The organism is Marvinbryantia sp. (assembly GCF_047017445.1).
Taxonomy (GTDB): Bacteria; Bacillota; Clostridia; order Lachnospirales; family Lachnospiraceae; genus Marvinbryantia.
In genome coordinates this window covers 1-111,288 of record NZ_JBKXTT010000014.1, presented here as the reverse complement: position 1 = coordinate 111,288, position 111,288 = coordinate 1, and the positions used below count along the sequence as shown (strand labels likewise).

Annotated in this window: 102 protein-coding genes, 1 tRNA gene and 1 pseudogene; 92 read left to right on the top strand and 12 right to left on the bottom strand. The window is 47.8% G+C overall.

The annotated features are described in order from the left end of the window. Positions 1 to 159 precede the first annotated feature (159 nt). Entirely contained in the window at positions 160 to 1,479 is a 1,320-nt protein-coding gene (locus ACLU9Q_RS15325) for a hypothetical protein (RefSeq protein ID WP_412625599.1), read from the top strand. A gap of 63 nt (positions 1,480 to 1,542) precedes the next feature. On the opposite strand, the gene htpG is transcribed toward ACLU9Q_RS15325, so the two are convergent. Together htpG and ACLU9Q_RS15315 are read right to left on the bottom strand one after the other, a co-directional pair. After that, positions 1,543 to 3,636, bottom strand: coding sequence for a molecular chaperone HtpG (htpG, locus tag ACLU9Q_RS15320; RefSeq protein ID WP_412625597.1), 2,094 nt, complete (start codon positions 3,634 to 3,636; stop codon positions 1,543 to 1,545). 108 nt (positions 3,637 to 3,744) lie between these two features. Then, positions 3,745 to 4,242, bottom strand: a complete 498-nt coding sequence (locus tag ACLU9Q_RS15315) for a DUF5721 family protein (protein WP_412625596.1) — start codon at positions 4,240 to 4,242, stop codon at positions 3,745 to 3,747. Between the two features lie 155 nt (positions 4,243 to 4,397). On the opposite strand from ACLU9Q_RS15315, the gene ACLU9Q_RS15310 reads away from it, so the two are divergent. From ACLU9Q_RS15310 to ACLU9Q_RS15290, 5 genes are all read left to right on the top strand, one after another. Beyond that, on the top strand, positions 4,398 to 5,237 hold the full coding sequence (locus ACLU9Q_RS15310; protein WP_296839816.1) for a DegV family protein: 840 nt from the start codon (positions 4,398 to 4,400) through the stop codon (positions 5,235 to 5,237). A gap of 95 nt (positions 5,238 to 5,332) precedes the next feature. Beyond that, on the top strand, positions 5,333 to 5,710 hold the full coding sequence (locus ACLU9Q_RS15305) for a hypothetical protein (RefSeq protein WP_412625595.1): 378 nt from the start codon (positions 5,333 to 5,335) through the stop codon (positions 5,708 to 5,710). 63 nt (positions 5,711 to 5,773) lie between these two features. Continuing rightward, positions 5,774 to 6,685, top strand: coding sequence for a leucine-rich repeat protein (locus tag ACLU9Q_RS15300; RefSeq protein WP_296839812.1), 912 nt, complete (start codon positions 5,774 to 5,776; stop codon positions 6,683 to 6,685). A gap of 18 nt (positions 6,686 to 6,703) precedes the next feature. After that, a complete protein-coding gene (locus tag ACLU9Q_RS15295; RefSeq protein WP_412625594.1) occupies positions 6,704 to 8,035 on the top strand; it encodes a VWA-like domain-containing protein in 1,332 nt (443 codons plus the stop codon). Between the two features lie 30 nt (positions 8,036 to 8,065). Beyond that, positions 8,066 to 9,598, top strand: a complete 1,533-nt coding sequence (locus ACLU9Q_RS15290; protein WP_412625592.1) for an AAA family ATPase — start codon at positions 8,066 to 8,068, stop codon at positions 9,596 to 9,598. Positions 9,599 to 9,729: 131 nt separating this feature from the next. Here the strand turns inward: ACLU9Q_RS15290 and pyk are convergent, their stop codons facing one another. From pyk to ACLU9Q_RS15275, 3 genes are read right to left on the bottom strand one after another with little or no spacing between them, the layout of a single operon-like run. Next, entirely contained in the window at positions 9,730 to 11,163 is a 1,434-nt protein-coding gene (gene pyk / locus ACLU9Q_RS15285) for a pyruvate kinase (RefSeq protein ID WP_296839809.1), read from the bottom strand. Positions 11,164 to 11,165: 2 nt separating this feature from the next. Beyond that, on the bottom strand, positions 11,166 to 11,999 hold the full coding sequence (locus ACLU9Q_RS15280) for a Cof-type HAD-IIB family hydrolase (protein ID WP_296839806.1): 834 nt from the start codon (positions 11,997 to 11,999) through the stop codon (positions 11,166 to 11,168). After that, positions 11,996 to 12,844 (bottom strand): PHP domain-containing protein, encoded by an 849-nt coding sequence (locus ACLU9Q_RS15275; protein WP_298513567.1) that lies wholly within the window; start codon positions 12,842 to 12,844, stop codon positions 11,996 to 11,998. The genes ACLU9Q_RS15280 and ACLU9Q_RS15275 overlap by 4 nt, the downstream gene beginning before the upstream one ends. 447 nt (positions 12,845 to 13,291) lie before the next feature. Here ACLU9Q_RS15275 and ACLU9Q_RS15270 point away from each other — a divergent pair. The 4 genes and pseudogenes from ACLU9Q_RS15270 to ACLU9Q_RS15255 form a co-directional block, all read left to right on the top strand. After that, positions 13,292 to 13,837: pseudogene (locus tag ACLU9Q_RS15270) on the top strand (SDR family oxidoreductase); the annotation flags it as partial. A gap of 11 nt (positions 13,838 to 13,848) precedes the next feature. Continuing rightward, the gene (gene rfbC / locus ACLU9Q_RS15265; RefSeq protein ID WP_412625591.1) at positions 13,849 to 14,454 is read left to right on the top strand and encodes a dTDP-4-dehydrorhamnose 3,5-epimerase; all 606 of its coding nucleotides are present in this window, start codon (positions 13,849 to 13,851) and stop codon (positions 14,452 to 14,454) included. 13 nt (positions 14,455 to 14,467) lie between these two features. Then, positions 14,468 to 14,935 carry a PssD/Cps14F family polysaccharide biosynthesis glycosyltransferase gene (gene pssD, locus ACLU9Q_RS15260; protein WP_412625589.1) on the top strand — a complete coding sequence of 156 codons (468 nt, stop codon included), beginning with the start codon at positions 14,468 to 14,470 and terminating at the stop codon, positions 14,933 to 14,935. Positions 14,936 to 14,950: 15 nt separating this feature from the next. Next, positions 14,951 to 16,063 carry a glycoside hydrolase family 99-like domain-containing protein gene (locus tag ACLU9Q_RS15255; protein ID WP_412625587.1) on the top strand — a complete coding sequence of 371 codons (1,113 nt, stop codon included), beginning with the start codon at positions 14,951 to 14,953 and terminating at the stop codon, positions 16,061 to 16,063. Between the two features lie 98 nt (positions 16,064 to 16,161). On the opposite strand, the gene ACLU9Q_RS15250 is transcribed toward ACLU9Q_RS15255, so the two are convergent. Then, entirely contained in the window at positions 16,162 to 17,367 is a 1,206-nt protein-coding gene (locus tag ACLU9Q_RS15250) for an IS110 family transposase (protein WP_296832919.1), read from the bottom strand. Positions 17,368 to 17,696: 329 nt separating this feature from the next. On the opposite strand from ACLU9Q_RS15250, the gene ACLU9Q_RS15245 reads away from it, so the two are divergent. Next, on the top strand, positions 17,697 to 18,896 hold the full coding sequence (locus ACLU9Q_RS15245; RefSeq protein WP_412625585.1) for a glycosyltransferase family 4 protein: 1,200 nt from the start codon (positions 17,697 to 17,699) through the stop codon (positions 18,894 to 18,896). After that, entirely contained in the window at positions 18,880 to 20,697 is a 1,818-nt protein-coding gene (locus tag ACLU9Q_RS15240) for a hypothetical protein (RefSeq protein WP_412625584.1), read from the top strand. The genes ACLU9Q_RS15245 and ACLU9Q_RS15240 overlap by 17 nt, the downstream gene beginning before the upstream one ends. Before the next feature lie 243 nt (positions 20,698 to 20,940). On the opposite strand, the gene ACLU9Q_RS15235 is transcribed toward ACLU9Q_RS15240, so the two are convergent. After that, positions 20,941 to 21,234: an ATP-binding protein gene (locus ACLU9Q_RS15235; RefSeq protein WP_412625601.1), complete on the bottom strand. Its 294-nt coding sequence runs from the start codon at positions 21,232 to 21,234 to the stop codon at positions 20,941 to 20,943. Between the two features lie 513 nt (positions 21,235 to 21,747). Here ACLU9Q_RS15235 and ACLU9Q_RS15230 point away from each other — a divergent pair. From ACLU9Q_RS15230 to ACLU9Q_RS15150, 17 genes are all read left to right on the top strand, one after another. Further along, positions 21,748 to 21,966: a hypothetical protein gene (locus tag ACLU9Q_RS15230; RefSeq protein WP_412625583.1), complete on the top strand. Its 219-nt coding sequence runs from the start codon at positions 21,748 to 21,750 to the stop codon at positions 21,964 to 21,966. Between the two features lie 423 nt (positions 21,967 to 22,389). Then, a complete protein-coding gene (locus ACLU9Q_RS15225; protein ID WP_412625582.1) occupies positions 22,390 to 22,902 on the top strand; it encodes a hypothetical protein in 513 nt (170 codons plus the stop codon). Positions 22,903 to 23,024: 122 nt separating this feature from the next. Beyond that, positions 23,025 to 24,821: a pentapeptide repeat-containing protein gene (locus tag ACLU9Q_RS15220; protein WP_412625580.1), complete on the top strand. Its 1,797-nt coding sequence runs from the start codon at positions 23,025 to 23,027 to the stop codon at positions 24,819 to 24,821. A gap of 66 nt (positions 24,822 to 24,887) precedes the next feature. Continuing rightward, positions 24,888 to 25,268, top strand: a complete 381-nt coding sequence (locus ACLU9Q_RS15215; RefSeq protein ID WP_412625578.1) for a hypothetical protein — start codon at positions 24,888 to 24,890, stop codon at positions 25,266 to 25,268. After that, a complete protein-coding gene (locus ACLU9Q_RS15210) occupies positions 25,259 to 26,128 on the top strand; it encodes an NB-ARC domain-containing protein (RefSeq protein ID WP_412625577.1) in 870 nt (289 codons plus the stop codon). The genes ACLU9Q_RS15215 and ACLU9Q_RS15210 overlap by 10 nt, the downstream gene beginning before the upstream one ends. Continuing rightward, the gene (locus ACLU9Q_RS15205) at positions 26,106 to 26,483 is read left to right on the top strand and encodes a tetratricopeptide repeat protein (protein WP_412625575.1); all 378 of its coding nucleotides are present in this window, start codon (positions 26,106 to 26,108) and stop codon (positions 26,481 to 26,483) included. The genes ACLU9Q_RS15210 and ACLU9Q_RS15205 overlap by 23 nt, the downstream gene beginning before the upstream one ends. Further along, positions 26,450 to 26,674 carry a phage holin family protein gene (locus ACLU9Q_RS15200; RefSeq protein ID WP_412625574.1) on the top strand — a complete coding sequence of 75 codons (225 nt, stop codon included), beginning with the start codon at positions 26,450 to 26,452 and terminating at the stop codon, positions 26,672 to 26,674. Before ACLU9Q_RS15205 ends, ACLU9Q_RS15200 begins: the two co-directional genes overlap by 34 nt. Before the next feature lie 502 nt (positions 26,675 to 27,176). Then, complete coding sequence (locus tag ACLU9Q_RS15195; RefSeq protein ID WP_412625572.1) at positions 27,177 to 28,391, top strand: hypothetical protein; 1,215 nt, start codon at positions 27,177 to 27,179, stop codon at positions 28,389 to 28,391. 18 nt (positions 28,392 to 28,409) lie between these two features. Then, on the top strand, positions 28,410 to 29,216 hold the full coding sequence (locus tag ACLU9Q_RS15190; protein ID WP_412625571.1) for a DUF4393 domain-containing protein: 807 nt from the start codon (positions 28,410 to 28,412) through the stop codon (positions 29,214 to 29,216). Between the two features lie 410 nt (positions 29,217 to 29,626). Beyond that, complete coding sequence (locus ACLU9Q_RS15185) at positions 29,627 to 31,315, top strand: AAA family ATPase (RefSeq protein WP_412625569.1); 1,689 nt, start codon at positions 29,627 to 29,629, stop codon at positions 31,313 to 31,315. A 383-nt stretch (positions 31,316 to 31,698) separates the two neighbouring features. Next, on the top strand, positions 31,699 to 31,992 hold the full coding sequence (locus ACLU9Q_RS15180) for an acyl-CoA thioesterase (RefSeq protein ID WP_302591586.1): 294 nt from the start codon (positions 31,699 to 31,701) through the stop codon (positions 31,990 to 31,992). 397 nt (positions 31,993 to 32,389) lie between these two features. Further along, positions 32,390 to 33,730 (top strand): macro domain-containing protein, encoded by a 1,341-nt coding sequence (locus tag ACLU9Q_RS15175; RefSeq protein WP_302226268.1) that lies wholly within the window; start codon positions 32,390 to 32,392, stop codon positions 33,728 to 33,730. Between the two features lie 319 nt (positions 33,731 to 34,049). After that, complete coding sequence (locus tag ACLU9Q_RS15170; RefSeq protein WP_302226270.1) at positions 34,050 to 35,531, top strand: class I SAM-dependent DNA methyltransferase; 1,482 nt, start codon at positions 34,050 to 34,052, stop codon at positions 35,529 to 35,531. Next, positions 35,528 to 37,135: a restriction endonuclease subunit S gene (locus ACLU9Q_RS15165; RefSeq protein WP_302226272.1), complete on the top strand. Its 1,608-nt coding sequence runs from the start codon at positions 35,528 to 35,530 to the stop codon at positions 37,133 to 37,135. The genes ACLU9Q_RS15170 and ACLU9Q_RS15165 overlap by 4 nt, the downstream gene beginning before the upstream one ends. Next, complete coding sequence (locus ACLU9Q_RS15160; protein WP_302226274.1) at positions 37,110 to 38,675, top strand: AAA family ATPase; 1,566 nt, start codon at positions 37,110 to 37,112, stop codon at positions 38,673 to 38,675. The genes ACLU9Q_RS15165 and ACLU9Q_RS15160 overlap by 26 nt, the downstream gene beginning before the upstream one ends. Positions 38,676 to 38,679: 4 nt before the next feature. Beyond that, positions 38,680 to 39,777, top strand: coding sequence for a hypothetical protein (locus ACLU9Q_RS15155; protein ID WP_302226275.1), 1,098 nt, complete (start codon positions 38,680 to 38,682; stop codon positions 39,775 to 39,777). A 105-nt stretch (positions 39,778 to 39,882) separates the two neighbouring features. After that, positions 39,883 to 39,954 (top strand) — tRNA-Glu (locus ACLU9Q_RS15150). Positions 39,955 to 40,166: 212 nt separating this feature from the next. Here ACLU9Q_RS15150 and ACLU9Q_RS15145 read toward each other — a convergent pair. Both ACLU9Q_RS15145 and ACLU9Q_RS15140 read right to left on the bottom strand, forming a co-directional pair. Continuing rightward, entirely contained in the window at positions 40,167 to 41,459 is a 1,293-nt protein-coding gene (locus ACLU9Q_RS15145; protein ID WP_412625566.1) for a sensor histidine kinase, read from the bottom strand. Beyond that, positions 41,452 to 42,132, bottom strand: a complete 681-nt coding sequence (locus tag ACLU9Q_RS15140; RefSeq protein WP_302591463.1) for a response regulator transcription factor — start codon at positions 42,130 to 42,132, stop codon at positions 41,452 to 41,454. Before ACLU9Q_RS15140 ends, ACLU9Q_RS15145 begins: the two co-directional genes overlap by 8 nt. 173 nt (positions 42,133 to 42,305) lie before the next feature. On the opposite strand from ACLU9Q_RS15140, the gene ACLU9Q_RS15135 reads away from it, so the two are divergent. From ACLU9Q_RS15135 to ACLU9Q_RS15080, 12 genes are all read left to right on the top strand, one after another. Further along, entirely contained in the window at positions 42,306 to 44,741 is a 2,436-nt protein-coding gene (locus ACLU9Q_RS15135) for an ABC transporter substrate-binding protein (RefSeq protein ID WP_302591465.1), read from the top strand. Positions 44,742 to 44,750: 9 nt separating this feature from the next. Continuing rightward, on the top strand, positions 44,751 to 45,605 hold the full coding sequence (locus tag ACLU9Q_RS15130; protein ID WP_302591467.1) for a carbohydrate ABC transporter permease: 855 nt from the start codon (positions 44,751 to 44,753) through the stop codon (positions 45,603 to 45,605). A gap of 7 nt (positions 45,606 to 45,612) precedes the next feature. Beyond that, on the top strand, positions 45,613 to 46,452 hold the full coding sequence (locus ACLU9Q_RS15125) for a carbohydrate ABC transporter permease (RefSeq protein ID WP_302226284.1): 840 nt from the start codon (positions 45,613 to 45,615) through the stop codon (positions 46,450 to 46,452). Between the two features lie 11 nt (positions 46,453 to 46,463). Beyond that, on the top strand, positions 46,464 to 48,536 hold the full coding sequence (locus tag ACLU9Q_RS15120; protein ID WP_302591469.1) for a biotin/lipoyl-binding protein: 2,073 nt from the start codon (positions 46,464 to 46,466) through the stop codon (positions 48,534 to 48,536). A 1-nt stretch (position 48,537) separates the two neighbouring features. Next, entirely contained in the window at positions 48,538 to 49,527 is a 990-nt protein-coding gene (locus tag ACLU9Q_RS15115) for an ABC transporter permease (RefSeq protein ID WP_302591471.1), read from the top strand. A 306-nt stretch (positions 49,528 to 49,833) separates the two neighbouring features. Further along, complete coding sequence (locus ACLU9Q_RS15110) at positions 49,834 to 50,283, top strand: hypothetical protein (protein ID WP_298513393.1); 450 nt, start codon at positions 49,834 to 49,836, stop codon at positions 50,281 to 50,283. A 13-nt stretch (positions 50,284 to 50,296) separates the two neighbouring features. Beyond that, positions 50,297 to 51,157, top strand: coding sequence for a hypothetical protein (locus ACLU9Q_RS15105; RefSeq protein ID WP_302591476.1), 861 nt, complete (start codon positions 50,297 to 50,299; stop codon positions 51,155 to 51,157). Positions 51,158 to 51,360: 203 nt separating this feature from the next. Beyond that, complete coding sequence (locus tag ACLU9Q_RS15100) at positions 51,361 to 51,678, top strand: SH3 domain-containing protein (protein ID WP_298513399.1); 318 nt, start codon at positions 51,361 to 51,363, stop codon at positions 51,676 to 51,678. Between the two features lie 55 nt (positions 51,679 to 51,733). Then, entirely contained in the window at positions 51,734 to 52,603 is an 870-nt protein-coding gene (locus ACLU9Q_RS15095) for a CPBP family intramembrane glutamic endopeptidase (RefSeq protein WP_296837225.1), read from the top strand. Further along, entirely contained in the window at positions 52,546 to 53,367 is an 822-nt protein-coding gene (locus tag ACLU9Q_RS15090; RefSeq protein WP_296928266.1) for a C39 family peptidase, read from the top strand. Before ACLU9Q_RS15095 ends, ACLU9Q_RS15090 begins: the two co-directional genes overlap by 58 nt. 62 nt (positions 53,368 to 53,429) lie before the next feature. Beyond that, positions 53,430 to 54,137, top strand: a complete 708-nt coding sequence (locus tag ACLU9Q_RS15085) for a response regulator transcription factor (RefSeq protein ID WP_296837219.1) — start codon at positions 53,430 to 53,432, stop codon at positions 54,135 to 54,137. Then, complete coding sequence (locus ACLU9Q_RS15080; protein ID WP_296837216.1) at positions 54,127 to 55,590, top strand: sensor histidine kinase; 1,464 nt, start codon at positions 54,127 to 54,129, stop codon at positions 55,588 to 55,590. The genes ACLU9Q_RS15085 and ACLU9Q_RS15080 overlap by 11 nt, the downstream gene beginning before the upstream one ends. A gap of 64 nt (positions 55,591 to 55,654) precedes the next feature. Here ACLU9Q_RS15080 and ACLU9Q_RS15075 read toward each other — a convergent pair whose 3' ends face one another. After that, positions 55,655 to 56,974: an ATP-binding protein gene (locus tag ACLU9Q_RS15075; RefSeq protein WP_296837213.1), complete on the bottom strand. Its 1,320-nt coding sequence runs from the start codon at positions 56,972 to 56,974 to the stop codon at positions 55,655 to 55,657. Positions 56,975 to 57,065: 91 nt separating this feature from the next. Then, positions 57,066 to 57,458: a hypothetical protein gene (locus tag ACLU9Q_RS15070; protein WP_296837210.1), complete on the bottom strand. Its 393-nt coding sequence runs from the start codon at positions 57,456 to 57,458 to the stop codon at positions 57,066 to 57,068. A 450-nt stretch (positions 57,459 to 57,908) separates the two neighbouring features. Here ACLU9Q_RS15070 and ACLU9Q_RS15065 point away from each other — a divergent pair, with 450 nt between their 5' ends. From ACLU9Q_RS15065 to rpsA, 51 genes are all read left to right on the top strand, one after another. Further along, entirely contained in the window at positions 57,909 to 58,370 is a 462-nt protein-coding gene (locus tag ACLU9Q_RS15065; RefSeq protein WP_296837207.1) for a hypothetical protein, read from the top strand. A 168-nt stretch (positions 58,371 to 58,538) separates the two neighbouring features. Next, complete coding sequence (locus ACLU9Q_RS15060; protein WP_302591483.1) at positions 58,539 to 58,862, top strand: PadR family transcriptional regulator; 324 nt, start codon at positions 58,539 to 58,541, stop codon at positions 58,860 to 58,862. Further along, complete coding sequence (locus ACLU9Q_RS15055) at positions 58,855 to 59,406, top strand: DUF2812 domain-containing protein (RefSeq protein ID WP_296837201.1); 552 nt, start codon at positions 58,855 to 58,857, stop codon at positions 59,404 to 59,406. The genes ACLU9Q_RS15060 and ACLU9Q_RS15055 overlap by 8 nt, the downstream gene beginning before the upstream one ends. A gap of 277 nt (positions 59,407 to 59,683) precedes the next feature. Continuing rightward, on the top strand, positions 59,684 to 61,603 hold the full coding sequence (locus tag ACLU9Q_RS15050; protein WP_296837198.1) for a DNA gyrase/topoisomerase IV subunit B: 1,920 nt from the start codon (positions 59,684 to 59,686) through the stop codon (positions 61,601 to 61,603). 181 nt (positions 61,604 to 61,784) lie between these two features. Further along, positions 61,785 to 64,031: a DNA topoisomerase (ATP-hydrolyzing) subunit A gene (locus ACLU9Q_RS15045; RefSeq protein WP_296837194.1), complete on the top strand. Its 2,247-nt coding sequence runs from the start codon at positions 61,785 to 61,787 to the stop codon at positions 64,029 to 64,031. Between the two features lie 223 nt (positions 64,032 to 64,254). After that, the gene (gene rimP / locus ACLU9Q_RS15040) at positions 64,255 to 64,722 is read left to right on the top strand and encodes a ribosome maturation factor RimP (protein WP_296837191.1); all 468 of its coding nucleotides are present in this window, start codon (positions 64,255 to 64,257) and stop codon (positions 64,720 to 64,722) included. A gap of 15 nt (positions 64,723 to 64,737) precedes the next feature. After that, the gene (gene nusA / locus ACLU9Q_RS15035) at positions 64,738 to 65,958 is read left to right on the top strand and encodes a transcription termination factor NusA (protein ID WP_296837188.1); all 1,221 of its coding nucleotides are present in this window, start codon (positions 64,738 to 64,740) and stop codon (positions 65,956 to 65,958) included. Positions 65,959 to 65,972: 14 nt separating this feature from the next. After that, on the top strand, positions 65,973 to 66,251 hold the full coding sequence (gene rnpM, locus ACLU9Q_RS15030) for an RNase P modulator RnpM (protein ID WP_296837185.1): 279 nt from the start codon (positions 65,973 to 65,975) through the stop codon (positions 66,249 to 66,251). Next, positions 66,238 to 66,558 carry a L7Ae/L30e/S12e/Gadd45 family ribosomal protein gene (locus ACLU9Q_RS15025; RefSeq protein ID WP_296837182.1) on the top strand — a complete coding sequence of 107 codons (321 nt, stop codon included), beginning with the start codon at positions 66,238 to 66,240 and terminating at the stop codon, positions 66,556 to 66,558. The genes rnpM and ACLU9Q_RS15025 overlap by 14 nt, the downstream gene beginning before the upstream one ends. A gap of 5 nt (positions 66,559 to 66,563) precedes the next feature. After that, complete coding sequence (infB, locus tag ACLU9Q_RS15020; protein ID WP_298513242.1) at positions 66,564 to 69,809, top strand: translation initiation factor IF-2; 3,246 nt, start codon at positions 66,564 to 66,566, stop codon at positions 69,807 to 69,809. 14 nt (positions 69,810 to 69,823) lie between these two features. Further along, positions 69,824 to 70,216 (top strand): 30S ribosome-binding factor RbfA, encoded by a 393-nt coding sequence (gene rbfA / locus ACLU9Q_RS15015; protein WP_296838006.1) that lies wholly within the window; start codon positions 69,824 to 69,826, stop codon positions 70,214 to 70,216. After that, positions 70,191 to 71,180 carry a DHH family phosphoesterase gene (locus ACLU9Q_RS15010; RefSeq protein WP_296838009.1) on the top strand — a complete coding sequence of 330 codons (990 nt, stop codon included), beginning with the start codon at positions 70,191 to 70,193 and terminating at the stop codon, positions 71,178 to 71,180. The genes rbfA and ACLU9Q_RS15010 overlap by 26 nt, the downstream gene beginning before the upstream one ends. Further along, positions 71,177 to 72,112: a tRNA pseudouridine(55) synthase TruB gene (truB, locus tag ACLU9Q_RS15005; protein WP_296838011.1), complete on the top strand. Its 936-nt coding sequence runs from the start codon at positions 71,177 to 71,179 to the stop codon at positions 72,110 to 72,112. Before ACLU9Q_RS15010 ends, truB begins: the two co-directional genes overlap by 4 nt. Before the next feature lie 45 nt (positions 72,113 to 72,157). After that, positions 72,158 to 73,087 carry a riboflavin biosynthesis protein RibF gene (gene ribF, locus ACLU9Q_RS15000; protein WP_296838014.1) on the top strand — a complete coding sequence of 310 codons (930 nt, stop codon included), beginning with the start codon at positions 72,158 to 72,160 and terminating at the stop codon, positions 73,085 to 73,087. Positions 73,088 to 73,201: 114 nt separating this feature from the next. After that, positions 73,202 to 73,468 carry a 30S ribosomal protein S15 gene (rpsO, locus tag ACLU9Q_RS14995; protein ID WP_296838017.1) on the top strand — a complete coding sequence of 89 codons (267 nt, stop codon included), beginning with the start codon at positions 73,202 to 73,204 and terminating at the stop codon, positions 73,466 to 73,468. Positions 73,469 to 73,622: 154 nt separating this feature from the next. After that, on the top strand, positions 73,623 to 75,710 hold the full coding sequence (locus ACLU9Q_RS14990; protein WP_296838020.1) for a polyribonucleotide nucleotidyltransferase: 2,088 nt from the start codon (positions 73,623 to 73,625) through the stop codon (positions 75,708 to 75,710). A gap of 156 nt (positions 75,711 to 75,866) precedes the next feature. Continuing rightward, entirely contained in the window at positions 75,867 to 77,141 is a 1,275-nt protein-coding gene (locus ACLU9Q_RS14985) for a D-alanyl-D-alanine carboxypeptidase family protein (protein WP_302226298.1), read from the top strand. A 75-nt stretch (positions 77,142 to 77,216) separates the two neighbouring features. Then, positions 77,217 to 78,020, top strand: coding sequence for a metallophosphoesterase (locus ACLU9Q_RS14980; protein ID WP_298513255.1), 804 nt, complete (start codon positions 77,217 to 77,219; stop codon positions 78,018 to 78,020). A 71-nt stretch (positions 78,021 to 78,091) separates the two neighbouring features. Beyond that, positions 78,092 to 78,856, top strand: a complete 765-nt coding sequence (locus ACLU9Q_RS14975) for a segregation and condensation protein A (protein WP_296838029.1) — start codon at positions 78,092 to 78,094, stop codon at positions 78,854 to 78,856. After that, on the top strand, positions 78,846 to 79,415 hold the full coding sequence (gene scpB, locus ACLU9Q_RS14970) for an SMC-Scp complex subunit ScpB (RefSeq protein ID WP_296838033.1): 570 nt from the start codon (positions 78,846 to 78,848) through the stop codon (positions 79,413 to 79,415). Before ACLU9Q_RS14975 ends, scpB begins: the two co-directional genes overlap by 11 nt. 55 nt (positions 79,416 to 79,470) lie before the next feature. After that, positions 79,471 to 80,262, top strand: coding sequence for a zinc dependent phospholipase C family protein (locus tag ACLU9Q_RS14965; protein WP_302226305.1), 792 nt, complete (start codon positions 79,471 to 79,473; stop codon positions 80,260 to 80,262). Between the two features lie 163 nt (positions 80,263 to 80,425). Continuing rightward, a complete protein-coding gene (locus tag ACLU9Q_RS14960; protein WP_302591492.1) occupies positions 80,426 to 81,637 on the top strand; it encodes a D-alanyl-D-alanine carboxypeptidase family protein in 1,212 nt (403 codons plus the stop codon). A 124-nt stretch (positions 81,638 to 81,761) separates the two neighbouring features. Further along, positions 81,762 to 83,198: an acyl-CoA carboxylase subunit beta gene (locus tag ACLU9Q_RS14955; RefSeq protein ID WP_302226310.1), complete on the top strand. Its 1,437-nt coding sequence runs from the start codon at positions 81,762 to 81,764 to the stop codon at positions 83,196 to 83,198. Between the two features lie 14 nt (positions 83,199 to 83,212). Next, positions 83,213 to 84,049, top strand: a complete 837-nt coding sequence (locus ACLU9Q_RS14950) for an OadG family transporter subunit (RefSeq protein ID WP_302226312.1) — start codon at positions 83,213 to 83,215, stop codon at positions 84,047 to 84,049. A 24-nt stretch (positions 84,050 to 84,073) separates the two neighbouring features. Continuing rightward, the gene (locus ACLU9Q_RS14945; protein WP_296928107.1) at positions 84,074 to 84,454 is read left to right on the top strand and encodes a biotin/lipoyl-binding carrier protein; all 381 of its coding nucleotides are present in this window, start codon (positions 84,074 to 84,076) and stop codon (positions 84,452 to 84,454) included. A gap of 43 nt (positions 84,455 to 84,497) precedes the next feature. Then, entirely contained in the window at positions 84,498 to 85,646 is a 1,149-nt protein-coding gene (locus ACLU9Q_RS14940; RefSeq protein WP_298513274.1) for a sodium ion-translocating decarboxylase subunit beta, read from the top strand. A 145-nt stretch (positions 85,647 to 85,791) separates the two neighbouring features. Beyond that, positions 85,792 to 87,204, top strand: a complete 1,413-nt coding sequence (locus ACLU9Q_RS14935; RefSeq protein WP_298513276.1) for an oxaloacetate decarboxylase subunit alpha — start codon at positions 85,792 to 85,794, stop codon at positions 87,202 to 87,204. Positions 87,205 to 87,421: 217 nt separating this feature from the next. Continuing rightward, complete coding sequence (locus ACLU9Q_RS14930) at positions 87,422 to 88,150, top strand: CpsB/CapC family capsule biosynthesis tyrosine phosphatase (RefSeq protein WP_296832424.1); 729 nt, start codon at positions 87,422 to 87,424, stop codon at positions 88,148 to 88,150. 31 nt (positions 88,151 to 88,181) lie between these two features. Beyond that, on the top strand, positions 88,182 to 88,931 hold the full coding sequence (locus ACLU9Q_RS14925; protein ID WP_302226318.1) for a YveK family protein: 750 nt from the start codon (positions 88,182 to 88,184) through the stop codon (positions 88,929 to 88,931). Positions 88,932 to 88,967: 36 nt separating this feature from the next. Beyond that, complete coding sequence (locus ACLU9Q_RS14920; protein WP_412625549.1) at positions 88,968 to 89,663, top strand: CpsD/CapB family tyrosine-protein kinase; 696 nt, start codon at positions 88,968 to 88,970, stop codon at positions 89,661 to 89,663. An 18-nt stretch (positions 89,664 to 89,681) separates the two neighbouring features. Continuing rightward, the gene (locus ACLU9Q_RS14915) at positions 89,682 to 90,422 is read left to right on the top strand and encodes a LytR C-terminal domain-containing protein (RefSeq protein ID WP_302226321.1); all 741 of its coding nucleotides are present in this window, start codon (positions 89,682 to 89,684) and stop codon (positions 90,420 to 90,422) included. Positions 90,423 to 90,437: 15 nt separating this feature from the next. Next, positions 90,438 to 91,169 (top strand): dTMP kinase, encoded by a 732-nt coding sequence (locus ACLU9Q_RS14910; RefSeq protein ID WP_302226358.1) that lies wholly within the window; start codon positions 90,438 to 90,440, stop codon positions 91,167 to 91,169. Between the two features lie 54 nt (positions 91,170 to 91,223). Beyond that, positions 91,224 to 91,676: a sugar 3,4-ketoisomerase gene (locus tag ACLU9Q_RS14905; RefSeq protein WP_302226323.1), complete on the top strand. Its 453-nt coding sequence runs from the start codon at positions 91,224 to 91,226 to the stop codon at positions 91,674 to 91,676. A 5-nt stretch (positions 91,677 to 91,681) separates the two neighbouring features. Continuing rightward, positions 91,682 to 92,140 carry a sugar 3,4-ketoisomerase gene (locus ACLU9Q_RS14900; protein ID WP_302226325.1) on the top strand — a complete coding sequence of 153 codons (459 nt, stop codon included), beginning with the start codon at positions 91,682 to 91,684 and terminating at the stop codon, positions 92,138 to 92,140. Positions 92,141 to 92,177: 37 nt separating this feature from the next. Further along, entirely contained in the window at positions 92,178 to 93,269 is a 1,092-nt protein-coding gene (locus ACLU9Q_RS14895; protein WP_302226328.1) for a DegT/DnrJ/EryC1/StrS family aminotransferase, read from the top strand. A gap of 26 nt (positions 93,270 to 93,295) precedes the next feature. Continuing rightward, positions 93,296 to 94,141 carry a sugar transferase gene (locus ACLU9Q_RS14890; RefSeq protein ID WP_302226330.1) on the top strand — a complete coding sequence of 282 codons (846 nt, stop codon included), beginning with the start codon at positions 93,296 to 93,298 and terminating at the stop codon, positions 94,139 to 94,141. Continuing rightward, entirely contained in the window at positions 94,138 to 95,103 is a 966-nt protein-coding gene (locus ACLU9Q_RS14885; RefSeq protein WP_298514391.1) for an ATP-grasp domain-containing protein, read from the top strand. Before ACLU9Q_RS14890 ends, ACLU9Q_RS14885 begins: the two co-directional genes overlap by 4 nt. A gap of 91 nt (positions 95,104 to 95,194) precedes the next feature. Beyond that, entirely contained in the window at positions 95,195 to 96,490 is a 1,296-nt protein-coding gene (locus ACLU9Q_RS14880) for an ATP-grasp domain-containing protein (protein WP_302226332.1), read from the top strand. A gap of 12 nt (positions 96,491 to 96,502) precedes the next feature. Beyond that, on the top strand, positions 96,503 to 97,381 hold the full coding sequence (locus ACLU9Q_RS14875; RefSeq protein ID WP_302226334.1) for an NAD-dependent epimerase/dehydratase family protein: 879 nt from the start codon (positions 96,503 to 96,505) through the stop codon (positions 97,379 to 97,381). Further along, on the top strand, positions 97,382 to 98,503 hold the full coding sequence (locus ACLU9Q_RS14870) for a glycosyltransferase family 4 protein (RefSeq protein ID WP_302226337.1): 1,122 nt from the start codon (positions 97,382 to 97,384) through the stop codon (positions 98,501 to 98,503). A gap of 40 nt (positions 98,504 to 98,543) precedes the next feature. After that, positions 98,544 to 99,791 (top strand): O-antigen ligase family protein, encoded by a 1,248-nt coding sequence (locus tag ACLU9Q_RS14865; protein WP_302226340.1) that lies wholly within the window; start codon positions 98,544 to 98,546, stop codon positions 99,789 to 99,791. Beyond that, a complete protein-coding gene (locus ACLU9Q_RS14860; protein WP_302226342.1) occupies positions 99,770 to 101,212 on the top strand; it encodes a flippase in 1,443 nt (480 codons plus the stop codon). Before ACLU9Q_RS14865 ends, ACLU9Q_RS14860 begins: the two co-directional genes overlap by 22 nt. A gap of 74 nt (positions 101,213 to 101,286) precedes the next feature. After that, positions 101,287 to 102,369 carry a CapA family protein gene (locus ACLU9Q_RS14855; RefSeq protein WP_302226345.1) on the top strand — a complete coding sequence of 361 codons (1,083 nt, stop codon included), beginning with the start codon at positions 101,287 to 101,289 and terminating at the stop codon, positions 102,367 to 102,369. 110 nt (positions 102,370 to 102,479) lie between these two features. Beyond that, positions 102,480 to 103,382: a glucose-1-phosphate thymidylyltransferase RfbA gene (rfbA, locus tag ACLU9Q_RS14850; RefSeq protein WP_302226346.1), complete on the top strand. Its 903-nt coding sequence runs from the start codon at positions 102,480 to 102,482 to the stop codon at positions 103,380 to 103,382. A 104-nt stretch (positions 103,383 to 103,486) separates the two neighbouring features. Then, complete coding sequence (gene rfbB / locus ACLU9Q_RS14845; RefSeq protein ID WP_302226348.1) at positions 103,487 to 104,518, top strand: dTDP-glucose 4,6-dehydratase; 1,032 nt, start codon at positions 103,487 to 103,489, stop codon at positions 104,516 to 104,518. Between the two features lie 492 nt (positions 104,519 to 105,010). Beyond that, positions 105,011 to 105,352: a helix-turn-helix transcriptional regulator gene (locus ACLU9Q_RS14840; protein WP_298514825.1), complete on the top strand. Its 342-nt coding sequence runs from the start codon at positions 105,011 to 105,013 to the stop codon at positions 105,350 to 105,352. Then, positions 105,349 to 106,215, top strand: a complete 867-nt coding sequence (locus ACLU9Q_RS14835; protein ID WP_302226349.1) for an LCP family protein — start codon at positions 105,349 to 105,351, stop codon at positions 106,213 to 106,215. Before ACLU9Q_RS14840 ends, ACLU9Q_RS14835 begins: the two co-directional genes overlap by 4 nt. Positions 106,216 to 106,401: 186 nt before the next feature. Continuing rightward, the gene (locus tag ACLU9Q_RS14830; RefSeq protein ID WP_412625539.1) at positions 106,402 to 107,730 is read left to right on the top strand and encodes an NAD(P)/FAD-dependent oxidoreductase; all 1,329 of its coding nucleotides are present in this window, start codon (positions 106,402 to 106,404) and stop codon (positions 107,728 to 107,730) included. Next, positions 107,727 to 108,395 carry a (d)CMP kinase gene (cmk, locus tag ACLU9Q_RS14825; RefSeq protein WP_296832336.1) on the top strand — a complete coding sequence of 223 codons (669 nt, stop codon included), beginning with the start codon at positions 107,727 to 107,729 and terminating at the stop codon, positions 108,393 to 108,395. Before ACLU9Q_RS14830 ends, cmk begins: the two co-directional genes overlap by 4 nt. A 2-nt stretch (positions 108,396 to 108,397) precedes the next feature. After that, positions 108,398 to 109,249: a 4-hydroxy-3-methylbut-2-enyl diphosphate reductase gene (ispH, locus tag ACLU9Q_RS14820; RefSeq protein WP_296832333.1), complete on the top strand. Its 852-nt coding sequence runs from the start codon at positions 108,398 to 108,400 to the stop codon at positions 109,247 to 109,249. Next, a complete protein-coding gene (gene rpsA, locus ACLU9Q_RS14815; RefSeq protein ID WP_296832330.1) occupies positions 109,230 to 110,324 on the top strand; it encodes a 30S ribosomal protein S1 in 1,095 nt (364 codons plus the stop codon). The genes ispH and rpsA overlap by 20 nt, the downstream gene beginning before the upstream one ends. A gap of 107 nt (positions 110,325 to 110,431) precedes the next feature. Here the strand turns inward: rpsA and ACLU9Q_RS14810 are convergent, their stop codons facing one another. Further along, positions 110,432 to 110,710: a DUF4368 domain-containing protein gene (locus ACLU9Q_RS14810; RefSeq protein WP_412625536.1), complete on the bottom strand. Its 279-nt coding sequence runs from the start codon at positions 110,708 to 110,710 to the stop codon at positions 110,432 to 110,434. Positions 110,711 to 111,288 lie beyond the last annotated feature (578 nt).

The window sequence follows — 111,288 nt, the reverse complement described above, 5'->3', positions numbered from 1 at the left end:
AGACTTAAAATCTCTCGGGGGCAACTCCGTGCCGGTTCAAGTCCGGCTACCCGCACTAAAAAACGTCCACTGGACGTTTTTGTCGTGTGCTTGGCAACGAAAAAGCTTTGTAACCGGATGGATTTACAAGGCTTTTTATCATATAAGGAGCGTATTTTTATGAAACTGCAGCTACAAAAAAAATTAATCAATCTGACGACTTTTTATTATCTGCTGGTGCTGGAAAAAGACTTTTCGCGGGCGCCGCAGAAACGAAAAAAGAAGCAGAATAAAAATGTATATAAGCTGATGAAAGCGGCCTATGAGATACCATTTTATCGAAAGCGCTTTGAAGAGCATCATCTCACGCCGGAGGACTTCCACTGTGCGGAGGATCTGGCAAAATTCCCGGTGCTCACAAAAGCGGAGCTGCGGGAATGGATGAAGGAATTATACGATGCGAATCCAAAGACAAGGGATAGCTGGGATGCTACCAGTACAAGCGGTTCCACCGGCGTTCCGCTTACCCTTTATCAGTCGCAGCGGGAACATGCCTGCGCAAATGCAAGCTGGATCCGCATTCTGATGAGTTTTGGCTATAAGCCCTTTACCGGAAAAATGGTGTCTTTTGAGTCGAGCTACCGTGCGGAAAAGAAGAAGAAGGATTCGATCCTGCAGAATCTCGGAATTCTGCAGCGCCGGATCATTTCGGAAAAACGCTGCGTGGGCGACGGTACTGCCGATGTCATCCGCGAGCTGAATGAGTATGCGCCGGATCTGATCTGCCTGCGCAAAAACTGTATTGTCCGCATTGCGCTGTATGCACAGCAGCATAAGCTGAAGGTGCAAAAGCCGAAGTGGTATATCCCTGTCAGCGAGATGGTCGATGAGGTGACGCGGCAGATCCTTGAGAAAACCTTTGGTCCGGGGCTGGTGGACTGCTATGGAAGCGATGAGACGGGCAGCTGCCTGGTAAAGCGTCCCGGAAAAGATTATTACGATTTATGCTGCGATACGCATGTAGTCAACATTTACGACAGCGAGAACCACCTGGCGGACAACGGACGGATGATCTTAACACCGCTTTATAAGACCGATTTTCCGTTGATCAATTATGATATCGGAGACACGGCATCCTCCTATATGAAGGACGGCATCCGCTATGTTACGACGATCCACGGGCGTTTGAATGATATGGTAAAGCATGAAAACGGGGAGGACACTTCTGTTCTGGAGCTGCGCAAGATTCCAAACGGGATTACCGGAATCGCCCAGTTCCGCTACGTGCAGGAGACTTACCATGATCTGCGTGTCGAGCTGGTGCGTGATCCGCAGGATAAGACTCATACAGAAGAGGAAATCGCAGAATTCTTCCGCGGACGTCTGCAGGAGCTTTACGGGGAGGAATTTCGCATCAAAGTCGTCTGGCTGGACGTTATCCCGCCGGATCCGAATGGAAAGCTGCGGTGCTTTGTCTGTAATGTAAAAGATACTATATAAAATGTAAAACATAAGCCGGGCGGCTGTATATTCAAAGCTGCCCGGCATTATTTCAATTTAAATTTATTTTGTCAGCAACATCATGATCTCGTTGCTGCGCGCGATAAATTTTGTCATTGCCTCCGGTGAGAGCGGAGCATGACTGAGCATCGCGAGGTCGTAAAGCTGTTCGCACATCATCGGAACATGCTCGGAATCTTTATTATTCAGGATAAACTGTACCAGCGCATTGTTTGCGTTCAGCACCAGTGTCTCGGAGCCGCCGAACATATCCGGGTCCATGCCGTACATATTGTACATCTTCATCATTTCCTGCATACGGCGTGTTTCCTCGGAGAGTGTGATCATGGAAGATACTTTCTCATTTTTCAGCTTCTCCACTTTTACCTCAAGCTTATCCTTGCCGAGCGCTTTGCGGAAAACTTCGGTAAGCGTTTCCGTGGTTTCCTTCAGCTCATCTTCGGACGTCTCTTCTTTGACGGAATCGGTCACATCGGCGTCGATGCGCTGGAAGTGAACGTTCTCCTTTTTCTGCTCTACATGTGTGATAAACGGCGTATCAATATTGTGCTTCAGGATCGCGGCGTCCATTCCGGCTTCCTTAAACATGTTGATGTACTGGCTCTGTTGTACCTCGTCTGTCACATAGTAAAGAGTTGTCTTCGGCGGTTCTTTTTCCGTTTCTTCATCGGATGCCTCTTCTGTGGTGTTCTCCTGGGCAGCTTCTGCAGCATCGTTTGCTTCGGCAGTCTCAGCGGCAGCCTCTTCTTCCTTCGGCTGGTTTTCTTTGATAAAGTCATCCAGCGAGAGGTATTTGCCGTCTAAGTTCTTCACCAGAATATAATCCATCATGCGGTCGCTGAATTTGCTGTCTTTTAAGCAGCCGAATTTGATGAACGGACTGATGTCGTCCCAGTATTTTTCATACTCTTCGCGGTCGGTCTTGCACATGCCGCTCAGCTTATCGGCAACCTTCTTGCTGATATAGTCGGAAATCTTTTTCACAAAACCGTCGTTCTGCAGCGCGCTTCTGGAAACGTTCAGCGGCAGGTCCGGGCAGTCGATGACACCTTTTAAGAGCAACAGATATTCCGGGATCACTTCCTTGATGTTGTCTGCGATAAACACCTGGTTATTGTACAGCTTAATGGTTCCCTCGATGGAATCGTACTCGGTGTTGATCTTCGGGAAGTAGAGGATACCCTTTAAGTTGAACGGGTAGTCCATGTTCAGATGAATCCAGAACAGCGGCTCCTTATAGTCCATAAATACCTTGCGGTAAAACTCCAGATATTCCTCCTTCGTGCACTCGTTCGGATGCTTCGTCCAGAGCGGATGAGTATCGCTGATGGAAACAGGACGCTTCTTAATTTTTGCCTTTTCCTGTGCCGGAGAAACCTCTACCACTTCTTTTTCGCCGTTTTCGTTTTCTTTTTCCTCCGTCTTGGCATCCTCATGAATGTACTCGATCACTTCATCGTCATCGCGTACTTCTTCCTTGAGAATGGTTTCGTACTGTGGTTCAGCGTCTGCGTTGGTGAGGAAAATCTCAGTCGGCATGAAGGAGCAGTATTTTTCCAAAACCTCGCGGACACGGTATTCATTGGCAAACTCCAGGCTTTCCTCGTTGAGGAACAGGGTGATCTCTGTACCAATGGTCGTCTTGTCGCCGTCCCCAATGGTGTAGGAGGTGCCGCCGTCGCATTCCCAGTGAACTGCAGTAGCGCCTTCGCGGTAGGAGAGCGTATCAATGTGTACCTCATCCGCTACCATAAACGCAGAGTAGAAGCCGAGACCGAAGTGACCGATGATCTCATCGCCGTTGGCATTATCCTTGTATTTCTCCAGGAAATCGGTTGCGCCGGAGAAGGCAATCTGTGTGATATATTCCTCCACCTCGTCGGCTGTCATGCCAAGACCGGTATCGATAAACTTCAGCGTTTTTTCCTTCGGATTTACGATAACGTCAATTTTGTTTTTGTAGCCTTCCGGAAAAGTAAATTCACCGATTAAGGCAAGTTTTTTCAGCTTTGTGATGGCGTCGCATCCGTTGGAAACCAGCTCGCGCATGAAGATGTCGTGGTCGGAATACAGCCACTTTTTGATGATCGGGAAAATGTTTTCACTGTTAATAGAAAGATTACCTGTTTTGCTCATATACTATCACCTCATCTAATATTTGTAATTCATTTGTAGAATTATGGATAGTATAATACCAGGCGGATAGAATGTCAAGAAAAAATTAGCACTCATTTAAGTTGAGTGCTAACAAAATACAATTTCCTGTTTTTGCAGGAATTTTTTTACCATTTCATCCCAGGTATGCTCCACTGTCTTGTCCAGCGTAAAGAAGCGCAGGGAAGAACCGGTCGTGCAGGTGAGTGCACCCTGACGGAAATGAAGGTTCAGAAAAAGCCCGTCAATATCCGCCGGATTTAACGCGAGCTGCGACTGGGTCACCAGCCTTTCCACATTTGCCGGAGCGAGGCGGAATACGATCTTAAACTCCAGCGGCGTGTGTTTTCCCTTGATGAGGCTTAAACAAAATGGGCGGAGCTGGCGCCAGAAGGACCAGGACTGTTGCGAAAGCTGCTGCATTTCCAGCTCCTCGGAGGAATAATATTCCTTCTGAAGGCTTCCGTCTATGTGAAAGGTGTTGAACGTGACAAAGACTGCTTCCGAGAGCTGAAAACCGTCGAAGGTGTCTCCGAGAAACAGTTTGTTCATAAATGGTTTTACTTCTGTGATCTGCAGGGCAAGCATGAATGATTCTCCTCGTATCTGAAATTTCGGGTATCATTAGTATATAATAGAAAGTTTGAAATGAAAAGCAGAAAAACACTTTTCAAATGGAAATATATGTGCTATGATGATGTAGTATTAAAAACTACGTTACGTTTTCAGGAGGTTTTAGCGGCATGAGCTATAAAGTGGTAATTGACAGTTGCGGTGAATTAACCGAGGAAATGAAAAAGGACGGTCATTTTGAAACTGCCCCGCTTACGATATATGTGGACGATTTTATGATTATAGACGATGAAACATTTGACCAGGCAGATTTTCTGGCGCGCGCGGCAGCGAGTCCGAATTGTCCGAAATCCGCCTGTCCCTCTCCGGAAGCGTATAAAAATGCCTTCGACTGCGGCGCGGATCACGTGTACGCAGTCACGTTATCTGCCGAATTGAGCGGTTCCTATAACAGCGCTGTTCTCGGCAAAAATCTTTTTCTGGAGGAGCACCCGGAGAAAAAAGCGTATGTATTTAATTCCTGCTCGGCGTCCATCGGGGAGACGCTTATCGGTCTGAAAATCCAGGAGTGCGAGGAAGCCGGGATGGAGTTTGAGGATGTCATCAAAACCGTAGAAAAATATATCGCGGAGAAAAAAACATATTTTGTTCTGGAAACGTTGGAGACGCTGCGCAAAAACGGACGCCTCAGCACGATGAAGGCGATTCTGGCGACCGCGCTGAAGATCAAGCCGGTGATGCACGGCACGCAGGAGGGTACGATCGAGCCGCTTGCGCAGGTGCGCGGGATCAACAAGGCGCTGGTGCGGATGGTGGATATTCTTGTTCAGCAGGCGGAGCACACGGAGGAAAGGATTCTGGCAATTTCCCACTGCAACTGTCCGGAGCGGGCGCAGATGGTGAAGGAGGCTATTCTGGAAAAAATCAAGGTAAAGGATGCAATTGTGCTGGATACCCGCGGGATCAGCAGTCTGTATGCGAACGATGGCGGCGTAATCGTCGTTTTATAAAAAAGATTGTATTTTAGTGGAATCTATGTTACACTATTAGGCAGGATATGCAAGGTGCTTGCAGGAAAGAATGTAAGATAGAGGAGAAATGTCATATGAGTCAGGCAAAGGTAGACCGCTATAAAGAGCAGAAAGCGAATCGCCAGAAAATCATGAAGAAGGAAAAGCGTGAGAGAATGCTCTGGAGGATAGGCGGCTATGCAGTGCTGCTGGTGCTTGTCGTGTGGATCGGAGTTTCCGCTTACAACAGTTTCCATGTGGAGACAAGAAAATTCTACGACGCAGATACCACGGCTGTCGATACGTATCTGAGTGGTCTGACCGCGGAGGATACCGCGGAAGCGGCAGATGAAGAAGCTGCGGCTGATGAGGAAGAGGCGGATGCGGCAGAAGATACCGCGGAGGCTGAAGCAGAAGCGGACGCTGCAGGTGATGCGGCTGAGGACGCTGCAGAGGCAGAGACAGCAGAATAAGAAAAAAGCAGGTGCGCCCGGTTATCCGGGCGCATTCTTATCGTATAGATCACGGAGGACATTATGGAGATCGTAAGCCGCGTGGAAAATGGACAGGCAATTGTGGAGCGCTGCCTGGGAGAGGAGCAGCGGGCAGAATTGCCGGAGCAGATAGACGGCTGCCCGGTGACGGCGCTGAGCGATTACGCTTTTTCACATGCAAAACCGAAAACGGATGACGCCGACTGTGCAGTTTGCGGGGAGAAGCTCCTGGAGGTGCAGCTTCCGCAGAGCCTGCGCCGTATCGGAAACTATGCCTTTTACGGCTGTCGGAAGCTGGAGCGCATGGCGCTCTGGCATCAGACGGAGGATATCGCGGGCGGGGCGTTTACCGGCTGTTACCGGCTGCGGGAGCTGTACGTGTATATGCAGAACGCCTGGGGATACTGTTTAAAGGATATTGTCAGCGAGCTGCGGCAGGAGCTGCGGGTGACGCTGGATTACGGGGACGGCACGGCGGCGAAGCTTTTATTTCCCGAATATTACGAGGAGGCGGTGGAAAATACGCCGGCACGGATTCTGGAGACGCATTTCCACGGCTCCGGTTATCATTACCGGCAGTGCTTCCGCGACGGAGAATTAAATTTTTCGGAGTATGACGGGCTGTTTGGCGAGGCGGCGGCATGGGAGAGCGTTGATTTTTGTATTGAGCTTAGCCTTTTGCGTTTGCAGCAGCCTTACAGGCTCACGGAGGATGCGAAGGGAATTTACATGGCATGGCTGATGGAACACCGCCGGGAGGCGGCTTCCTGGTGCCTTGCCTTTGAGCAGCAGGAGGCGCTGGAATACCTTTGTACGTTCATCGACTGGAGCGCCGACGAGCTGTCGGAGCTGATCCGCGAGGCGAACGAGGCGGGCAGGATGGAGAGCCAGAGCTTTCTGATGGATCATAAATACCGCAGCCGAAAGCAAAGCGTGCAGACCTTTGAGCTGTAGAGAACGGGAGGGAATCGTTTGCAGGAAATTTTTGAGCGGGAACAGGAGATCAGAAAGCGCATGGAGGACGCCGGCCGTCACATCCTTTTTAATGCCAGAAATGAGCTGTTTCTGCATATGCGTTTTCTCGATGTGGCGCTGTCCTCCTTCTCTTATGCGATGGATGAGGGAATCACGTGTGTGGCGACGGACGGAAATTTTATCTATTATAATACAAAGTATCTGGGCGGCGAGTTCCGCGCCGAACGCAGGCGGATCAACCGGATGTATCTTCACATGGTGCTTCATTGCCTCCTCGGTCATGTGTTTCGAAAGCCGCAGGGGGCGGAGGAATACTGGGACCTGGCGTGCGATATTGCGATGGAATCTATCATAGACGATATGCAGATCCGCTGTGTAAAGCTTCCTGTTTCGTGGGAGAGGGAAAAGCTTTACAGGGAGCTTCGCGGGAGCCTTAAGGTGCTGACGGCGGAGGGAATCTGTCATACTCTGGAAAAGTGGCAGCCCGATGAACGCAGGCTGCAGAAATGGCGTCGGGAGTTTACGGTGGACGATCACAGCCGCTGGTGCCGCGAGCCGGAGCACCCCAAAGATGTTAAGACGCGGGATCGCTGGCAGGACATTCGCGAAAAGATGGAGATGGACCTTGATACCTTCTCGAAGGAGGCTTCGGAGGGCGACGGCGGTCTGAAGGAGCAGCTTAAGGTCGTGCAGCGGGAGACGATGGACTACCGCACCTTTCTGCGGAAATTTGCAGTATTAAAAGAAGCCGTGCAGGTGGATCCCGACCAGTTTGATTATGTATTTTACAGCTACGGGCTGTCGCTGTACGGCAATATGCCGCTGATCGAGCCGCAGGAGACAAAGGAGGTAAAAAAGATCGAGGAGTTTGCTGTGGTGATCGATACGTCGATGTCCTGCTCTGGCGAGCTTGTGCGGGCGTTTCTGGAGGAAACCTATGCGATCCTGAGCGAACAGGAAAGCTTTTTCCGAAAGATCAACCTCCATATTATTCAGTGCGATGAGCATGTGCAGGCGGACACGGGCATTTCATCTCTGGAGGAGCTTCGGGAGTACATGGAGCATTTCGAGATTATCGGCAGCGGCGGGACAGATTTCCGCCCGGCGTTCACCTATGTGGAGCAGCTTATCCGGGAGCGAAAATTTACGAATTTAAAAGGGCTTCTTTATTTTACAGACGGATTTGGCATTTATCCGAAACGGATGCCGCCGTTTGAGACCGCGTTTCTGTTTATGGAAGAGGAGGAGTCCGACACCAACGTGCCGCCGTGGGCGATGAAGCTGGTGATAAAGCGGCGGGAGCTGGAGAAACGCGCGAAGGAAAACTGAGAGTGTGGAAGAAAAAGTGAGAGGGCGATTATGAATATCAAGAGAGCGAAGGAAGAAATACGAAATTCCATTGAAGCATACTTAAGCAGGGATGAGTACGGCGAGTACCGGATTCCGCCGGTGCGTCAGCGTCCGCTTCTGCTGATCGGACCGCCGGGAATCGGGAAAACGCAGATCATGGAGCAGATCGCGAGGGAAAATAAGCTGGGACTTGTTTCCTACACCATCACGCATCACACCCGGCAGAGCGCAATCGGGCTGCCGTTTATCCGCGAGAAGGAATTTGGCGGCAAAACTTATTCCGTGACGGAATATACAATGAGTGAGATCATTGCGTCGGTGTACGAAAAAATGGAGGAGACGGGACTGCGTGAGGGCATTCTTTTTATCGACGAGATCAACTGCGTGTCGGAGACGCTGGCTCCCGCGATGCTGCAGTTTCTGCAGTGTAAGACCTTCGGCAATCAGAAGGTGCCGCAGGGCTGGGTGATCGTGGCGGCGGGCAATCCGCCGGAGTACAATAAATCGGTGCGCGAATTTGACGTGGTGACATTGGACCGTATTAAGAAAATCGACGTGGAGGCGGATTTTGCGGTCTGGAAGGAGTACGCTTACGCAGCGGGTATCCACAATGCGATCATTTCTTACCTGGAGCTGAAGAAAGACCATTTTTATAAGGTGGAGACAACGGTGGACGGCAAGCTGTTTGCGACCGCCCGCGGCTGGGAGGATCTGTCGCAGCTTCTGCAGGTGTATGAGACGCTTGGCAGGACGGCAGACCGGGAGGTGATCTATCAGTACATCCAGCATTGGCGGATTGCGAAGGACTTTGCAAATTATCTCGATCTGTATAATAAATATAAAAAGGACTACCGCGTGCAGGAGATTTTGCAGGGCAGGATCAGCGATGCGGCTGTGGATAAGATCCGGCGGGCTTCCTTCGATGAAAAGCTCAGTGTGATCGGACTGCTGCTCTCGGCGCTGCATGAGCTGTTTGCTGAAGCACATCACGCAGACCAGTATGTGACCGGGCTGTTCGGACAGTTAAAGGATTACAAAGACCTGCTTGGCAGCGCGGCGCAGGAGCTTTCCGGGGAGGAGGCGCAGCGGCTTCTGGAGGCGGTCGCGGGAAAGTTTGCGAAGGAATTTGCGCGCCAGAAAAAGGCGGAGCATATCACAAGAGAAGGGGAGCATGTGCAGAGCGAGATCCAGAAAACGCTGGAGCGCTATACAGTTTCTCTGAAGGCAGACCTGCCGCAGGACGGTCAGCAGGCGTTTGCGCAGATTAAAGAGTGGTTTTCCGCCGAACCGCAGAAACGCAGCAGGGCGCTTGCCCAGGCGGACGCGGCGCTGAATTTCGCTTTTGATTTCCTGGAGCGCGCCTTTGGCGACAGCCAGGAAATGGTTGTGTTTATCACAGAGATGAATACGGATTATTATGCGGCATGGTTTGTGGATGTCAACGGCTGTGACCGTTTCTATAAATATAATAAGAGCCTTCTCTTTTCCGAGCGGCAGCAGGGGATTCTGAAAGAGCTGGCGGATATTGAGGAGCTGCTGTAAAATTTAAGAATGATAAAACAGAACACGGTACCGGAAGATTCTTCCAGCACCGTGTTTTTTAGTTTTCGGCAACGCGTATCTGATTTAACGGAACAGAACGCAGATGCAGTCTGGTTCTGCTTCAATCGGATTTAGTATGGATCGCCGACGATATGCACGTTGATGAGGTTCGTCGTGCCTGACATGCCAAGCGGAACCCCGGCGGTAATGACCGTTATGTCGCCGTCTTTTAAGAAACCGGCAGCAGTTGCTTCTTCAATAGAATGCTCAAACAGCTCAAAGGTATCCTGCTCTTCCTTTGTCTGGATCGGTACGATGCCCCAGCAGAGATTGAGCTGACGCCACACATGCGGGTGCGTTGCACAGCCGATGATCGGACAGGCGGGGCGGTACTTGGAAATCGTGTGCGCGGTTCCGCCGGACTTTGTGACGGTAACGATAGCCTGTGCTTTCAGATCGTGCGCCGTCGAGCAGGTTGCATAAGCGATTGCCTCAGTAATGTTCTGATGCCCGCTGTTTGTGCTGATATGGTTGAAGCGGTTTACATAATCAATGTCGTTCTCCGTCTGCTGTGCGATGCGCACCATGGTCTGCAGCGTCTCCACCGGGTATTTGCCGGCAGCCGTCTCGCCGGAGAGCATGATCGCGCTGGTGCCGTCGTAGATCGCATTTGCCACGTCCGTCGCCTCCGCTCTCGTGGGGCGCGGATGCGTTATCATGGAATCGAGCATCTGCGTGGCTGTGATGGAGATTTTGCCTGCCTGGATAGATTTCTTAATCAATTTCTTCTGGATTGCCGGAACGTCCTCCAGCGGAATTTCCACGCCCATATCGCCGCGGGCGATCATGATGCCGTCGGCAACCTCCAGAATTTCGTCAATATTGTCAACGCCCTCTTTATTTTCAATTTTTGCAATGATCTGTATTGTGTCACAGTTCTGCTCTTCGAGAATCTTTCTGATATCCAGAATATCCTGTGCGGAGCGCGTAAACGAGGCTGCAATGAAATCGAAGCCCATCTTGATGCCGAAAAGGATATCGGAGTGGTCCTTTTCACTGACAAACGGCATGGAGAGCGAGACATCCGGCACGTTTACGCCCTTACGGTTGGAAACCGGGCCGGAGTTCAGCACCTCGCAGATGATGTCTGTGTCGGTGATTTCTTTGATAGTAAGACCGATCAGACCGTCGTCTAAAAGAATCATATCACCCGCTTTGACGTCCTTCACCAGATCGGCGTAGGTAATGGAAACGATGGAAGCATCACCCTCCACCTCGCGCGTGGTGAGCGTGAAGGTCTGTCCCTTCTGAAGCTGCACCTTTCCTTCCCTGAAGGTTTTCAGACGGATTTCCGGTCCCTTGGTGTCGAGCAGGGCGGCAACCGGAAGCTTTGCCTTATTTCTTGCTTTTTTCAGTGCGACAAAGCGGTCGCGCTGTTCATCGTGCGTGCCGTGGGAAAAATTAAAGCGCGCCACATTCATACCGGAGTCGATCAGCGCCTCCAGAACGCCGGGCTGGTCGGTGGATGGTCCGAGTGTACAGATGATTTTCGTTTTTCTTAACATAGTCAATCCTTTCCCTTCGTTAGAATAAATTTGTAAATGATTTCTGCAATGCCATCGTGGTTGTTATCATGCTCCGTCACGTAATTTCCGTGCGCATACATGGAGCTTTCCGCGTTTTTCATGATCGCACTGATGTGCGTTGCCTCCAGCATCGGGATATCGTTGTCGGCATCCCCGGCGGAGATGGTGTTTTTAAGCGGCAGATCAAACATCTCGCAGAAAATTTTAATCGCGCTGCCCTTCGATACGCCCACCGGCATATACTCCAGATAATTCGGGCAGGAATAAAAGCTGTCCACTTTTCCGTCCGCCCATTCGGAGAGAGAAGCCTGGAAATCGTGCAGCCGCTGCGGATCGTCCAGTTCGATCACGATCACCTTTTCCGGTTCTTCGGGCAGCGCCCCGCATACATCGTCCGTGATCAGATACTGCATGGTGGTGGCAGTCGTATAGGAAAGCAGCTCGCGGGTATTGTGCGCGGAAAGCACGGCGGTTTTGGTGTAGGTGTGGGCATAAAGCCCGGCTTTTTCCGCCGCCTCCAGAATATGCCGCACGACCGCAACCGGAAGCGTTTTCCGGTAAATGGGCTTTTTATGGAATAGGTCATAAATGCAGGCGCCGTTGTACGTAATGGCGTAGCAGCCCTCCGAATCTAAGGACATCTTTTCCGCAAACGTCAGTGCGCTGACGGTTGCGCGTCCGGAGGTGATGACAATTTTGTGTCCCTGGCGCAGTGCTTCGCGGATCGCTGCCATGTTGCCCGGCGTGATTTCCTTCGCATCATTTAAGAGCGTGCCGTCCAGGTCGAGAAATAAAATCTTTTTTTTCTGATTCATTGCTGTTTTCTCCTGCTTCGCAGATTTGTTAAAACATGGTATGGGATACGGAGGTTCCCGCGCCCCACGCCGAGGTCGATATAAGGCTTGTTGCTTCCGTGAAAGTCGGAACCGCCGGAAATCAGAAGCCCATGTCTTTTTGCAAGCTGCCGGACGAGATTTTCATCGAGCGCAGAGTGCGTGGAGTAGATCGCTTCGATGCCGATCAATCCGGCTTTTCTCAGGGAAGCGAGCAGCTCGTCCATCTCTGCCTCCGGCAGATGGTAGAGCATCGGATGTGCCAGAATGGGGATCCCGCCCGTGCTGGAAATCAGATGCACCGCCTGCACCGGGGTCACCTTCTCGCGCGGAACGAAATAGCGGCAGTTTTCGCCGATGTATTTTTCAAACGCCTCCGGCATTTCCGCAACGTAGCCGTGGTCCATGAGATAGCGCGCAAAATGCGCCCGCGTCCACACGGCGTCCCCGAAAGCGGCTTCCATCTGCTCATGGGAAATGTCGATGCCGTCCTCCTGCATCTTCCGGATCATCTTTTCATTGCGGACATCGCGCGAGTCCTGAAAGCGCGTGAGCCGTTCGCAAAATTCCGCACTCTGATAATCAATATCCAGTCCGACAATGTGAATATCCTTCCCATGGTACTCCGTGGAAAACTCAATCCCGGCAATCACCTCCAACGCCGTGCCCTCTGCCGCGGCAAATGCCTCCGGCAGTCCGGCGACCGTATCGTGATCCGTCAGCGCGAACGCCCGCAGCCCCTTCTGACAGGCATATGCCACCAGCTTGGCGGGCGACATCGTGCCGTCCGAGCAATCAGAGTGTACATGCAGATCAACCGTTTCCATCAATGCGCCTCCTGTTTTCGTTAAAGTAAATGTAAAAATAAACATTGTATAAATTAGTATACCGCAAATTACCATATTCTTGCAAGAGGTGGGGAGAAGATAAAAAATTTTCGTAACCTTATCGTAACTACTCGTTACTGTTTACTCCGTTCACAGCAATCTTCACAAATCCATTTAAAATTCGCTTCGCGAATGAGATTTGTTCACGCTTGAATCACATTTTCGCGCCTCAAACCCGCGGAAATGGCTTCGCGTCGCAGCAGGTGTTTGAGGCTGGCGTGAACAGTGACAACTACTCAGGTATGCGGAAAATATTAAAACTTGCACCTACATCCGCAAAACCTGCGCTTGCACGTTTATGAGCCTGTTTACACAGCCGCGTTTTGCTTATTAGAAGTTGAGCTGCGTATCCGGACAGGTGAAAAATTTTTTCAGTTGTTTGGGAAAGTTTACGGTAGACAGGGCACAGAGCCTTGGCAGCCGGACTGTAAGGATTACAAGCCGCTGAATGTTTACGGTCAGACCAAGCTGGAGGGTGAACTGGCTGTCAGCCAGACTCTGGAGAAATACTTCATTGTCCGCATTGCCTGGGTGTTCGGTCTGAACGGTAAGAACTTCATCAAGACCATGATCAATGTTGGAAAGACACACGATGAAGTCCGTGTGGTCAATGACCAGATCGGCACGCCGACCTATACATATGATCTGGCACGGCTGCTGGTGGATATGTGTGAGACAGAGAAGTATGGATATTACCACGCCACGAATGAGGGCGGATATATTTCCTGGTACGACTTCTGTTGCGAGTTCTATAAACAGTATGGGTTGAAAACAAGAGTCATCCCGGTGACTACAGAAGAATATGGACTCAGCAAGGCAGCCCGTCCGGTGAATAGCAGGTTAGATAAAAGAAAGTTGGTTGAAGCTGGGTTTGCCCCGCTTCCGACATGGCAGGATGCAGTTAACAGGTATCTAAAGGAAGCACAGCTTTAAGGAGAGAGAAGATGGGACAGATAAATGTGGAAAAGAATGTTGGTGGTATTGAAGGGCTTTGTGTAATCACACCTGCTGTTCATGGCGACAGTCGTGGTTATTTCATGGAGACTTATAGCCAGAGAGATATGGAAGAAGCCGGGATTGATATTATGTTTGTTCAGGACAATCAATCCATGAGTAGCAAAGGCGTACTGCGGGGGCTTCATTTCCAGAAGAACTATCCACAGACGAAGCTGGTCAGAGTAATTGGAGGCTCTGTGTTTGATGTAGCTGTGGATTTGAGAAGTGGAAGTAAAACATACGGAAAATGGCATGGTATCGAATTGACAGAGGAAAACAAGAAGCAGTTTCTGATTCCGAGAGGCTTTGCCCATGGATTTTTGGTATTGAGTGAAACTGCTGAGTTTTGCTATAAATGCGATGATTTTTACCACCCAAATGATGAAGGTGGTATGGCTTGGAACGACCCGGAGATTGGTATTGAATGGCCGAAGGTAGAGGGAAAGTACAAAGGCACAGCAAGTGCTGAAGGCTATAGCGTAGATGGTGTCGAGTTAAATCTAAGCAATAAAGATCAGAAGTGGCTTGGACTGAAGGACACATTTAAGTTTTGAGGAATGATAAAAGATGAAATATAAAAAAGAGAAACCAACTATATGTCTGGTATCTTCATCGGGAGGTCATTGGGAGCAACTACAAAAATTAAAACCTCTTCTTGAAAAATACGATGGATTTTTAGTTACTGAAAAAACACTGTTTGAAGCAGATGCGAAGTATTTCATGATTCAGACAGATTTGAAGGACAAATGGATGCTCCCTAAGATGATGGTCAATACGTGTCGGGCATTGAGGATCTGGATAAAAGAGCGACCGGATTTTGTGGTTACAACTGGAACAATGGTTGCCTATCCTTTTTATTTGTTCGCTATATTGACACATAAGAAGTTTGTATTCATTGAAACGTTTGGTCGGGCAGATATGCCGACAGTGGCTGGAAAGCTGATGGAGAAGCATTCGGACTTGTTTATTGTCCAGTGGGAATCACAGGTAAAGGATAAGCGCAGTGAATTGATTCGAGTATTATCAGAAAATTAGCGCACGGAGGCAATTATGAAAATTATTACATTTTATCTGCCACAATTTCATTGCATTCCAGAGAATGATGAATGGTGGGGAAAAGGTTTTACCGAATGGGTAAATATGAAGAAGGCGAAACCATTGTATGATGGTCATTACCAGCCGAGGGTTCCTCTGAATAAAAATTATTACGATCTTTCTGATCCGGAAACCATGCGGTGGCAAGTTGATTTGGCTAAAAAGTATGGTGTATATGGGTGGTGTTTATATCACTATTGGTTTAATGGAAAACTTTTACTTGAAAAACCTGTTGAGCATCTGTTAGCAGATAAGACTTTGGATATTCATTTTTGCTTGTCATGGGCTAATGAGCCGTGGACGAATGGTTGGGTTGCTGAAAAGGCAAAAGTATTAATTGCTCAAAGATATGGCAGGGAGAAAGAGTGGAAAGAGCATTTTGATTATTTGCTGCCGTTTTTTCAAGACGAACGCTATATTAAAGTGGATGGAAAGCCTTTGTTCGTTCTGTATAAAACCGATATTATTCCAGATATGAATGAGATGCTTGATTATTATCAGAAACTTGCGAAAGACGCGGGGTTTCCTGGAATTTGTTTTGCATATCAAGCTTTGTATCAGAATCAACTTACCATGCCAGATGATTCAAGATTTGATTTGAACATTCATTATGAGCCACCATATGCTGTTCGAGACCTAACGCATCAGAAACATTCGACTCTACGCAAAATTAAGAGAAAGGTTGAGTGCTTTCTGAATATGCACACTAATATTAATATCGAGCGGGTTTCTATGAATACGGGACTGAAATTTTTTGACTATGATCAGATTTGGGAAACCATATTAAAAAGGAAACCCATATCAGAAAAATGTGTACCAGGAGCGTATGTTGATTGGGATAATACACCGCGCAGACCCACACGAGGATCGATTCATCAAGGGGCTTCTCCTGAAAAGTTTGAAAGATATCTTTCAAAACAGATTAAACGTGCAAAAAACGTATATCATAAAGATATGATTTTTTTGTTTGCATGGAATGAGTGGGCTGAGGGAGGTTACCTTGAGCCTGATGAAAAGTTTCAATATGGTTATTTAGAAGCAATAAAACCTGCTAAGAAAAGTCAATAGTTTTTTGCAGATTTTTAGAATATTTTTCTTTTATAAAATTAGGTACAACAAGTAGACTGTCATTTAGGCAGCCTTTTTGCAGTCTTTCATTTTGATATTTATTTTATATCCGTATAGACTTCTTTAACTCGTGCGTAATATATTCTGAGAAACTTATTCAGCCCTGCTATTTTAGCAGCTTTTTTTGACTTGCCTTCAGATTCTTTTTTGACTATATACTGGTAAACTGGATCATCTGGCCTTGGGTGCGTTTTTATGCATCTCATGGTTTCATAGCCGACTTTACGCAGAGCCGCCGACCCACGTTTAGTTATCTTTCGATTAGAACCAACAAATTGCCCCGATTCATAAGGCGGAGTATCTATTCCCGCATATGCTATTAAAGCCTTTCCGCTATGGAACCTCCTGACATCACCAATTTCAGCAATTAGCTTTGGCGCCAGAACTTCTCCCACGCCTCCCATTCCCCTCACAACGGAATATTCCGGCAGGCTCTTTGCTAATTCCTGCATTCGTGATAAGATTATGCTTAGAGTTGCATCAACTTCTTTGAGCACTCGGACCGCTTCAGTTACCAGCATTTTGACGGATGGGGTTTCTGAAGATAAGGTAGGAATGCCTTCACGGGCCAGGGCATATATGGCTTTCGCCTTGTCCTGGCTCTGATGGTATTTCTTTTCTTTTGCCCAGAACGTGTACTGCTTTATAAATTCTGTTTCACTAAGACATGTGATAGTATCATAGTGCCAAAACCGTTCAACAAAATCACTCAATTTATCCTTTCGGTTTCCTTCATTCCAACTTGCAAGCATCCCCTTGATTCCAGGCATTGTATAATCCAGCAAATGCGTCAATTCATGCAGGGACATGATATGCAGTTTCATATAGTGCCTATATTGCTGTCCCAGCATCTTAAGTTCTCCATACACATCACCTGATGCTTTGAACTCTGCCATCGTAAACCAGTGCTCAATGCCGTAATTAGCAATAATCCTGGAATCTATCTTATCTGTCTTTGCCTTTCTAAGATCCCCGCTGCGGTATACTTTCATCAAGTATGGATTAATAACAGCTACAAACAGTCCTTTTTCCTGTAAATAGGTAAGGACTGGAAGATGATAGATGCCAGTTGCCTCCATAACAACTTTTACTTCATCGTCAAACCTTAGAAGCATAGCCGCGAGTTCCCCCAAATCCTTTTCTACATGGGAGATGTCGAACGGCCTGCTGACAATTTCCCCACAAGGTTTCAGTATGCATACCGTACTTTTCCCTTTTGCCACATCAATTCCTACACTGATCATAATAACCTCCTACAACCTTGGTAAATTTTTATTAGCAATCAGTAAAACCATCCACACTTATTACGATTCAGTTTAGTTCGTTACACGAAAGCTCTCATAGAGTATCAACCTGCCTAAGCGAATATTTATAATAAGGGGTTGGTTGACGGTTTTATTGACGGATGTTAAAAATCCAAAAAAGCCCATGCCATACCAACTGCTTCCCCTATTATAATAAAATAAGTGCAGATGTCAGAGTTAATTACTCTCTAACTACTACACTTTTATGGTACTAAAAAAGCACTGGAAGAGAATGGAGAATTTCCAGTTCAGAAAGGCAATTAAGAACAATGTTTGGGATTTCAAAAATATGCAAGGCGATAACAGATTTATATGCCTCTGTTGCATCATATTTGCAATTAATAAAGTATTTCCAAAACAATAATGGGAAAAAGATGTGTGTATGTGTGTCTCATGCAATGTCTAGAAGTGGTGCGCCACAAGTTTTATTAGAAGCCTCTAGAATTCTGAAGAAAAATGGCTACTCAGTTTGTATAATATCTGTTAGACATGGAGTTTTGGAAAAAGAAATTAGCGACATAGATGTTTTTTCTTGCAGATTTTTGGAAAAAGTATTTATGAAAACAATACTGAGATTTAGACCAGATGTTTGCATTGTTAATACAATTATACTGTCTGGTTGGATTGAATTTCTTGATGCGAATAATATACCTACACTTTGGTGGATTCATGAGGGTAAAACGTACATTGAAAAGTATTATGAGAAGTATTTAAAACTAAAAATTAATAATACTGAAGTATATAATGTTAGTGAGTGGTCATTAGAGGCATTTAAGAGTTTTGTACCTGACTATGAAGGTAAAGTATTGTATTATGGTATTTCAGACAAGTATAAGAACGAAATAGTTTCAAAATGTGATGCTAATGTGATAACCAAAAAACAAAGTGTACAGTTTGTTATGACTGTAATTGGCACTATTTCGGAACGAAAAAATCAAGCTTTTGTAGTACAGGCTTTTAAGAAGCTTCCTGAGTCAATGAAATCTAATATGCTTCTTGTCTTTGTTGGGGCATTAAACAGACAAGAGCAGAAGTATTTTGATGTTTTTAAGTCGATGATTGATTCTGATGATAATATAGCATATATTCCGTATGTTAAGCACGATGAGATAAAAAGAGTCTATGAAGAGTCGGATTTAGTTATCTGTGCATCAATTGATGACCCTCTTCCAGTGGTTATTAGTGAGGCAATGCTGTATAGAACCCCTTTTTTGACAAGTAGAAGTACTGGGCAGTATTACATGGTTTGTGATGGTATTAATGGATTTGTGTTTGATGAAAGTGCTGTTGAAAATCTGACCAACAAAATACTTCAAATATATCAATTACGACAGTCATTAGATGGTGTGGGAGATAGAGGGTTTGATCTGTATCAATCATATTTTTCAAATCAAGCATTTGAAAAGAATTTGTGTGCGGCATTGAATCATGTTATCGAAAAGAGGAAAAACTATGGAGATAAAAATTAGACGCAGCACATTAAGAAGGATTCCTATTATTTTGTGTTATGCATTTCTTTTCATTTACCGCTTTTTTGGGGAACGATATGATTTTTTTCAATATCGATACATGATTACGTTCCTCATAATTTGTTATGCATTATTAAAGTACGCACGATCTAATTATAAACAGAAGTATAGTGTAGAACTTAATCTGACTATTCGATTTATGCTGCCTTTTCTTTGCATTCTTGCATGGTCTTTTATTCAGATGTTTATCTGTGGAGCTGATATAAATTTGGCTTTTACTCAGATTTACAGGGTATTATTAATTTTGGGAATAAGTTTTGCACTCTTTGTTATATTTGGCGATGATGCAAAGTATATGCTATTTGATTTCTCATATGAAAATATGGGGTTCGAAGATGATTTCAAAAATCATGGACTTGCTGATTTGCGTATAGATGGAGATAAATATTATTTTCAGGATATTTCTATTGCGAATGCAATAAAGCGATTATTTGAAGATAAAGATTTTTCACGATGGTTGGTTAGAGAATCTGAATATGATGAAAATACAGATTATTACTGGATTTACAGAGAAGAAAGCTTTGTAGATAGAAAAGAAAAATCTGCTTTAAAGTGTATGAACGAGCAGAATTCATTTTTTCAGTGCGTACAAGCTCGTTACATTAATCATAATCCATGCTATTTGTTCGATACAGATCATCCGGCATGGAACAATACTTTAATATCTCATTCTTTTGTTTGTGCTATGATAAATATAGGGAGAGGTAGTAAATTATCAATGCCGTATGAAAAGAGATTAAAGATTCTTGACCCGATGAATGGTTCTGGTACAGTATGCATTGAAGCATTAAAATTTCAGGAAGTAACATTTTGTGGTGGTGACATTAGTCACCTATCCTCAATAATGGTAAATGATAATCTTATCTTCTTTCAAATGAAAAATGAAATATTGAAAAAATTTACATTTACATTGAAGGAATATCTAATTCAAATAAAAAAAACAGATTGGTTTTTTGATATAGACGAGAATTTCACGAAGCTTTCCCAGAGGAATCAATATGCTTTTGAGGAAGTTTTTGAAGAATTGTTGGGAGAGTTTTGTAATTATTTAATAAAATTAGAGAATATAGAAAAGAATCCCGAATATATAGAATATGTAGGTAGATTACTCCTATATCTTTATCGAAAAGCTTTTTTAAAAAATGAGAAAAAGTTGTTACGAAAAAAAGAAATGAGTGATTTTCACGTTGGCTCATTACTGAAAAAGTATGTATATGATGAAATATATTCTTTTTACTGTAGAGTTAAACAATATTTATTATTAAAAGAAAATCAAGATAATCATTCTCTGATTCCAATAATGTATCCAGAAAACATTGATTGCCTTATCGAAGGAATTGACTTGCAAGATTTTTTGAAGATATGGCAAAATGAGAATAATAAGGTAGACATGATTATTACAGATCCCCCTTATGGTGTTAATACTGGCGAAAAAGAAGAAGAGCTTTATCGTATTTACAAAACATTTATTATTCAGTCTTTGAAATGTTTAAAGGATAAAGGACAGATTATTATTTGTTTGCTATCAGAGATGCACCAAGGTCAGAAAACTTATAATTTTATTAAACGCGAATATATAGAGTGGTTATTTCGTAAAACAGCATATGAAAATAATATGGAGCTGGTGGTAAATGACACGGAAATCAGAGAAGAAGAAGCGATTTTTTGTTTCCCATTTTACTGGGAATCCAAAAGAGCACTAAAACGTGAAGTAATACGATTTGAAATTCGAAAAAAATAATTTGATTGCAGGCTGGACAAAACCCTGGCTGGGAGCTGGTAGCCTCTGAATGGCAATAAGGGCTACGCAACATAGTCGATCAGCTGTGCCGGGTAGTACATGTACGCTGGTGTTTTATATCCAATCGCTGAGTGCTTACGCGCAAATTATATGTATGTTTTTTGCCAAGAGGTTTTCCTCAAAAAAATCGTCAGAATTCCCCACTTTCATCTGGGGAATTCCCCAGTTTCAGCGTGAAGCATTTTATGCCATATCCTGTTGGGATGCCTCCTTTGGATTACTGCCCATGAGGGCATGTTCCATTCGATAACTGGTTCCTTCGAACAGGAATAAATGCTCATGGTGTACAAGGCGGTCTATCATCGCTGCGGTCATCTGGTCATCCGTGAAGACGCTTCCCCATTTGGAGAATTCAATGTTCGTTGTCAGTATCAGACTTTTTTGCTCATAACTGTCCGCGATCACGCGGAACAACAGCTGGGCGCCTTCCCGGTCTACCGGGACATAACCCCACTCATCCAGGATCAAAAGATCCAGAGAGCCCAGTTCTTTCGTAAGCGCTTACCAATAAACAGTACAGTGGAGAATTTGAAACCATCACAGATTGCGAAAAAAGGAGAACGCAGATTTAGAAAATAAACTTGGTTAAAAACAGTGGATGTGGTAAAGATAAGCCACCTGTGGATATCATATTAATGTGACGGGAACGTGGCTTGAATTTCTACAGTCTTGTTTGCGAATTTTCTGAAAAATTTTCTTGACTACTTTAAATACGTAAAATTCGATGGTAGAATTATAATAAAAAGATGTAAGCATGAAGTTCGGCGTGCGGATTTGCCGGTGGGTTAGTAAGTGCCTTCGCTTCTGTGGAAAATGAGGCGGTTTGCTCAGATGAGAGTTTATTTGGATAATTGTTGTTTTAACTGACCGTATGAGATGAGAAAAAATGCCATAACAGAATTTACAGACCGCAGACTGTAAAAGTACCGAACTGATAAGTTGAAGATGATGAATCCGTTAGACTTTATCAGGGAATTGGAGGTGTAATGTATGGGTTTGAATACAATAGAGATTATGAATAAGGGAATAAATTGTCTATTGGAAAAACTTGGCGTTGCAGAAGCGGAACAGTTTATTTCTATCATAATAAGGGGGAAATTTGATTATACAAAATGGCAGCAAAAACATTTTGATGAGATGACTCCAGAACAGATAGACGATGAAGCCCTCTGTGAATCAGATACACATAGTGTAAAGCTGAATATCTGAGCCACGGGGGGTATTTTTATACACATGAGTTAGTTTTGACTAATATCATTTATCGGTGCAGACTTGGTGTTGTCCGGCATTTTATCTGGCACCAAACCATACCACATTCAGTCAAATTAAAAAGAGGAGCAGCATTAATTAATCTGATGGAGATTTCATTGAATTGCTCTATGCCGTGACTTTTGTGACTGATTAAAGCTGGTTTGCTTTCAGCACTAAACCTGGGAGACTTAAAGTAAGTAGGAAGGAAACCCTATGCAAATCCCTTCAGGAATATGAGGAATGCGATTTTTGCGTTAATAATAGATATTTTATACGGAGTGTATTATAATTTACCTATAAACAGAGAAATCATGTAAGGAATAAGGATATGACAGATTTTATAAATTATATATGGAAAGATATCCTGAAAAGGGGAAAAATATGAATGAACAATTAGGCGGTTATATCAGCAGTATTGTAGCTGGTCTTATAACCAATGGGATACAGGGTATATTTGATTATATTACAGAAGAGACATTACAGGATCGTGTGATAAATGTAATTGAAACTGTACAAAAATTATATGAGAAAGAATACCAATGCGAGGATGACAGTTTGTTTATCTGGCAAAAAAATATTGAATATTATACCTTGTGGCTGGCACAGGGGTTTCTTCCAAGAGAGAACGCATTTCCTCCGATCTTGCACGGCAGGGATGAAGGCAGGAAGCTTACCATGGAAGAAGTTGATTTCATTTATTGCAAGATGGACCATCTGGTAAAAGAAGATGCGGAATTACGGAGCCTTCATGCCTCCATTGTGTGTGATGAGATATACCGGATGCTGTCAGGAAAAGACTGCACAGGGAAAAATCAGGACTATTATGGGTATGTCAAGAGTTTTGGCAGCGTGCTTTTTTGCATAAATCAGAAAATAAAAGGGCTATCACCTTGAAAGATACTTATGTTAAGCCAGACTATGATATAGCGGCACGCAGTGCCATAAAAGCAGAGGATGACCCGGGTGATATTGAAGAATTCCTGGTTGGGTTTTCTGCGGATAGAAAGAATCGGGTCATGATTATTGAGGGAGATGCCGGTGTGGGAAAAAGCAGTTTGCTTTCTTATCTTGCGTTCCGCAATGAAAGAGCCCGGCAGGAGACTGGCAGTGGGATATTCGGCACATCGAAAATGCTGTGTGTGCGTTTACGGAATCTGACAATGAATCAGGGATTTATTGATGCACCGGTTAAGAATATCGTTGAAGAATTAGGATTCCGGTCCTGTGAAGAACTTGCAGATTCCATAGGAGAGGCCGTCCTCTTGTTGGATGGGTTTGATGAACTATGTATGATAGACGGCATGACAGATTTTGCGGAGCAGATTCTGGGAGAAATCATCAGAGGCTTTTCAGAACAGCATATTATCATAACCACAAGGCCTAAATTTTTAAGTGTTTCGAAATTGAAAGAAGAAGGAATTGGCACGGGGATCGCTTATATCCTGTTAAAACATTTTGATACATTTAAAAGAGCAGAATGGATTAAACAGTATCGAGAGGTATGTGACAGGGAAGAGAATCCGCGGCTTGAAAGAATCCTTATGATTGACGAGGATGCTTCCAATGGGATTTGTGATACTCCGTTGGCTCTGTATATGCTTGCGGCAGGGAAAATCACAGATGAAGCCTGGGAAAATCCATGGCTTTTATACCATCAGATTTTCCGTATGGAACTGAGTAATACGGAATATAACAAACTGTTTTCCGGCGAATCCTACACACATTCGATCAGCCGCTATAAGGATATTCTGTATCAGGTCAGTGCTGAGATTGCATATAAAATGTATGTATCTGGGAATAAGCAGCTTTATGTAACACAGAGTGATATTGAAGAAGTGATCCGTAAATTGCATCTGGAATCAAGGCAGACCGGTCAGATTGTCAGGCGGTGTTATGCACTTTGCAATTACTGGAAAAATGACGGAGAACGGGGTGTGGCTGAATTTTACCATAATAATATAAGGGACTTTTTTCTATGCGAAAAGATATTTTACGAGCTTGAAAAGATTTATCAGTCCTTTGAGCCGGCCTGTATGACAGATAACGAGAAATGTAATAAAACCATTGAACAGTTTATTAATTGTTTCAGCCAGTTGTTTGCCTGTTCAGATTTGAATGATAAAGTATCCGAATTTATCTATTATAGATCGTTGTATAAAATGGTGTCCCATGAAGAAGAGGAGTTTATACAACAGGAATTGAAATATCAGTTCCTGGGCTGTTTTTTTGAAAAAATGTTCGTTAATGGTGCAATCCATGATTACCACTATGATGGAAAACGAAATCTGTATCAGGAGAATGTAAATGTATTGAAATGCGTTGTGCAGATATACAGGCATATTTATGAGCCCTATGTTGTAAGCGGGAAAAAGCGGCTGGAATGGTTTTTTAATGCCGGGTCTGAGATGAATGATATGGAAGGTCTGCCATTTTTGTTTAAACCTGTTTTTATTAGAACGCCGGTAACAATAGCGTCTGATTACTGTATTCCGGTTGCGGGATATGCGAATTTTAATCTATATGATATGAAAAAGGCAGATTTACGGTATGGGATGTTTAACCATTCGAAATTCCTGAGCTGCAATTTTTCAGATACGGTGCTTGTAAGCACAGATTTTTCAAATGCCAGATTAACAAACTGTAATTTTGAGAATGCAGATTTCAGGTTTTCCAGCCTGGCCGGAGCGAATATTACAGGATGCAGGTTTGATAATTGTAGTCTTGCAGGGACAACTCTTCCGGATGGATTTTGTTCTGATGTGCAGGAAGAACAGATGGAGCATATAAAGCAATTACTGCAAAAAGCGGATTGAGGTAATCCATAATTTCTCTGGAATCATTAATAGCATTTTGGTAGGACATTATATAAGGTGGACTTTATGAGCGAATTTAATTTCCAAACGGTATTTCAGATTTTGCATGAGCCTTTGGCGGGTAACACCAGTATAAAAAAAGAGGAACTATACAGAGATATTTTTCAGGGAGTATATCAGATAGCAGGCCGACGGTGTGAAGATGACGAAGACACGGCACCTTTCCGTAAATTTACCAGCGGCAGCCTGCCGATTCAAAAGTATGTGGTAAAAAAGCTTCATACGGAGAAAGGCTTCGAACTGACGAGGAAAGGGATTGAAGAGTGTTATCCAGTTGTCCAATGTCCGCAGCTCCGTTTGAAGCATCGCGGTTTATTGCGGCTGTGCTGGTGTGTGCCGATTATAAGAATCGATTTAGCGGAAAGACGGATCAGAAAGTGTTTTTAAATATTGACTTTATGCACTTAGATGATACAGAAGAACCATCTGCGTATCCTGTGTACCTTACAGAATCACCGGAAGATGCTGTTTGCTCATTTAAAGATCGGACTGAAGATCTGGAGAAACTCGAAAAGCAGATCCTTCTGGAAAAACGATCAATTTTGTTGACGGGCATAGGCGGACTTGGGAAGACAGAATTAGTGAAAAAGCTGTTACATAGGATTATGAACAGGAAAACGGTTGACTGCGGCATACGATATGTCGCGTGGGTGCCATATATCCATCAGAATTTAGCCCAGTCGTGCAAGGCAGCATTTCATTTACAGGATGAGACAGAGCAGGCGTGGATGTATATCCAGAATCTGGCAGCAAAACACAGGGATAAAATGTTGCTTATCATTGATAATGTGGAGAAGCGGGAAGGAGACAGATATTTAAAAAGACTGAATGATTTACCCTGCTGTGTACTTGTCACAAGCCGTTACAAAGAAGTTTCCGCTTTATCTGTATATGAACTTGGAACATTAGAAAAAAGCGAATGCCGGCAGTTATTTTATCACTTTTACAAATTGGGGCGGAATGATGAATGTCTGGATGAAATTATAGAACTGACCTCCCGCCATACTATTATGGTAGAATTTCTCGCTAAAGTTGCACAATTGGAAGGAATGAAGCTTGGGAATTTACTGGACCGGCTGATTGAGAAGGGATTTAAGCTGAGTGGGGAGGATGTGTCTGGAAACCATGAGAGACTACAGACGGAAAATACAATCATCCGGCAGATGTGTATTTTGTTTTCCATGGTGAATATTGAAGAGGCAGATTACAGAGAGGTGCTGGCTATTGCTGAGAAAAGGAGAGTTTGACGCTGCGATTGATTCTTATGAAACAAGCAGAGTGCTCTGGATAGATGCCCTGACTGAGGAGAGCGGTAAGCTTGCGCCGGTCTATCAAGGCCTGGGTGAATGTTATATAGAAAAAGAAGATTTTAAAAAGGCAATTCAGTTATTTTTAAAATCCCTGGAGTTGAATGAAGGAAATATTGGAATTGAAATAGAGGTCAGGAGTCATTTGGGAGAGTGCTGTTATTTCTCAGGAGATATGGAACGTGCGGAAAAGTTTTTTCTGGAATCTGTTGAACTTATAGAGCAGTCAGGTGAAGCTGGAACAGGAGCCCAAATTGCTCCGTGTTTGAATCTTGCCTTGCGATATTCATTTTGATATTTCTGACCAGTTTGCTTGATGTTTATGTGATCCGCAATGGAGATGTGGTCACGGTTACGATTATTCTTTTTTATCTGTCCCATGAAGGGACTGCGTTGCTTAAAAATATTTCTAAACTGGGTCTGCCTTTTCCGGAAGTACTGTGCAGCACTTTGGAAAGGATGAAAGGTGATGGAGCAAGGACGTAAAAGGCTGTTGGTAATGCTTGTTGACACGGTTTCTTGCAACAGGGAGAATTTTATGGTATGGTAAACATAATAGGTTTAAATGTAATCCATCTATTTATAGTTGACAGGATGAGTCAGAATTTTTGGCGCCGTGAAATGAGAAGAGCAAAGTTGAAATTGTGTGTTTACTTTTTATACCATATAATGTAGGCATGGGGAAAATAAATGTGTTACATTTATAAGGAAAATATCCGCGTTGCCTGGTGAAAATGTTGCGGTTTTAGCCAGCCTGCAGACCTGCCGCATTCAAACCAATACTGTGTAAGCAGATCCAAGGCATATTTGGACAGAGAGGCATACATACAGGGAGCCATGGGAGGATTAATCGGCAGAGAAAATGTTTTCCCTTACTGGAGAGGGAACGAATGCGGAGTATGGGAAAATACAGAGTATTATTTGAAAGATAAGTGTAAAATGGATTAGCAAAAGGGGATGGACCCGGAAGGAGGTTCGATAATTTACTATGTGGGATCCGAAAAAGCATTTGGTGTATATAGAATTGGGAAAGAATGTTATGATAAGGTATACGCCGATGGCATTTCTCAAAAAGAAATGGAATTCAGCAAAGGAAAAATCATGGGCAAAACCATTTCAGATAGATGCGGTTTCCGGTTTGGAAAACTATAAAGATCTGGTTGCGCAGGGCTATGGCGGGCTTGTAAATGCCCATGTAGGACTGCTGCAGAACCGACTGCAGCAGGAAGGAATTATTTTGTCCCAGGTGGATGGTGAGTACAATGAAAAGCTTGCTCCGGATGAGTTTATCGTTCATGTGGGTTTTGAAGCCTGGCGGTTTAATCAGAACGAAGTGGATCTGATGAAAGCAATGAATGCGATCATCCGCACATACCGTATCCAGGACTATTCTCAGAAGGGAATCCGTGAGCTGATCGATTCGGGAATCTATCTGATGGATGTCCAGGATTACCAAAGTGCCATGGGAAGTTTCCAGAAGGCATATTATGGGGCAAGTCTGGATAAAGGATTGCTGGTTGAGAGGCTGCATGCAATGAACGATATGGCAATGATTTATCTGATCAATAATGAATATGACAGGAGCTTTATTCTGTCACGTGAAGCTTTTGTGCTGAGCCAGAGCCCGGAATGTTATGACCCGGTTGTAAAATATGTGTCTATGAATAACCATGCGGTGGTACTGGCACAACAGACCCGGCATGAGGATGCCGCAAATGTATTTGCCAAAGCGGCAGTGACGGCCAAAGCTCTTGGGGAACATGGAGCACAGATAGATGCGCTGTTAAGCCGGGACTATTGTCTTATGTTTGCAGGGAAATATGAAACGGCCGCAGAAGAATTGCAGAAACTGGTTGCACTGACAAAAGAAGTTATACCTTCGGATAAAGATTTCATTCAGGAGATAACGGAACTATGCGCCTATTCTTATAAAATGTCAAAAGAGAAATATAAAGCATTATTTACGGAGGAACTGATAAAAAATCAGAAATTGCAATGTAAACTGAAAGCGATGAGCCTGAAGTATGCCGTCGCAGAAAAAGTATTGTCTTTAGCGGTGGAAGTTGCGAAAATCTATTTTTCGTGGAAGGTAAATTCTTTTGACAGACAGCGTTTCCTTCCGTCTGATGCTGTAAAACAGGGAGAGCAGATGCTGACCGGTGTTGACAAACAATTTTATTTATTATGGAAGAATACGAAATAGAAAGAAGAGGACTGGACAATGGGGGAAAAATCACTGGAGGTAAGTCTTGGAGTTTCTGATGCAATGAAAGAAGTTAAAAGTACGAAAACATTTGAGGCAATTGACAGCACTGCGGCGCTGGTCGTGAAAGCTGTTCACGCTGCGTTTACCCCGCTTGAAAAATGGGTGCTGCAAAGAGAGTATAATCTGGAGGAAACCAAAAAGCTGTTAGAAGAAAAACTCAGGGGTGTTTCGCCGGAAAAAATCAGTACGCCGCCGCCGTATATAGCGGTACCGGCGCTGCAATCGATAGCTTATTGTATGGACGATCCGGTTTTGCGTGAAATGTATGCTGATCTGCTGGCTACAGCTATGAATTCGGAAACGGTCGGGAATGTGCATCCGACATATGTTGAGATTATCCGCCAGATGTCGCCTTATGATGCGCTGGTATTTCGCGAGCTTTGTAAGCAAGTGGTTATTCCGTGCATGGATGTGGTATACAAAAATAAGAAAACAGGACAGTCATATCCGATTAGTGAATATGTCGTGTTTACCGATTTAGAGACCCATCCGCTTGTGCAGACACAGATTTCTCTTGAAAATTTGAAAAGACTCTGCATTATTGACGTAGTTAAAAATAAAAAATATGCGGCTGAAGAACGATATACCGAATTAAAGTCTGCGATACGCAATACGGTAAATGAATTTGTAGAAATGAACAAAGAAATATTGAAGAAGAACGAATATACGGTGGAGTACCAGGAATACGTAATAATGATACGGGGGTTTGGACAATTCTTTGCCAGAGCATGTCTGGGGACGGATTTTTCTGATATAATGTGATGTTTGTCCGATACATTAAAAAAGCTCCTGCTTACGCAAGATGTATTTGCAACTACCAATTATGACCGGTTATTGGAGTGCGCCACCGGATTGTCTACGCTTTCTTATGAAGAACCAGATAAAGTTTTCTGTATGCTTGACAAAAAGAGTGAGGCTGTTCTTCATATTCATGGGGTATATGATTCAATTCACGGGGTTGATAATGTATATAGCGAACCACACCCGGTCCAGTGATCCGCATTTTTCACAATCTGGCAGAGCAGCCATGCGCGGCTTTTCCCTTTGATAACGCAGTGGTGTCACAGCGAAAAAAGTCATAGAGAGTGGCTTGCTATTCACCTGTCAGTGAGGTAAAATAAAGCTGGAATGGTGCAGTAAGGACCGCAAGCCGGGAAAGGAGGATGAGTCATATGCAGAAAAAGAAGCTGCCTGTTGGCATTGATGATTTTGGGAAACTTCGCAGGGAAGATTTCTATTATATAGATAAAACCGGACTCATCCGCGATCTGCTGAACAATTGGGGTGAGGTCAACCTGTTCACCCGTCCGCGACGTTTCGGAAAGACGCTGAACATGAGTATGCTGAAATGCTTTTTCGAGATAGGGACGGACAAGACACTGTTTGATGGCCTGGCAATCTCACAGGAGACGGCGCTGTGTGAAGAATATATGGGAAAATACCCGGTTATCTTTATCTCACTGAAGGATGTGGATGGACTGCGGTTTGAGGATGCGAGAAAACGCCTGATAAAAAAGGTGGGGACCGAAGCAGAGCGATTCCGGTTTTTGCTGAATAGTGACCGACTGTCTGTGAATGAAAAAGAAAAATATAGTGCATTGGTGGCACTGGATAAAGGGCAGTATGTCATGGATGAAGAGATGCTTACATCCAGCCTGGAAGTATTGTCTTCCTTGCTCTGTCGGCATTATGGTAAAAAAGCGATCCTTCTGATTGATGAATATGACGTTCCGCTGGATAAGGCATTCCAGCACGGCTATTACAACGAGATGGTGTTGTTGATTCGTGGATTGTTCGGACAGGTGTTGAAAACCAATGAATTTTTACAATTTGCCGTCCTGACGGGATGCCTGCGTGTTTCTAAAGAGAGTATTTTCACTGGGTTGAATAATTTTGATGTCAATTCGATCGTTGATGTCGAGCATGATGAGCAGTTTGGGTTTACGGATTCAGAAGCGCAGAGACTTTTGGAAGATTATGGTTTGAACGAAAGAGCTGGCATTGTGAAAGAGTGGTATGATGGATACCGTTTTGGCAACGCAAATATTTACTGCCCCTGGGATGTGATCAAGTATACGAAAAAGCTGTTGGCAGACCCTTACGCAGAACCGGAAGCTTTCTGGATCAACACCAGCGGGAATGATCTGGTGAAACGGTTTATCGATAAGGCAGATAAAACCACGCAGAATGAGATCGAACGCCTGATTGCGGGAGAGGCGATCGAAAAAGCGATTCGTTTGGATCTGACTTATAATGAACTGGATGCCAGCATTGCAAATTTGTGGAGCGTCCTCTTTACCACAGGCTATCTGACGCAGACAGGCAGGGCGGTAAACGGCGTTTATAAACTGGTGATCCCCAATCGAGAGGTACGGGAAGTTTTTATATTGCAGATACAGGAGTGGTTCAAAGAAACGACCCTTGCAGATTCTGCGAGAATCAATCGTTTTTGCGCAGCTTTTCCCGCTGGAGACGTATCGACTATTCAGGATATGCTGCATGACTATCTGTGGGATTCCATCAGTGTGAGGGACACAGCAGTGCGGACGAGTATGAAGGAGAACTTTTATCATGGCATGGTACTGGGACTGCTGCGGAGCCAGGGGAACTGGTTGATCCAGTCCAACGCAGAGACCGGGGAAGGATACAGCGATATATCTGTAAGTACACCTGCGCGCACAGGAATTGTGATCGAACTGAAGTATGCAAATGATGGGGATATGGAAGCGGCCTGCGCGGAGGCTCTGAAGCAAATTGAGGAAAAGAAATATGCTGTGGGTTTGCAGCGCCAGGGGATGAAGACAATCATCCGGTATGGTATAGCGTTCTGGGAGAAAGAATGTATGGTAGTTATGGAGTAATTCCGGAGACTGCAGGGAAGCAGATAATCATCCCTCAGGCATACTGGTGGATCAGGGAAGAAATTCCGGCATATCTGGAGATGGTACTGCGCTATATGCCGGACTACAAAAATGAGCCAAAAGGTATAGAAGAACTGATGCCATGGTTTGAAATGATACAGCAGAGGTGCCGAATCAAAGCGAAAAGTTGTAGTTGGAGCAGTTTGTTTTAGCCATAGCGAAATATCTTATCAGGTGGACATGCTTGCATGTCCATTTGACTCTGCGCGGCTGGGAAAAGAGCGTGAAATTTTTCTTAAGCTGCAGTATAGCATTCCGGGATTGTTAAGAACGTTTCTGTATGGAGAGATTTCCAGTTTGTGTGAAGAGAGAGGAGAAGGGGGATCTGTGGTTATGGAAGAAGAGCAACGGAGAATGATACGGTAGTGGTGCGGGGGCATCTCACCTATGTGGGAAACACTTCGATGGAGGTGCGGGTGGATACTTACCGGGAAGCGCTGGATGGGACAAGAACGATGATTAATCGGGCATATGTTGTGATGGTGGCGCTGGATGAGGAAGGAAAAACACGACCGGTTCCGGGACTTCTGACAGAGGGGGAAAGTGCCCGGGCGGAATGGGAAGCAGCAAAAAAGCGGAATGAATTCCGCAGGCTGCGCAGAAAAGAAGGATTTTAAAACATCAGAAGAAAAGTTTTCCGGACAGCAGGCTTTCTGTCAGCGATATGAAACTGAGCAGTGGCGATGCGGTTGATGTATCAAAGGATTTGGCGAAAATTATCTAGGACGTCCTTAACCAGAAGGACTATGACAGCGGAAGCAATGGGGATAGACTGAGGAATACTTTGAAGCCCTGAAAATCAGCAATTCGGTTGATTTTCAGGGCTATCTTTAGCCAATAATTAAGTTGGCATACTAACGCGGAAGCTCAGCGATCAGCTGAATCCACACCGTTTCTGGCCTGCGTTAAAGGAAAAACAGGGAAATTTTGCAGTATTTTTATACCATATAATGTAGGCATGGAAAAAATAAATTTGTTACAATAATAAAAATACTACAAAAGAAGGACAAGCAAATGAGCACACGTGATAAGAAGATTTCTGATATGATGTTTGTCTGTTCTGAGGACATTATAGAGCTTGTGAAAAGGCGAAAGATAGACGCTGTAGTGAATGCTGCGAATCCTACTTTAATGGGAAGCAACCAGGGAGTTGACAAAAGTATTCATGATGCGGTTAATCGGGGACGTCAGGATGGAAAAAATTTTAAAGATATAATTCGCGCGCAATTAGATGGAGAGTCCCTGAAAAATGAGCAGTCTTTTCGGTGTAAAAGAGGCGAAGTGAGAGTGACCTCGGGAGAAGGTCTCTGCCCTTATGTGATCCATGCTGTTGGCGTGGAATATGATGGGAAGAAAAACAGGAAGCTAAGTCTGTGCTCAAGCTCCTGTGTGATAACACTGGAAAAATGTTATCTGGAAATCGTGAAAGCATTGAGAGAGCATCCGGATATCAAGTCAGTAGCAATTCCAATCATAGGAGCTGGAAATTATCGTTTTCCATCGAAGCTGGCGATAAGAATAGCTGTTTCTACAGTCGGGAATGCTTTGATCGACTGGAAAATAAAGGATGCGGAGCTGTTTAATATGGCAGCGATCGAGGAAGTCTTTTTCTGTGTATATAATGATACAAAGAAAGAACAATATCAGAATTCCTGCTACGCGGGAAAAATTCTGGAGAAATATAGACGATGCTTTGAAAAAGAGAAGAAAGTGACATACCAGAATTCCCTGATGGCGCATATGCGTTATATGATGGAAATTATAAAGTATGATCGGAACAGAGGGTACTTTGCAGTTGCAAAAATGTTCCGGCTTTTTATGATGGCAATCAGAGGTCTTTTTTTGCCGGTAACGATGCTGAAGGATTTTTTTGGAAAGTATGATTGGCAGCGAAGAAGGATGATCGTAGAGTTTATTGCTATTCTGAAAATCGCCTGGCCCTGTTTCGTATTGCTGTATCCGGGAATTTGGGAATGTACGGTTACACAGAGAACTGCAATGGAATATTTAACAATATATTTCATGGCAGATACGATCACATATCTTCTCATATTAATTCTTCTGGCTGATATCCAGAAACCGTCTGCCAATATAATTCGTTCTCTCATTCTGTTATTTTTGAATTATCTGGAAGTATCCCTGGACAGTGCGGTAATTTGTTATCTGTGTAATAAAGGCGGTGTGACGGTAGCGGACGCAGTTCGTTTTGGATTACTGGATAAGGAAATAAATGCGGTTTCTTTGGAGATGAATGTTTATTTGGATTATGTGAATGCCGGAATGAAGTTTTTCTTTACCACACTGGCTTTTGGATACTTTGCGAATCATTTGCGTCAGAGAAAATTCCGAAGTTGAGTGTATGATGCACACTTTTGAGCATTTTAAGAAACGGGAGGGTGGATAAGAGATATACCGGATCAGATCCCGGAGATTAATTGTTTTTTTGAAGAAGTAGAATAAGGAAAAGCCTTTAAATGCCGAATGCCGGGTGTTTAAAGGCTTCTTTGTTTTTTGGGGAGCTTTATAAGGTCTTATCCTGCCGGCGGCATACTGCTGGCATATGATAAAGAAATCAGGGGATGGTTTGACGATTTTTCAGTTAACAAAAGCTTTATTCAGTGTTACAATACAATATAAGGATACAGACGAGCGGATAGGAAAGGGGTATTGCAGGATGAAAGAAAGGACTGTGAGCAAAGAAAGACGGGAAGAATATAAAAAGCAGGTTTTACAGGAATTTAAAAGCGCGGTTAATTTTTACAGGCTGGAATCCTCGGAGGATTTGATCGGGCTGTTTAATACATTCGGATATTTGCTGATCTGCGGCATCACCGGCGAAGGCGGTATCCGTGAGCTGCGGGAAACAAATTATGCGTCTGCGGAAGAACTGGAAAAAATACAGGCGCGCATTCGTTATGAAGAAACAGAGCGCTGGGCCTATCTGCTGGACGATAACAGGGCGTTGGCAGAGACGGTGCGTAAGATCAGGCAGTATACGATCCCGAATGGCATAACGATTTCTGTCTGGAATAATATAATGGCTGTCCTGCAAACCACTTTGGAATGTTATCAGGAGGTCTGCGATCCGGCATTTCTTTACGAGACTGTGCGGAGCATGTTTGATCTCTGCGTAAACACAAAGACAGATTTGAACCGTTATACGCTTCCGGATTACATTGTGCTCCAGCTTGTAAAATTACTGCAAAGCGAGCCGGCAGGTAATGAAGGAAGAGAAAAGCTGCGGATTTTTGATCCGCAGTATGGCTCCGGAAACATGCTGCTGATGGTGGGGAATTATTTGAAAAATGCGCATCTGTGCGGCTTCGAACAGGATGCGCGGTTTCGCATGTCGGCGCGGATCTTAAGCGTTCTGGCAAATCAGGTGATCGAAACGTGGGACGGAAAATTTCTTGAAAACCGCGAAATCGGATCGTTTGATATCGTGATCACGAATCCGCTGTTCAGCAGCGAGAGCGTGCGGGAAGAGGACAGAGCGTGGTTTGTGCCGGGAGAGCTTGGGCGTGTGCGAGGACGTCACAATCTGTTTCTGGTGAGAAGCATGCAGCTGCTGACAGAAAACGGACAGGCCGTGCTGGTGGTGCCGGACAGCTTTTTGTTTTCTACAAAAGCGGAGACGATGGATGTGCGGCGATGGCTGCTGAATACATATTGTGTGGAAGGGATCATTTCTTTGCCGGCGAAAGTCTTTTATCCAAGTACGATGACGAATGCCAGCGTTTTAATTGTTTCGAATCCGTTTATGCGAGTGGAACGGATAAGCGGAAAGACGCCGTATCTGTTTTTCTATCAGATGAATGTGCAGGAAGACACAGAGCAGACGGATATACAATTAATGGAAATCTGGAATCAGCGAGATTATTATTTTGACAAGTGGCAGCGTCAGATGCAGGCAGACTACAGGAGATTTGGAGGTGTACCGACACCGGAGAAATGGGAACATGAGAACTTCTGGTTTGCGGATATGGAGGTTGTTGCGGGCGAAAAGTGGAGTCTGCTGCCAAAGAACTATAAGCCGGATGGCCGCACAGAGCTTCAGGCGGAGGATCCGCGGGCACTGCTGGAAGAACTGATCCGGGAACAGGAGGGGCTGCTTAAAGAGATGCGTCAGTTTGCAGAGGAGGTTGAGCGGCTATGACAAACTGGCATGAGAGCAGATTAAAAGACGTTGTGCTTTTGTGGGTGAAGGGCGCCACTCCGAAACGCTCGGAGGAAGCCTACTATAGCGGCGACGATGGGATTCCGTGGATAAGAGTCAGCGATCTGAATGAGCCGGTTATTACGAAGGCGCAGCAGTATTTAACCGCCGAAGGCGCAAAGAAGGCAGGACACGAGGTGCCGAAAGGGGCGGTGCTGTTATCCGTGTCGGGAACGATCGGAAAAACGGCGGTTGCGGGGATGGATCTGAGGATAAATCAGGCTGTTCAGGCGATGGTTTTTGATGAGACACAGGTGCTGCCCAAATACGCCTGCTTTTATTTCCAGTTTATCCAGGAGCAGCTTGAGAAAACGGCAAATAAGGTGACAATCCCAAACCTGACAAAGGCGCAGCTTGAAAATACGGTGATCGTTTATCCTGATACAGACGGACAAAAGCGTATTATAGCGCTGTTGGAACGTGCGCAGGATATCGTGGAACGGCAGAAACGAATATGGGCAGAGGTGAAGCATATTTTATTCCAGACACTGCATGACAAATGGAAAAAGAGCTGGAAGGATCTGCCCTGCGCCTGCTTAAAGGAGATGATTGCCGAGCCGCTTCTTGCCGGGCTGTCTGCAGCAAGGGAAGAACATACGGCAGTTCCTTATATCAATACCATTACGCCGGGGATCTGGGGCATACAGAGTGTGGATGAATATCCGCAGACTGCTGTGAAGCCGGATGCGATCGCCGGATATCTGTTGAAAAAAGGAGATCTTTTGCTGCGGCGTTACCGGACGGATGAGTGCGAACCGGCTCTGCTTGCGGAGAGGGATCTTCCGGGGACCGTATGGGGAACAGGCATGTTTCGCGTGCGTGTCAGAGAAGAGAAGCTTTACCCGGAGTTTTTGCTTTTGTGGCTGTACTACAGCTTTCGTTATCTTGAAAATGAGCCGTATCGCGGGAAAACCATGACGGATGCGCGGGCAATGGGAATGATATGGATCCCGACGGTGCCGATGAAAGAGCAGGAAAAAATTGCGGACATTGCGCGGCGGATCTTTTCGATGCAGCGCAGAATGAAAGAAATGGAACAAAAAGCAGAGGCTTATTATCGTGCGATGCTTGCCTACGTATTTTCGGCACATTTGTCTGAAGCATATCGCAGGAGAAAAGAGCCGGACCGGTATTTTGAAATAAAAAGCCCGGATTTTCTTTTAAATTATGAAAGCTCAAAGAGAAGCGAATGGCAGGAATACTTAAACGATAGTGAGTGGGAGCTGCTTACACATCTGTCGGAGTTTCAGCGCGAGCTTCTGCGTATTTGCGGAGAAGCGCAGGAGCCGCTGCCGGTACATGTGATATTTAAGCGTGTGAAAAAGGAGAACAGGGGATATTTTCGCACGCAATCTATTCAGGATGCGATCGCGTCCGTCAAAATACTGGAGGGGCTTGGCATTTTAGCGCGGGCTGTCCCGGAAAAACTGATGCTTGGAGAAGAGGAGATTTCGGACGCCAAAGATAAACCGATCACCATTCAAAAATACGAGTTGGCGAAAGAGGAGGAGAAGACAGATGAAATTGGATTACCTGGCGATTGACGGCTACAAGGGCCTGAAAAAACTGGAAATAAATTTTCAGAAGCAGTCTTCTGCGACGGCGATAGATTTTCTGATCGGAAAAAACGGTTCCGGGAAGTCCAGCGTACTGGAGGCGATCGGGCTGATTTTTACACGAATTATGCAAAACGAGACACCGGGCTTTGCTTTTGAGCTGAAATACAGTATGTCGGACGGGACACAGATACAGGTGCGTCCGCAGACGGAAGCCGGAAAAAGGGGAGAAAACAGTTCCAAATTAGCAGTGATCCTTCAAAAAAACGGCGAAGAGCGTGTGCTTGGGCGGATCCCCAATGAATATCTGCCGGATCGCATTGTATCCTACTGTTCCGGCGCAAATAATTCCATGGAAGAAATTTTTGTGACATCACCGCGGGAAGCACTGATCAGCGATCTGTATGATGAGACAAACCGGCAGGAGGAAGCGGATGCTGAGCTGGTGCGTGAAATTATGAATTACTATGAACGGCTGGATAACAATCCGCGCGTGCTTTCTTTGGACGCGGCAACATCAAAGGTGATTTTGCCGGTGGTGTTCGCTGTTTTTCCGTTCCCGGAACAGGAGCCGCTTTCCTCCATAAAGAAATACAGCCGGTTTCGGCGGATGCTGGCGGACCGGCTGCAGATGAATATGGCGCCGGTTGCGTTTTCCTTTTGCGTGCAGGATGATCTGCTGGAGCAGAGGGCTGATCTGCCGCAGATCGGCATACTGCGCGAGCTTTTGACGGAGAGAAAACAGCATAAGAAAGCCTGTGCAGATTATATCAGCAATGGCATTTCCACAGAACGTGTTTTGCCGGATGGGAGTCCCGCGACGATTTCAAAAGCGGTTTTTCTGTATCGGACAAAAGGAGACATAAAGGATAGCTTTTATCATCCGGGACTGCAGGAGTTTTTTTCTGGAAATCCGTTTACCCTGATTTCGGTTTTGCTGACGGCGTACCGCCTGGGTGTGATCAGCGAGCTTCATTTTGTATATCAGGATGGAAAAAAACGCGGTCTTTATGAAATGGAAGCCTTAAGTGATGGGGAGCTGATGTGGATTGCGCGCATGGGGCTGGTTCTGCTGGCTCAGAAATATTGCGGTGAGAATACGCTTTTTTTATTTGACGAACCAGACGTCCATTTCAATGACGAGTGGAACCGCGATTTTATCGGACTTCTATATCAGCTTAGCAAGGATACGCATCATGAATTTATAATTGCGACACATTCTACATTGATCTTAACGGACGCATTGTATGAACAGCTTCATTTGTTTGACAATACTTCCGCTGGACGCACGAAGGTAAGTAATATTGAGATTTCAACCTTTGCGGCACAGCGGGATGAAATTTCACGTCAGATATTTAAAACAGAAGCGATAGGCGTACATGCAGAAAAAACGGTTCAGAAGATGATGCGGGAGACAAAAACGGAAAAGATCATTGCCAATATCGAAAAACTTGGGCCTGGCTATCAGCGTTTCCGTATGTATGAGCAGTTGTATGAGCTTCTGGATAAAGAGAAAGAGCTGAGGTAATTGGATGTATTGGGAGATGGATCAAAGCGGTCATGAAAAAGATTTAAAATGTATCAGTGATTATCTGCTTTCTTTTTTTGCCTTTGCAGCAGGAACGGCAAGCACGTCGTTTGTCAAAATGGAATGGCTTGCGTTTGCCGGGGCAGACGGCAAATGGTTGTATGAGCTTTATGAAAAGGATGCGGCAAATGGAGCTGCGATGCGGCAGGCGATCCGGCAGTTATTCAGACTGCCGGTCAGCGAGCGGCAAAAAATATACAGGGCAATTGCGCATGACATGACGTTTGCGCAGAATCGAACGGTGGCATTTGAATTTCAAAGCATCGAGCCGCACCTGAAGAGTGAACAGTGCAAAATCATCAAAGACTTTTTTCTGTATTTTTATGAGGTGGCGCTGTGTTCCGCACACATTCAGTTAAGCGGACTGAGCAGACATTCCTTTAACCGTGAAGAGCTTACAAAGATATTTTTTGCAGGAAAAAACCGGAGCCTGCTGCAGAATTGTCCGATCTGCCTGCAGACGGTTACAAACAGTGAGCGCGAGGAGGATGCGGAACATTATTTTGGGAAAGCAGACGTGCCGTGCCTCGCGCTGCATCCGTATAACCTGTATTTTTCCTGTAAGTCCTGCAATCAGAGGTATAAGGGCAGAAAAAGCCCGCTGAAGAACGGACCGGATCTTCGCAAAGTGTTTTTGCCGTATCTGGACGTGGTTAAGCAAAAAACAAAGCTGGAATTTTATCATGAAGAAAAACAGGATGGGCTGCGGATCCGGCCTGCGAATGTAGCGGAGCCTTATATCTTCGAGAAAATCGAGGCGTTTGATCAGCTTTTTAAGCTGGAAGAACGGTGGTCCGGAATGCTGAAGCGGTATTATCTGACTTTGCAGAAGGATTACGAAGGGGAGTCGTTTGAAACGACGGACGATCTGAAGGCATTGATGAAGGCGGATATAAAAAGGGCAAAGCGCAAATGCTCCGTGCGGCCGCAGCAGTATCTGGAAACGAAGTATCAGGAGTGGATCAGCGACAGGCAGCTAAAAGCCTTTTATTCAGAATTAAAACATCGCGGGCGGAAAGCGGTTACAGATACGGAAGCCTGAAAATAAGCGGAATTTTGCCGCCTGGAACCAACGAAAAAAAAATTTGAAAAAAATTTAAAAAAACACTTGCATTTTAGAAAAAAGTGTTGTAGTATATTGAAGTACGGTTCGTTGGTCAAGCGGTTAAGACGCCGCCCTCTCACGGCGGAAACAGGGGTTCGATTCCCCTACGAACTGCTGAAAAAAGCTTCGGGAAACGCAAAGTTGTGTGGTTTTTCGAAGCTTTTTCTTTTCTGCAAATCAAAAGGTAATCAGACATATCTTCGTATTTCCCGACAATAAAAATATACGCTATTGACAAAACATATACGAGGCAAACGGCAGGGGATATTGCCCTGCCCACTAATTTTATGGTTGCTGCGGCAGAGGGAATGCGCAAGGCGCGCCCCTCACACCACCGGCAGTAAAATGGTAAACACCGCGCCGCCCTCCGGCGCGTCGGTGACGGTCAGCTTCCCGTGGTGCAGCAGGACGATCTCGCGCGCGATGCACAGGCCCAGCCCGAAGTGCTCGCGGCTGCTGCGCGCGTCGTCGGCACGGTAGAAGCGGTCGAAGATTTTTTCCTTCTGGTCATCGGGGATGCCGGGACCGTTGTCGGCAACCGAGACGGCGAAATATTTATCCAGGGTTTCTGCACACAGGCGGACGGTTCCGCCTGCCGGGGTATAAGAGAAAGCATTGTCTATGAGGATCGAGAGCGTCTGCCCGATCCTTTCTTTGTCGCAGAGGCAGGGCGCGAGCGCTTCCACGGGTAGCGAAATCTGCAGGTGCAGCTTCCGCTCGCGCGCCGCCGGTTCGTACTTTTCGTAGGTTTCCAGAAGAAGGGTGTCAAGCTCTGTGCGGGAGGGCTGGATGCGCCAGGTTTTATTGTCGGAGCTGGCGAGCAGCAGCATATCGTCTATGAGGTGCGCCATCCGCTGTCCCTCCGATTCCATGGAGTCGAAGAAGCGCGGCTGTTCCCCGGGCGCGGCTGTGCGGGCGGCGGACAGCGAGGAGAGGATGACCGCGAGCGGCGAGCGCAGCTCGTGCGAGGCGCTTGCGATAAACTGGATCTGCCGGCGCCGGTTTTCCTCGATCGGGCGCAGCATCCGCGCGATAAAGAACCACGCGAGAACAGAAAGTATCAGCCAGGCGGCTGCGCTCCCGGCGCCGAAAAACAGGCGCTGCGGCATGAGCTGCGCTGCGGACAGGGACGCCGGGCACAGAATGATGATGTCGAGAAGCCCGCTTTTGCGCGGCATCAGCGCCGCCATCACATAGTATTTCACGTGATCGTCCGTCGTCACCGGAAAGGCTTCGTACTGATAGAGTACGCTGGAGCGGCGGAAGGTTTCCGGGTCCAGCCCATATTCAGAGGCGGCTTTCGCACGTGCGAGCGCAAGAAGTCCCCTGCTTGCCTCGTGCGAGCGCAGCGTGTTGTAAAAAAGCGGCGAGCCGTTGTCCTGAATGTCGATCATGATCCCGTAGTTGTGCTCCATCTGGGCGAGCCAGGTGTGGGAGAGCGTCTGCTGGCTGTCGATATAGCTTAAAATGCTGCTGGCATTGCTGCAAAACACCGACTCCTTCTGGCTGCCAAGGCTCCTTTCGGAGACGGCAAGACAGATAATAGTCATGATCAGCAGAATCACGCCCATCGTCAGCGAGCAGAAAAAGGTGAGACGTACCTGTACTTTTTTAAACATTGCTTTCCTCCAGACGGTAGCCGACGCCGCGGACGGCTTTGATATTTAAGGTGCTTTTCAGCGATTTCAGCCTGCGGCGCAGAAAATAAATGTAGTTGTCAAGATTTCCGTCCTCAACCTCCGCGTCCGGTCCCCATACGCGCGTCAGGATCAGCAGGCGGGGGAGCGTTTGGGCAGGATTGCGCAGAAACAGCTCTGTCAGATCGCCCTCGCGCCGGGAGAGGGAGCAGGAGCCGTCCGGGCCGGTCAGCGTTTTCTGGGCGCTGTCATAGCTGAGATCCCCATAGGAAAGGAGATGCTCATCCGTCCACATGATCGGGCGGCGCAGCGACGAGCGGATGCGCGCCGTCAGCTCCTCAAAGGCGAAGGGCTTTACAATGTAATCGTCCGCGCCCATGTCCAGCCCTTCCACACGGTCGGAAAGCCCGCCGAGCGCCGTCAGCAGGATAACAGGCGTGCGCACTCCGGAAATACGGGCGTTTTTGAGCACTGACATGCCGTCCATGCCTGGCAGCATCCGGTCAAGCAGCACGCAGTCGTGCGCGCGCTCCTTCATTAGAAACAGTCCCTCCTCGCCGTCGTGGCAGACATCGACGCTGTAACCCTGCTTTTCCAGTTGAAACTTCACAGAGGCACATAATTTTTTGTCATCTTCAATCATCAAAATACGCATATCTTTTTTCCTCCACAAAGCTATGATACCACAGAAATCTCTAAAGATACTCTAAAAAATTTCCTGTATTTTTAGAGGATGCTTAGAGAATCGTCTGCTAAGCTTTTTGCGTAACGAAATTGCGGGCAGGTTTTTTGCGCTGCCTGCGCAGTAAAAAACGGAGGGGAATGCTTATGAGACGAAATAGAAAAGGAAGGCTTGCCGCAGTGCTTGCGGCGGCAGTGCTTGCGGCAGGCATTGGCGGCTGCGGGAAGGATGGCAATACGCAGGATACACAGGGCGCCGCAGCAGGCGGTACGGAGCTGTCGGCGCCCGATGAGACAGTCGGGAATCCGGAGACTGCCGAAAACCAGACGGCGCAGGGCGTATCGGCGGAGGGCAGCGCCGCGATGGGGCGCTACATGGAGAGTGAGATCGCTCTGCCGGAGGGAATCATGCGCATCCTTGATATAAGGGAGCTGGAGGACGGGACGCTGCGCCTTGCTGCGGGCGGCTCCGAAAGTATGATCTGGGATTCGAAGGACGGCGGCGCAGCCTGGGAGCAGAAGGGAAATATAGAGGAAGCGCTGAAGCTGGAGGAAGGGACAAGTGTTTATGACGCCAGGATTTCGCCGGACGGAAGCGTGCTTGCATTCTGGTATGAGGATGAAGAAAATGAGGAAGAGTATTCTGTCGGCACGCTGTGCTTTGGCAAGATTCTGCCGGACGGGACAGCGAAACAGATTACCCTGGCGATTCCCGAGATGGAGGAGGGCAGTCCTTACGGCAGCATGGTCAGTCAGATGGCATACATGGAAAGCGGAAAAATCCTTGTAAGCATGATCGGCATGGAACCGCTTTACCTGCTGGATGATGAGAGCGGGGAGCTTCTGGAGACGCTGAATGAAGAGGAGACGTACTGTGAATATTTTCAGACAGGCGCCGGAAGGATCTTTCTGTTCAGCGGAAGTGACGGCGTGACGGTTCTGGATTACAGATCAGGGAAAGAGAGTGCGGAGGATGAGACGCTGAAGGAGACGCTGGAGGCAAACAGCGGAAATCTGACGCGGACAAGCACGTCAAGCAATCCGGTCGTTATGTGCAGCGGGAACGAGGAAGGCACGCTGTATTTTGCAAACGATGAGGGAATGTACCGCTACAGCGTGGGCGGCTCGGTGGTGGAGCAGATCGCGGACGGAAAGCTCAATTCACTGGCGAAGCCGAGCGTAAGCTTGTGCAGTATGCTTGTTTTAAATGACGGTTCTGTTTTACTGTCCGTGCTGGATGATGGAAACCCGAAGCTTCTGCGTTTTGTGTATGACGGGAGCGTGCCGGCGGTGCCGGATACGGAAATTAAAGTGTATGCGCTGGAAAATAATGCGGCGGTGCAGCAGGCGATCTCCATGTTCCAGACGCAGAATCCGAAGTATTACGTGAATCTGGAAATCGGCATGTCGGGCGACGATGCGGTGACGGCTTCCGACGCCCTGCGCACCTTAAATACGGAGATCATGGCCGGCAACGGACCGGATGTGCTGATCCTGGACGGGATGCCGATGGAATCCTATATAGAAAAGGGCGTGCTGAAGGACATCAGCGGTATTTACAACGAGGTTTTAAACAGTGACGGGCTGCAGGAGAATGTGGCCGGAATCTATCAGAAGGAAGGGGCGGTCTATGCGGTTCCGAGCCGCTTTAAAGTGCCGGTGCTGATCGGAGACGCTGAGACGATCGCGCAGATCGGGGATCTTGAGAGCCTTGGAAGCACGGCCAAGCAGCTCCGCGCCGCCGACGATGAGGCGGAATCCATTCTGCATGTAAGCGATATTTACTGGCTGCAGAATACGTTCTACGGAGCATACTCTCCGCTTATGCTGGCGGAGGACGGCGCCGTGGATACGCAGATGCTGACCGGCTATATGACGGTGCTGAAAACGCTGTTCGATTTGAATCACTACCGGGAAGAAGAAATGGAGTACCGTATGATGACGGTCAATGGTGATGATTATGATTTTTCGCTTTATATCTCCACACAGGGGCTGGTACAGGAGACGGAAAAGCTTCAGCTTATGAATCTCGGCTCCGGGAATGGGCTGGCGGATGTGACGTCAGTCATGGGATTAAAACCCGATATTGATTACCGGCTGGCTCCGGTGAGCGGGAAAAAGGTGTTTATTCCGGGGACGATCGTGGGCGTATCGGCAAAGAGCAGTCAGACGGAGGGCGCAGAGGAATTTGTGAAGTTTATGCTGTCTGAGTTGGCGCAGTCGGTTAACCAGGAGAGCGGCTTCCCGGTGAATAAGAAGGCGCTGGATACGGAGCTTTTTGCAGAAAAGCTGGCAAAGGGAGAGCTTTCTGAGGACGAGCGCATTATTATGACCGGCGGTTCTTCGTGGATGGATGAAGACGGCGTCTTCCATGAATTTAGCTTTGACACGCTGGTGCCCGGGCAGGAGCAGGTCGACCATTTCAAAGAGCTGATCGACAGCCTGGACACGCCATCCCTCACCGACGCGGTGATGAAGGAGCTGATTGCGGAGCAGGCGGGAAAATGCATTACGGGAGAAATCACCGCGGAGGAAGCGGTGAATACCGTCAGCCAGAAAATGGACCTGTATCTGGCGGAGTAGGCGGTGCGTATGATAAGGGGCGTATCCGGACGGCGCAGGCAGTGGGAGGGAGTTTTCTTTATCCTTCCCAGCCTTGCCGGGGTGACCGCGTTTATTCTGGTGCCGTTTCTGGACGTTGTAAGGCGCTCGTTTACGGAAGTGATGAGCGGAAAATTTGCCGGGCTTAAGAATTACCGGACGATCTTTTCCAACAGCGCTTTTTTGCAGGCGGCGGGAAATACCATTCGCTTCACCGTGGTGTGCATTCCGCTCCTGCTGCTTATCTCACTGGCTGCGGCGGTGATGCTTAAGCGGCAGAAGCGGTTCGGCAGCTTTTTAAAAAGTATGTATCTGATGCCGATGGCGATCCCGGTGGCGTCGGTGGTGCTTCTGTGGAGGCTGCTGTTTGCCAGGAGCGGCATGTTAAACGGGCTTTTGTCCGTTTTCGGCGTGGGGGCGATCGACTGGATGAATTCGGACTATGCGTTCGGGGTGTTGGTGTTCAGCTATATCTGGAAGAATCTCGGCTACGATGTGATTCTCTGGCTTGCGGGGCTTTCCGGCATTCCGGAGAGCATTTACGAGGCGGCGCGGGTAGACGGCGCAGGCGAGTGGCGCTGCTTTGTCAGCATTACAATGCCGAACCTGCTGCCTTCGCTTTATACGATCGCCGTGCTGTCCTTTCTGAATTCGTTTAAGGTGTTCCGCGAGGCGTACCTGGTGGCGGGCGATTACCCGCACGGGAGCATTTACATGATGCAGCACGTGTTTAACAACTGGTTCCGGGAGCTGTCTATCGATAAAATGTCGGCGGGCGCGGTGGTGAACGCTGCGGTGATCCTTGCGCTGGTGCTTTTGCTGCAGCGGGCATGGGAGAAGGAGTGAGATGCGGATGAAGAACAAATTGATCCTGCTTCCGCTGATTTTGCTGGCGGCAGTCTGCTGTTACCCGGTGCTCTTTCTTCTGACGGGCGCGCTGATGGACAGTGTGGAGCTGAAGGAACGGCTGGGACCGGTGCTCGGAAGCAGCGAAGGCTTCGTTGGCTGGGCGCTGCTTCCGCAGTACCCGACATTGCAGAATTACGTGGAGCTGCTTTTGGATACCCCGGAATTTTTTGTGATGTTCTGGAATTCGGTCAAGCTGACGGCGGGCGTGCTTACAGGGCAGCTTCTGATCGGGGTTCCGGCGGCGTGGGGATTTGCCAGGTTTGATTTTCCGTTTCGGAAGCCGCTTTATACCCTGTACATTATTTTGATGATGATGCCGTTCCAGGTGCGGATGCTCTCGGATTATCTGGTGCTGGATAAGCTGAAGCTTCTGGATACGCACCTTGGGATCATCCTTCCGGCGGTGTTTTCGACCTTTCCGGTGTTTATCATGTACCGGTTTTTCCGGGGGATCCCGGAGGCGATCATTGAGTCGGCGAAACTGGATGGTGCAGGCAGTCTGCAAATCTTTCTGTATATCGGGCTTCCGCTGGGTTCGGGCGGCATCATATCCGCACTGGTGCTGAATTTCCTGGAATACTGGAATCTGATCGAGCAGCCGCTGACATTTTTAAAGGATAAGACGCTGTGGCCGCTGCCGCTGTTTCTGCCGAACATCGGGCTTGAGAAGGCGGGGATCGCCTTTGTAAGCTCGGTTGTCACATTGATCCCGGCAGTGTTTGTTTTTCTGCTCGGGCAGGATTATCTGGAGCAGGGCATCGCGGCGTCTGCGGTGAAGGAATAGAGGAGGGCAATATGAAGAAGCGAGTGATCGGGGCGTTCGCCGGTTTTCTGGCGGCGATGCTGCTGTTTACCTTTTTGTCGCGGGCTGCGGACAGTCTGAGTGTCGCAAAGGTGACGGTGAAAAAGGCGGAGCGCGGAAAAGTCAATCACACGGTGACGGGCACCGGGACGGTGGTGCAGAATCGCGAGCAGGCGGTCTCTACGCTTGCCGGGCAGACGGTGAAGAGCATTTATGTGGAGGAGGGGCAGCAGGTGAAGAAGGGAGACCTGCTGTTTGAAATTGATCTGATCAGTCTGAAGGAACAGATCCTGAAGCAGAAGCAGGAGATGAAAAAAGCCGATCTGCAGTCGCAGGATAAAGCGAGCAGCCGGGCGGCACAGGCGCAGCGGAACGCGATCAGCCAGGGGCGTGCGGCGGAGGATTACGGCGTGGTGGCATCCAAGGGGAATACGGCGGTTTCACGCGCCGCAGCGGAATTGCAGAAGGCAAAGAATAAGCTGAAGGCACTGGAAAAGAGCGACGGCAGCCAGACGGGAACCGACGCGGTGGAGGAGGTGCTGAAGCAGACCTGTGAGGACAAAAAGGAGGAATACGAGGAGGCAGTCAAATATAAAGAAGAGCTGGAGAAGGCAATCGACGAGGCGGTGAAAAAGGCGCTGGCAAACCTTGCGAGCGGACAGGAGACGGCGAGCCTGATGATAACGGAGCCGGAAATCCATTTCTCCGGGGAGACGCCGGAGATGAGCGATGAGACTGCTGCAGGGGAGAATGAGCCGTCTGCTTTGGATGCCGGGACATCGATGGCAGCGGATACAAATGCGCCGGCTGCGTCGGATGTCATCCAGCCGTCTGCCCCGGAAGCAGAGATGACGTTTACAACGGATACGGAAGCAGTCGTCACGCCGGACACGGAAAAAACGCCAACCCCGGACACGGAAAAAACGTCGATCCCGGACACGGACGGACAGCCTGGTATTCCGGATACAGACGGTCAGCCGTCTGTCCCGGACACGGGAGCGGTCACGCCGGATACCAGCCAGCCCTCGACCTCCGGCTCCGACGCGGACGATGACGGCGAGCAGATCATCGACGGGGAGACAGAAGGACAGACGCAGGATCCCTGGCTTTTAGAACAGCGCATCCGCCAGGAAAATCAGTATCTTTTAGATGCGGCGGAGGTGCAGATCCACGTAAAGGAACAGGAAAAGGCGGACGCTGACGCAGCGCTTGCTTCTTACCAGCAGGAAAAGGCGGCGGGCGCGCAGACCAGCGTGGAGGAGATGAAGGCACAGCTTCAGGAGGAGATCACGGCAAAGCAGCAGGCGTATGAGGACGCGGTGACGGCGGCGAACGACAGCCTGCGCAGTGCAGGGCGGGCGATCGAGGACGCCAACGCGCCGGAGGGAACCGACAGCACCGGCGAGATCGACGCGATCACCCGCGAGCAGGAGGAGCTGACGCTTCAAAAGCTGGAGACGCTTCTGGAGGCAGAGGGAAAGGTGACGGCGCCGATCGACGCCACCGTCACGAAGATCAATCTGATGACGGGGGAAAAGACGCCGGACGGCACGGCGATGCTGCTCTCTGACACGGCGGCGGGCAACAAGCTGGTGGTGCAGGTGGATGAGAGCCAGGAAACATATATCGCCAAGGGCGACGACGCGACCGTTAAGGCGAACAATAAAAAGGCGGATACGCTGGAGGAGCTGACGGTGGATTCCGTGCGCACAAACGAGGAAAATGCCGATCTTCTGGACGTGACGGTGCAGCTCCCGGAAAACTCGCTGGAGGCCGGCACCTCGGCGACGCTGGAATCGACGCGTATCTCAGAGACCTACGACTGCTGCATCCCGATACAGGCGCTCTATGAGGAGAGCGGGAAATACTATATTTATGTGCTCTCGGAGAGCAGCACGGTGCTGGGAACGGAGCTGACGGCGACGCGCCTGGAGGTGACGGTGCTGGATAAGAACGAGACGAGCGCTGCGCTGCAGCCCGGTTCTCTTTCGTCAGATCAGCAGGTGATCGTATCCGCGGACAAGGCAATTTCTGCGGGAAGCCGTGTGCGGCTGATTGAGGAATGATATGAAAAAATATGGAAAAGGAATTTTCCGGACGCTGATTTTTGCGGCGATTTTGCTTTTATATGTGCTTGCGCAGCGGCAGGCGCGAATCCTTACGGCATGTGAGCGGACGGCGCTGATCCTGCTGGAGAGCAGCCCGCTGACGGGAGCGGACGTGGAAACGATGCGCAGGACAGAGCAGGAGCAGAAGCAGCCGCGTGAGTTCGCTGCCTGGAGCCAGGAAAACGAGGTAAAGGCGGAAAATGTCGATCTGGCGCGCACGCATACCGTGGCGACGGTCGCCGTCTGCGGACGCTCCGATCTCATTCTGGAGGGAACGGCGCGGCTGGATGCGGACGACCGCGACGGCTGTCTGATCGACGCAAATACCGCACAGAAATTGTTTGGAAATACAAACGTCATTGGTCTGTCGGTGGAGCTTTCGGGAAAGAAGAAGACCATCCGCGGGATTCTGTACGATACGGAGGATACGGTGGTATATGAGGAGAGCAGTTCCGATGCAAAGTTTACCAATCTGACGGTTTCGACGGGCGGCAGCATCTCCTACGAAAATCTGCGGCAGGACTTTATGGCGCGCCACGCGCTGGACGGGAAGTTTGTGCGCATGGACACGCTTGGCTGGATCCTGGGGCTGCTTGTCCTTATGATCCCGCTTGTTTTGGGCTGCCGTCTGCTGATGCGCTGCCTGCAGGCTGCTGCGGCATACCGCCGGGAGCGCGCAGGGCTTTTTCTTCTGGCAGCGACGGCGGTCTGCGCGGTGCTTTTTTTCTGGCTGATCGTCGGACAGATCAGCCTTCCGGCAGACATGATCCCAACCAAATGGTCAGATTTTGGTTTCTGGTCCGATTTTCTCCAGAAAGAGCGCCAGTCTCTGCTTCTGCTTTTGCTCACGGAAAAGCAGAAGCCGCTGCAGGGCTTTATTGAAAGCTTTTACCTTGGGGCGGGAGAGTGTCTTGCGGCAGTAATACTTGCGCTGAAGGTGAAAATATAGCAACAGTCCGGCTAAACTGCCCTGATACAAAATATAGAATATAATCCGACATACAGAAATACAAGACCGGGCAAAACGCCCGGTTTTTGTGTGTATGAGAAACATGTGTATAAGGCATGCTGTAACAGAGGATTTATGTAGGTGGTTTACATGAGGAGCAGACGGGTTAAGAAATCGTAAGAAATCTTCATCTGAGAAGTAAGAATTTTCTGGTATGCTGAAAGCAGAACTGGCAGGGAAGGAGGAAGAGGAAAAGAGTTTGCCCGATATGCTAAAAAGTATTTGTTGAATGAAGGGAGAAAGAAGATGAGGAATTTCAGTAAGAAGGTTAAAGGTATAGCAGCAGTTTTCGCATGTGTGTTGGCATTATCGCCAGCAACGGGTGTATTGGGGTGTGGCAACACGGATGGCTATAACGTGTTGCAGGAATGGCAGGAGGGACAGATTATCAGCGATTGTACGGGGAAACAGATGCTGATAACCGGAATTACGGAAGATGGTTCATTTTCTGCCAGAGAAATAAGAGCAGGGAATATAGTATACGCTACTCATGAGCATAAATATGAACAGTATTCCGAAGCGATATTTAAAAAAAATAAAGTAAGCATCAAGCCCGCCATTTGTTATTATAAGGTTTATGAAATTGTCTATCAGTGTACTATCTGCAAACAGAAAACCAGTATAGAAAATTCTATTCCGCAGAGTCATAATTATCAGTCAAATAAATGCACCATATGTGGACGCATTAAAAATTAGGAGAGATGAGAATATGAGTACGAGAAAAGCATTTTTACCTTTAACCCTGGCGCTTATGCTTACATTTCCGGTACAAGCGCGTAACATTGGGGGAAATGTGTACAAAATGTGCCGCAACGATATTTTCACGGATTATGAAAACCGGAATGTGAAAAAGATTGTTACAGAGACAAATGGGGACGGCACATTTCAGGCAGAAGATTTGGGTGTCTGGCTGCGTAATACCGGTATTTATGACATTTCCCTTCTGCGGGAAGAGGACAATTATCTGAAAGAAGAGTTTTACAGCTTCCAGCAGGAGCGGGTGGACGACGCGTACTATTATAACGAGGATGCATCATACGTTGACTTTACCTGTCTTGTGAAAGCAGGCGATGTGATAACAGCATCAGATACAGAAACAGAAACCGTGGAAAGAGTAGAAATCGATGGAAGCTTTACAACCAGAACAGAAACAACCGTCAATGTAAATGCACTTCTTCCGGCTGTTCTTGTACCGCGGACAGCGGAGGGGGAGACAGGTGAAAAATCAAGTCAGACGATTTGCATAACAGGAGAAATGGAATTTGTATTTGAGAGCATTATATTTGACGGGGAAAACAGCTCTATAGAAATTACCTGTGGAAATGGGGTGCCAGAGGATTCAGAATACTATCTGGAGGGAACCGATGACACTGGGAAAATGGTAAAATATCGTATGAACAGACTGGAAAATACAAAAGCAATTTTTACAAATGAGGAAGGGCAGGGAGTTTCCAGACAGGCATCTTCTGCAGATTTACAGCTTTATAAATACGAAACAGATAATGATATTTCGGAACAGAAAGAAGAATATACGAAAATCGGGGAAATGTTCTGTATGATATTGAGCTGATAAAAGAAAGAGCAGTCACACTTGATATGGCTGCTCTTTATCCGTGCGCTGGATTGACAGCCGTAAGAAGCAATAGTAAAATAAAAGTTAAGAAATATTAAGGGTTATGTAAACGAAAATGTAAGATAATTGTTTTATTCTATGAGTAGTTCAAGGATGGATCCACTTAGAACAAATAGAAAGACAGAAAGGATAAGAGAAAAATGAAGAGAAAAGTTATGGCAATGTTTTTGGCGGCAACCATGATGGCAACACCGGCAACCTATGTGGCTGCGGCAGATGGAAATGTTGCAGTGGTGCAAACAGATGCAGTTCAGACACGTGCTACGACAAAGTATTATGTCACAGCGGATGTACTTAATGTAAGAAGCGGTCCGGGGATGGGGTATAGTATTATCGGGTCACTTACATATAATCAGGTAATTTCTGTTACGTCTATCAGCGGCGGATGGGCAAAATTTAAATATATAGATCGTACAGGTTACGTTTCGGCAGAATATCTGGCACTGTATAATAGTTAAGAAATAATAAATCGGGCGGGTGCTTTTTGCATCTGCCCGAAAACGGGGATGAGTTATGCAAAGAAAAGCAAAAGCGCTTCTGCATGTGGCGGCAGTGTTCCTGATTCATATTTTTACAGTTTCTTTCAGCAGAGTGGCATGGAGAATGGATACGTCTCTTGTTGTGAAAGAACTTGCGGGTAATTGTCTGAATTTGTGGAGCGTATTTACGGCAGTTTATCTTTATACAAAATATGTGATGAAGATTTCTCTGGCGGATGTCTATTGCAGAAAACCACTGTTTCTGCGGCGCTGGTGTATTGTCGCCGTGCTTCTTCCTGCTGCAGTAGATATGTTCTACCTGTTTTGTGTGAAGGGAACGCTGGCATTCGAAAATCCCACGCTGCAGGATTTGGCCAGAATTTTCGTATCGAATGTTTTTGGACAGGGCATACGGGCGGCTGTGACGGAGGAGTTGCTTTACCGGGGGCTTGCCTTTCACGCGTTGCAGACTGGTTTTGGAAAAAAAGGCGCGGCAGCGGCATCTGTTTTCACATATACCCTGATCCAGTGTATGGCAATGTCATTTTTGAATGTGAAAGACGCGCTTCTGACGATACTGGGAACATTTCTGATGGGGACGGTGCTGACGCTGGTTGTCTGTGAGAGCGGTTCTATCTGGTCGGCGGTACTGATTCATGCGCTGTATAGCATTTTTGCGGGAGACGGACAAATTTTGCATATTGATACAAACCAGAGTTTTCCGGCTATCTGGACTTATACCTTGGAAACGGACAACTGGCTGCTTATAGGTATGCCCGGAATGAATACCATATACAGGGCGCTGCCTTCCATGCTTGGCTTTTTACTGACAGGGGTACTGGCGGTATGCTGGATGAGAAAGGCAGGCAGGACGGGAGCGGTCTGCGGAAGGGAGCGGAAATGAAAACAGGATTATGTATAGTTTGTGCGACAGCAGTTATAGTGGCTGTTGGACTGTGCCGGAAACCGGCGGCGGTTCTGGCAAGAGAAGAAATACTTGTCGGTGTACCGCAGGCGGATGCTAATATAGAAAAAGCTGCACTGACGGAAAATCTTTATCCTGCAGAATTAATCAGCGCCTTACAGCGGAATCACGAGCTTCTTGATTTTGTGGAAGGATATCTGACAATTGAGGCGAGAGCTTACGGCGGCATTACGCAGGCGGAAAGCCGGGAGCAGTGCCCGCTTTTTCTGCAATGGGATGCGCGCTGGGGGTATGCACCATATGGAGAAATCAATATCGGGCTATCCGGCTGCGGACCAACCTGCCTGTCGATGGTGCTCTACAGTCTCACGCGGGACGAGAGCCTTACGCCCGACATGCTGGCGCAGCGCGCGCTGGATGAGGGGTATTATGTGGAGGGCGTAGGAACCTCCTGGGCATTTTTAAAAGATATAGCCCCGCAATATGGGGTGATGGTTACGGAAGAGCAGCTATATGATGAAGAGGCGATGAAGCTGTACCTGGGCGATGGCAAGCTTGTTATCTGCGCGATGGGACCGGGAGATTTTACGGATACGGGGCATTTTATTGTGGTCAGAGGATATGCCGATGGAAAACTGCTGATTAATGACCCGTTCAGCCGGAAAAACAGCACCCGGGCATGGGAGCCGGAGGTCATCCGTAGTCAGTGCAGCCGGGTGTGGACCTATGAGGCGGTAAGATAACGGAACAACCATTTATGTCTGATTGCGCAGGCTTTATCATACAGGAAAGAGAGGCGGTCTGGATGGATCATAACAACATACTGATGATTGAAGACGACCCGGCAATCCGGGAGGGTGTGCGCATTCTGCTGGAGGGAGAGGGGTATCACGTGGAGGAAGCGGAAAACGGCAGGATGGGGCTGGAAAAACTGACGGAGAATACTCATCTTGTAATACTGGACATTATGATGCCGGGAATCTCCGGAATCAGGACCTGTGAGGAAATCCGCAAGGTATCGAATGTGCCGGTGCTGTTTCTGACGGCAAAAGAGCAGGAATCCGATAAGGTAATCGGTCTGACGGCGGGCGGGGACGATTATCTGGTAAAGCCGTTTTCCTATGCGGAGCTGCTTGCCAGGGTAAAGGCGCTGCTGCGCAGGCGCAACGTTTACGACAAAGCAGCACAGGAGGAAAAGAGCAATCTGCCCGAATGGCTGGGGAAGGGGGACATCCGTATCTGCACCATACAGAACAGTGTGTTTGTGCGGGGAGAGGAAGTGAATCTCACAGAACTGGAATACCGGCTGCTGCTTCTTTTCATGGAATATCCGCAGAAAATATTTTCCGCGCGCAATCTCTATGAGAGCGCATGGGAGGAGCCGTTTGACCTCGGCTCTGCAAACACAGTGATGGTGCATATCCGCAGGCTCAGAAAAAAGGTGGAGGAGGATGCGCAGAATCCGAAGCTTATCGAAACCGTATGGGGAAAGGGATACCGCCTTGGCAGATAAAGTACGTGCGGAAAGAGATACCGCTCTGGCAGATAAAATACATGGGGAAAGGGATACCGCCCTGGCAGATAAAATACGTGTGAAAAGGGGTACTGCTCTGACAGACAGATTTCGTGCGGAAAGCCTGACAGGAAAGATGGTAACGCGCCTGTTGCGTGGGCTGGGCGTTGGTCTGTTTGTTTTTGTTGTGCTCTATTTTGGGAGCGTGAATATTCTGCAGTATGATACGCAGTGGAGCTTTCTGCTCTATCATGAGGAGGAGAAAGGGCTGGAAGCGCTCCAGATTTATGCAGACAGGAATCACCTGGCGGCGACAGATGCTGCCAAAATCCGGAAATGGGCAGAAGAAAACGGGTTTGCGGAACTGAAAGTTTACCGTGAGGATGAAATTTTATTTGACAGCAAAGTAAAGGACAGGGACAGCCGCGGCACGGAGGAAGGGTCAGGCGTCTGGGCGAGCGGCATAAGCCAGTATGCAAGAAAATATACGGAGGTCGTTCACTTTGCAGATGGAGACGCTTTTGTTTATCTGTATAGCGGTCTGGCAGAAAAGTACTTTCACTTCATCTTTGGTATCACGGTGATGCTTGGCTTTGCAGCCTGTCTGGGTGTCTTTATCCAGGGAATGCAGGAGGATGTGCGGTATATCCAGTGTCTGCAGCGCGAGGTGGCGGTAATCAGCCTGGGAAATCTGGAGGAGAAGGTGACGATACAGGGAGAGGATGAGCTGGCGCAGCTCGCACGCGGACTGGACAGTATGCGGCAGGAGTTAAAGGAGCATGAGCAGACAGAGAAGGAGCTGCGCGCGGCGCAGGAAAAGCTGGTGGTCGGCATGTCGCATGACCTGCGCACGCCGCTGACAGGGCTGCTGACGTATATGGAGATTTTAAGAAAGCAGGAGCGGGAGGGAAATGTCAGCGGGGAATACATTGAGAAAGCGTACAGCCGCATCCTGCAGATAAAATCGATGTCTGACCGGATGTTTGAATTCTTTTTTATTGATTCCCAGAAAGAGACAGAGCTGGAGCCGCCGGAGGATATCCGCAGCGTGCTGGGGGATTACCTCTCGGAGCTGTGCGCCCTTTTAGCGGACGACGGCTTTTCGGTAAACGCGGACGGGCTGGAGTGGAGAAATGTCCGTATACGGGTAAATACCGATTATATGGGGCGTATCCTGAACAACATCATTTCCAATATCGAAAAATACGGCGACCGGGAGCGCGCGGTGCAGATAGAGCTTACCTGCGGGGCGGACCAGGTGGAGGTTCTTATCGCAAACGGAAGAGCCATGCCGGACAGCTACGTTGCCGGAACCGGCATTGGTGTGAAAAACGTCTCTATGATGATGGAAAAAATGGGCGGCTCCGCCAGGGTCGGAATCCTGGAGGATACCTACTGGATAGAACTGTGGTTTCCAATATGTGAAGATACAACAAAATCCCACCGCTGCTGATGCAGAGATGGGATTTTTCCTGTGCCACAGTAAAAATTCCCCCTGCATAGCAGGGGGTAAATCTTTAGACAGAAATCAACCAGTCAATCAGGTTGATGGATTTTATACCATTATAGGAAGAATCCATTCCGGTATTCAGGGAAAGAACGATTTTTTCGTAGTTATCGCTGATTTTCTGGAGTGGTGCTAATTCCCGCCTGCGAACGTCTTCACTGGTCATTGCTTCCGTGACCTGAACATAAAGTTTGTCGTCTGCCTTTGTTGCGATAAAATCAACTTCGGAATTATCTACCTTACCGATAGAAACATCATATCCCCGACGAAGCAGTTCAAAGTAAACAACATTCTCTATCGCATGACCGCTATCACGGTCTCTGAATCCAAGCAGATAGTTCCTGAGTCCAATATCAACAATGTAGTATTTCCCAAGGGTACGTAAGAATTCCTTTCCTTTGATATCGAATCTTTTGACATCATAGAAGAAATATGCCTCCAGCAGTGCATTTACATAAGCCTGTACAGTGTGAGCACTTGGGGTTCCTTTTCGCCTCCCGTCTTCAAGAAGTCCTTCATTCACCAGGGTGTTGCCGATAGAAGAAACAGAAATGTTGCTTCCGATGTTATCAGCAAGGAACATGGTAATCTTTTTCAAAAGAACAGGGTCGGTGATTCTCTTTTGACCTCTGCGATTTTCGCGTTCGAGAATATCTCTCATAATAACGGTAGAGTAGATGCCCTCCAGCAGCACCAGTGCTTTTTCCTGGTCTAAGCCTATGTCAGCAATGCCCGGCATTCCGCCAAACCGCATATATGCATCAAAAACCTCATGGAGTTCATAATAATTTCCCATTTTATCAATAGCTTGTTTGCGTGTATTGCCCCAGGCACTTTTCGTTTCTCTTATTTCAAAATCGTGGAATGATAAAAATTCAGAGAAAGACAAAGGCAGCATCTTTATTTCTACGCATCTGCCAGATAAATAGGTGGCATATTCGGAGGAGAGCATGTAGGCATTTGAACCCGTGACATAAATATCGCAATTAAAATCAACACGGAAAGAGTTCACAGCATCCTCCCAGTCAGGAACACGCTGAACCTCATCGAAGAAGAGGTACATTCTTTTATCTGGTATGATATGCTGCCTGACATATTCGTAGAAAGAATCGCTATTCATATTCTTATAAGCGTGTGATTCAAAATTCATTTCAAGAATCTGGTCGTCAGTAACTCCATTTTCCTTTAGGTGAATGGTCATTAGTTTCAGCAGGCTGGATTTGCCACATCTGCGGATTCCGGTAACAACCTTCACTGGCTCGGTGTCCTGAAATGCTATAATCTTATTTAGGTATAAATCTCTTTTTTTGAGTTTATGAGTATCAATCATTTGCCATACCTCCTTGTGATAAGAGTATAGCATAAACTTATGAAAAAATCAAGTTTGTGCACTGAAATGCAAAAACTTGATTTATCTGTTGCTATCCTTTGGAACCGACCGGGGCGCCGCCGCCCATGACATTTCCGTTTTTGTCGATGATGCGCCCCTGGGAATCGACGTGTCCGCCCTCCGGCACAGCCCAGCCGCCGTCTTTTGAAAAGGTTTCTCCGCTGGGAGTGGCAATATTTCCGTTGCTGTCAACACGGGAACCCTTTGGCGGAACAAAGCCCTGCCCGGCGACATCTTCCACGCTGTCTGACGAATCCTTTGCAGCAGTGGCAGAAACATTTTCTGTTTCTTCTGCCTTTGTCCGGCTTTCCGTCTGTGTGCTGAGTTCTGTTTCCGTCTGCGTGGCGGGAGCTTCATTTGCACAGCCGGTCATCCCGGCAAGCAAAACCGCTATACAGATTCCTGCAAATCTTCTCTTCTTCATTTTCACGTCCTCCTTCAATTCGTTTCCGCAAGATTTCCCGCACCCTACCCTGAAGCACGGGAGAGGTTTGTCTTTATTGTATCACGGGAAAAGCTTAATATTAGCTTACAAATTCTTAATAATCATGAATATTGGGGCGCGATTCGGGTTGTTTTTCATTAAAAATTTTATTGACAATTTTTGAATTATCCGGGTATAATAAAAACAAGAAAACAGTTTGTTTTCGGTATGCACAGTCTCCGTGAATGACGGGACTATAATTTCGAATATCATTCAACAGTATGTTTTGACTCCGGGAGCGACGGGTCATAAATTTCGAATATCGCTCAATTGTATGTCTGGTCTCCGCAGATGACGGGACTATAATTTCGAATATCATCTAATTGTATGAAATAACAATAACTCCACTTTCGTGGAGTTATTGTTATATTGGAGGATGAAAAGCAACATATGATAAAACTGGTCAAGGTGAAACAAGAATTTTATGATTTATGTAATAAATATTCAGTAGCGGATGAACTGTTATTTAATGAAAAGGGTAGGCCATGTGTTTTGCTTATTCGTTTGCGATATAAAGGAAATCTGGGAACCTTTGTTGTTCCATTGAGGTCTAATATATCCCCGTCAGTGCCAAAGAAAGACTATTTTCCTCTGCCGCCCAATAAGAAAACAAAACCGAAATATCGTCATGGAGTTCATTATATAAAATTGTTTCCAGTGAGTAAGAAGTACATTGATACATATCCTGTCGGCGGAGATGCTTATTATTCTGCTGTTTTGAATATATTAACTAAAAATGAACGCAGAATTGTTATGGCGTGTCAGGACTATCTGAGACAGTGTGAAAATGGCAACAAACATATGATGACGCCGGATATAGATGGCATTTTAGCTGTTTTGGACATGTATTAAGGTGATACGGGAAATGAACAGGCGGAATCGAAGAATGTATCAGATAGCAAAGCGGCAGAGAACAAAATCTCTGTCGTTTTTTGTTGGAAACTTCTTGACAATTATATCGGACTTCGATATACTATATATAGAACCTCGATATATCGAAGTGAAATAGTGAGGATGTATATGGATAGTAAAATCAAACGAATTTATGTACCGATGACGGAAAGCGGTTTTTATATTTTGTTCTGTCTCCAGCAGCCGCAGCATGGTTACGGAATCAGCCAGCAGGTCAGGCAGATGACAGACGGAGAGTTGATCATCAGTGCGGGTACGATGTACGGAACGCTTTCGAAAATGGAAAAAGACGGGCTGATTGCCTTTCAAAGGGAAGAAGAAAAAAGAAAAATTTATCAGATTACAGAGCTTGGAAAAGAAATCTTAAATCTTGAACTGAAACGTATAGAACGTTTGTATAAAAATAGCAAAGGAGAGGGAGTAAATGAATAACAGAAAAACGGTTATACGCTTTTTTACCATCGCGGATTACGAGGAGGAAGAAGCCTGGCTGCATGAGCAGCATAAAAACGGATGGAAACTATCGAAAATGATTCCGCCGTGCTTCTATATTTTCGAGCAGTGCACGCCGGAAAATGTGGCGTATCGGCTGGACTATAAAAATAACACAGAAAACAGTCACTATTTTCAGATGTTCCGGGATTATGGCTGGGAATATATCGGGCGATGCGTTGGATGGCTATATTTCCGGAAACCGTTATCAGAAACAAATTCCGAACAGGATGGAGAAATTTTCTCCGACAACGAATCAAGAGTGGAATTGATCAATCATGTAATGAAAACCCGGCTGCTTCCGCTTATGATAATCTTCCTCTGCTGTGTGTTTCCGAATTTTATCAAAAGCATGGAGACCAGCGATTCCCTTGCAAGCGTGTTCACAGTGCTGTTTGCTGTTCTGACGCTGCTATATCTTTATCTGTTTGTTTATTGCGGTCTGAAACTGCGAAAACTGAGAGAAAAATACAGAAATGACTGAAACACTTGCTTCTAGAAAGACCGTCGTTATTGTTCACGCCAGCCTCAAAACACCTGCTGTTTGAGGCGTGAGAATGTGATTCAAGCGTGAGCAAATCCCATTCGCGAAGCGAATTTTAAATGGATTTGCGAAGGTTACTGGAACGGAGTGAACAGTAACAGACCGTCACCCCGCCGGGCGACGGCTTTTCATTTCTGCTTGCATTTTTTTGCGGGATGTTGTTATAATGCATAAGGAAATAAACTGGAAATGATTTAAATAAAGGATAGAGTGATTTATGGCAAAAAAGACATATGACGCGGCGAGTATATCCGTGCTGGAGGGACTGGAGGCGGTCCGCAAGCGGCCGGGCATGTATATCGGCAGCGTTTCCAGAAAGGGATTGAACCATCTGGTTTATGAGATTGTAGATAATGCGGTGGATGAGCATCTGGCAGGCTATTGCAGTCAGATTGAGGTATATCTGGAAAAGGACGGTTCCGCAACGGTGAACGATGACGGGCGCGGCGTGCCGGTGGATATGCATGAAAAGGGCGTCCCGGCGGAGCGGCTGGTGTTCACGACGCTGCATGCGGGCGGAAAATTTGATAATGACAGCTACAAAACCAGCGGCGGTCTGCACGGAGTCGGCTCTTCGGTGGTAAACGCGCTTTCCACGTATCTGGACGTGCAGGTGAGCCTCGGCGGACAGATCCACCACGACCGCTTCGAGCGGGGCGTGCCGGTGGTGGAACTGGAGAAGGGCTTGCTTCCGGTGATCGGGAAGACGAAAAGAACCGGTACCTGCATCAATTTTCTGCCGGATCCGGAAATTTTTGAAAAGACACAGTTTGCGGCGGAGGAGATCAAGAGCCGCCTGCACGAGACGGCATACTTAAACCCGGCGTTGACGATCATTTTTGAAGACCGGCGGGGTGAGACGGTCGAGCATCTGGAATATCATGAGCCGGATGGCATCGTGGGCTTTGTAAAGGATTTAAACCGCAACAAGGAGACGGTACAGGAGCCGCCGGTGTACCTGAAGGGCGAGCTGGACGGCATCACGGTGGAGTGTGCGTTCCAGTATGTGAACGAATTTCATGAAAACGTGCTTGGCTTCTGCAACAACATTTACAACGCGGAGGGCGGCACGCATCTGACGGGCTTTAAGACGGCATTTACTGCGATCATGAACACCTACGCCAGAGAGCTTGGCATTTTAAAAGAAAAGGATGCCAATTTTACCGGCGCGGATATCCGCAACGGCATGACGGCGGTGGTGTCTGTGAAGCATCCGGCGCCGCGCTTTGAGGGGCAGACAAAGACGAAGCTTGACAACCAGGACGCGGCGAAGGCGGTCGCCAAGGTGGTCGGCGACGAGGCGGTGCTGTATTTCGACCGCAATCTGGAAACTTTAAAAAAGGTGCTGTCCTGCGCGGAGCGGGCGGCAAAAATACGAAAGACCGAGGAGAAGGCAAAGACGAACCTTCTGACGAAGCAGAAGTATTCCTTCGATTCCAACGGCAAGCTGGCAAACTGCGAGAGCAGAAGACCGGAGCTGTGCGAGATTTTTATCGTAGAGGGAGATTCTGCGGGCGGCTCCGCAAAGATGGCGCGCAACCGTAACTTCCAGGCAATCATGCCCATCCGCGGAAAAATCCTCAACGTGGAGAAGGCAAGCATCGACAAGGTGCTGGCGAACGCGGAGATTAAGACAATGATCAACGCTTTTGGCTGCGGATTTTCAGAAGGCTATGGAAATGACTTCGATATCTCGAAGCTGCGTTACGACAAAATTATCATTATGGCGGATGCCGACGTGGATGGCGCGCATATCAGCACGCTGCTTTTGACATTGTTCTACCGCTTTATGCCGGAGCTGATCTACGAGGGGCACATCTATATTGCAATGCCGCCGCTCTACAAAGCGATGCCGTCGCGCGGACCGGAGGAATATCTGTACGACGACAAGGCGCTGGAAAAATACCGGAAGACACATAAAAACTTTACGCTGCAGCGCTACAAGGGTCTCGGAGAGATGGATGCGCAGCAGCTCTGGGAGACGACGCTCAATCCGGAAACGCGTGTACTCAAGCGCGTAGAGATCGAAGATGCGCGCATGGCATCCAGCGTCACGGAAATGCTGATGGGCACCGAAGTGCCGCCGCGCAAGGCGTTCATTTATGAGCACGCAAAGGACGCCGAGCTGGATATATAAGCTCTTCCAGGCGGAGGAGGCGTTTTAGGCGGCGGGGTGGTAAGATGCGTCTGGCGTCTGGGAAAATGAGCGGCGCCGGGCAGCAAAAAGACATTCCGGGACATATCGGTGAGTGGATTCCGGAAAAAGCGGCTTCTCGCAAAAAAAGGAAATTTGAGGTAATATGAGGTAATAGAAATATATGGAAAACACACAGCAGCAGATCATCCGGACAGAGTATTCGGAGATCATGCAAAAATCTTATATTGATTATGCGATGAGCGTCATCGTGGCACGTGCGCTTCCGGATGTGCGCGACGGGCTGAAGCCGGTACAGCGCCGGACGCTCTACGACATGTATGAGCTGGGTATCCGCTACGACCGCCCGTACCGCAAATGCGCGCGTATCGTCGGCGATACGATGGGTAAATATCATCCGCACGGCGACAGCTCCATCTATGAGGCGCTTGTCGTTATGGCGCAGGATTTCAAGAAAGGACTTCCTCTGGTGGACGGTCACGGCAATTTCGGCTCCATCGAAGGGGACGGCGCCGCGGCGATGCGTTACACGGAGGCGCGTCTGCAAAAAGTCACGCAGGAGGCATTTCTTGCCGACCTTGATAAAAACGTGGTTCCGTTCGTTCCAAACTTTGACGAGACGGAAAAAGAGCCGGAGGTGCTTCCGGTGCGCCTGCCAAACCTTCTGATCAACGGTGCGGACGGTATCGCGGTCGGTATGGTGACGAGCATTCCGCCGCACAATCTCGGTGAGGTGATCGATGCGGTCATTGCCACTATTAAAAACAGCGACATCACGACGGAAGAGCTGATGCAGTACATTCAGGGGCCGGATTTTCCCACCGGAGGCATCGTGGTCAACAAGGACGAACTGCCGGACATTTACAAGACCGGCACGGGCAAAATCCGCATCCGCGGCAAGGTGGAGGTGGAGAAGGGAAAGAACGGAAAAGAAAACCTTGTCATCAGCGAAATTCCCTATACCATGATCGGCGCCAATATCGGCAAATTTTTAAACGACGTGGCTGCTCTGGTGGAGACGAAAAAGACGACCGATATCGTTGATATCTCCAACCAGTCGTCGAAGGACGGCATCCGCATTGTGCTGGAGCTGCGCAAAAACGCCGACACGAATAATCTGATAAACATGCTTTACAAAAAGACGCGCCTGGAGGATACCTTTGGCGTAAATATGCTGGCGGTGTCGGACGGCAGACCGGAAACGCTCAGTCTGAAAAAAATCATTGAGCATCACATCGATTTCCAGTTTGAGGTGAACACGCGCAAGTATCAGACGCTGCTGGAGAAGGAGCAGGCAAAGAGGGAAATCCAGGAGGGGCTGATAAAAGCCTGCGACGTTATCGACCTGATTATCGAGATCCTGCGCGGAAGCAAGAGCCGCGAGCAGGCGAAAGAATGTCTGGTAAACGGCGTTACCGAGGGCATCAAGTTTAAATCGCGCGCCTCGAAAAAGCAGGCGGAGCAGCTTCGTTTTACCGACGCGCAGGCGACGGCGATCCTGGAGATGCGGCTCTACAAGCTGATCGGGCTGGAGATCGCCGCGCTGCAGAAGGAACACGACGAGACGGTAAAGAATATTGCCCGCTACGAGGATCTTTTAAATAATTACGGCTCCATGGCGAAGCAGATCGTGAAGGAGCTGCAGAGCTTTAAGAAGGAGTACGCCGTACCGCGCAAAACGGTGGTTGAGAACGGCGAGGAGGCTGTCTATGAGGAAAAGAAGATTGAGGAGATGGAGGTCGTCTTTCTGATGGACCGCTTCGGCTACGCGCGCACTGTGGATGCGGCGACCTACGAGCGGAACAAAGAGACGGCGGACGCGGAAAACCGCTATGTGATCTCCTGCATGAATACCGATAAGATCTGTCTGTTTACGGATATGGGCAGCCAGCATCTCATCAAGGTGCTCGATGTGCCCTTCGGAAAATTCCGCGATAAAGGCAAGCCGATCGATAATTTCTGTAATTACAGCAGCGCGCAGGAGACGATCGTCTATGCGGAGAGCCTGCAGCGCGTGAAGATGTCTTTGCTAATTTTCGGAACTGCGCAGGGCATGGTGAAGCAGGTGGAGGGCAGCGAGTTTGATGTGGCAAAGCGCACGATCGCGGCGACGAAGCTGCAGGAGGGCGACAAGGTGATCTGCGTACACCGGATGGACGAGGCGGAGACGGCGGTATTTAAGACAGAGCGCGATATCTGTCTGCGCATCCAGATCGGCGATATTCCTTTAAAGAAAAAGGGCGCGATCGGCGTACGCGGCATCCGCTTAAATGAGGGCGACCGCGTGGAGGCAATGTATTATCCGAACGGCGAAAAGGATAAAACCATTCTCTATAAAGAAAAGGAAGTCCGGCTGGACAGGCTGAAGGTCGCCGGGCGCGACACCAAAGGCACGAAGCTGCGCGGATAGCAGCTCGCAGGCGGTAAAAAATATGGAAAAATCGTGTAAGATTAAGGAAAACTTGAAAAAAACACTTGTTTTTCCGGATAAGCGTGCTATAATGAGGATGATAAGAATATGTTACTAGAGTGTGAGCGGGTTGAAAAACCCGCTCAATCTTATGTTGCCGGGCGTGTCGGAGAAAAAAGACGGCGGACACAAAAGACGGCATATCTGGAGGAATGCGGGGCGTATGACAAAAAAAGAAATGTATGAACAGAAAACGGAAGCGATACTGCAGCCGATCGTGGATGCGAACGGATTTGAGCTGGTAGACGTGGAGTATGTGAAGGAGGGCGGAAGCTGGTACCTGCGCGCGTACATCGATAAGCCGGGCGGCATCACGGTGGACGACTGCGAGCTGGTGAGCCGGGCGGCGAACGATATTCTGGATGAGCAGGACTTTGTTGAGGAATCCTATATCTTTGAGGTAAGCTCTCCGGGACTTGGGCGGCCACTCAAAAAAGAGAAGGATTTTGTGCGCAGCATTGGGGAAGAAGTGGAGATCCGCACGTTCCGCGCGATAGAACGACAGAAGGAATTTTACGGCATTTTAAAAGCCTTTGATAAAGAAACCGTCACGATCATGATGGAAGATGAAAGTGAAATGCAGATTGCGAGAGCTGATATTGCGCTGATAAGACTGGCTTTCGATTTTTAAGGAGGAAAAGGGAAAATGAATAACGAATTAATGGAAGCACTGGACGTTCTGGAGAAGGAGAAAAACATCAGTAAGACGGTCCTGCTGGAGGCGATCGAGCAGTCGCTGATCCAGGCGTGCAAAAACCATTTTGGCAAGGCGGACAATGTGAAGGTGGATATCGACCCGAACACCTGTGAGTTCTCCGTCCATGCGGAGAAAACCGTTGTGGAAGAGGTGGAGGATCCGGTGATGGAGATCAGCCTCGCAGACGCAAAGATGAAGGATTCCCGCTACGAGGTGGGCGATGTGGTAAATGTGGAGATCAAATCGAAGGAGTTCGGACGCATCGCAACACAGAATGCGAAAAATGTAATCCTCCAGAAGATCCGTGAGGAGGAGCGCAAGGTGCTGTACAACGAATATTACAGCAAGGAGCGCGAGGTAGTGACCGGCATCGTGCAGCGCTATCTTGGAAGAAATGTCAGCATCAATCTCGGCAAGGTAGATGCGGTTTTAAATGAAAATGAGATGGTGAAGGGCGAGACCTTCTACCCGACCGAGCGCGTGAAGGTTTACGTGCTGGAGGTAAAGGACACGCCGAAGGGACCGAAGGTACTCGTTTCCCGCACACATCCGGAGCTGGTGAAGCGGCTGTTTGAAAACGAGGTGACGGAGGTGCGCGACGGCACCGTTGAGATCAAGTGCATTGCAAGAGAGGCAGGCAACCGCACGAAGATGGCGGTCTGGTCGAACGACCCGGATGTCGATGCGGTGGGCGCATGTGTCGGCATTAACGGCTCCCGTGTAAACACCATTGTTGAGGAGCTGCGCGGAGAGAAGATCGACATCATCAACTGGGATGAAAACCCGGCGCTGCTGATCGAGAACGCGCTCAGCCCGGCAAAGGTTATTTATGTTGCGGCGGACAATGATGAGAAGACTGCACAGGTAGTCGTGCCGGATTATCAGCTTTCCCTTGCGATCGGCAAGGAGGGACAGAACGCGAGACTTGCCGCAAGGCTTACCGGCTTCAAGATCGATATCAAGAGTGAGACGCAGGCGATCGAGGCGGGAGACTTTGACGAGATCGAGGATGACGATTATTACGAAGAGGACTATGACGAGTACGGAGATGCCTATGCCGAGGATGACGGTCAGCAGTATGAGGAGACTTACGCCGAAGAGGATGGGCAGCAGTATGAAGAGGACGGCGCGTATGAGGAAGATCCTGCGCAGCCGGAATCCGAAGAATAAGCGGGAGATAGAAGATGGGACAGACAAAAAAGGTTCCGCAGCGCAAGTGCATCGGGTGTCAGGAGATGAAAAATAAAAAGGATATGATCCGTATCCTGCGGACGCCGGAGGAAGAGCTTGTGATCGATACTACAGGCAGAAAAAATGGAAGAGGCGCATATCTGTGCTTTTCGATGGAATGCTTCGAGAAAGCAGTGAAAAGCAGGGGACTGGAGCGCTCGCTGAAGACGGGCATTTCTCCCGAGGTATATGATAGTTTGAAAAAGGAGATAGAGCGGATTGAGACAAAATAAGATACTCTCTCTGATCGGGCTGGCTACGAAGGCGGGCAAAACCATGAGCGGGGAATTTTCTACGGAAAAAGCGGTAAAGACCGGGGTCGCCTGCGTGGTGCTTGTATCAGAGGAAGCCTCTGAAAATACCCGGAAAAAGTTTCAGAATATGTGTACATTTTATGAGGTGCCGCTTTATTTTTACGGAACGAAGCTGGAGCTTGGCGCGGCGATGGGGAAGGAATTCCGCGCGTCGCTTGCTGTGACAGATCCGGGGCTTTCCAATGCCATTATAAAGGAACTAGCCAACAGAGACGAACGGAGGTAGTGAGTATGTCGGAAATGAGAGTGCATGAGCTTGCAAAAGAGCTTGGCAGAGCGAATAAAGAAGTAATGGAATATCTGAAAGGAAAAGGGATCGAAGTAAAGAGTCATATGAGTATGCTGGAAGATGAACATGTAGAAATGGTACGAAAGGGTGTGGGCAGCAGACCGGTTCCGGTAAAGAAGGAAGCGGAAGGAAGCGAGAAGCCTGCAAAGACCGGGGAGAAGACGGCTGAGGCAGGCGCGCGCCCGGCGGGTGTGCCAAAGAAGAAAAATATTACGAGAATTTTCCGCTCCCAGAACAGCCGTACCGGTATTCAGAAGCCGGCCGGGATGAGAACCGCTGAGGATAAACCGGCAGGTACGAGAGCGGCGGGCAGCAGACCGGCAGGTACGAGACCGGCAGGCGCAAGACCGGCGGGCACCCGTCCGGCGGAGGCAGCAAAGACGGCGGGCAGCAGACCGGCGCAGACGGCCGGGACGGCAGCGGAAGCGCAGACGGCGCAGGCAGGAAATGCAGCAGCCGGAGGAAAGGCGGCTCAGACATCTGCACCGGCAGAGGTAAAGGCTGTGCAGGCAGCAGAGACAAAGGCTGCGCCGGCGTCAGAGAACAAGGCTGCGCAGACGGCGGAGACGAAAGCACAGCGCCCGGAGAACAAGGCTGTACAGGCAGAAGAGACGAAAGTACAGCGCCCGGAGAACAAGGCTGCGCAGGCAGAAGAGACGAAAACACAGCGTCCGGAGAACAAGACTGTGCAGGCCGCGGAGACGAAGGTACAGCGCCCGGAGACAAAGGCAGCTGCACCGGAGAAGGCGGCGGAGGAAAAAGCACAGCCGAAGCAGGGCAGAACGCAGAACCAGGGTGAGAACGGAAACCGCGGAGCACGCACGGATCGCAGCAGAGACAACCGCAGCGGACGCGGCGACGGCAGCAGAGACAACCGCGGCGGACGCAGCTTTGGCGACCGCAATAACCGCGGCGGAGAGCAGGGCGGCAGAGACAGCCGTGAGGGACGCAGCGACGGCAGCAGGGATAACCGCGGCGGACGTAGCTTTGGCGACCGCAATAACCGCGGCAGCGAGCAGGGCGGCAGAGACAACCGCGGCGGCAGAAGTTTTGGCGATCGCGATAACCGCAACGGACAGGGAAGCCGCAGCTTTGGCGATCGCGACAATCGCGGTGAGCAGAGCGGAAGAGATAACCGCGGCGGCAGAAGCTTCGGCGACCGCGATAACCGCAGCCAGGGACGCGGACAGGGCGGCAGAAATCTGTCGATCCCGCAGCCGGATCTTGGCAGCAAACCGGTAACAAAGGAATCCAGAATCCGCGCTGACAAGGATAAGGATAAAGAAAAATACAATAAGCGCGACCGCTTTGACCGCCAGGAGGGCGGCAAGGGGCGTCCGAATCAGAAAAATAATAATTCCGGCAAAACAGGGAAAACTGCCGGTAAGTTCATCAAGCCGGTGACACCGCCGCCGGCAGAGAAGAAGGAAGACGAGATCAGAACCATTACAATTCCGGACCGTCTGACCATCCGCGAGCTTGCGGATCTTCTGAAGGTGCAGGCTGCGGCGATCGTGAAGAAGCTGTTCCTGCAGGGAACGATGGTTACGGTGAACCACGAGATCGAGTACGATCTGGCGGAAGAGATCGCTATGGATTACAACTGCATCGCAGAGCATGAGGTGAAGGTCGATGTGATCGAGGAGCTGCTGAAGGAAGAAGAGGAGGCAGAAGAGACGATGGTTGCAAGACCGCCGGTTGTCTGCGTTATGGGGCATGTTGACCATGGTAAAACCTCCCTGCTGGATGCCATCCGGAATACGCATGTGATCGCGAAAGAGGCAGGCGGCATCACACAGCATATCGGCGCTTATACGGTATCCATTAACGGACAGCAGATCACCTTCCTGGATACTCCGGGACACGAGGCGTTCACGGCAATGCGTATGCGCGGCGCCAATGCGACCGATATCGCAATCCTTGTGGTAGCGGCGGATGACGGCGTTATGCCGCAGACGGTCGAGGCGATCAGCCACGCAAAAGCGGCGGGTACCGAAATTATTGTTGCGATCAACAAGATCGATAAGCCAAGCGCGAATATTGACCGCGTAAAGCAGGAACTGTCCGAGCACGGGCTGATCCCCGAGGATTGGGGCGGAAGCACCGTATTTGTGCCGGTTTCCGCACATACGCACGAGGGGCTTGACACGCTGCTTGAGATGATCCTTCTGACGGCAGAGGTGGCGGAGCTGAAGGCAAATCCGAACAGAAAAGCGAGAGGCCTTGTCATCGAGGCGGAGCTGGATAAAGGAAAGGGCCCGGTTGCGACGGTGCTGGTACAGAAAGGTACGCTGCATGTGGGCGATGCAATTGCGGCGGGCGCCTGCCACGGCAAGGTCCGCGCGATGATGGACGATAAAGGCAGAAGAGTGAAGGAGGCCGGTCCGTCTACTCCGGTAGAGATCCTCGGTCTTTCCGACGTGCCGAACGCAGGAGAGGTATTTGTTGCCTGCGAAAATGATAAAGAAGCAAGAAGCTTTGCGGAAACCTTCATCAGCCAGAACAAGGAAAAGCTGCTGGAGGAAACGAAATCCAGAATGTCGCTTGACGATCTGTTCAGCCAGATCCAGGCGGGCAATTTAAAAGAGCTTGGCATCATCGTCAAAGCCGATGTGCAGGGCTCTGTGGAGGCCGTAAAGCAGAGCCTCCTGAAGCTTTCCAACGACGAGGTTGCCGTCAAGATCATTCACGGCGGAGTCGGTGCGATCAACGAATCCGATGTCAGCCTTGCTTCCGCTTCCAATGCGATCATCATTGGCTTCAATGTGCGCCCGGATGCGATGGCGAAGGCGAGCGCGGAGCGCGAGAACGTAGACGTGCGCCTGTATCGTGTTATCTATGATGCGATCGCGGATGTTGAGGCTGCCATGAAGGGTATGCTCGATCCGGTCTATGAGGAGAAGGTGATCGGACACGCAGAGGTTCGTCAGACCTTCAAGGCTTCCGGTGTCGGTACGATCGCGGGTGCTTATATCCTGGACGGCGTGTTCCAGAGAAACTGCTCTGTGCGCATCACGCGCGAGGGCACGCAGATCTTCGAGGGCGGTCTCGCATCGCTGAAGCGCTTCAAGGATGACGTAAAAGAGGTAAGGGCAGGCTACGAATGCGGTCTTGTTTTCGAAAAATTTAATGATATTCAGGAATTTGACCAGGTAGAAGCGTATATTATGGTAGAGGTTCCGCGATAGAGGGAAATGAAAATATGAGAAAAAACAGCATTAAAAATACGCGGGTAAACAGCGAGGTGCAGCGGGAGCTTGCCAACATCATCCGCAGCGAGATCAAGGATCCACGGATCCATCCGCTGACGTCGGTGGTGCTGGCGGAGGTTGCGCCGGACTTAAAAACCTGCAAGGCGTATATCAGTGTTTTGGGTGATGAGCAGGCGCAGCAGAGCACGCTGGAGGGACTGCGGTCCGCCGTCGGCTTTATCCGCCGGCAGCTCGCCCGGAACCTGAATCTGCGCAATACCCCCGAAATTCGATTCATTTTGGACCAGTCAATAGAGTATGGCGTCCGCATGTCGAAGCTGATTGCGGAAAATCATGTGGAGAGATCGGAGGATGAAGATGGAGAATATGAAGAAGATCAGTGAGGTGCTGCAGAATGCGCAGACCGTCGCCATTGCCGGGCATATCCGCCCGGACGGCGACTGTGTCGGCTCCTGCATGGCGCTGAAGCTTTATCTGGAAGAAATCTTTCCGGAGCTTCAGACGGTCGATGTTTATCTGGAGGAGATCCCTGCAAGCTATCATATCCTGCAGGGAACGGATACGATCCGTCACAGCTGCGCGGAGGATAAGGAGTACGATTTGTTTATCGCGCTCGACTGCGCGGATAAGCAGCGTCTTGGAGCGGCGGCAAAGTATCTGGATACGGCGAAGCGGAGCATCTGCTATGACCACCATATCAGCAACAAGGGCTTTGCGCAGGAAAACGAGATTTTTCCGGACAGCAGCTCTACTTCAGAGGTGATTTATCATGTGATGGAGGATGAAAAGATATCGAAGGCGGTGGCGGAAGCGCTGTACATGGGGCTGGTGCACGACACCGGCGCCTTCCAGTATTCCTGCACGGCTCCGGAGACGCTGGAGATTGCGGCGAATCTGCTGCGCAAGGGCGTAAACGGCAACTACATCATTGACACCACCTTTCTGGAAAAAACATATGTGCAGAATCAGATTCTCGGAAGAGCGCTTCTGGAGAGCATTATGGTATTGGACGGCGCCTGCATTATCAGCGGCATCAAGCGCAAAGACATGGATTTTTACGGCGTAAAGCCGTCCGACCTGGACGGCATCGTCAGCCAGCTCCGTCTGACGAAGGGCGTCGAGACGGCGATCTTTCTGTATGAGACGGCGAACCAGGAGTACAAGGTCAGCCTGCGCTCCAAGCAGACAGTGGACGTCAGCGTGATTGCCTCGTACTTCGGCGGAGGCGGTCACGTCCGCGCGGCCGGGTGCACGATGCAGGGCTCCTTCTACGATGTGGTAAATAATCTGACGAAGCATATTGAAAAGCAGATGAAGGCGGCCAAAGAGGAAGAACAGACAGCATGATAAACGGGATCATCAATGTTTACAAGGAAAGAGGCTTTACCTCGCACGACGTCGTGGCGAAGCTGCGCGGCATTCTGCATCAGAAAAAAATTGGTCACACAGGCACGCTCGACCCGGAAGCGGAGGGCGTGCTGCCTGTGTGTCTGGGAAACGCAACGCGTCTCTGTGATATGCTGACGGACAAGGACAAAACCTACCGCGCCGTACTGTTGCTTGGGCAGACGACCGACACGCAGGATACGACCGGCGCAGTGCTTTCCATCTGTGAAAAGATGCCGCCCAGGGAGGCGGTTTGCAGCGCGATCACGGGTTTTATCGGACCGTATGAGCAGGTGCCGCCGATGTATTCCGCACTGAAGGTGGGCGGAAAGAAGCTGTATGAGCTGGCGCGCGAGGGCAAGACGGTAGAACGGCAGGCACGCTTTGTACAGATTTACGATATAAAAATTGAAGAAATCCGTCTTCCGCGCGTTGCCCTGACGGTTTCCTGCTCAAAAGGCACTTATATCCGCACGCTCTGTCATGATATCGGCGAAAAGCTTGGCTGCGGCGGCTGCATGGAATCGCTGCTGCGCACGCGCGTGGGAGCGTTTGCACAGGAGGAAAGCCTGCGGCTCTCAGAGATCGAAACGCTGGCAAAAGACGGGCGTCTGGAGGAAAAAATCGTTCCGGTGGAGACGATGTTCGCACAGTACCCGGCATTTCGCGTGAAGCCGGAGGCGGACAAGCTCCTTTATAACGGAAATCCATTGGAGAAGCGCAGCCTTACGCAGGCGGAGGTGCCGGGACAAAGTGCAGAAAGCACAGCGGCACTGGCGCGGGACGGAGAAAATCCCTGGGCGCGCATCAGCGACTCCGCCGGGCGGTTCTGCGGGATCTATCAGTACGTCCCGGAGAAGAAACGCTATGTTCCTGTAAAGATGTTCTTATAAAATCCCAGTCTCCATACAGGAACGCAATTTTATGAGGAATCCAATATGAAATATATAGAAGGCTTTATGGACTACACCATGGACCGGGACACAGCTGTCACGCTCGGCAAGTTTGACGGGCTGCACCGCGGGCACCAGGAGCTGATCCGCCGGATCTGTGCGAAAAAGGCGCAGGGGCTTGAGAGCGCGGCGGTGACGATCTGGCCAAATCCGAAGGCGCCTGCGCTCCTTACGAAGGGCGAAAAGAAAGCACTGCTTAAAAAATTCGGCGTGCAGTGGTGGATCGACTGTCCGTTTCTTCCGCAGATCTCGCATATGGAGCCGGAGACGTTTGTGAGGGAGATCCTTGCAAAACGGCTGCGCGCGAAATATATCGCGGTCGGCAGCGATTTTCGCTTCGGCTATCAGAGAAGAGGCGACTGTGCGCTGCTTGCAAAAATGCAGAAGGAGTGCGGCTATGAGCTGGAGGTCGTGGAAAAGGAATGCTATGAGGGGCGTGAGATCAGCAGCAGCTACGTGAAGGAAGCGCTCGCAAAGGGAAATATGGAGCTGGTGAATACGCTCCTTGGCTACCCTTACACAGTGCAGGGCGAGGTGCTGCACGGGCGGCGGATCGGGCGCACGCTCGGGATGCCGACCACAAACATCATCCCCTCCGTCGGCAAGCTGCTGCCGCCGAACGGCGTCTACGCCTCCAAAACCATTATCCAGCCGCAGACATACGGGGCGGACGAAGGCCAGCAGATGGAGAGCTGCTGCGGGATCACGAACATCGGCTATAAGCCGACAGTGGGCGAATACTTCCGCGGTGTTGAGACCTATCTGTTTGACTACGAGGGTGACCTGTACGGGAGGATGATCGAGGTACAGCTCTATGCATACGAGCGGCCGGAGCAGAAATTCCCGGACATGGAGGAACTGAAGGCGCAGATGCACCGCGATATTGCCTTTGGAAAAAACTATTTTCGTAGTTGACGGCAATAGCCGCGTATGCTATAATTCTTAGGCATGAATTCAGCCGTCACTCAGGATTCGGACACTCCGACCATTCCTTAGTGTCAGGCGATTTAAAAATAAGGAGGAAATATCATGATTTCGAAAGAGAAGAAACAGGCAATTATTGCTGAGTACGGACGTAAGGAAGGCGACACCGGTTCACCGGAGGTACAGATCGCAGTACTTACCGCGAGAATCCAGGAGCTGACAGCTCACCTGCAGGATCATCCGAAGGATCATCATTCAAGAAGAGGTCTTCTGAAAATGGTAGGTCAGAGACGTGGCTTACTTGCATATTTAAAGAAAACTGATATTGAAGGATACCGTGCTTTAATCGAAAAACTGGGAATCAGAAAATAATCTGGCTATCAAAGGGACGGTTTTGCCGTCCCTTTCATGCGCAGAAGGCATAAGAGCCGGGACCACTGAAAAGCCAATCGGCAGCGGTTGGTTTTTCAGTTGTTTCGGACGTATGCCGGGGATGCATGAGACGGCCGGGGAAAAGGAGAAAATTATGTACAAGAGCTATTCTATGGAACTCGCCGGCAGAACGCTGCGTGTGGACGTCGGCAGAGTTGCAAAACAGGCAAACGGTGCAGCCTTGATGCACTATGGCGATACCACCGTATTATCTACGGCTACGGCATCGGAAAAACCGCGCGAGGGGATCGATTTCTTCCCGTTAAGCGTGGAGTATGAAGAGAAGATGTACTCGGTAGGAAAGATCCCGGGCGGCTTCAACAAGAGAGAGGGCAAGGCCTCCGAGAACGCAGTGCTGACGGCGCGCGTTATCGACCGCCCGATGCGTCCGCTGTTCCCGAAGGACTACCGCAACGACGTGACGCTGGACAACCTGGTGCTTTCCGTTGATCCGGACTGCGCGCCGGAGCTGACGGCAATGCTCGGTTCCGCGATCGCGACAGCGATTTCCGATATCCCGTTTGACGGCCCGACCTCTACCACACAGGTAGGTCTGGTGGACGGCGAGTTTGTGTTCAACCCGAACGCGGCTCAGAAAGCGGTTTCCGATCTGCAGCTCACCGTTGCCTCCACACGCGACAAGGTCATCATGATCGAGGCGGGTGCAAACGAGGTGCCGGAGGACAAGATGATCGAGGCGATCTTTGCTGCGCATGAGGTAAACCAGGAGGTCATTAAATTCATTGATACCATCGTGGCGGAGTGCGGAAAAGAAAAGCACACCTACACAAGCTGCGCGGTTCCGGAGGAGCTGTTTGCGGCGATCCGCGAGGTCGTATCCCCGGAGGAGATGGAGGTTGCCGTATTTACTGACGAAAAACAGAAGCGCGAGGCAAATATCCGCGAGATCAAGGATAAGCTTGCTGAGAAATTTGCCGATAACGAAGAGTGGCTGGCGCTGATCGACGAGGCTGTTTACCAGTATCAGAAGAAGACCGTCCGCAAGATGATCTTAAAGGATCATAAGCGTCCGGACGGCCGTGCGATCAACGAGATCCGCCCGCTGGCAGCGGAGGTCGATCTGATCCCGCGCGTACACGGTTCTGCGATGTTTACCAGAGGACAGACACAGATCTGCACCATCACGACGCTGGCGCCGCTTTCCGAGGCACAGAAGATCGACGGCCTTGACGTGGCGGAAACCAGCAAGCGTTATATGCACCACTATAATTTCCCGAGCTACTCGGTAGGCGAGACAAAGCCGTCCAGAGGACCGGGACGCCGCGAGATCGGTCACGGCGCGCTGGCAGAGCGTGCGCTCGTTCCGGTGCTTCCGAGCGAGGAGGAATTCCCGTACGCGATCCGCACCGTATCCGAGACCTTTGAGTCAAACGGTTCCACCTCCCAGGCGAGCATCTGCGCATCCACGATGTCGCTGATGGCGGCAGGTGTGCCGATCAAGACGGCGGTTGCAGGTATTTCCTGCGGTCTGGTGACCGGCGAGACGGACGACGATTATATCGTGCTGACGGATATCCAGGGGCTGGAGGACTTCTTCGGCGATATGGACTTCAAGGTGGCTGGTACACACAAGGGTATCACCGCGATCCAGATGGATATCAAGATCCACGGTCTGACACGCCCGATCATCGAGGAAGCGATCGCAAGAACAAGAGAAGCGCGCCTCTATATCCTCGACGAAGTAATGGCAAAGACCATCGCAGAGCCGAGAATGGAGCTTTCCGAGTATGCGCCGAAGATCATCCAGATCAATATTGATCCGCAGAAGATCGGCGATGTAGTCGGACAGAGAGGGAAGACCATCAACACGATCATTGAGCGCACCGGCGTGAAGATCGATATTACAGACGACGGCGCGGTTTCCATCTGCGGCACTGATAAGGAGCAGATGGCACGGGCGATGGATATGGTCCGCATCATCACCACAGAATTTGAGGCTGGTCAGATCCTCACCGGAACGGTAGTCAGCATCAAGGAATTCGGCGCTTTCCTGGAGTTTGCTCCGGGTAAGGAGGGAATGGTCCACATTTCCAAGATTTCCAAGGGCAGGATCGACAAGGTTGAGGACGTCTTAAAGCTTGGCGACGTTGTGAAGGTTGTATGCCTTGGCAAGGACAAGATGGGAAGAGTAAGCTTCAGCATGAAGGATGTTGAGCAGTAAATGATATATATGCGCCCGGTTCCGCACTGGAATTGGGCGCGTTTTATCTGGAGGAAAAGCGTCTGCAGCTTTTTGCACAGGGCAGGAGGAAAAACGCGTATAGCCTGCCCGCATTTCTCATATGTTGTACCATAACGGAAAAACAGGAGTGGTACGATGAAAACGAGAAAATGGAGACAGACGGCGGCGTGGATCTGCTGCCTTTTGCTGATGGTCCTGCAGCCGGCAGCGGCAGGAGCTGTGCTGGCGGAGGAAACTGAAGCTGCAGCGACAGGAGCTGTGCTGGCGGAGGAAACCGAAGCTGCAGCGACGGGGACTGCGCAGGCGGAGACGGACAGCGCGCAGGACAGTCTTGCGCTTGAATCGCCGTCCGCGCTTCTGATGGAGGCGTCCACAGGGACGGTGCTCTATGAAAAGGATGCGCACACCCGGCGCAGTCCGGCAAGCGTGACGAAGGTGATGACAACGCTGCTGATTTTTGAGGAGCTGGAAAAGGGTTCTATTAAGCTGGACGATGAGGTTGTCACGAGCGCGCACGCAAAGTCGATGGGCGGCTCGCAGGTCTTTCTGGAGGAGGGCGAGAAGCAGACGGTCGACACGCTGCTAAAATGTATCCTGGTATCCTCCGGGAACGACGCTTCGGTGGCGATGGCGGAGCATATCGGCGGCAGCGAGGCGGAATTTGTCAGCCGCATGAACAAAAAAGCGGCGGAGCTTGGCATGAAGGATACACATTTTGTGGATTGCTGCGGGCTGACAGATTCCGACGATCACTACACGACAGCCTACGATATTGCGCTGATGTCGCGCGAGCTGATCACCCGTTTCCCGCAGGTCTACGATTACACGACCATCTGGATGGATACCATCACCCATGTGACGCGCCAGGGCAGCAGCGAGTTTGGACTTGCGAATACCAACAAGCTTCTGCGCAGCTATGACGGCTGCCGGGGACTGAAAACCGGAAGCACCAGCAAGGCGTTGTTCTGCGTCTCGGCGACGGCGGTGCGCAATGATATCGAGCTGATCAGCGTTGTGATGGCGGGACCGGATTCCAAAACGCGTTTTGCAAACGCCGCTGCGATGCTGAATTACGGCTTTGGCAAATGCCGGATGTACATAGACAGCGACCCGGTAAAGCTTCCCAAGCTGACAGTGAAGCGCGGGCTAAAGGATACTGTTTCCTGCTATTATGCGGAAGAATTTCATTATCTGGATGTGAACGGGCAGAATCTTGACGGAATCGAGCGGAAGCTGGAGCTTCCGGAAACGCTTACTGCCCCGGTGCACAAGGGGGACATTGCCGGGCGGATGCTCTATCTGCTGGAGGGAAAGGAAATCGGCAGCGTGGATATCGTGTTGGATGAGGATATCGAAAAAGCGGGATATCTGCATTATCTGATGCAGGCATGGGAAGCATATTGCATGTAGGATTTTCCTTGTCAAAAGAGGAAGAGTCCGGTATACTTAAATACAAAGCCCGGAAAGGGCAGGCGGGGAGAAACAATGAGCAGAATCAAAGTGAGACATTACCGGATCGTGATGCCGGGAGGGGATAACAGACCGGAAAAACCGATCCGCGCAGTGATGATCGGGGATCTGCATAACCGCATATTTGGAGAAGCCAACAATCAGCTTGTGGAGATTATTCAGAAGCAGTATCCGGACGTGGTGTTTTCCGTGGGCGATCTGACGGTAAGCAGGGCAAACGAGGAGACAAATCTGGATGTGGGAGTTTCCCTGCTGAAAAGACTTGCCTGCGACTGTCCGGTCTATTGCGTGAACGGAAATCATGAATTTCGTGCAAAAATTTTCCCGGAGGATTACCGGGGTGTGTACCAGAAGCTGGTTGGCGAGCTGCAGAAAGGCGGCATTGTGCTGCTGGAAAATACGCGCGCGCAGATAGAGATAAACGGCGTGCGCCTTATGGTGCATGGCCTGGAGATCCCGATGAAGTATTACAAGCGGTTTTCCGGCGATTTTATGACAGCAGAGGAAATACGCGCGCTTATCGGAGAGCCGGAGGAGGACTGCTACAATATCCTGTTGGCGCACAACCCGGTCTTTTTTGAGAGCTACGCGCTCTGGGGCGCTGATCTGACGCTCTCCGGGCATCTGCACGGCGGTCTTGTGCGGCTCCCGTTTATCGGCGGCGTTGTCAGCCCGCAGGTGAAGCTGTTTCCCAAATACGCGCAGGGGATGTTTGAAAAATACCGTCGGAAAATGGTGGTAACGGCGGGGCTTGGCTCGCATTCTTTTGCGCTGCGCATTAATAATCCGCCGGAGGTCGTGGTACTTGAGCTGACGTAAAGCGGGCCGGTTGGCGCCGGGAAACAGGAAAAGGCAGCGCAGCATTTGGGAAAAATCTGCAGGAGGTACGTATGGGAATCCCGGTAAAGCTGCAGGAATTCGAGGGACCGCTCGATCTGCTCCTGCATCTGATAGATAAAAACAAAGTGAGCATTTTTGATATTCCGATCGTGGAGATCACAAATCAATATATGGAATATATTCAGGCGATGGAAACTGCCGACATGGGCGTGATGAGTGAATTCCTGGTGATGGCGGCGACACTTCTTGACATTAAATCACGGATGCTGCTTCCGCCGGAAAAGGACGAGGAGGGTGAGCCGCAGGATCCGCGCCAGGAGCTGGTGGAGCGTCTGCTGGAGCATAAGCTCTACAAATACATGTCTTATGAGCTGCGCGACCGTCAGAGCGACGCGGCAAAAGCGGCGTACCGCCAGCCGGATATGCCGCCGGAGGTGCTGAAATACCGGGAGCCGGTGGATGTACAGGCACTGCTCGCGGATGTGACGCTGGCGCGGCTGAATGCGATCTTTCAGGATGTGATGAAGCGCCGGGAGGAACGGATCGATCCGGTGCGAAGCCAGTTCGGCACGATGGAAAAAGAAGAGGTTGATCTGGATGAAACGATCGCCCATGTGGAAAGCTATATTGCGGAGCATAAAAAATGCAGCTTTAAGAATCTTCTTCGGAACCGGAAAAGCAAGATGCAGGTGATCATCACATTCCTGACCATTCTGGAAATGATGAAAACCGGAAAGATTGAGATAGAGCAGGACGATATTTTTGCGGATATTCTGATTACCGCAAAGCAAGGTGAGGAAAAACGTGGAGATTAAAAAACTGGAAGCGGCTGTGGAGGCGATTCTTTTTGCGAGCGGGGAATCCGTGGAGGCGGCGAAGCTCGCAAAAGCGATCGAGCAGGACGTGGAGACGACGAAAAAGCTTGTGCGGGCGATGATGGACCGCTATAAAGAAGAAGACCGGGGCATCTGCATTGTGGAGCTGGACGGCTCTTTTCAGATGTGTACGAAACCGGAGATGTTCGATTACCTGGTGCGTATCGCAAAGCAGCCGCGCAAGGCGGAGCTGACAGACGTTGTGCTGGAAACGCTCTCGATCATCGCCTACAAACAGCCGATCACAAAGCTGGAGCTTGAGAAGATCCGCGGCGTCAAATGTGACCATGCCGTCAATAAGCTGATCGAGTACAATCTCGTAAAGGAGGTCGGCAGGCTTGATGCACCCGGCCGTCCGCTGCTGTTCGGGACAACGGAAGAATTTCTGCGCAATTTTGGTGTGCAGTCTCTGGCGGACCTTCCGCCGGTCAGCACCGTAAAGCTGGAGGATTTCAAGGCGGAGGCAGAGGAGGAAGTAAGGCTTACTCTGCAGGTATAGTATACTTCAGACTGCCTGAAGCGTACAAAATGAGAAAAAGACAGGAGATACAGCAATGCCTACCACATATGCACATGATTTATTTGGAAAAACTGTATATGAAAAATTAAACAATGAGGAAATAAAGAAGCTTATCGCACGCCACAGGATGGCGTACACGGTCGGCCTGCACGGACCGGATATCCTGTTTTACGTGCGCCCGTTCCAAAAAAACCGCATTAATGAGCTGGGGCAGCAGCTGCACCGCGAGGAAGCCGCCGGTTTTTTTGAAAAAGGCGGCGCGCTCTATCGCGAGACGAAGGAGGAGGGTGTTCTTGCCTATCTGCTGGGCTTTGTCTGCCACTTTATGCTGGACAGCACCTGCCACCCGTGTGTCACAGAGTATATGAAGCGGACCGGGGCGGGGCATGACGAGATCGAGACGGAGCTGGACCGCGCGTTGATGGAAAAAAGCGGAAAAAACCCCTTTTTCTATCACCCGGCGTGCGTGATCCATCCGACAAAGGATTGTGTCCGCAGCATTGCAGCGGTTATTAGTGAAGTGTCAGAAAAAGAAGTGCGGCATATGCTGCGCGCGATGAAATTTTATACGGACGTCACGGTCTGCCCGACATCTCTGAAGCGAAAAGCGCTGCTGTGGGCATCAAAGGCAGTCGGCGCTTATGATCTTGTGCAGGGACGTATTATGCGAAAGGAGCCGCGCAAGCTCTGCACGGAGAGCACGAAGGAGCTGGAAAGGCTGCTCTGGCTCGCTGTGCCGGAGACGGTGACCGTGCTGGAGCGCTATTACCAGAGCGTGCTGTCCGGGGAAGCGGTGGATGCGCGCTTTGACCGCAATTATAATTGAGCGCATATTAGGAAAGCCGGAGCGTATTGCAGCCCGGCTTTCCTTACAATCGGCAGCGGTCGTCACTGTCTGTCCGGCATAAACGAAAGAAGAGGAGCATATCCTGTTATCAGAGAAAATCCGGGCGGATGCCCGGAAAAATAAGAGAGGGAGGATATGCCGTATGAAAAAGAAATGGCGCCGTTTTCTTGCCTGTCTGTCTGTTTTGCTGATATTTTTCACAAGCAGCGGGGCGGCAATGGAAAAGGAACCGGAGGAATTAAAGAATCTATACGCCCATAGTGCTGTACTGATGGATGGCAGCAGCGGGCGTATTCTTTTTGGGAAAAATGAGACGGAGGTGCTGCCGATGGCGAGCACGACCAAGATCATGACCTGTATTCTGACGCTGGAGAGCGGACGGACGGAGGAGACTGCCACGGTCTCCGCGAATGCGGCGGCGCAGCCGAAGGTGCATCTTGGCGTGCAGAGCGGTGAGGAATTTTATGTGAAGGATCTGCTGTATTCGCTGATGCTGGAATCGCACAACGATAGCGCCGTGGTGATCGCTGAGCATATCGGCGGGAGCGTGCAGGGATTTGCAGAGATGATGAATGAGAAGGCGGCAAAGCTTGGCTGCGCGGACACACATTTTATCACGCCGAACGGTCTGGACGCTGCGGATGGCGGCGGGGAGCACGCAACGACAGCCGCCGATCTTGCGCGGATCATGCGGTACTGTGTGAGCGAGTCGCCCAGGCGGGAGGAATTTCTGGAAATCACACAGACGCGCAGTTACAGCTTTTCTAATAAGGAAGGAAGCCGCAGCTTTTCGTGCCAGAATCACAATGCATTTATGGACATGATGGAGGGCGTCGTTTCCGGAAAAACAGGCTTTACCTCGGCGGCGGGCTACTGCTACGTCTGCGCGCTGGAGAGTGAAGGGCGGCTTTTCATTGTGGCGCTGCTCGCCTGCGGCTGGCCGAATAACCGCACCTACAAGTGGCGCGACGCGCGCACGCTGTTTGACTACGGCATGGCAAATTACCGGAATCAGACCATACGCTGTGAAGAAAAGCCGCGCACGCTGCCGGTGGAGGGCGGTCTTGCCAGGGACAAAAATCCCTGGCACGAGGCAACCGTGGAGGCGTCAGCAGATACTTCGGATGCGTCCCAAAAGCAGTATCTTCTGCGGGCTGACGAGCGGATCCGCAGCCGTCTGACGATCCAAAAAAGCCTGACGGCTCCGGTAGAGAAGGGCGCGGTGGTCGGCAAGATCAGCTATTACCTCGGCGAACAGCTTTTAGAGGAATATCCGATCCGCACCACAGGCAGCGTTTCGTCAAAATACTTCGAAGACTGGCTCCTCTGGGTATGGAAAAGCTACATATTGTAGAATCGAAAAAAAGTTTGTCAAAATGACGACAAAGGTCTTGCCTTTATGTTTGAAATCAAGTACAATGATAAACGGCAGATAATTGGTTTCAATTTATCTAATATAGAAAATGGAGGGCTGAAAAATGAGTAACACAGCACAAACCTTAGCAGGCAAAAGAATCGCAGCTTTGCTTGATGAGAACAGTTTTGTTGAAATCGGTGGAAGTATTACTGCCAGAAACACAGATTTCAACATGGCAAAGGCGGACACTCCGGCGGACGGTGTCATTACCGGATACGGCGTGATCGACGGCAGTCTGGTATATGTATACAGCCAGGATGCTTCTGTTCTCGGCGGCACAATCGGAGAGATGCACGCAAAGAAGATCACAGGCATCTACGATCTTGCAATGAAGATGGGCGCACCGGTCATCGGGCTGATCGACTGCGCAGGACTTCGTCTTCAGGAAGCGACGGACGCACTGAACGCTTTCGGCGCGATCTACGAGAAGCAGGCACTTGCTTCCGGCGTAATCCCGCAGATTACAGCAGTATTCGGCACCTGCGGCGGCGGTCTGGCGATCGTTCCGGGGCTTACCGATTTTACATTCATGGAAGAGAAAAATGCAAAATTATTTGTAAATTCTCCGAATGCGCTTGACGGCAATACAAAAGAAAAATGTGATACGGCATCTGCAAAATTCCAGAGCGAGGAAGCAGGGCTGGTAGACTTTGTTGGCAGCGAGAGCGATGTGCTCGCAGGTATCCGTCAGCTTGTCGGCATGCTTCCGGCAAACAACGAGGATGATATGTCCTACGAAGAATGTGCCGACGACCTCAACCGTGTTTGTGCAGACCTGGCAAATTGTGTGGGAGATACTTCTATCCTTCTTGGACAGATCGCAGACGACAATGTTTTCGTTGAGACAAAAGCGGCATATGCAAAAGAAATGGTGACGGGCTTCCTGCGTCTGAACGGACAGACGGTCGGCGCTGTTGCAAACCGCACAGAAGTATATGATGCAGAGGGCAACAAGACCGATGCTTTCGATGCTGTTCTGACAAAGAAGGGCGCAGTAAAGGCAGCAGAGTTTGTACAGTTCTGCGATGCATTTGGTATTCCGGTGCTTTCCCTCACCAACGTGAAGGGCTTTAAGGCAAACATGCACTCTGAGAGAGGCATTGCGAAGGCAGTGGCAAAGCTTACATATGCATTTGCAAACGCAACCGTTCCGAAGGTAAATGTTGTGATCGGTGCGGCTTACGGAAGCGCTTACGTTGCAATGAACAGCAAGGCAATCGGCGCAGATATGACCTACGCATGGCCGACGGCTGAGATCGGAACGATGGATGCGAAGCTTGCTGCAAAGATCATGTATGCAGACGCTGATGCGGCAACGATGAATGAAAAGGCAGCAGAGTATGCAGCGCTGCAGACCAGCGCGGCATCCGCGGCAAAGAGAGGCTATGTTGACGCGATCATCGACGCGTGCGACACCAGAAAATATGTGATTGGTGCATTTGAAATGTTATTCACAAAAAGAGAAGACCGTCCGGCGAAAAAACATGGCACGGTTTAAGTGAGGTGAATGATATGAGAAAATTTAAAGGATTAGTTGTTTCGCTGTCCGCAGCAGCAATGCTTGCGCTTGCAGCAGCTCCGGCCTATGCGGAGGAGACAGAGGCAGTGACGGAAGCGCAGGCTGCAGAGGAAAGCACATCCACTGCCGTTGTGAATGCGGACGACAGCATAAGCAGCAGCGACAGTGCGACGCTGGCGGATTATGCGTCCGAGACCATCAGTCTGATCACGACGATGTCCGACGCAGAGATGGAAGAGATTGTGAATCCGTCTTCTATTCTGAGCGTACCGCCCGAGTATTCCGTGGAAGCTGTGGAATCCTGGCTGTCTGTAAAAGACGAACTGGGGGATTTCGTTGCGGCAAAGGAACACGACATTACGGCGGATAGCAGCACCATTACCGTTGAATCTATCTGCGATTTTGCAAACGGAGAAGGCGCGGTAACGATCGTGCTGGACAGAGACACCCTCACACCGGATTCCATCACGTTTGCAGAGCAGAACAGTTCACTCGGCAAAACGATGCAGGAAGCGGCAATGAACACGATAATGGGTATCGGTATCGTATTCCTCGTACTGCTGTTCCTGAGTTTCCTGATCAGTCAGTTTAAGCATATTGCAAAACTGGAAGAAAAAATGACGAAGAAGAATGCCCCGGAGGCTCCGAAAGCGGCTCCGGCTCCGGCAGCGCCTGTGGCGGCTCCGGCACCGGTGGAAGAGACCGTGGACGATGGCGAACTGATCGCTGTTATCGCGGCGGCAATCGCGGCAGCGGAGGGCACAACGACGGACGGATTTGTAGTGCGTTCTATTAAAAAGAGCAATCGCAATAAATGGCAGAGAGCCTAATATCGAAAACAGGAGGATAAGAAAATGAAGAGTTATACAATTACCGTGAATGGCGTAGCATATGACGTAACCGTAGAAGAGGGCGCAGGCGGAGCAGCAGCTCCGGCAGCAAGACCGGCAGCGGCACCGAAAGCAGCTCCGAAGGCAGCTCCGGCTCCGGCAGCAGCTCCGGCTGCAGGCGGTGCAGCAGGCGCTGTTAAGGTAACGGCTTCCGTACCAGGCAAGGTATTTAAGGTAGAGGCAAGCGTTGGACAGGCGGTAAAAGCCGGCGACACCATCGTTATCCTGGAAGCAATGAAGATGGAAATTCCTGTTGTAGCTCCGCAGGACGGCACGGTTGCAAGTATTGACGTGGCAGTGGGCGCGGCTGTAGAAAACGGCGACGTACTGGCATCTCTGAACTAATTGCAAAGCGCTTGCGTAACACTACAAAACAGGAGGTAAGATAATGTCATACATTACAAGTACATTAGGCAATCTGCTCCATCAGACGGCGTTTTTCAATCTGACCTGGGGCAATTACCTGATGATAGCGGTGGCATGTGTATTTTTGTACCTTGCTATCAAACATGGTTTTGAGCCGCTTCTGCTGGTTCCGATTGCATTTGGTATGCTGTTGGTAAACATTTATCCGGACATTATGGCGACACCGGAGGAAACGTCCAACGGCGTAGGCGGACTGCTTCATTATTTCTACATATTGGATGAATGGAGTATCCTGCCGTCACTTATTTTCATGGGTGTCGGAGCGATGACGGACTTCGGTCCACTGATCGCGAACCCAAAGAGCTTCCTGCTCGGCGCCGCTGCACAGCTCGGTATTTACATGGCATATTTCCTTGCCATTTTCCTGGGCTTCAACGGAAAGGCAGCAGCGGCGATCTCCATCATCGGTGGAGCAGATGGCCCGACTTCTATTTTCCTTGCCGGTAAGCTTGGACAGACATCCCTCATGGGACCAATCGCGGTAGCGGCATATTCTTATATGTCTCTGGTGCCGATCATCCAGCCGCCTATTATGAAGGCGTTTACCACGGAGGAAGAACGTAAGATTAAGATGGAACAGCTTCGTCCGGTATCCAAACTGGAGAAGATCCTCTTCCCGATCATCATCACGATCGTTGTGTGTCTGCTTCTGCCGACCACAGCTCCGCTCGTCGGCATGCTGATGCTCGGAAACCTGTTCCGTGAATCCGGCGTTGTTAAGCAGCTTACAGAGACCGCTTCCAACGCGCTGATGTATATCGTAGTTATCCTGCTCGGTACTTCTGTAGGTGCTTCCACCAGTGCAGAAGCATTCCTGAACGTGGATACACTGAAAATCGTTGTGCTCGGTCTGGTAGCGTTCGCGTTTGGTACCTTCGGCGGCGTCATGTTCGGTAAGCTTATGTGCAAGATGTCCGGCGGTAAGATTAACCCGCTGATCGGTTCGGCAGGCGTATCCGCGGTGCCGATGGCAGCCCGTGTATCCCAGAAGGTGGGTGCGGAGGCAGATCCGACCAACTTCCTGCTGATGCATGCAATGGGACCGAACGTAGCAGGCGTTATCGGTACGGCCGTAGCGGCAGGTACATTTATGGCTATATTCGGGGTTTAATGAGCAGTGCATGGACGGTGGAATTGCTCCTGTGAGCTTTTTCCAGCGGACATATAGGGCGAATGCCCGCGACCGAGCGGACGCGGTGCGTCAGCAAGGTTCGCAGCACTGCGATGAATAGAAAAATAAGGAGGAATATATTAAAATGGCAAAACAGGTTAAAAAACCGATTAAAATTACCGAGACGATTCTGCGTGACGCACATCAGTCTCTGATTGCCACCAGAATGACAACGGAACAGATGCTTCCGATTGTTGATAAAATGGATAAAGTGGGCTACCACTCTGTAGAGTGCTGGGGCGGCGCAACATTTGACGCTTCCCTGCGCTTCTTAAAAGAAGATCCGTGGGACAGACTTCGCAAATTCCGCGACGGTTTCAAGAACACGAAGCTGCAGATGCTGTTCCGTGGACAGAACATTCTTGGTTATCGTCCGTATGCAGACGACGTAGTAGAATATTTCGTACAGAAATCCATCGCAAACGGTATTGATATTATCCGTATCTTTGACTGTCTGAACGATCTGCGCAATCTGCAGACAGCCGTTACCGCTGCAAATAAGGAAAAAGGACATGCGCAGGTAGCGCTTTCCTACACCCTTGGTGAGGCTTACACACTGGATTACTGGAAGGATATGGCAAAGAGAATCGAGGATATGGGTGCAAATTCCATCTGTATCAAGGATATGGCAGGCCTTCTGCTTCCGTACACCGCGACTGAGCTGGTAACTGCGCTGAAGGAAACCGTGAGCATCCCGATCCAGCTTCACACACACTACACCTCTGGCGTAGCTTCCATGACCTACTTAAAGGCAGTGGAAGCGGGCGTTGACGTAATCGATACGGCAATGTCTCCGTTCGCTCTGGGAACCTCCCAGCCGGCGACCGAGGTTATGGTAGAGACCTTCAAGGGTACTCCGTATGATACCGGTCTGGATCAGAAGCTTCTGGCGGAGATCGCTGACTACTTCCGTCCGATCCGCGACGAGGCGCTGGAGAGCGGTCTGCTGAACCCGAAGAACCTTGGCGTAAACATCAAGACCCTGCTGTACCAGGTACCGGGCGGAATGCTTTCCAACCTTACCTCACAGCTCAAGGACCTGCACGCAGAGGACAAATACTACGAGGTTCTGGAAGAGGTTCCGCGTGTGCGTAAGGACCTCGGCGAGTGCCCGCTGGTAACACCGTCCTCCCAGATCGTTGGTACGCAGGCAGTTATGAATGTCATCAACGGCGAGCGCTACAAGATGGTTCCGCAGCAGACAAAGGACGTTCTGAGCGGAAGATACGGCGCAACCGTAAAACCGTTCAATCCGGAAGTACAGAAGAAGTGCATCGGAGATGCGGAAATTATTACCTGCCGTCCGGCAGACCTTATTCCGGACGAACTGGATACACTCAGAGGAGAAATGGCTCAGTGGTCCCAGCAGGACGAGGATGTGCTGACCTATGCACTGTTCCCGCAGGTAGCGACCGAATTCTTCAAATACAGAGAAGCACAGCAGACAAAGGTAGATGCAACAGTAGCAGATACCAAGAACGGAGCATATCCGGTATAAAATCAATAAGTTATCTCAAAAAGGGTGGGGCGCTGCAAAATGCAGCGCCCTGTTTACATATCTATCAGTTTTCATTATATTCTGAAAAGTCAAAAATTTGTTAATATTTCCATAATATAACCCCTATAAGCCGTAAAGATTTGATTGACGTAATATAAAAATATTGATATAATATTTTCGTCCGAAAATAGTGTATTTTTATAAAAAAAGGAGCAAAATGGAAGGATATTTTGATATACATTGTCATATCCTGCCGGGAGTCGATGATGGGGCTGCCGATATAGAGACAACGCGTCAGATGTTGAGAGTAGCCTGGGAGGAAGGAATTCGAGGCATGATTGCAACGCCGCATTTCCATATGGGGCGTATTGAGGTGTCCGCTGAGAAGCTTCGAATGGCATGGGAGCAGACAAGGGCTTGCGCACAGGAGATCAGCGAAGAATTTCAGATTTATCTGGGAAATGAGCTGTACAGCAGTCATAGTCTCGTCGAATTGCTGGATGCCGGAAAAATCTTTCCCATGGCGGGAAGCAGGTATACCCTGGTGGAGTTTTCTGTGCAGAAAGGCTATTCAGAGCTTGAGGCATCGCTGAAGCAATTGCAGATGGCAGGATACAGACCGATCCTCGCACATGCAGAACGTTATGAATGTCTTCTGAAAAATCCATATCGCGTAGAAGAATTGGCGGACATGGGGATTCTCATCCAGGTGAACGCAGCAAGCGTGACAGGAGAAAATGGTTTTGCAGCCAAAAGGTTTGTGAAAAAGTTATTGAAATATGAATTGGTACATTTTTTGGGGACAGATGCACATGATATGAAAACAAGAAAACCGCTTATGAAAAAATGTGTGTCATATATTGCAGGAAAATACGGGGAAGATTATGCACGACGCATCAGCCGGGATAATGCGCTGAGAATACTGGACAATCTTTCAGTACGATAAAAACAGGGAAAAGGAGTTATGGGAAACCGCTATGGAAACAAATAATTATCAGACAAATGAAATCGAAATAGATATTTGGACACTGCTTACCGCACTTTGGGATAAACTGTTCATTATTATATTATCTGCGCTGACCGGCGCTGTGATATTTTATCTTTTTACTACGCTATTCATCACACCCACCTACGATTCTACAACAAAAATTTATGTGCTGAATAAACAGAACAGCGATAATTCTTCTATTACGTATAGCGACCTGCAAAGCTCTGCACAGCTGACAAAAGACTATATGGAACTGGTTACCACGCGCCCTGTGCTGGAAAAGGTGATATCATCTCTCGGACTTGAGAAAATGACTTATAACGACCTGAAGGAAAAGATCAACGTATCGACGGCAACGGATGGCAGAATTATTTATATAAAGGTAACGGATGAAAACCCAAAACAGGCAAAGGATATTGCGGATGAAATCCGCAGTGCAGTGTCTTCTCAGATCGTTGATGTGATGGATGTAGAAGCGGTCAGCGTGGTGGAAGAGGCAAACCTGCCGGATGAACCTGCACGCCCTAATAAGCTTCGCAATATGATTCTTGGGGCGCTTCTTGGCTTTATCATTGCATTTATGGTAGTAATAGTCAGGGCTGTAATGGATGACAGGGTGAAAACGGAAGAGGATGTAGAATATTATTTGCACATGAGTGTGCTGGGTACGATTCCGCTGGATGATCACATGAAGAAAAAAACAATGAAAAAAGGTAAAAAAAATAAAAAGAAGAAATAGAAAAAGGGATAAGAGGAAAGGAACAGGGAGAAAGGCATGGCAAAAATAGATGTCAGCGCAATGACAACACTTTCAAACAGAGTCAGCGAGGCGTTTAAGTCTTTGCGGGCAAATATAGAATTCTGTGGAAAAGATCAAAGGGTAATCGCTATCACAAGCTGCACGCCGAATGAGGGAAAGAGCAGCGTATCCATGAATCTGGCGGCTTCGCTGGCAGAAACCGGAAAAAGAGTGATGCTGATTGATGCGGATCTGCGCAAAGCCGTATTGCTTGGAAAGCTTGGAATTTCGGAGCGCATTCTGGGGCTTACCAATTTTCTGGCGGGACAGTGTCAGCTCAATGATGTTATCTGTAAGACAAATTATCTTACGCTCGATCTGATTTTGGCTGGTCCGGTGCCGCCAAATCCGGCGGAGCTTCTGGGAAGTCAGACGTTTGGCAAGCTGATTGAGCATTTGAGAAATTATTATGATTATGTGATTATTGATACACCGCCTCTTGGCAGCGTGATCGACGGCGCCGTCATTGCAAAAATATGTGATGGAATCGCTATTGTAGTAGCGTCTAATACAGTTAGCTACCGGTTTGTACAGAAAATCCAGGAGCAGCTTGAACGTACGGACTGCAAAATCCTTGGTGTAATCCTCAACATGGTGGATATGAGCGGAAACAGCTATTACGGAAAATATTACGGAAAGTATTACGGAAAGTACGAAAAAGAAAAATTGTAAAGAGGGGCAGCCAGAACGATGAGTAAAAAAATATGTACCATATTGTTGCTATTAGTTTGTATGGCAGGAGGTGCCCTGTCAGTATTTCTCTATATTATATCGGATCATTCGGGACCGGATATTCAGATATCGGGGGAACGTGTTACATATCGGGAAGACAGTGGAACGGACAGACTGCTTGACGGAGTGACTGCTGTAGATAATGTGGATGGAGACGTGACCGATTCTCTGATGGTGGAAGCGGTTTATCCGTCAGCGGATGAGAAAAAAGCAAAGATCATTTATGCCGCAATGGATTCCAGTAATAATGTATCAAAAGCGCAGCGGATAGTAGATTATATTCCGGCGGGTTCAGAGAGTATTGAAGCAGATAATACGGAACCAGAGGAGCAGCAGGAAATGACTGTGGCTGTCGGCTTGCAGGAGGAAGAAACAGAAACAGCATCCGAGACGGAGGAACAAAAGAGATTTCTTGATGCAAAAATTGCGTTGATTAATGGAAGCGATAGAGTTGGAGTATCAGCAAAATGGCAGGAGAAATTCCAGGAAGATGGTTACACAGACGTTGTAATTGGAAGCTATTCAGGCATTATATCGGATACTACGATCTACGCAGAGGACGATGAACTGATTTCTGAACTGAAGGATTATTTCACAGACGCGCAGGAGGAGAAAGATATGCCGGAACAGGGCGTAGATATTTCACTGGAACAGGTGGACGCGTGTGTGATAATCAGTGGGAAGGATGCGGAAGAGTAAGAACGTGTGGGATATATGGAGAACAAAAGTGCAGAAGAGCTGTTTATGAAAGGTCAATTAGTTGTTATCGAAGGTTTGGATGGATCGGGAAAGGCCACGCAGGCAAAACTGCTTTACGAAGAAATTCTAAAGAAAAGGAATAACGTACGGAAAGTATCGTTTCCGGACTATGGGAGTGATTCTTCGGCGCTGATAAAGATGTATCTTTCGGGACAATTCGGATCTGCTCCATCGGATGTTAATGCATATGCGGCATCCAGTTTTTACGCTGTGGATAGATATGCCAGCTATAAAAAGGACTGGGGAAATTTTTACGATGATGGTTGGATAGTTATTGCAGATCGTTATACTACCTCAAATGCGATTCATCAATGCTCGAAACTTCCAAAAGGTCAGTGGGATGCATTCCTGGATTGGTTATTCCACTTTGAGTATCAGTTGCTTGGCATACCAGAACCAGGCATGGTTGTGTATTTAAGGGTCGATCCACAGGTTAGTCAGAAGCTGATGACGGGCAGATACGAAGGACATGAGGAACGAAAAGATATTCATGAGAAAGATGTGGGGTATCTGAGCCGTTGCCGGGATGCTGCTGATTATTGTGCTGATAGATTTGGATGGAAATTGATAGAGTGTACACGAAATGGAGAAATGAGAACCATTGAGGATATTCAGAAAGAAATTGTAGCAGTCTATACGGATAATCTTGATCATAACATGAGAATCCGTGGATGTCTGTGGGAGTAGTAAAAAAATTGCATAATAACAGCAATAATGAGAAAAGAGGGAATTGAGGAAAACATGAAGTACCAGATAATGAGGCTAAATACGGTCTGGAATAAAGACCCTAAGTTAGGCGGTTTGTCGTTTGTCGAGAGTGAGAGGGACATCCCGTTTGCAATTAAGCGAATCTACTGCATTTACAAAACAGAAGAGAATCAACATAGAGGATTTCACGCCCACAAGAAAAATTGGCAGCTTTTGTTCTGTCCCTATGGAGCCATTGACATCATCCTTACCGATGGCGAAGAGACGGAAACCGTAACGCTTGATAATCCCTCGAAGGGAGTTGTACTTAATCCTGGACTTTGGCGGGAAATGATCTGGCGGCATGATGATTCTGTGCTTTGTGTGGCTGCCTCCGAATACTACGATCCGGATGAATATATCAGAAATTATGACGAGTATTTATCCTATAGAAAAAAACAAAATAAAGATGAAAAATCTATTGGGGATATTGCACAAGTGAAGTAGGAAATGTGCTTGACGTTAAAATGCTAAGGTTTCCCTGTGCATTTCCATCAAACGCACCATGCGACTCATCCGACACGGTTTCACGGTCAATTGTGGTTGAAGGCATGAAAGACATTCTATTCGAGATACGGAGAATTTTCTATATATTTGGAGAAGGCAATATCGGACTTGTGAGAGGCAAGCACGCCAACGGTAAATCAGAATTTGTTCTTTTCAATATATCCGGCAAGAGTAAGGTTAAGGTCATTGATGAGGATTTGGGCGAAACAGTTTATGAACTGAATGAGCCGAGGGATGCAGTATATCTTCCTCGTATGATCTGGAAAGAGATGTATGATTTCACGTCTGATTCCGTGCTGATGGTCGTTACAAATGAGTATTATGATGCAACGGAATATGTCCGGGACTTTGAAATGTTTGCGGAGGAAGTCAGGGAAATGAAAAGAATACTGGAAATGAATTAAAAAGATACAATAAGTAACAACAAAGGAGAGGAAAGTAATGGAAGTACAATCTGTGGTTTTGAAAAGAACCTTTGATTTGTATAAAGAAGAATATGAGAAAGCGGCATTGAGAGCCTTAAATTCCGGCTGGTATATCCTTGGCAAAGAGATGGAGGATTTCGAGAGGAAGTTTGCGGCTTATATGGGTGCAAAGCATTGTGTAGCACTCAATTCAGGTACCGATGCGCTGATCCTGGCTTTCCGTGCAATTGGAATTAAACCGGGTGATGAGGTGATAGTTCCTGCCGGAACTTATATCGCATCTGTCATTGGAGTGACGGAAAACGGAGGCACTCCTGTGTTTGTTGATATGGATGACCACATGGAGATAGACGCGGGTGCTATCGAATCCAAGATTACAGATAGGACAAAAGCCATTCTCCCTGTTCACCTGTTCGGTCAATGCAGCCGTATGGATAAGATCACGGAAATTGCACAGAAACACAACCTGATTCTGATTGAAGATTGCGCCCAATGCCATGGTTCCTCCTTCAAGGGGAAGTTGGCGGGAACTTTTGGGAATATTGGATGTTTTAGCTTCTATCCCACGAAGCCGCTGGGGGCTTTAGGAGATGCGGGTGCGATTATTACGGATGATGATAAACTGGCGGAGAAGATCAGACTGTTGAGAAATTACGGCAGTAAGGTAAAGTATCATAATGAAATCAATGGTGTAAATAGCCGTATGGATGAGGTTCAGGCGGCAGTGCTGAAGGTGGGGCTGGCGCATCTGAATGAAGGAAACATTGAGCGTCGTCACCAGGCTCAAATGTACATGGAAGGAATCAAAAACCCGAAAGTCATAATTCCTCCTGTGTATGAGGAAGTCTACCATGTATATCATCTTTTCCCAATATTGGTTGAGGACAGGGACGGTCTTCAGAAGTACCTTGTTGATAACCATATCAAAACGCAGGTTCATTATCCAATCCCTCCCTATGTAGCCGAGTGTTACAGGGAGTGGGGATATAAATGGAGCGATTTTCCGAATGCGGAGCGGTTTGCAAAGCAGGAAGTGAGTCTGCCGATTTACGCTGGACTTCCGGATGAGGAAGTGCAGTATGTGATTGGTGTGATTAATCGGTGGTAAAGAAGGATAGTTGCGAGGAAGGTCACGTGAAAACGTCAGAAAAAACAAAAAGTACATTTGGTAACATAGGTTTAGCGTCAAATGAGGAAAGTGCGGCAGCAGAATATTTAAGAGAACATTTTCTGGATGAGACGAACAGAGTATCCGCCCCGGTGCATCCGAGAAAAACGATTTATACAAGATTTGGAAAACGCTTTCTCGATATTATGATATCTTTTCCAGCATTTCTTATCCTGCTTCCGTTTAACGTCGTATTCGGTATTTGTACGTTCTTTGATGTGGGGAATCCAGTTTTCTTTAAACAGACACGGATGGGGATGAACGAAAAACCGTTTACCATGGTCAAGTTTCGGAATATGAATGAGAAGAAGGATAAGGATGGAAAACTTCTTCCTCCATCCCAACGTGTCACAAAGTTCGGTAAATTCATGCGGAAGCTTTCGTTAGATGAGCTATTAAATTTCTGGTCAATATTGAAGGGCGACATGAGTATTATCGGTCCTCGACCGCAGCCTGTGTTTATCCACGAGAGATTGTCAGAGCGGCATAAGATGCGGACAGCAGTGCGTCCAGGTCTTGAGTGTCCGCGCATGATTCATGTACCGGAGGAAGATGTGTTTAAGTACAACCGAACTTTTGAAAACGACATCTGGTATGTGGAGAATGTGAGTTTTTTGCTTGATGTGAAGATGTTCTTCGCTCTCGTCAAAATGGTGTTTTCCTTTGGAAAGAGAGGAAATCAGGCGCAGGGAAAGGGCATTACATATTTCATTGGATATAACGAGAATGGACAGGCGATGAGCCTAATCAATTATAGGGATCTTGCCGCGGAAGGAAAGTATCCTGCGTATGACGGAGGGGATAGTAAATGAGAACGGTTGTACTTGTAACGGCGATTGGGACGGCAGCATCGACTGCAATTGTTTCACAACTTAGAAATGCCGGTGTTTATCATATCATTGGGGGAGATATTTATCAGAAAAATCAGGTGGCTACCAGCAAGGATGTAGATGAGTTCTATACATTTCCTTCAGCCATAAAAGAGCTTGACGCATACATAGATTATGCGCTCAGATTTTGTAAAGAGCATCATGTTAGCTTTTATTTTGCGACTATTGACGAAGAAATAGCAAATCTTTCCAAAAACAGGGATAAGTTTGAAGGCATCGGAGTATCGCTTTGTATCCCCAACCACAGTCTGGTCATGACGTGTCACTATAAGGACACCTTCAGCAATTGGGTTAGGGATAATATTCCGGAAATCTATATCAAAAGATATGGGAGCTTTTCAGAGATTAAAGATGCGGATTTTCCGCTTTTCATGAAGCCTATAGAAGGCAGGGCAAGTCTGGGATGCCGGAAGATTGAGAACAGAGGCGCACTGGAGAGTATGGTGAGCGAAGGGGGCAAAGAATCTGATTTTGTCATTCAGCAATATACCGAAGGAGAGATTGTCACTGTTGATCTGATTCGTAGTGCAAAGACTGGTCATGCCTGTCAAGTACAACGGATCGAGTTGCTGCGCAATCCCAGCGGTTGTGGAATCGCAGTCGAGACTATCAGTGACCCAAAGCTTACAGAAATCTGCAATCAGCTTATGGAAAAGCTAGATTTGAACGGTGTTGTAAATGCAGAGTTTTTTCGCAATGGTAATCAATACAAGATTATTGAAATTAATCCGCGTTTTTCTGCCGGAACCAGTTTTTCGTGTGCGGCGGGATGCGATACGGTTATTGCCGCATTAGCTATTGCGGGAGAAAATGATTTCGAGCTTGGAAAGCCTGTTGTGGGAATACATCTGGCCAAGCGCTATGAGACATACTGCCTGGATTGATAGTAAATTGAACGGTGAGGGAAGTATTGATGATAAAATGCCGGTGTGGATGTCGGAATGAAAAATCAATAAATCCGGGAGGAAAGATAGAATGTTAGACGTTAGTTTGAAGGGAAAGAAACTGCTGCTTGTTGGCGGTCTTAACAATACAGTTGACATCATTGATTTGGCGCATAGAAATGATGTGACAGTTGGTGTCGCGGATTATAACAAAAAAACCTATGCGAAGAGTCTGGCAGATTATGCGCATGATGTCAACGCTTATGATGAAGATGCTATGGTGAGGCTCTGTGAAGAAGAGCACTATGATGGGATTATCACTGCCTTTAATGAGCGATTGGGACCAATCGTCAGAAAATTGGCAGACAGGTTGGGAATGCCCGCACCTTTTACTGTTGAGCAACTCCAGATGAGTACAAACAAAAAATTCTTTAAGCATACCTGCCAGCAATACGGGGTTCCGGTGCCGCAGGAGTATGTGATCCGCTCTGAGGAAGATATCCGAAATGGTGAATTGGAGTATCCAGTCATTATTAAGCCGATTGATGCAGCCAGCTCTGTTGGCGTAACACCCTGTCATAATCGGGAAGAATTGATAACGGGGTTTGAAAAGGCAAAAAAGGCATCTAAATCCGGAGATGTTATTGTGGAGCAGTATCTGCCGTATGATGAGATCAATCTGACGTATATTGCGCAGGATGGAGATATACAGCTTGCTGCTATCCATGACCGCTATTTCAACACAGAGCAGGAGAGCGCTACCAAGGCTCCGGATTTATATATTTATCCAAGCCGTTACACGGATTTGATTTTAGAGAAATACAATGATCATATCATTACTATGCTGAAAGGAATAGGTATTCAGAACGGCTCTTTATTTATTCAAGCGATTATGAAGGGTAAAGAGCTTTATTGCTACGAGGCAGGGATGCGTTTGAATGGCTGCAAGACGTATCAGATTCTGGAATATGAGAATGACTATAATACCTTTGAGCATCTAATGGAACTTGCTTTGACCGGCAGCATGGGAAGGTACACGCAGTTCAATCCCAAATTCAAACGGTGGTACGCAACGCTGAATGTTTTGGGAAGACCGGGAGCGACGATTGCGGAAGTCAAGGGCGAGAAAGAACTGAATACTTATCCGTGGTTAGTACATATTGCCAGAAGGGACAGAGTTGGACATACAATACCGGCGGATTCCGCCGGAACGCTGGTGCAGGATACTACGCGGATTCATGTAGTGGCAGACACAAAAGAAGAATTGATTGAGCGGATCGATAAGGTGAATGAGCTGTTCCGGATGTTAGATGCAGAAGGAAATAGTGTTCTGCTGAAGCCGCATGATACTAAAGAAGTGTACAAGCAACTGGATTATGAACTTTGAAGAGGAAGATACATGAGAAGAATAATTGTAAGTGGTGCCAGCGGTTTTCTGGGATCGAACCTCATAAAAAATGCCCTGGAAGTTGGCATTGAAGTTGTAGCCGTTACAAGCAAATCCAGCGTTCAACCTGAGATTTTTACTGTTGATACAGAAGACTTTCTTTTAAATGGATACCCATGCAGTCTCGAGGATGTTTTCATTAATTGTCTATTTCCTACAAATGCAGATGGCTATAAAATGGCAAATGGGCTAGACAAGGTTTATAGGATGATAACCAGGGCGTATGAATGCGGTGCAGGTGCGTTGATCAATATTTCTTCTCAGAGCGTGTATTCTTCTAAAAGATTGGTTCCGGCAAAAGAAGAAGACTTGCTTTGCCTGGAAACGCCATATGCCGTAGGTAAATTTAGCAGTGAAGCATTTGTAAATCAAGTATTTTCTGACAGACCACATACCAACATCCGAATGGCGAGCTTACTTGGCGTTGGATATGACCAGCGCATTGTGAACAGAATGGTCATTCAGGCCTTAAAGGGAGAACAGCTCAAGGTTGTAGGCGGTATGCAGCGTTACGGCTTTCTGGATGTCAGAGATGCTGCAGCGGGTCTGGTGAAGCTGTCAATGAGTAACCCTAAATCCTGGAAAGAAACTTATAATCTGGGCAGAAATGAAAGCTACACTTTGATGGATGTAGTTGAGTGCATCGTCGAGCAAATGAAGCAACAGACAGATATGGATGTTAAATATTCTGTTTTAGAAGGAGAGGATGAGAGAAATTCGGCAATTAACGCAACCATGTTTATGCAGGACATGAGTTGGAAACCGGAGATAAGCCTTTCTGAAACTACAACAGCAATCATTCAAAGTAAACTGAGTAAGGCGGATAGTTAGATGAGAATATGGTTAATTGGACGGGGATATCCGACAACTTCAAATGGAATGTGGGGTTCATTTGAACTGGAACAAGCGAAGCTCTTAGCTCGTAACGGGCATGAGGTGTTCTATATTGCACTCACTTTGAGCTTTTTGAACAGAAAAGATCCTAGGGGGTTCCGGAAATTTGTAGAAGAAGGAGTGCGTATTTATACATACTCCCATTTGTATTTTCCAGGAAAGCTTGGATTTTACTGGAAAAGATTTGAAGATAATTGCTGGAAACTGCTTCTGGATAAGGTTAAGGACGATTCCGGAATGCCTGAAATTATTCACGTGCATTATCCTTCAATGATTAGTAGCATTCAAGAAATAGAAAAATATAGGAGTGCCGGGGTACGTTTATTTGTGACAGAGCATTGGTCCCGGGTGCTAATTAATACGCTGAAAAAACATGAAATTGACAGACTGAGATATTATGGCGCAAATGCAAACTGTTTCATAAGTGTTGGGCAGCAACTGTTAGAAGCGGCATCAAATTTGGTGGACATTTCTGTTTCGACAGAAATCATTCCAAACTTGGTATCACCTCTATTCACGGCCGAGAAGAATACTCACAGCAATTTTACGTTTGTAGCAATAGGAAGGCTAGTGGGATTAAAACAATTTGATGTGGTAATACAGCAGTTTATTGAACAATTTTCTGAGAATGATAATATACGTCTAGTGGTCATTGGCTCTGGTTCGGAGAGGAAAAAACTGGAGAATCTAGCGATTGGTAATGACAAAATTCGATTTGCTGGGGAATTGAAGCTGAGGGATGTTGCAGTAGAGTTGAATAAAGCGGATGTATTGGTATCCTTCAGTAAATATGAAACCTTTTGCGTACCAGTTGCGGAGGCGTGGCTTTGTGGAAAACCTACGATTATTTCTGACAAAGAGGGTGTTGTTTCATATTTAAATCATAACCTTGGGATTTCAGTGCCATACAATAAGCCCTCCTTGTTAGGAGACGCTATGCATGAGATATATGATAATTATGAAAAATATGATTCGGAATTAATATCAGAATATGCAAGAAGCATTTTTAGTGAACAGGTTATCTACGATAAATTAATAACTACATATGAAAAATATTAAAAATGTACAATTCTTGAAAACCAGAGGACGGGAACGTGGAATGATAAAAAATACAGTGGGCAATAGAATTCGTGTGGACAAGAAGGATATTGTATGGTTCTTTATTCTTATTTGTTATTTTGAAAGTCCTTATTTGTCAAGGTTCACAGTCATGGACACTGTGTATACAGTTGCAAAAGTATTGAGCTTTGGGTTTGTCGTTGTTCACCTGAGAGATATTTATTTCAATTCTATTATGGCTTTAATAATTTTGATTGAGTTGTCTCTTTGGGTAAGTACATTTATAGCTGGCTCCTCAATGATTTCAGTGACTATTCAGTTTGTCAGCGTAACGTCATTTATCATTATTATAAGCATTATGCTTAAAAAAGATGCAGCACGGTGTATACGAGTTCTATATAGGATTATGGCACTGTTGATATACATAAATGTAATATCTATGCTTTTGTTTCCAGATGGACTATATACTGCCACTGGAGTTGTTGGGACAAAAAAGTATTATTTTTTGGGTCATCAGAATTCGCTTGGACTTTATGCGACAATTGCAATTGTCTTGGGAGAATTCAGGTTGCAAACGGAGAAAAAAGAAAAATTTAGATTGCGAAATCTAGTTATTCTCGAAGTTATTTCGCTTTTTTATATTATTCGTGTATGGTCGGTAATTTCTTTTATAAGCGTAGCAGGAATTATAGCTATTACTTTCTATAATAGGATGAGTAAGAAAGGATGGCGTATATCGTTAGTGTGGAGTCTATGTATGAATATTGTGATATTTGTATTATTTGTTATAATGCAAAATCTACAGATTTTTTCTACATTTCTTCAGAAATTCCTCAACCGAGAAATGACACTTTCAGGAAGAACACAGGTGTGGGCAATTGCTTTTAGCTCTTTTCTACAAAATCCTATTTGGGGAGTTGGACAAGGAAAGGGTTATGAAATGTTTGGATTTGCAACAACTCACAATAGATATTTGAATACTATGTTCACAGGAGGATTGGTTGGATTCATTTTGTTTAATGCTTTATTGATTTTGACATGTAGAAAGCTTAAATTTTCAAAAGAGACTATGACTCAAATACTGATAGCGTATTTTACCGTTTTGTTTGTGATAATACAAGGGGAAACATTTGATGACATTTTGTTTTTCCTGCTGTTTATATTTGTCGGAAGTATTCAATACCTTCGTCAAGCAACAATACGGGAAATAAACAGATGTAGCGTAAGAACAAATGATTTGCATATATATAATAGGAGCGTCTGCAAATGGGCACATCGAAAACAATAGCTAAGAATTTCATTTATACAACTTTTTATAAGGTTTTGAGAATTATATTGCCTTTGGTTACAGTCCCATATGTGACAAGAGTATTGGGAGCCGAGAAATTAGGAATTTATGATTACACCTATTCGATCGTTACCTATTTCCAAATGTTTGCATATCTTGGATTTGAAAATTATGGAAGTAGGCTTATTGCTGAAAATAATAGAGACAAGAGCCAATTGAATAAAGCATTTTCTGCTGCATACTATTTCCAGGTTTGTTCAAGTGTGCTTGCTTTGGCCGCTTATGCGATTTATGTTGCTGCCTTTTGTAAAGAAAATGTTGAAATAGCATGGATACAGAGTCTTTACATTGTTGCAGAATTGTTTAACATTAGTTGGATGTATTTTGGGCTTGAGAAATTCAAGATTACATCCACAGTAAATATAGCAGCACGTTTGTTATCATTTGCGGGAATATTCATTTTTGTAAGAACAAAGAATGATCTAATACTGTATTCTATCTTTTGTGCAGGCACGTTGTTATTCAGTTCGCTAATTCTTTGGGTGGGTGCATTTAAACACATAAAGTTTGTATACGCAACTCCTAAAGAAATATGGGAATATGGGAAAGGTTCCATTGTCCTTTTCTTTCCGGTTCTTGTGATCAATATTTACCGGACTATGGATAAGATCATGCTTGGAAATATTGTAGGAATGGCAGAAGTTGCTATTTATTCAAATGCTGATAAGATTGTTGAAGTCCCATATATGATCCTTGCATCTCTTGGTGTGGTTACACTTCCCAAAATGACAAATTTTGCACAGGACGGAGAAATAGAGAAAACAAAGTATTACATAGAGAAATCTATGAGAGTCATTATGTTTATGGCTTGTGGAATGGCATTTGGAATGATGGGTGTTGGTAAGACATTTGCCCCTATCTTCTTTGGAGAGGAATTTTTAGCAAGCGGTGTACTCATCATGGTGATCGCTCCCCATGTGATTTTCCGTGGAAACGCAAATGTGGTGCGGAACCAGTATTTGCTGCCAAAGAAAAGGGATAAGGACTATATTATTTCTATATTAATTGGCGTGGTTATTAATCTGGTATTCAACTCCATTTTTATCCCATTGTGGGGCGCTGTGGGTGCAGCTTATGCAACTCTGTTGGCAGAGTCGTTTGTGGCTTTGTATCAGATATTTATATGTAGAAAGGAAATTCCGGTTGTCAGATACACGGTATCTAATTTGTTTTTTATTCTTGCGGGATTCCTTATGTTTATTCCGGTTTACTTGTATGGAGAATCCCATGTTGCAGATGTTTCTACTTTACTGATACAGGTGGCAATGGGTGTGATGATTTACCTTGTTGTTGCCGGATCATATTTCTGGTTAAAAGAGAAAAAGCTTATCCTGTCATTCATAAAACATCGAGCGCAATGAAGGTTTTTCCGTTCTAAAAGTAAGAGGATACCATAAAGGGACATTTGATAATAAAGAGATAAAGAGGTAAAGAGATGTCAAAAAAAAGGGAAGTTATAATTTGCTCAGTGGGGGATCTGATGCTTTCAGACTCACCACTTTTTGTTGGTGTAGGTGTCGGAGCTACATTTCAATCCATTAAAGACGAAGTGTTTTACAACTGTGAGGAACATTTCAGCAATGCAAATATTGTAATTGGCAATTTTGAAACAGTAGTATATCATCCTAAACATAAGAATCTGGCAGAATTGCAAATGTCTTGCCCGGAGAGTACCATTGATATAGTTGGAAAAGCAGGTTTTTCCATTCTTAATCTGGCCAATAATCATTGTCTCCAGCACGGGACGGATGCTTTTTTTCATACTAAAAAGGTATGTGAGGAAGCTGGAATTGGGGTGATCGGTATTAAGAATGAGAATCCTTATATTATTGATATTGATGGTGTGAAATTTGCCTTTTTATCCCTCTGCATTCATATTGAATGGTATCAGCCAGATGATATCCGGTATGAAGATGATATTGAAAAAGTTTTGAGGAAAACTGAGCTGCTCCACAATGAACAGCCAGATACTGTGATTGTATTGGCTGTTCATTGGGGAGATGAGTTTGCTACATTTCCTTCAAATGCGCAGATAGAAATTGCACATAAATTCGCAGATACTGGTGTGAGTATTCTTTTGGGACATCATTCGCATGTTTTTCAAGGAATTGAAAAGTATAAGGATTCGCTGATTGTTTACGGGCAAGGAAATTTTGTATCTGATATGGTGCCGCAGATATGTCGTCAAACCGGAATCGTCGAAATCAAAGTCACTAAACAAGAAGGTCCTGCAATAATCAGCTATGAAATGCATCCATATTATATAAATGACTGTATGTATCCGATTCCCAGTGATGGAGGATGGTTTTTGGACAGACAGAAAAAATTACAGGAGGCATTGAGTGGGAAATATACAGATAAGGATTATTGGGATGTTGTAAATACGCAACACAGATGCTGCAGTAATGATTTCAGAAAAAGATTTAGAAAATCTTTTTATAAATATAAACCTAACATTTTTATGCGAATGATGTATGAATTCTTTTTGCGCAAGATGAAAAAGAAACTTGGAGGGTGATATTGATGGGAGTAATTACAAGTTACGAAAAATTGTCCGTCTTCATTTAGAAACGCCTTTGCATTACACGATGAGTGTACAGGAAAAAACAGAAATCGAGGTACAAACAAATGAAAGGAATCATTTTGGCCGGCGGCTCCGGCACACGGCTGTATCCGCTTACAATGGTGACATCAAAACAGCTTCTTCCGGTTTACAATAAGCCCATGATCTATTATCCGCTTTCCACTCTGATGCTGGCAGGGATAAAGGACATCTTGATCATCAGTACACCAGAGGATACGCCACGAATCCGCCAGCTTTTGGGCGACGGCAGTTCTTTCGGCATCTCTCTCTCCTATGCTATTCAGGAAAAACCGGAGGGGCTTGCCCAGGCATTTCTTATTGGAAAGGAATTTGTAGGGGACGATAGCTGCGCCATGATCCTTGGCGACAACATTTTCTACGGCAATGGTTTAGGGCATAAGCTTAGTGTCGCAAGAAAAATGGCGGAGGATGGACAGACCTGTATTTTTGGGTATTATGTGGAAGACCCGGAGCGGTTCGGAGTCATGGAATTCGTGAAAGAGGGAAAGATGGATGACGGCGTGAAGGTGCTTTCTGTGGAAGAGAAGCCGAAAAAACCAAAGTCCAACTATGCCATTGTGGGTCTTTATTTTTACCCCGCCGGCGTCAGCGAAAAGGCGGAGCAGGTCAAGCCGAGCGCAAGGGGAGAGCTTGAAATAACCACCTTGAATGATATGTACCTGCAGGAAAAGCGACTGAACGCACTGCTTCTTGGCCGCGGTTTCACCTGGATGGACGCGGGTACCTTTTACAGCCTCCGCAAGGCAACGAATTTTGTCTGCATGATTGAAGAATACCAGGGCATGACCATATCTTCCCCGGAGGAGATCGCTTACCACATGGGCTGGATTGATGATGAAAAACTTCGGGTGAGTGCAGAGCGTTATGGGAAGAGTCCTTACGGTGAGCACCTGATGGCCGTGTTGGAAGGAAAGGTGGTACTGTGACGAACAGATGCCACATTGAGGCGGTATCATATTGAAAAGAAAAGCTGTTCTGTGGAGATATCAGCAGTACTGTGAGAACATGTAATTATGTGAGGTAAAAGACCATGACGATTATTGTGACAGGAGGAGCCGGTTTTATCGGCGGAAATTATATACATTATCATATGAAGGAGCATCCCGAGGATCGGGTGGTGTGTATCGATAAGCTGACCTATGCAGGAAATCTGAGTACTCTGGCTACGGTGATGGGCAATCCCAACTTCCGTTTTGTAAAGCTGGATATCTGTGAACGGGAAGGGGTTATGAACATTTTCGAGGAAGAAAAGCCTGATGTGGTTATCAACTTTGCAGCGGAAAGCCATGTTGACCGCAGCATTGAAGATCCCGGAATCTTCCTCCAGACCAATATCATTGGCACAGCTACCATGATGGATGCCTGCCGCACATTTGGCAATGTGAGGTACCACCAGGTAAGTACGGATGAGGTGTACGGAGACCTTCCCCTTGATCGCCCGGATCTGTTCTTTACAGAAGAAACGCCGATTCACACATCCTCTCCTTATTCATCCTCAAAAGCCGGGGCGGATCTGCTGGTGATGGCGTATTACCGTACCTATGGCTTGCCGGCGACGATCAGCCGGTGCTCCAATAACTATGGTCCGTATCACTTCCCAGAGAAGCTGATCCCGCTGATGATTGCGAATTGTTTGAATGAAAAATCTCTTCCGGTCTACGGCGAAGGATTGAATGTTCGCGACTGGCTGTATGTGGAGGATCATTGTAAGGCGATCGACTTGATAGTGAGAAAGGGAAGGATCGGGGAAGTCTATAATGTGGGCGGTCACAACGAGATGAGGAATATTGATATCGTGAAATTGATTATAAAAGAACTCGGGAAGAGCGAAGACTTGATCACTTATGTGACAGACCGAAAGGGACATGACATGCGTTATGCGATTGACCCGACGAAGATTCATAACGAGCTGGGGTGGCTGCCTGAGATAAAGTTTACGGATGGTATTAAAAAGACGATAAAATGGTACCTGGATAACCGGCCCTGGTGGGAAAAGATCATCAGCGGAGAGTACCAGAATTACTATGAGAAAATGTACGGCGGCAGGGAGAGCAGAAGGTAGACGCCAGTGAGCCGGTACGGGTTTTTATGCGCAGGAGGCTGTTTGAATTGGGTGATATCATTGGTAAAGCTTTCGGTGTGGTCATCGCGGTGTGGGATTTATAGTTTGTTAAAATATGTCATCAGAGGGGAAAATATATATCCCAAAAACCTTCTCGCTCATCGGCAAGTGTACATGCCCGGCATAAAATCCAGATGAAGAGAAGGAATAGCCCAAGTGCAGCTTTTATGGTAATACTCATGCAAATCACCTCCTGAATACAGTATGCTACAGTTTTGGGATATTATACAGTTGTATGGCGCTGGGAACATCAGGATTTGAGAAAAGAGCTTTCTGTGCTTTGGTATGGCGTCCATGCGAATTGGAGAATGAGTATGGATAGCAGTACCGTTACCGGAGATAATAAAGACTTATATTATGAATCAAGGTATTAGTGCGATAAATGCTTTTTAACGGGAAATTTGCTGTACCTGAAATGAAAGGATGCTGTGAATGAAAAATATTGGACAGACTTTAAAAGATGGTCGGAAGAGAAAAAAATTAACGCAGCAGATGGTGATGGAGCTGACGGGAATACATTGCAAGACTCTTTCTGGTTATGAAAATAATGTGGCGGAGCCGAGTCTGTCGACGTTTGCGGAGCTTGTTTCTCTTTATGGTTTATCTGCGGATGATATTCTGGAAACAGATACAGGGGAAGCATACACGGAGCAGGATCTGCAGTTGATTTCCATGATGCATTCTTTGGATGAACTGCATCAAGAAGCGGTAATGGTTCAGGTGTCAGCTTTGGCTGATTATTTAAAAAAGGCAGGGGGAGAGACAGAAAGATGAATATGAAAACATTTTTTACAAAGTGCGCGGCGATGATTATGCTATTGCTGGCGCTCTGGGGTACAGAGGTTGTTTATGCCCAGGAAGAGTATTCGGATGAGCAGGAAAGCTACAATCTGCTTCTGATTGGCTCTGACCACCGGGACGATAGCTGGAATGGCAATTCGGATGTGGTGATTCTGGTGACCGTAAATCAGGATTCAGAGGAAATCATTCTGACATCGTTTATGAGAGATTTGTATGCTGATATCCCGGGCTATGGTGTACACAAATTAAATTACGCCTTTGCAGTCGGTGGAGGAGATGTACTGGTTCAGACACTGGAAGATAATTACCGGCTGCAGATTGACAATTATGCAATCGTAGATTTTATGGATATGGAAAATATTGTCGATCTTCTGGGCGGTGTAGAAATTACACTTTCTGATGAAGAATGCGCAAATCTTAACTTATATCTGCCACAATTAGGGGCTCCGGAAGAAGATTATCTTTATACAGGCGGAACCTACCTGCTGGACGGATATCAGGCAGTTGCCTATATGCGCATCCGCTATGTTGGCAATAATGATTATCAGAGAACACAGCGTCAGCGTGATGTGCTGAAAGAAATATTTTCATCAATGCAGGAGTTGAATGCGGCGGAGCTTCTGACGATTTCAACAGAGATAATTGCGCAGATAGAACATAATATTCAACCGGTAGAAATGATAAAGCTCACAGCTATGTTACCGCAATTTACAAAATATGAGTTGTCGGAGGAACGGATTCCTTACGATGATTTATACTATTCACAGGATGAAATGCTGGTTCCGGATTTTGAAGCGACGATTGCAAGGCTGCATGAGACGCTGGGGATAGAATAGAAAAAGAAAAGTGGACATCGAAAAAATGCTTGTCCAGGGGAAAAATATATGTTAATCTATCCATATAAGCGGTGGTGTCGGTCAATGCAAAACTGCGGGGACACTGCCAATATTATAGAGTGAAAAGCCGTATGCGTTACGCGTGTACGGCTTTGCGTAATGTTCTGGCAGCAGAAAGGAAGTTACATGAGAAAGATACTCGTCATCGGCGGCGGCGCGGCGGGAATGTTTGCTGCGATCGCGGCGGCGCCGGGCAATGAAGTTCATATTTACGAAAAAAATGAGCGGCTTGGGAAAAAGCTCTATATCACCGGAAAGGGCAGATGCAACCTTACGAATGCCTGCGATGTGGAGGAGCTGTTTGAAGCGGTCTGCACAAACCGCAAATTCCTGTACAGCGCGTTTTATGGCTGCACCAATGCGGATGTGATCCGCTTTTTTGAGGCGCACGGCTGCAAGACCAAAACAGAGCGCGGTCAGCGTGTGTTTCCGGTTTCCGACAAGTCAGCGGATGTGATCGATGCATTGCGGCGCGCTTTGCGCGACGCCGGGGTACACATTCATTTTAATACAGAGGTTCGGGAGGTGCTCACTGCGGACGGAGCCGCTGCGGGAATCCTTCTCGCGGATGGGACAAAGATCTGCGGCGATGCCGTGATCGTGGCGACCGGCGGACTTTCCTACCCGAGTACCGGTTCCACCGGGGACGGCTATCGCTTTGCTAAGGAGTACGGCCATGCGGTGACAGAGCAGTATCCCTCTCTGGTGCCGTTTAATGTAAAAGAAGCGTTTGTGAAGGAACTGCAGGGGCTTTCACTTCGGAATGTCAGGCTTTCTGTTTATGACGGAACGAAGCGTCTCTATGAGGACTTTGGAGAAATGATGTTCACACACTTCGGCGTGACGGGTCCGCTGGTTCTGACGGCGAGTGCGGCGGTGCAGAAAAAGCTGCGCCAGAAGGAGCTAAAACTGGTGATCGACCTGAAACCGGCGCTGAGCGAGGAGCAGCTTGACGCCAGGCTGCTGCGGGAATTCGAAGAGGGGAAAAACAAACAATTCAAAAATGTGATCGGGAATCTCTTCCCGGCAAAACTTACGCCGGTGATGCAAAAGCTTTCCGGAATTTCACCGGAGAAAAAGGTGAATGAGATTTCGCGTGCGGAGCGGACTGGCTTTGTCCATCAGATCAAACATTTGGAGTTGACGGCGACAGGGCTGCGAGATTATAATGAAGCTATTATTACAAAGGGCGGCGTTACTGTTAAAGAGATTAATCCGGCAACGATGGAGTCTAAGCTGGTGCAGGGCTTGTATTTTGCAGGCGAGGTGCTGGATGTCGACGCACTGACGGGCGGTTTCAATCTGCAGATTGCCTGGTCTACCGGTTACGCGGCTGGTGTGCATCTGGCTGCGGCGAATACACAGCAGGAGGACGAAGGCAGGGCAGCGGTCGGGCGACAGAACGGTCTGAACATCAGATGCGCCGCCGAAGACACAGCACAGGAGGTAGTATGACGTATAATATTGCGATAGACGGACCGGCAGGTGCAGGAAAAAGTACCATTGCCAGAAGGGTTGCAAAGGAGCTTTCTTTCATTTATGTGGATACCGGGGCGATGTACCGCACAATCGCGCTCTCGCTGCTTCGCTGCGGCATCGATGCGAAAGATGAGGCACGGGTGTCGGAGGCGCTCCCGGGAATCCAGGTATCCATCGCTTACCGGGACGGGGAACAGCAGATGCTGCTAAATGGAGAAAATGTGTCCGGGCTGATACGCACGGAAGAAGTGGGAAACATGGCATCGAAGGCGGCTGCGCTCCCCTGTGTGAGGGAGAAGCTGCTGGATCTGCAAAAGGAATTGGCACGCACGCACGACGTTGTGATGGACGGAAGGGATATCGGCACGAATATCCTGCCGGATGCGCAGCTCAAGATTTATCTGACGGCGAGCGCTGATACAAGAGCAGAGAGGCGTTTTAGGGAGCTGGAGGCAAAGGGAATCTCCTGCAGCCTTGAGGAGATCCGGGAGGATATCATTATGCGCGACGAGCAGGATATGCACCGCGAAATTGCTCCGCTGATGCAGGCGGAGGATGCTGTATTTCTGGATTCTTCAGATATGTCAGTTGACGAGGTGACAGAAAAGATTAAATCACTCTGCAGATGGGAAAAGAAATAAAGATGGAAGTAATCGTTGCAAAAACAGCCGGATTTTGCTTTGGCGTACAGCGTGCAGTCGATAAAGTATACGAGCAGACGGAAAAGAAAAAAGGACCTATTTACACATATGGTCCGATCATTCACAATGAGGAGGTCGTGAAGGATCTGGAGGCGCGGGGCGTACGTGTCATCGAGTCGCGCCGTGAGCTGGAACAGCTTGCCAGTGGAACGGTTATTATCCGTTCCCATGGAGTGGGCAGGGATATTTACCGCCTGATACAGGAAAAAGGGCTGGAGCTGGTAGATGCCACCTGTCCGTTTGTGAAAAAGATACATCGGATAGTGGAAAAAGAAAGCAGGGAAGGAAAACAGATCGTAATTATCGGAAGCGACAGCCATCCGGAAGTTGAGGGAATCAAAGGCTGGTGTGTGGGAAAGACGACGGTGATCGCCACTGAGGAAGAAGCGGAAGGCTTCGTCCCGGAAGCCGGAAAAAATCTGTGCATCGTATCACAGACGACATTTAACAACAATAAATTCAAAAATTTAGTTGAAATTATTTCTAAAAAGGGTTATGATAGTAATGCTATCAATACGATCTGCAGTGCAACCGACGAACGTCAGCGCGAAGCGGCGCAGATTGCAAAGCGGGCGGGCGCTATGATTGTTATTGGCGGCAGGCACAGTTCAAATACACAGAAGCTATTTGAGATATGCCAAAAAGAATGCGAAAATACTTACTATATACAGACACTTGTAGACTTGGAGCCAATATTATTACCTCCTGTCGATTGCGTAGGTATTACTGCAGGGGCATCTACCCCCAATCATATTATTAAGGAGGTTCAAACATATGTCAGAAATGAGTTTTGAACAAATGCTGGAGGAATCACTGAAAACAATTCACAATGGAGAAATCGTTGAGGGAACAGTCATCGACGTAAAAGAAGATGAGATCGTTCTGAACATCGGCTACAAAGCAGATGGCATCATTTCGAAGAATGAATATACAAACGATGCAGGCGTTGATCTCAGAGACGTCGTAAAAGTCGGCGATACGATGGAAGCAAAGGTACTCAAGGTAAATGATGGAGACGGTCAGGTGGCGCTTACCTACAAGAAGCTTGCCGCTGAGAAGGGCAACAAGAGACTGGAGGAGGCTTTCAACAACCATGAGGTACTGAAAGCAACTGTTACGCAGGTACTGTCCGGCGGTCTGAGCGTTGTGGTAGATGAGGCGCGGGTATTTATTCCGGCAAGCCTGGTGTCCGATACCTATGAAAAGAATCTGGAGAAATTTGCTGATCAGGAGATCGAGTTTGTTATCACGGAATTCAATCCGCGCAGACGCAGAATCATCGGCGACCGTAAGCAGCTTCTGGTTGCGAAGAAGGAAGAGATGCAGAAAGAGCTGTTTGAGAGAATCCATGTCGGCGATGTCGTTGAGGGTGTTGTCAAAAACATCACAGATTTCGGTGCGTTCGTAGACCTTGGCGGAGCAGACGGTCTGCTTCATATCTCCGAGATGTCCTGGGGCAGAGTTGACAATCCGAGAAAGATCTTTAACGTAGGCGATAAGCTGAAAGTCCTGCTCAAGGACATCAATGGAAGCAAGATCGCACTCAGCCTGAAGTTTGAGGACGAGAATCCGTGGCTGACTGCGGCAGAGAAATATGCGGCGGGCAATGTTGTTACCGGACGCGTGGCAAGAATGACAGATTTCGGCGCTTTTGTAGAGCTGGAGCCGGGTGTGGATGCGCTGCTCCATGTATCTCAGATTTCTCATGATCATGTAGAGAAGCCGTCGGATGTTCTGAAGGTAGGACAGGAAATCGAAGCAAAGGTAGTAGATTTCAATGGCGAAGATAAGAAGATCAGCCTCAGCATGAAGGCTCTGGAGAATGCTTCTGCAAAAGAAGAAGCACCGGCAGAGGAAGATGCAGAATAAGCATAAGAAAAAGGATACCCGTTGGGGACCCTCCGTAAGGAAGGTACCCCAAGCGCGACTTTGTATCTCAATTAAATATTATTGTGTGAATGCGGTGTAGTCATAGGCTATGCCGTTTTTGCCTTTAAGAAAGGCTTTTTGCTGATGTGTTCTTGGAAGTATTCTTCCATTTCTGCTGCTGTCGGCTCTCGGATAATGCCAACACCGTTGTAATGGATTGCAACCTCCTGATAACGCTTGCTGTCCTTGTATTCGGGTGCGGATACCACGATTTTTTCAATAAACTCGTGTACCAGTTCAGGCGTGGGAACTTCAAGGCGGGTAATCTTCTTCGCTTTATCAATAAACCGCTGTAAGCCTTCGGTCTTGACTTTGGCATTTTCCAAAGTGGGAATACGGTCTTTAACTCGCGTTGCTCATTTTCAAGGGAAATCGACATTGTGGCAAAACGCTCGTCGCTGATTTTGCCCATTGAGTTATTCTCGTAAAGCTTTTGGATAACTCCATCAATTTCACTAATACGCACCTTTGCTTTGTCAAGTTCTCGGCGCTTGTCGGCAAGTTTTTTCTTTTGTTTCTCGCCAAATTCTGCCAACTGCCTTTGTGCGAATAACTTTTCGTAACTCTGCACTCTTTGACAGAGTATCCGGGATTCTGGATTAAGAAGAGTCAGTGGTTTTGACTGATTACAGTTTACACGACTGGCTTTTCTTAATCAAGTCCGCACCCGAACAGTAAGCAAAAATCGGGGCATACTATTAAATTTAGTCATTGAAAAATAAATCTTAATCAATTCTTGCAATAACCTTCGGCGTACAAATGTTAAACAATATATGCATATAGTTATTGCAATTTGCAAAACCATATGGCATAATAATTGCGTACATTATTTATTTTCTGCGTGCGGAAATGTTAGTGATTTCATGAGCTGTCACTGATATGATTTTATCACTTGTCAGCAGGT

What these genes read in the sequence shown, in the direction of transcription:
- ACLU9Q_RS15050 (WP_296837198.1), top strand. Translation starts at nt 59,684, where the DNA reads ATGGCAAAAAAGACATATGACGCGGCGAGTATATCCGTGCTGGAGGGA.
- ACLU9Q_RS15290 (WP_412625592.1), top strand. Translation starts at nt 8,066, where the DNA reads ATGAATATCAAGAGAGCGAAGGAAGAAATACGAAATTCCATTGAAGCA.
- ACLU9Q_RS15250 (WP_296832919.1), bottom strand. Translation starts at nt 17,367, where the DNA reads ATGATCAGTGTAGGAATTGATGTGGCAAAAGGGAAAAGTACGGTATGC.
- ACLU9Q_RS15170 (WP_302226270.1), top strand. Translation starts at nt 34,050, where the DNA reads ATGAAAGAAAGGACTGTGAGCAAAGAAAGACGGGAAGAATATAAAAAG.
- ACLU9Q_RS14965 (WP_302226305.1), top strand. Translation starts at nt 79,471, where the DNA reads ATGCCTACCACATATGCACATGATTTATTTGGAAAAACTGTATATGAA.
- ACLU9Q_RS14905 (WP_302226323.1), top strand. Translation starts at nt 91,224, where the DNA reads ATGAAGTACCAGATAATGAGGCTAAATACGGTCTGGAATAAAGACCCT.
- ACLU9Q_RS15070 (WP_296837210.1), bottom strand. Translation starts at nt 57,458, where the DNA reads ATGAAGAAGAGAAGATTTGCAGGAATCTGTATAGCGGTTTTGCTTGCC.
- htpG (WP_412625597.1), bottom strand. Translation starts at nt 3,636, where the DNA reads ATGAGCAAAACAGGTAATCTTTCTATTAACAGTGAAAACATTTTCCCG.
- nusA (WP_296837188.1), top strand. Translation starts at nt 64,738, where the DNA reads ATGAATAACGAATTAATGGAAGCACTGGACGTTCTGGAGAAGGAGAAA.
- ACLU9Q_RS14990 (WP_296838020.1), top strand. Translation starts at nt 73,623, where the DNA reads ATGTACAAGAGCTATTCTATGGAACTCGCCGGCAGAACGCTGCGTGTG.
- infB (WP_298513242.1), top strand. Translation starts at nt 66,564, where the DNA reads ATGTCGGAAATGAGAGTGCATGAGCTTGCAAAAGAGCTTGGCAGAGCG.
- ribF (WP_296838014.1), top strand. Translation starts at nt 72,158, where the DNA reads ATGAAATATATAGAAGGCTTTATGGACTACACCATGGACCGGGACACA.
- ACLU9Q_RS15065 (WP_296837207.1), top strand. Translation starts at nt 57,909, where the DNA reads ATGATAAAACTGGTCAAGGTGAAACAAGAATTTTATGATTTATGTAAT.
- ACLU9Q_RS14930 (WP_296832424.1), top strand. Translation starts at nt 87,422, where the DNA reads ATGGAAGGATATTTTGATATACATTGTCATATCCTGCCGGGAGTCGAT.
- ACLU9Q_RS15230 (WP_412625583.1), top strand. Translation starts at nt 21,748, where the DNA reads ATGGGTTTGAATACAATAGAGATTATGAATAAGGGAATAAATTGTCTA.
- ACLU9Q_RS15095 (WP_296837225.1), top strand. Translation starts at nt 51,734, where the DNA reads ATGCAAAGAAAAGCAAAAGCGCTTCTGCATGTGGCGGCAGTGTTCCTG.
- ACLU9Q_RS14920 (WP_412625549.1), top strand. Translation starts at nt 88,968, where the DNA reads ATGGCAAAAATAGATGTCAGCGCAATGACAACACTTTCAAACAGAGTC.
- ACLU9Q_RS14875 (WP_302226334.1), top strand. Translation starts at nt 96,503, where the DNA reads ATGAGAAGAATAATTGTAAGTGGTGCCAGCGGTTTTCTGGGATCGAAC.
- rfbB (WP_302226348.1), top strand. Translation starts at nt 103,487, where the DNA reads ATGACGATTATTGTGACAGGAGGAGCCGGTTTTATCGGCGGAAATTAT.
- ACLU9Q_RS15165 (WP_302226272.1), top strand. Translation starts at nt 35,528, where the DNA reads ATGACAAACTGGCATGAGAGCAGATTAAAAGACGTTGTGCTTTTGTGG.
- ACLU9Q_RS15140 (WP_302591463.1), bottom strand. Translation starts at nt 42,132, where the DNA reads ATGCGTATTTTGATGATTGAAGATGACAAAAAATTATGTGCCTCTGTG.
- ACLU9Q_RS15130 (WP_302591467.1), top strand. Translation starts at nt 44,751, where the DNA reads ATGATAAGGGGCGTATCCGGACGGCGCAGGCAGTGGGAGGGAGTTTTC.
- pssD (WP_412625589.1), top strand. Translation starts at nt 14,468, where the DNA reads ATGAAATATAAAAAAGAGAAACCAACTATATGTCTGGTATCTTCATCG.
- ACLU9Q_RS14865 (WP_302226340.1), top strand. Translation starts at nt 98,544, where the DNA reads ATGATAAAAAATACAGTGGGCAATAGAATTCGTGTGGACAAGAAGGAT.
- ACLU9Q_RS14910 (WP_302226358.1), top strand. Translation starts at nt 90,438, where the DNA reads ATGGAGAACAAAAGTGCAGAAGAGCTGTTTATGAAAGGTCAATTAGTT.
- ACLU9Q_RS15305 (WP_412625595.1), top strand. Translation starts at nt 5,333, where the DNA reads ATGAGTCAGGCAAAGGTAGACCGCTATAAAGAGCAGAAAGCGAATCGC.
- ACLU9Q_RS14870 (WP_302226337.1), top strand. Translation starts at nt 97,382, where the DNA reads ATGAGAATATGGTTAATTGGACGGGGATATCCGACAACTTCAAATGGA.
- rpsA (WP_296832330.1), top strand. Translation starts at nt 109,230, where the DNA reads ATGTCAGAAATGAGTTTTGAACAAATGCTGGAGGAATCACTGAAAACA.
- ACLU9Q_RS15125 (WP_302226284.1), top strand. Translation starts at nt 45,613, where the DNA reads ATGAAGAACAAATTGATCCTGCTTCCGCTGATTTTGCTGGCGGCAGTC.
- ACLU9Q_RS14915 (WP_302226321.1), top strand. Translation starts at nt 89,682, where the DNA reads ATGAGTAAAAAAATATGTACCATATTGTTGCTATTAGTTTGTATGGCA.
- ACLU9Q_RS14925 (WP_302226318.1), top strand. Translation starts at nt 88,182, where the DNA reads ATGGAAACAAATAATTATCAGACAAATGAAATCGAAATAGATATTTGG.
- ACLU9Q_RS15085 (WP_296837219.1), top strand. Translation starts at nt 53,430, where the DNA reads ATGGATCATAACAACATACTGATGATTGAAGACGACCCGGCAATCCGG.
- ACLU9Q_RS15115 (WP_302591471.1), top strand. Translation starts at nt 48,538, where the DNA reads ATGAAAAAATATGGAAAAGGAATTTTCCGGACGCTGATTTTTGCGGCG.
- ACLU9Q_RS14835 (WP_302226349.1), top strand. Translation starts at nt 105,349, where the DNA reads ATGAATATGAAAACATTTTTTACAAAGTGCGCGGCGATGATTATGCTA.
- ACLU9Q_RS14855 (WP_302226345.1), top strand. Translation starts at nt 101,287, where the DNA reads ATGTCAAAAAAAAGGGAAGTTATAATTTGCTCAGTGGGGGATCTGATG.
- ACLU9Q_RS15310 (WP_296839816.1), top strand. Translation starts at nt 4,398, where the DNA reads ATGAGCTATAAAGTGGTAATTGACAGTTGCGGTGAATTAACCGAGGAA.
- ACLU9Q_RS15110 (WP_298513393.1), top strand. Translation starts at nt 49,834, where the DNA reads ATGAGGAATTTCAGTAAGAAGGTTAAAGGTATAGCAGCAGTTTTCGCA.
- ACLU9Q_RS14840 (WP_298514825.1), top strand. Translation starts at nt 105,011, where the DNA reads ATGAAAAATATTGGACAGACTTTAAAAGATGGTCGGAAGAGAAAAAAA.
- ACLU9Q_RS14935 (WP_298513276.1), top strand. Translation starts at nt 85,792, where the DNA reads ATGGCAAAACAGGTTAAAAAACCGATTAAAATTACCGAGACGATTCTG.
- ACLU9Q_RS15275 (WP_298513567.1), bottom strand. Translation starts at nt 12,844, where the DNA reads ATGGAAACGGTTGATCTGCATGTACACTCTGATTGCTCGGACGGCACG.
- ACLU9Q_RS15190 (WP_412625571.1), top strand. Translation starts at nt 28,410, where the DNA reads ATGGGGGAAAAATCACTGGAGGTAAGTCTTGGAGTTTCTGATGCAATG.
- ACLU9Q_RS15245 (WP_412625585.1), top strand. Translation starts at nt 17,697, where the DNA reads ATGTTTGGGATTTCAAAAATATGCAAGGCGATAACAGATTTATATGCC.
- rfbC (WP_412625591.1), top strand. Translation starts at nt 13,849, where the DNA reads ATGGGACAGATAAATGTGGAAAAGAATGTTGGTGGTATTGAAGGGCTT.
- ACLU9Q_RS15100 (WP_298513399.1), top strand. Translation starts at nt 51,361, where the DNA reads ATGAAGAGAAAAGTTATGGCAATGTTTTTGGCGGCAACCATGATGGCA.
- rfbA (WP_302226346.1), top strand. Translation starts at nt 102,480, where the DNA reads ATGAAAGGAATCATTTTGGCCGGCGGCTCCGGCACACGGCTGTATCCG.
- ACLU9Q_RS15055 (WP_296837201.1), top strand. Translation starts at nt 58,855, where the DNA reads ATGAATAACAGAAAAACGGTTATACGCTTTTTTACCATCGCGGATTAC.
- rimP (WP_296837191.1), top strand. Translation starts at nt 64,255, where the DNA reads ATGACAAAAAAAGAAATGTATGAACAGAAAACGGAAGCGATACTGCAG.
- ACLU9Q_RS15090 (WP_296928266.1), top strand. Translation starts at nt 52,546, where the DNA reads ATGCTGGATGAGAAAGGCAGGCAGGACGGGAGCGGTCTGCGGAAGGGA.
- rpsO (WP_296838017.1), top strand. Translation starts at nt 73,202, where the DNA reads ATGATTTCGAAAGAGAAGAAACAGGCAATTATTGCTGAGTACGGACGT.
- ACLU9Q_RS14985 (WP_302226298.1), top strand. Translation starts at nt 75,867, where the DNA reads ATGAAAACGAGAAAATGGAGACAGACGGCGGCGTGGATCTGCTGCCTT.
- rnpM (WP_296837185.1), top strand. Translation starts at nt 65,973, where the DNA reads ATGGGACAGACAAAAAAGGTTCCGCAGCGCAAGTGCATCGGGTGTCAG.
- ACLU9Q_RS15145 (WP_412625566.1), bottom strand. Translation starts at nt 41,459, where the DNA reads ATGTTTAAAAAAGTACAGGTACGTCTCACCTTTTTCTGCTCGCTGACG.
- ACLU9Q_RS15255 (WP_412625587.1), top strand. Translation starts at nt 14,951, where the DNA reads ATGAAAATTATTACATTTTATCTGCCACAATTTCATTGCATTCCAGAG.
- ispH (WP_296832333.1), top strand. Translation starts at nt 108,398, where the DNA reads ATGGAAGTAATCGTTGCAAAAACAGCCGGATTTTGCTTTGGCGTACAG.
- ACLU9Q_RS15175 (WP_302226268.1), top strand. Translation starts at nt 32,390, where the DNA reads ATGAGCACACGTGATAAGAAGATTTCTGATATGATGTTTGTCTGTTCT.
- truB (WP_296838011.1), top strand. Translation starts at nt 71,177, where the DNA reads ATGATAAACGGGATCATCAATGTTTACAAGGAAAGAGGCTTTACCTCG.
- ACLU9Q_RS14860 (WP_302226342.1), top strand. Translation starts at nt 99,770, where the DNA reads ATGGGCACATCGAAAACAATAGCTAAGAATTTCATTTATACAACTTTT.
- ACLU9Q_RS14895 (WP_302226328.1), top strand. Translation starts at nt 92,178, where the DNA reads ATGGAAGTACAATCTGTGGTTTTGAAAAGAACCTTTGATTTGTATAAA.
- pyk (WP_296839809.1), bottom strand. Translation starts at nt 11,163, where the DNA reads ATGTTAAGAAAAACGAAAATCATCTGTACACTCGGACCATCCACCGAC.
- ACLU9Q_RS15300 (WP_296839812.1), top strand. Translation starts at nt 5,774, where the DNA reads ATGGAGATCGTAAGCCGCGTGGAAAATGGACAGGCAATTGTGGAGCGC.
- ACLU9Q_RS15315 (WP_412625596.1), bottom strand. Translation starts at nt 4,242, where the DNA reads ATGCTTGCCCTGCAGATCACAGAAGTAAAACCATTTATGAACAAACTG.
- ACLU9Q_RS14830 (WP_412625539.1), top strand. Translation starts at nt 106,402, where the DNA reads ATGAGAAAGATACTCGTCATCGGCGGCGGCGCGGCGGGAATGTTTGCT.
- ACLU9Q_RS14975 (WP_296838029.1), top strand. Translation starts at nt 78,092, where the DNA reads ATGGGAATCCCGGTAAAGCTGCAGGAATTCGAGGGACCGCTCGATCTG.
- ACLU9Q_RS15105 (WP_302591476.1), top strand. Translation starts at nt 50,297, where the DNA reads ATGAGTACGAGAAAAGCATTTTTACCTTTAACCCTGGCGCTTATGCTT.
- ACLU9Q_RS15160 (WP_302226274.1), top strand. Translation starts at nt 37,110, where the DNA reads ATGAAATTGGATTACCTGGCGATTGACGGCTACAAGGGCCTGAAAAAA.
- ACLU9Q_RS15195 (WP_412625572.1), top strand. Translation starts at nt 27,177, where the DNA reads ATGTGGGATCCGAAAAAGCATTTGGTGTATATAGAATTGGGAAAGAAT.
- ACLU9Q_RS14945 (WP_296928107.1), top strand. Translation starts at nt 84,074, where the DNA reads ATGAAGAGTTATACAATTACCGTGAATGGCGTAGCATATGACGTAACC.
- ACLU9Q_RS14950 (WP_302226312.1), top strand. Translation starts at nt 83,213, where the DNA reads ATGAGAAAATTTAAAGGATTAGTTGTTTCGCTGTCCGCAGCAGCAATG.
- ACLU9Q_RS14940 (WP_298513274.1), top strand. Translation starts at nt 84,498, where the DNA reads ATGTCATACATTACAAGTACATTAGGCAATCTGCTCCATCAGACGGCG.
- ACLU9Q_RS15220 (WP_412625580.1), top strand. Translation starts at nt 23,025, where the DNA reads ATGATTATTGAGGGAGATGCCGGTGTGGGAAAAAGCAGTTTGCTTTCT.
- ACLU9Q_RS15280 (WP_296839806.1), bottom strand. Translation starts at nt 11,999, where the DNA reads ATGAATCAGAAAAAAAAGATTTTATTTCTCGACCTGGACGGCACGCTC.
- rbfA (WP_296838006.1), top strand. Translation starts at nt 69,824, where the DNA reads ATGAGAAAAAACAGCATTAAAAATACGCGGGTAAACAGCGAGGTGCAG.
- ACLU9Q_RS14880 (WP_302226332.1), top strand. Translation starts at nt 95,195, where the DNA reads ATGTTAGACGTTAGTTTGAAGGGAAAGAAACTGCTGCTTGTTGGCGGT.
- ACLU9Q_RS15225 (WP_412625582.1), top strand. Translation starts at nt 22,390, where the DNA reads ATGAATGAACAATTAGGCGGTTATATCAGCAGTATTGTAGCTGGTCTT.
- ACLU9Q_RS15120 (WP_302591469.1), top strand. Translation starts at nt 46,464, where the DNA reads ATGAAGAAGCGAGTGATCGGGGCGTTCGCCGGTTTTCTGGCGGCGATG.
- ACLU9Q_RS15215 (WP_412625578.1), top strand. Translation starts at nt 24,888, where the DNA reads ATGAGCGAATTTAATTTCCAAACGGTATTTCAGATTTTGCATGAGCCT.
- ACLU9Q_RS15155 (WP_302226275.1), top strand. Translation starts at nt 38,680, where the DNA reads ATGTATTGGGAGATGGATCAAAGCGGTCATGAAAAAGATTTAAAATGT.
- ACLU9Q_RS15240 (WP_412625584.1), top strand. Translation starts at nt 18,880, where the DNA reads ATGGAGATAAAAATTAGACGCAGCACATTAAGAAGGATTCCTATTATT.
- ACLU9Q_RS15060 (WP_302591483.1), top strand. Translation starts at nt 58,539, where the DNA reads ATGGATAGTAAAATCAAACGAATTTATGTACCGATGACGGAAAGCGGT.
- ACLU9Q_RS14955 (WP_302226310.1), top strand. Translation starts at nt 81,762, where the DNA reads ATGAGTAACACAGCACAAACCTTAGCAGGCAAAAGAATCGCAGCTTTG.
- ACLU9Q_RS15325 (WP_412625599.1), top strand. Translation starts at nt 160, where the DNA reads ATGAAACTGCAGCTACAAAAAAAATTAATCAATCTGACGACTTTTTAT.
- ACLU9Q_RS15010 (WP_296838009.1), top strand. Translation starts at nt 70,191, where the DNA reads ATGGAGAATATGAAGAAGATCAGTGAGGTGCTGCAGAATGCGCAGACC.
- ACLU9Q_RS14980 (WP_298513255.1), top strand. Translation starts at nt 77,217, where the DNA reads ATGAGCAGAATCAAAGTGAGACATTACCGGATCGTGATGCCGGGAGGG.
- ACLU9Q_RS15045 (WP_296837194.1), top strand. Translation starts at nt 61,785, where the DNA reads ATGGAAAACACACAGCAGCAGATCATCCGGACAGAGTATTCGGAGATC.
- ACLU9Q_RS14885 (WP_298514391.1), top strand. Translation starts at nt 94,138, where the DNA reads ATGAGAACGGTTGTACTTGTAACGGCGATTGGGACGGCAGCATCGACT.
- ACLU9Q_RS14960 (WP_302591492.1), top strand. Translation starts at nt 80,426, where the DNA reads ATGAAAAAGAAATGGCGCCGTTTTCTTGCCTGTCTGTCTGTTTTGCTG.
- ACLU9Q_RS15185 (WP_412625569.1), top strand. Translation starts at nt 29,627, where the DNA reads ATGCAGAAAAAGAAGCTGCCTGTTGGCATTGATGATTTTGGGAAACTT.
- cmk (WP_296832336.1), top strand. Translation starts at nt 107,727, where the DNA reads ATGACGTATAATATTGCGATAGACGGACCGGCAGGTGCAGGAAAAAGT.
- ACLU9Q_RS15135 (WP_302591465.1), top strand. Translation starts at nt 42,306, where the DNA reads ATGAGACGAAATAGAAAAGGAAGGCTTGCCGCAGTGCTTGCGGCGGCA.
- ACLU9Q_RS15075 (WP_296837213.1), bottom strand. Translation starts at nt 56,974, where the DNA reads ATGATTGATACTCATAAACTCAAAAAAAGAGATTTATACCTAAATAAG.